Raw genomic sequence first — 89,017 nt, 5'->3', positions numbered from 1 at the left:
AAACTTATATTTAACTCACCTTGAATATATCGATCGCTCCTGCTAGTGGTCTGCGATCAATTATTCAGCAAACCCTATCATAGATCCGCTTACGGGCCCCTAATGGCGCACAGGGTGTCAGCAACGGGGTTTTTAGGGGTTTGGTGTGTAAGTTACGGACTAGATATGTATGGATATTCCGGATTGGGCGATCGAGACGGCGTAAGTTCATAATTCACTGTTTGCGGTAGTCCACTTGGCTAAATTGGCACAGCTACCAGCCTGATAGGTAGGCAGAAACCTTTGCAAAATCGTTGTTTGCAGGTTTGAAAGTGTCCTGTGCCAGTACCAGACTCGGAAAGTGGACTGGCGATCGCACCAAAGATATTCGACTCCTGGCAAATTAGTAAATGTAAAGCAAGTGAGTCACAACGCAATCAAAACATAAAACCCAAAAATAAAACATTTTCACAGCAGCAGTAATGCGGAATCAGACAATCTCTAATGTAGCTAACCACATCTACCCTTAAGGTAAATCCGACAAACTACTCAACCATGAAATCCTTAATTCAATACCTCGAATTACTGGATTTATACTCCCCGCAACCGCTTCTCAAATCCCCTCAACATTTCAAAAATTCTTGGCCTTTTATCCTGATAGAACGACGGAAGGCAGGAACAATGAAATATCAAGGCAATCAATCTTAACCGAGGAAATGCAGCCTCTCAAATAGCATAAACAGACAATTACACATCCACATATTTTAACACCACAGGAGTAAATATCATGTTCAACGTAGTAAAAGCTTTCGGCTCGATTTTCTCTACCCAAGGATACAGCGGCCCTAACAATATGCTCATCAAAAATTACGTGAACACCAATTTTAACTATTTCAACGAAGAAGCAGTCGTCGATGAATCGATTTACCCGAATCAAACAGGTCGCGTCCGCTTTCAAGGTAGCTGGTGGCCCGCACGTTGCGATCGCCAAATCACCCTCACACCGGGAGACACCGTTTATGTCATCGGCGTTGACAACATCACTCTGTTAGTTTCCCTCGCTCCCGCAGACTAAACTAGAAAGTAATCTCAACTTTTTCACTGTCAGAACCCCGACTTCTTCAAGAAGTCGGGGTTCTGACTATTCTGTTTTTTAGTGGCAATTTAGTGATCGCTTCCACTCAACACCTGACGCAAGACAGCAATATCTGCCTCAGTTTATTTGCCAGTAGAGATACGGCAGATCGCGCTACAATAAAATGGCATTTTTGAGAGCTTGTTTGTTGAGGCGATCGCGGAGTTGAGATTCGCTAGTTTCTCGGGTGACTGCTGCTTTTTCTGATGCCTTAGCCGGCGGTAGTGGTTCGAGCAGTTGGGCTTGAGCTTCCTGAATTGAAGGGTAATTTTCAGCCCAGGATGAAATCGCTTCTGAAAGGACATCGCTCTCATCGGATAAGGGTTCAATTAGCTGCGCTAGTTCGGTTAATTCTTCTGCAGAGAAGAGCGATCGCTGCTGAGTTAATAGTTCGATAAATGAGTCGATATTTTGTTCGGGGAGTGACATCGATTCCCGTTGGATTTTGTTAATTGTTTGCCGAACAAATTCCAGAGACAAATCTAATAATTGCGCGATCGTATCTAAATTTATCCCCAGCCCGATCGTGCGACGAATGGCTTCTAACTTCGCCTGCCGCTCACCTTCCTGCCTACCTTGTTCGAGTCCTTCTTCTAAACCTTCTTGCTTGACTTCCTGGTAAAAACGAGTTTGTCTGAGTTCGCTTAAATTCAACATGGCGGCAATTTCCTCGCGGCTTTTTTGGGGGAGTTTGTAGACGATAATTGTTTCGATGAGGTTAATTAAATCGCGTAGAACGGTTGGATCGGACAACTGTTGTCGGGCCATTGTGATCGAATGCCGTGCTTGTTCTGCTGCAGTCTCTGCTGGCTCGATTACCAGTTTAACAACTTTCACTCCGAGCGATCGATCTGCGGCTTCTGGCAATTCATCGAGGTAAATCCGTTGGACGCGCTGACTGGTTAAGAGTTCTTGAAATTGCAGCATCTGTTCGTGTTCGATGCGACGATTGGGATAGATGACAACCACGCGCCAAGGATTGAGTGGTTTGTATTGTCGCAGATAGAGAAAGAGTTCGCCAAAGATGCGGTAGTACAAGTCGGCATCGGGTTGAAACTGAACTTCAGCCAAGTAAAATGGTTTTTCAGATTCTTCGGTTGTGGGGAGAAATAACCCATCGATGCGGAATGCCAGTTGTTTGATTTCGCGGGAGGTGAATTCATAGGCGGTGGCTTCGTCTGGAGGGCGATCGATCAGTTCAAAGAAGAAGCTGGGAAATTCCTGAAACAGGCTGTAGAAAATGGTGTCTGTTTTCATGAGTTGTCGATGCGAATCGAAGATGGGTACTATACCATGCCAAGATTGGTAAATGCGATCGCTCGATAGTTTGAGTAGCGATCGCATCCACTCATTTTTTCAGATTTTCGCTTGTCGATTTCGGCGATCGGCAACGACAATGTTTTCTCAATCTACTCGTTTAGCATTTAGCTTTTATCTATTTCACTCTCCTCATCTTTCTGCAACGCAGCCAAGATTTGAAAGCACAGCCGGAGCAGAAAGAGCAGAAATCCTGCTTGGGGATTGAGCCAGGTGGCAACACCCACTACAGTAAACTCGATTACTTTGAGCCATTTCTTTTTGTTGGATTTAGACATTAGAATCACCTTTTTTTAATGCTTAAATCCATTGGAACAATTAGAATTGAGAGTTATTTAAACTGACTTGACTGACTTAGGCTGATTTAACCTGACTTAGACTGGCTTCGGGCAAAAAAAGTAGCTAAACTATCTGTGTACCCTTTGCTCGTTTGCTCGTAATGCCCTTTCCTCATGACTTCTTGACCGAAATCGCTGGCACGAAAAAGCTGACTGACCTAGAGATAGCTGTTTTTTTGCGGCTATTTGGTCAAGATAAAAATAAGGTGCAAATTGCCATTGAGCTTGATACAACTGAAAGCGTTGTTAGTACGCGGCTAACAGGGGTTTACAAAAAGTTTGGAATCAACGATCCGGGTCCTGTTAAAGAAAGGGAGTTACGGCGCTATTTAGAGGAGCTGCAGAAACGTAAACCAGCGAGTTCACTGTCAAATCTGCCTGCGGAGAGCGTCAAAGATCCTGTTGATGCGTTGGTTCAGCAGGTACGATCGCGCCTCCACGATGACATCCAACGGTTGCACGGCACTATGCCACTTTGGGAAATCGATCGTTGCCTGCCGTTGGGTGACTTGTTTGTGGATGTCAATATTCTGGAGGAACTCAGTAGTAGTCGTAAATCGGAATTGGATGACTTGTGGCAGGACTTCAGCCAAAATCCCAGCTACCGCAGTTTGGATCGCATTGGTTTGGGCAAACAGCGAAAACGGGTATCAGGTTTAGACGTGCTGGCAAAGAATGCGAACCTGATGGTAGTGGGCAAACCGGGTTCGGGAAAGACCACGTATTTGCAGCGAGGGGTGATGGAGTGCAACGCAGGGAACTTACAAGCGCACCGGATTCCGGTTTTGATTAAACTGCGAGATTTTGTCGAGGATGGGCGTGAGGTTGCCTACTCGGTAGAGCGTTATCTAGAACGGTGCTGGCGGTTATCGGATGCCGAAACTCAATTGGCGTTAAATCGAGGTCGGGCGCTGGTGCTGCTGGATGGGTTGGATGAGGTGACGGGAGAAGATGGGAAGAACATCGCCAAGGAAATCAAGCGGTTTGCTCGCACTTATCCGCAGGTGCAGGTAATTGTGACCTGTCGAACGCAGAGTCAGGAATCGCGGTTTGAGCGGTTTGATTATGTGGAGGTGGCGGATTTTAATGAAACGCAGGCGCGGGCTTTTGCCCAACATTGGTATAAGGCGGTGATGGGGGATGAGTCGGGGGGACTGGCAAAAGCGGAGGAGTTTCTGCGGCTGCTCTTTTTGGAGGAGAATAAGTCGATTCGGGAGTTAGCAATTACGCCGATTTTGCTGAGTTTGACTTGTGCGGTGTTTCACCACAAGGGAAAGTTTTACTCGAAGCGTTCCAAGCTTTATGAAGAGGGGTTGGAGTTGCTGCTGGAGAAGTGGGACAAGTCGCGGGAGATTGAACGGGATGAGATTTATCGCGATTTGTCAGTGGAGCGAAAGCTAGAATTATTGAGCTTTCTGGCAGTGAAGAAGTTTGAAAAAGAGCAATATGTGCTATTTGAGCAGGCAGAAATTGAGGAGTATATTGCGGAGTTTTTGGGGATTGGGCAGCGGGATAGTCGATCGGTTTTGAGGGCGATGGAAGCGCAGCATGGATTGTTGATTGAGCGAAGTCAGAAGGTTTGGTCATTTTCACACCTGACGTTTCAAGAATATTGTACTGCTTACTCCTTTGCAAAGATTCACAGTCGTGACTCACAAGACAAAGCAACATTGCAAGCACTAGCTCATCATGTTAATGAGAATCAATGGAAAGAAGTATTTTTTTTGACTACAGAAATGTTGGATGATGCCAGTATTCTAATATTGAACATGGAATCAGCCGTCCAAAGATTGAGCGCCGTTGGTAAACTTACGGCTTGGTTGAACTGGGTACATTCCTCAACAAATAAAGCAACAGGAGATTTTAAACCTGTTATAAAAAGAGCGGCAGCTATGTACATAGCTTGTGCATTGTCTCCAGATATTATCCATAATATGGCTCTGGGAGAATGTATGAATTACCTTTCAAGATTAATTGATAGAATAGCACATTCTGACGATATTAATGAGGTATTGAGAAAGTTCGATACCTTAGTTCGCCATCGCGAGCGCCCTCAGAATAAAGTTATTTATTTAGCTCAAGAAATGGTGCCTATCATTCATGAATTAGAAATTTTTAGTGTTGTTGATTTTGAAATTTTAATAAAAAATCTTCAGATGTTAGAAATTGAAACTCCAAAAATTGAGAGAGTTTATGACGTTTATGACCGAGAATCCTACAATCTACTTCGATGTTTTGTAGATCGGGTTTTCCAAGTATGGGCTGAAAGTTTAAGTCTTCAGCAAGAATGGGAAGCAATATTTAGAACCGAAGGGGAATTATTAAATTATCTCTATGCAAACGAAATGGTAATAGCTTGTAAAGAAAGGGCAGTAAAAATCTCGCTAAAAACATGGGAATCAGTTCTTGAGAGAATGTTACTACCGATCGCCGAAATCGAAAAACGCCAACAGGAAAAAGCAGAGTAGGGCAATTCGCTATGAATCCTGTCTTATATAATTTCGCTATGATTTATTTGAATAAACCGTGCCTTGAGTATGCTTAAATAAGCTTAGACACTCGCTAACCATATTTAAACCAGTGAACTTTCAATCAGTCATTGCCACCTTAAACAAATTCTGGAGCGATCGAGGATGCCTGATCGCCCAATCCTACGACACAGAAAAAGGTGCAGGAACCATGAATCCCCACACCTTTCTCAGAGCAATTGGCCCCGAACCTTGGTCAGTCGCCTACATCGAACCCTGTCGCCGCCCCACCGACGGACGCTACGGCGAAAATCCCAACCGCTTCCAACATTACTATCAATATCAAGTTTTAATTAAACCCTCTCCTCCCAACATCCAAGACATCTATTTAGACTCCCTCAGAGCATTAGGAATTAGCCCTGAAGACCACGACATTCGTTTCGTAGAAGACAACTGGGAATCGCCTACCCTCGGAGCTTGGGGCGTCGGCTGGGAAGTCTGGCTCGACGGTATGGAAATCACCCAATTTACCTACTTTCAACAGTGCGGTAGCATTGACTGTCGCCCCGTCTCCATTGAAATTACCTACGGACTAGAACGCCTCGCAATGTATCTCCAAGAAGTCGATGCGATGACGAAAATTCAGTGGAAAGATGGCATCACTTACGGCGACGTTCACCTGCAAGGAGAAATAGAACAGTGTACTTATAACTTTGAAGCTTCCAATCCCGAATTGCTGTTTACTCTATTTGGATTGTACGAGCAAGAAGCCGAACAATTGACAAAAAAAGGATTGGTTTTGCCTAGTCTTGATTATGTGCTAAAATGTTCTCACACTTTCAATTTGCTCGACGCTAGAGGTGTGATTTCTGTAACGGAAAGAACCCGGTATATCACCAAAATTCGTAACTTGGCGAGGCGAGTTGCTCAGCTTTATTTGGAACAGCGCGAAAAGCTGGGTTTTCCTTTAGAAAAATCTGTAAAAGTTTGAGCAGGAAAAATGGCACGACACGGATTCGGACACGGATACACGGATTAATTTAGCTGTTAGATCCCCGACTTGTTAAAGAAGTCGGGATCTGGGTATCCGGTTTTTTAGATTTTTAATTAATTCAATGCCTAATTATTCGGAAAATAATACAGAAACAAATCCTCAACTGCGAATTGACGGTGTAAGCTTGAAAACACCGATCGCCTCAAGTCATTTGTTGGAAAATATATCGTTTCAGGTACACAAGGGATCTCGCGTGGCAATTGTTGGCCCTTCAGGTGCCGGCAAAACAACGCTGTTGCGGTTGCTAAATCGGCTCAGCACTCCCACCAGCGGCTCGATTTATCTGGAAAATACAGAATATCGCCAAATACCTGCGATCGAACTCCGCAAACAAATCACCCTCATCCTGCAAGAATCCAAGCTTTTGGGAATGTCGGTGCGAGAAGCATTGGCTTATCCTTTGAAGCTGCGGGGCGTGACTTCATCAAACATTGCTGAGAGAATTAGCAGGGCGATCGAACAACTGCATATACCCCAAGAATGGCTCAATCGCAGCGAATTCCAGCTTTCCACAGGCCAAAAACAGCTCGTGGCGATCGCCCGCGGCATCATCCTGCAACCAAAAATCTTGCTTTTAGACGAGCCAACATCCGCCCTAGACGCAGGAAAAGCCGCCCACCTTTTGCAAGTATTGACACAGCTAACAAACGGCCAAACAACCATTGTAATGGTCAACCATCAATTAGAATTAGCCGAGCAATTTAGCACGCGAATTCTGCATTTACAGCGCGGAAAGCTGATCGAAGATTTGCCATCTCATCAAATAAATTGGGTGCAACTGCGGCAAAATTTAATCCAAGCAGAAGCAGAAGCCCAACAAGAATGGTAAACAAGCTCAAAAACACTTTCTGCAACGGGTTGCGTAATTAATTTGGATGTTTTAACCGCAGAGGGCGCAGAGGGCGCAGAGAAAGAGAAGATAAGAGGGAAAGAGAGAAGTTTACAAGTTGTTGAGGATTGCTAGAGAGAGAGACAGTCAGATATTAGCTTTGGGAATGTTGTTTAATGTTGGCATTTGTGATTTTACACTAAATCCCTAGTGCGGAATTAAACCCATTTTTTGATAAAGTGGCCGGACTAAGTTTTTTAAAGCTGGCAACTGTTTGGTAAAAACTATGGAGCCTAAAACACAAATTATACCGCCAATGATTAGTGTATTAGGAGCGCCGATATAATTTGCCAATCCCCCAGCAACTAAATTCCCAAACGGTGTGACTCCAAAAAATGCCATCGTGTATATGCTCATCACTCTTCCGCGTTTGTCGTCTTCCACAATTGTTTGCAAAAATGTGTTTCCTCCTGCAAATTGCAAAATGAAACCAAACCCCACGAACAACATCATGATTAATGACAGCCACAAGACGTGGGACAAACCAAAACCTATCAGTCCGAATCCCATAATTGCCGGTGAAATCGCAATCCATTTGCCGAGGCCAACTACACTTTTGCGCGAAATCAAATAAATCGCCCCCGCGAAGGCGCCGACTCCCGAAGATGCCATCAAAAAGCCGAGGGTTTGTGCGTCGCCTTGCAGAATTTTGGTGGCAAAAATTGGGACTAATACTGTGTGCGACATTCCGGCAAAACTGACTAATGCTAATAGCAGTAAAATTGCTCGAATCGGGGGAAACCCGAAGGCATAAACGAATCCTTCTTTTAATCTTTGTAAGGGTTTGGTATTAGTGGCGGCAATTTTTCGGGGCTTGATTTGCATCGCTAATAAGCCTGCAATTACGGCGATGTAGCTGAGTCCGTCAATGAGAAAGCAATAACTTGCGCCGACTGTAGCTATTAGCAAACCTGCAATTGCTGGGCCGATTAATCTGGCGCCGTTGAACATGGAAGCGTTGAGGGCGATCGCATTTGCTAAATCTTCTTTCTTTTCTACAAGTTCCGGCACAAAAGCTTGCCGTGCCGGCGCGTCAAAGGCGTTAATTGCACCTTGAAAGAAACTCAGTACCACGATCTGCCAAATGTTAATGACTCCTGTTAGCGCTAAAAATGCTAAGGCTAAGGATTGAACCATTGCTAATATTTGAGTGGCAATTAGGACTCGGTGGCGGTTCCAGCGATCGATTAAAACTCCTGCAAAAGGCAGTAAAATTAATGTGGGTATTTGACTTGTAAATCCCACCACACCGAGCATCCAAGGTGAATCGCTCAAATTGTAGACAAGCCACACAGTAGCGACTTGCGTCATCCAATTGCCAATCAGGGAGATGCCTTGTCCTGCAAAAAACAGGCGATAATTTCTCGATCGCAGCGCTGGAGGAAGTTTTATTGTTTTGATTTTTGCTAGTAGATTCATGCTGCAAGTACGGCTAAAGCAATCCTATTTGATTGGTAAACATTTTTTAGGGGTAGCGCCCCTGTACCCCTAATTACCGAAGGGCAACCATCGGGGGACTGCCCCTAGACTCATTATTACGAATCATTGAGAATTGCGATATGAGCCGGAGGTTCTATTTTCACAACTCCCGAAAACCAGGATTTAAGTATGGTTAATTTTTCCCCGTAGCAAAAAAATCGCCACATTTAAATTTAACTGTCGCGATCGCTTGACTAACGAGAAATTCCGTCCCCGAACTCTTGCCTCAATTAATGCTCAACAACCAAGTACCGAGGTAACGCAGCAAGGGAACGTCTCCGGGGGTGCGGATGCGGACGTTGAAATGGTACATTCCGCCGGGAGATGGGTTTCTGACGTTGGAGAGTACAACCTCAACATTGTTGCCTGCAGGAATTGGTTCTTTGGGATAAATTTCTATGAAACGATTTTCTTTGTCCCAGATTACTTCTTGCAATTCTATTGTTTTGTCTTTGACGCGCACTTTAATGTTTTTTTGGTCAAATTCGCCTTTGTAGTAGTCTGGATAGGATATGTTCAGTTGGGCGATCGCCAAACTTACTTTTTTGGAAGGAATTCGCAGCCGATATCTATCGCCACTCATCCCGGGTGTACCGTAATCCAAGCGATAGCTTAATTGGTTGGCGCGATCGGGACCGCCGAAAATCGTGAATCCTGGCATGGACTGGGCTAAACTGATGGCGGGTAATCCAGCCACCAAGCAACCTGTAACCGCTAGTGCTGAAAATAATCGTCGCATAACAACTCCTCTAATTAAACTCTTGGTGAACCTTAAATATTGCTCGCCCGAAATTTGCGATCGTGCCTACAATATATCGAATCTCTCAGCAATTTGATGAGGGCGATCGCCCGCCGGCTGAGGTCACTTTTTTTTGCGTAATTTTTGCGTAATACTGATAACAGACATTCAGACTACAGAATTAGGCGACATAAAATTATATCATAATCGGTGGCAAACTTAACCATTTAGCGAATTTGAATGTATAAGATAAGTTAAAGATACGGGTCGAATTTGGGCGATCGGCTTTAGTATCAACGAGAGAAGTTTAGGGCAACGGCTGCTTCAATGTAAAGCAAGGCATCGGGCGATTAAAAATCGCACTTCAAGAAACCTGCGGAGGCAGGTTTTGTCTGTGTAGGCGCGGTTTCAACCGTCCTAGGAAGGCTTAAATAAGGAGAGTTCATGAAATTAGCGATCGCAAAAGAAATAGCAGCAGGGGAACGCCGGGTGGCTTTAGTACCCGACGCTGTAGCCCGATTAGTCAAACAGGGCGTAGAAGTTTGGGTTGAGGCCGGTGCCGGCGCACAATCCTTTTTCTCGGATCTTGCTTACGAAGAAGCGGGAGCTCAGGTTGTCGCCGATACCGCTAGGCTGTGGGGCGAAGCCGATGTCGTCGTGAAAATCGGAGCCTTGCAAGAATCAGAAGTTCATCAACTCCGGGAAGGAGGCGTTTTCATCGGATTTTTGAATCCTCTGGGAGATCCAGCTTTAGTGCAGCGTTTAGCCGATCGCAAAGTAACGGCATTCAGCATGGAAATGATCCCGCGCACCAGCCGGGCTCAAAGCATGGATGCGCTGTCGTCTCAGGGTAACGTCGCCGGTTACAAAGCGGTATTGATCGCAGCCGCAGCTTTGCCAAAGTATTTTCCGATGCTGACAACGGCGGCGGGTACAATTCGCCCCGCGAAAGTATTGGTAATGGGTGTGGGCGTTGCTGGCTTGCAGGCGATCGCCACGGCGCGCCGTTTGGGTGCGGTAGTCGAAGCCTTCGACATCCGCCCAGAAACAAAAGAACAAGTGCAAAGTTTGGGCGCTAAATTCCTTGATGTTGAACTTAAGGAAGAAACCGTCGCCGCCGGAGGTTACGCTAAAGAATTATCAGAAGCCGCCAAAGAATACACCCGCCAAGTGCTCACCCAACACGTCAGCGCTTCCGATGCAGTTATTACAACCGCTCAAGTTCCCGGCAGAAAAGCACCTATTTTAGTTACTAGAGAAATGGTTTCTCAAATGAAGCCCGGATCGGTAATTGTTGACCTCGCGGGCGAACAAGGCGGCAATTGCGAATGCACGGAAGCGGGGAAAGATGTTGAATGGAACGGCGTTAATGTCATCGGCCCGATTAATGTGCCTTCGTCGATGCCTGTCCACGCTAGCGAAACTTACTCGAAGAATATCTCGGCTTTACTTCAGTTGATGGTGAAAGATAAGGAACTCAATTTGAATTTTGAAGACGATATCATTGCTGGTGCTTGTGTTGCCCGCGATGGTGAAATTAGCAACCAGCGAGTTCGCGATGCTTTGGCAGCTCAGGCTTCAGCAGTCAGTTAGATTCTCGATTGTTAATAAGCTCTTCAAGGGCGGGCAGGATGCCCACCCCACAAGAAAATTAACTCTTTGGGGAACAGGAATCATGCCTGTTCTTGAGAATAGTGCGATTGCTAATAAGCTCTTCAAGGGCGGGCAGGATGCCCACCCCACAAGAAAATTAACTCTTTGTGGAACAGGCATCTTGCCTGTTCTTGAGAATAGTGCAAGATGTGAGACGCAACCGGGAACGAGTTATTTCCAATTACCAATTACCAATTGTTATGGCAGAAGGATTGATTGCAGGTTTAGTGGTGTTTACTCTAGCGTCGTTTGTGGGATTTGAAGTAATTAATAAAGTTCCGCCGACGCTGCACACACCTTTGATGTCGGGTTCCAATGCGATTTCGGGGATTGCGGTTTTAGGTGCCATTTTGATTTCAGGCCAAGGCAATGTGACTGTTACTTCGATTTTGGGGACGATCGCGATCGCCCTGGCCACAATTAACGTAGTCGGCGGTTTCTTAGTAACAGATCGAATGCTGCAAATGTTCAAGAAAAAAGAGGTTAAAGCGTGAGCGATTTTCTGCCCAGTGGCATTCAACTAGGTTATTTAGTTGCCGCATCTTTGTTTATTATCGGTTTGAAACAGTTGGGTTCCCCTGCAACTGCCCGTCAAGGGAATGTGTTAGCTGCGATCGGGATGTTAATTGCGATCGTCGGTACGTTGCTGGAAAAGCAAGTAGTCAGCTACGAATTGATTGCTGTCGGAATTATCGTCGGTTCCATTTTGGGAACGATTATGGCGAATACCGTGGCGATGACGGATATGCCGCAGATGGTGGGTTTGCTTAACGGTTTCGGGGGCGCTGCTTCTGCACTGGTTGCTGTGGGCGAATTCTGGCGCTATCTCAGCATCCCGGAATCGCCAACTCCAGACGCGACAATCACGATCCTTTTGGGTGTGTTGATTGGCGGAATTACTTTCACTGGTAGCCTTGTGGCATTTGCGAAACTGCAAGAATTGCTACCTGGTGCGCCCATGACGTTTCCGCTGCAACAGCCGTTTAATGCCATGCTGGCGATCGCACTTTTAGCCGGCAGCGGTTATATGCTGTTTAACCCGGAGGATGTGCCGGTATTCCTGGCTTTGGTGGCGATTTCCAATATTCTGGGAATCATGTTTGTGCTCCCGATTGGCGGTGGCGATATGCCGGTGGTGGTGTCGCTGCTTAACTCTTATTCGGGGATTGCGGCGAGTGTGGCTGGGTTCATTTTGATGAACAATATGCTGATTATCGCTGGTGCATTGGTGGGCGCGTCGGGGATTATTTTGACGCAAATCATGTGCAAGGCGATGAATCGCTCCTTGGGTAGTGTGCTGTTTAGCGCGTTTGGTAGCGGTGGCGGTAGTGCTGGGGCTGCTGCTGGGGCTGCTGGTGCTACTGACAAAACTGTTCGCAGCATCAATCTCGAAGAAAGTGCGATGATGTTGGGTTATGCGCGATCGGTTGTAATTATTCCCGGTTACGGGATGGCTGTAGCGCAAGCACAGCACGCCGTGCGCGAGTTAGCCGACGGTTTGGAAAAAATGGGTGTTGACGTGAAATACGCGATTCACCCGGTGGCTGGGCGGATGCCGGGGCACATGAATGTGCTGTTGGCGGAAGCAAACGTGCCTTATCCGCAGTTGTACGATATGGACGATATCAATCCGCAGTTTGAAGAAACGGATGTGGCGTTGGTGATTGGTGCGAATGATGTTGTGAATCCGGCGGCGCGTCACGATACGGCGAGCCCGATTTATGGGATGCCGATTTTGGAGGTTGATAAGGCTAAGCATACGATCGTGATCAAGCGCGGGATGAGTGCTGGTTTTTCTGGTGTAGATAATGAGTTGTTCTACAAGGATAAGACGATGATGTTGTTTGGTAGCGCTAAGGATGTGGTTGCCAAATTGGTTTCTGAGGTGAAGCAGTTGTAGGATTTTGTAACCGTAGATGAACGCGGATTAACGCGGATGATTAAACCCGGTTTCTTGGAGAAACCGGGTTTTTGTTTGGATTTAGTTTTGATATTAATATTCTTCAGTCGGCGGAGGCCGACTTCGTTTGTGTAGAAGCGATTTCAATCGCCGAATCTTATCTTGAGATTATATCACATCTTTCGCTGTTCGGTGGAGACGGGCGATCGCCCTATACAATGCTAGCTTGGTTTAAATAGTCACGGGCGATCGGTGCTAGTCAAATATACCTCGATCGGAGATTTTTTAAATATAATGAAATCCTAAAGAATTAATAGAACTGCAAAAATTGTACTAACCTTAGAGCTAAAGTCAATTAAATTAAAAAATTTTCAACTATGTCAGATAAACCTTTTAATATCCGCCAACTAAATGGCCTAGATTATGACGAAGCAGAACCACTCTTGGAAGATTATCAGGAAACGCTAATCGAGCTATTTGTCAATTCTCCCGAAGGAGAAGAATACTGTAAAACTTATCCAGACGTTGGATTTTGGATCTCGCAGTTCATTTATTACGGTTTCGGCTATGAAGGTTTTACGCTGCCTCGCATGAAAGTGGAAGATGTGGCAACTGTAGTCGAAGAGTTGTTTCCCAGGAAAGTGAGTTTGCTTTCGCCGGAAGAAGGTGAAAATGCTATCCCGGAATTATTGGCGTTCTGGCAATTTTTGAAGCGAGAATTTAAACTGCGAAATGCCACTTCAATTATCAAATACCTGCGGGATATCGAGCCGGAATTTAAGGAGATTATGGAAGATTCCTCTAAATTTGGATTTGCCAAATCCTTTGTAACGCTCGGTCATCAAGCAGGGTTTGATATGAGTACGGGGGAAGGTCTAACACAATTTCAGGAGATATATAATGCTAGCATTGCTCCTCTACTTGCAGCTAAAAACTCCGATACATCGGGATTTTCCAGCAAACCGATAAGTGGTAGTGCTGTCAATGAATCTAAAGCAAGTAAAGAAAAACAAAAAAAAGCAAAAAATACGGCGGCTGAATCGAGAAAACGCAACCGCACTAAGAAAAAATGAGGTTTAGCAAGTATCTATCCTCACTTCACTCTTCTTCTGATTCTTCTCAACATCTTGTTAGCTTCTTCCCTCCCGCGAAACTTCCAAACTAATAAATAACACATCAAACAAAACCCGAAAATTCCTAACACGATCGCACTTTCTTCCGGTGAGTTGGTAGTTCGATACAACTTCCCACTCTTCGGACTTGCTTGGATGTTGTTAGTTCGTTCGACCGTTCGATCGCCCGCTTGCAAGTTAAAATTGTGTTGTTCAATCGCATTACTATTTTTAAATTTTCGATCTATTTCTTGAAATGACTTCGCCTGTTCGCAGCTTGTTAAGGATAATCCCATAAGGATAAAAATTAGGAAATAACAGGGCGATTTCACGATTTTTACTTCCATTTATGGAGAAAGTGACTAAATGAATATAAGACTGACTCGTGGGAAGGCAGAAACCGGGTTTTTTGCGAAAATACTTCGTACACAGCGACCGATTCTCTAAAAAACGCGGTTTCTTTGGTCTGAGTGCGTAATTCCTGCGAATAATTTCTACAATAGCGGTGTATGATTTTCTCGATCGCACATTAATACGATCGTACCATTTTTTTCAAGTCGCAGCTACGGGTAAGGAATCAGTATTGCCGAGATGTGGTAACAAAACGGGCGATCGCGTTGATTCAAGCGCTATAATCTAGCTAATAGATTGCATTCAAATTCTGTTGGTTAATTGCAGATATTTGTCAGGATACGGCACTGCCGTATCCCTACCCGAATTGTTTGTAGAGACAGGGCACTGCGGTGTACTCTAACCTGGATGTTATTCAATCTTAATTAGATAGCAAACAATGACACTGAAAGAATTAGAAAAACAACTCCTTGCCTTAACTCCCGGTGAAAAAACTCAAGCAATACAGCTATTAGTTCAAAGTTTAAGCAATACTTGGCAAGGAATAGAAAAAACTCCTGGCGTGTGTGGTGGCCATGCTAGAATCGCCAATACTCGCATACCTATTTGGTCGTTAGTAAATTATCGCCATCTGGGTGCAACTGATGTGCGAATTTTGCAAGATTTTCCTCATTTGAGTGCAGCAGATTTGGCGAATGCTTGGGCTTATGCTGAGGTACACCCAGAGGAAATTGAAGCTGCGATCGCTAGAAATGAGGAAGCCTAAAACATGGCGCGAATTTGCTATAATCTAGATAATATATTCCGGCGATCGCACTTATGACTATACAAGAATTAGAAACTCAAGTCTTAACCTTAAATGCGGTTGATAAAGCTAAACTAATCAGCATCCTAACTCAAAATTTAACCAACGGTTCTTTAGGCATTAAAAAGACTCCGGGTGTCTGTGGAGGGGATGCCTGTGTCGGCAATACTCGCATACAAGTTTGGGTACTGGTGGGTTATCGCCGTCTCGGATGCAGCGATGCGGAACTTTTTAAGTGCTATCCCCATTTGACTGCGGCTGATTTAGTCAATGCTTGGGCTTATGCTGATGCTTACCCAGACGAAATTGAACAAGCAATCAAAGAAAATGAGGAAGCCTAAAACATGGCGCGACTTTATGCAGACGAACAGTATCCGTTGCCAGTAGTTGAGTTTCTTCGACCTTTAGGTAACGATGTATTAACAGTTCAAGAAACCGGAAACGCAGGATTAGGGATTCCTGATGAGGAGGTATTGGCTTTTGCAGTGAGTAACGAGCGAGCAGTTTTGACTCTCAATCGAGGGGATTTCATTCGACTGCATCGCTCACAACCCAACCATGCTGGTATTATCATTTGTACTCAAGATAGCAACTGGGAAAGACAGGCGACCCGAATTAATGAGGCTATTTCTGCGATCGATACTTTGAACGGTAAATTAATTCGAGTTAACCGTCCTTCGACATGAAAAAAAGCCGATCGCCCTTCCCGACCTAACAACCTTACAATTAAATCCCCCATTGCTCCCAATATTAGGTAAAATTATTGGCGTGTCTGAGGATAAACTATATGCGCTGGGTTCGATATATTGCGATTGCGATCGTCAATGGTTTCGGTGTCGTCATCGGTATTATTTGGGTTGCAGTCCCCGCAACAGTGGCTCAACCTTCCCTAAACTACCAACTCGCACTCTCTGGGCGACAGCCAGACGGCGAAACTCCCCAATCCCTTTCCGAACTTTACAAATTGCGCGATCGGCTGAAAGTACAATTAGATAACCTTGCGAAAACTCCCGACAGCAGCCCGTTTCCGGCAGAACTTTGGAAATCAGCAATCCACCGCCAGCAATCTCAAGCTCTGACGCAGCAACTCCAAAACGTTCAGAGTCAGATTCAAATAGAAGAAACAGCCAAATATAATTGGGACGAGGCTGCTAAATTTGCCGCCCAAGCAGTCTTAATTGGACGCACTTCTAATCCTTCTTCTGCTACTTGGGAACAGTCGCAACGCCTGTGGCAAATTGCTATCAATACGCTGCGACTCATTCCTCACGATTCTTTTTTGGCCGATGGGGCGATCGACAAAACCATCGAATATCAAGGAAACCTCAGTGTCGCTACCTATGAAATGCAAGTTGCACGTTCTATTGAGAAAGTTAGAGCCGAGGAAGAAGAGATAAGAGAGCGAGCCCGCAAAGAGCAAGAGAAAAAAGAATTTGCTCGTCGAGAAATAGAGAGAAAAGAGCAAGAGAAAAAAGACCGGGCTAGAAAAGAACTAGAAAGGCAAGAATTCCAAAGGCAAGAATTAGCCAGAAAAGAGCTAGAAAGGCAAGAATTAGCCAGGAAAGAAATTGAAAGGCAAGAATTCCAAAGGCAAGAGTTAGCCAGACAAGAAATTGAAAGGCAAGAATTCCAAAGGCAAGAGTTAGCCAGACAAGAAATTGAAAGGCAAGAAGCAGCCAAAAAAGAAATTGAAAGGCAAGAACTTGAAAAGCAAGAGTTAGCCAGAAAAGAAATTGAAAGACAAGAACTTGAAAGGCAAGAGTTAGCCAGGCAAGAACTTGAAAGGCAAGAGTTAGCCAGACAAGAATTAGCCAGACAAGAACTTGAAAGACAAGAGTTAGAGAGAAATCAGCAAGCAACTTCTCAACCAACTCCTGAATCAACTGCAACACCAACTTCCGCCCCATTTACGCCTGCTGCGTCCCCGTCGAACTTTTTCTTTGCGGGAGATACCAACAGAGATGGCCAAATTAACGAGCAAGACGAAGCGGGAAAAGAACAATGGTCTTTGTCCAAGGGCGCGCTAATTTCATTTAACGATCGCAATAACGATCGCGGCAAGATACCGACTTGGAAACAAACCAAAGTTAGCGCTCCCCGCCGTGCAGCAATGCTTTCTCAAGTTAACTTAACACTGTCGGAAAACTTCAAAACCTCTCAGTTATTTATCACTGCTGACAGCATTGCTAGCCCTCACATCAGCGTTTTTCAGAAGACGGGCGACGGCTGGCAACCTGTAGATATATCCGGTGCTAAACCTCTAGTTTTCAGCACTAATATTGTTTTAGGTGTCGAAGCCAAACAATTTGCAGATCGCAATTGGAACGGCACTGTTAATCTCAAAGCAACTGCCCAAAACAACGGTCAAGAAATCGCTTCCACAACAATCCAAATGGGCGTTAGTCCTTGGATGATAGCGCCCAATACAGCACCAGTAACCGAAGTTCAGGTCAGCGACAGAGGCGCGGTAAACAGCGAATTTATCTCGCAACTAAAAGAAGCAGTAGAACCCACGGGCGCCAAAGTAAAAATTCTCCAGGGCGATCGCACTTGGATGCAAGATACCCAGAAAAACGGCTACGTTCAATTGCCAGAAAAATCGGATTTACGCCTGTTTAATGTCGCCCTAAAAAGCAATAGCGAACCAGAGAAAAACCCGCCTGTTAAATTAACTCAAGACCGGGATTTGAAAGTAGTTAAAATTGGCAATCCTCGTTCTTTAGACCCTGTAAGTCAGTGGTCTGACGGATACGGCAATTTGCAGGTAACACCGCCGATTCCCGGACACCCAATGGGTCGAGTTTATTACGGGAATTCTGGAAATGCTAGTTTTAATCCAGAGGTACTTGATTTTATTCAAGCTCAGCGAATTCAAGGGCCGCCAGTGGATATTGATACTTCTTGGCTTCTGACTCGCCAAGTCGATGAAATTATCAATTTTATTCCCACTCAAACTCCCGGACAATATGTAATGGCGATCGCCAGTCCCGAAGCCGGAGTTAAGCTGTTGGAAGAATTGCAGGGAAGAGGTTACGGCGATGTGACGGTCAATCGCGGTTTGAGCACTCAAACAACAGTCAGCGCCGCCTTGCAAAATCGCGCTTTAATTCAACACAATCTCTATTTGCAAAATCAGAAACTTAATCCGATTATAGAGAAGTTGAAAAGAGAGTTTTTACTCCGAGACGACCAAATTATTCAAGTTCCGGTGATGTTTGGCTACAGCGGTTATGCTTGGTGGCCAAATATGGTCAATTCGGTGCCAGTTAATGGCAAGTTGTTAGTTTCAAATCCGCGCGGGCCAATGATTGAGGGTGTAGATTACACTCAGGAAAGATTGCGTCAACTGCTGCTTCCTGCTGGCGTCAGCGTTAGTTTTCTGGATGACAGGTATTATCAAGAATTGAAAGGAAACGTGCAGTCGGCGACGAATACTGTGAGGAAGCCTGAAGAGCGGCCTTTTTGGCAGTCTTTGCCTAATAATTACTAATGGGTAATTGGTAATGAGGAATGGGTAATGGGGAATTGGGAATTGGTAATTTGTAGGGGCGGGTTCACCAACAATACGCGCCTGTAACGAACAATCTCATAAACCCGCCCCCACCCAACGGTAAATCTCAATATACCTCCTAAACCCGCCTCCCTATGCTAATATTTAGCCAAACTATGCTAGGAGTTTAACAGATGGCTACCCTGCAAATAGAAAATATACCAGAGGAATTGTACGCGAGACTGCAAGAGTTAGCCGCAGCTCAAAACCGCTCGATTAGCGCGTTTGCGATCGCCATTTTAGAAGCCGAGTTATCAACAGAGACAAAACCCCTCTCAGGAAAACGTAAAAAGTCTGTAACAGAAATATTGGCAGAAATCAGCCGTCGTCGCGAGTCTCGTCCAGCCAATATGGGGATGATACTAGATAGTACCGCTTTAATTAGAGAGGATCGCGACAGATGACCAATCCTGTGAGGTGCGTAGTCGATGCTAGCGTGGGGATTAAGCAATTTATCCCCGATCCGCTGTCATCTAAAGTCGTTCAATTGTTTACCCATCTTGAAATTCACAGACTGAAATATTTGTACCCGATCTGTTTTATATTGAGTGTGCAAATATTATCTGGAAGTATGTCCGTGCTGGACTTTACGCTGCAGCCGATGTTCCAACAGATTTAGCTAATCTTAGAGCTTTATCCTTGCGTGGAGTATCTACTGCTGAACTGATTTTAGGTGCAACAAATATCGCCTTAAATTATGGAATTTCTGCTTATGATGGCAGTTATGTTGCTCTTTCACAGCAAGTTGACTCGCCTTTGCTAACTCTTGACCAAAAGCTAGTCAGAGCTTTAGCAGGCACATCTTATAATGTTATATCGTTTAACGATTTCGAGGTACCAACACCGCATTAGCCTTAGCTTTATAGGAACTCAATTAACGTGTTTATTCTTATTAGAAAAAAATGAGCGCTATAATATTGAGCGCTATAAGATAGACTAATATCATGGCCGATTTGTATGCAGATGAACAATCTTCCTTCTAACTTTTGCCTAACCCTCGATAATTAATCCGTGTATCCGTGTCAAAATCCGTGTCGTGCCTTCTTCCTTCTGCTAGATAATTTCAGTGCAGGCGATCGCACCAGTAACGTAAAATGTCTAAAAGCGGTCTTTGTAAAATAAATTTAGCCCCATGAGCGACGAACAGGAAAAAAAACCAATTTTGACTCAGCAACCAGAAACAATTTCTCCTACCAGCGATGAGTTCGATCGCAGTGAAATTGCCAGTGCCGATGCACCTTCAGCATCAGTAGAGACTCCCGCAGAAATTGTCGCGCCAGAAGATATTTCAACCCCCATCCACGAAGCCGAAACAATTCCCATTGCCGCCGATAGCGCGCCGGAAACAACTCAACTTACAAGTTATCCGTCTCCAACAATTCCAACTGCGAACCCCGAACCAAAACCAGCTCGCTCCTGGCAAATCTTAGCCGTTTTTCTCAGCGGAATGTTAGTCGGTTCCGTTCTTAGTCTCGGCAGTTTGCTAGCGTGGAGAATATATCAGGAAAGAGCGAACCTTCAAATCAAACTACCCGCTGACGTACCCCTCCCCGAAAGCCCTCCAACCGTCGCAACAGCGCCCGCCAACCGCCGGCCCGGACTTCCCCCAGCACCTGGAAATGGACGGCCCGCCACATTCCCTCCGTCGCCCCGTCCCACTCAAATACCCTCTGTGTCTGGCGTTCCGCAACTTGCTTCGCCGTCACCCTCGCCGTTGCCGTTGCCTTCTCCTTCTCCCGCTGCGGTTGAAACCCCTGTAACCGAGCGAGTTTACTTTCAAGCTGGTGCTACGGGAACTACTCTGAGCAATAGTTTGCGAGCCAACATATCCAGGCGCTACTTACTGGAGTGCAATAGCGGCCAAAGCATGACAATAAATGTTCAAGAAGGTCAAGTTAGCGCCGCAATTATTGCTCCTAACGGTGAAAAGTTAGGTACTGCTGATAGCACAGGTCAGTGGCAAGGTCAACTAGCTAGTAGTGGCGATTATACTATTGAAATTTCAGGCGATCGCCAAGCAAACTACCAAGTTAAAATTGAAGTCAAATAGCAACTATAATTGTATCAGGGGGTAGTTACACAATACATAAACCCGCCCTGGTTGCCAATTACAAATTACCCATTACTAATTACCAATGGTTGCACAAATATCTCCAAGCATCTACGAAGCAAAAACCCAAGAAATTGCCAAAGAAATCCTGAAGGCCACTCAAGACAAAAAGCGCTCTTTTTTCGGTCAACTCCAAGACCAAATGCGCTGGGACGACAAACTAATGGATTGGGCGATGGCTAGCCCCGGACTGCGGGTGCAATTGTTTCGATTCATCGACTGTTTGCCGGCACTCCGCAGCAAGCCGGAAATTGCCCGCCACATGCAAGAATACCTGACCGCCGAAGAGGTAGAATTGCCCGAAGCTTTGAAAAAATTGCTCAATTTTACTAACGCTGATTCGATTCCTGGACAATTGGCAGCGACGACGGTTGCGCCTGCTGTGGAAACTTTGGCGCACAAGTATATTTCTGGGGAAAATATCAAGCAGGTAATTAAAACTTTAGAGCGGCTTCGTAAAGATAAAATGGGTTTTACAGTTGACCTTTTGGGGGAAGCTGTCATCACTGAAACAGAGGCGCAAATTTATCTTAACCGCTATTTGGAATTAATGGAGGAACTGGCTAAGGCAGCGAAGAATTGGCCACAAGTAGATGCAATTGATAAAGCTGATGATGAAACTTTGCCGCGAGTGCAAGTATCCGTAAAATTAACAGCTTTTTATTCTCAGTTTGACCCGTTGGATGCTAAAGGTAGCGAGGAGAAAGTAAGCGAGAGAATTCGCCTGTTACTGCGCCGCGCGAAGGAATTGGGCGCGGCTGTTCATTTCGATATGGAACAGTATGCTTACAAAAGTTTAACTCTGACCATTCTCAAAGACTTATTGTTAGAGGAAGAGTTTCGCAGTCGCACGGATATTGGAATTACATTGCAAGCATATTTGCGCGACAGTGCTCAAGATTTGCAAAACCTGATTTCCTGGGCAAAAAAACGAGGAAATCCGGTAACAGTGCGGCTGGTAAAAGGCGCTTACTGGGATCAGGAAACTATCAAAGCGATGCAGAAAGATTGGCCGCAGCCGGTCTATAATGACAAAGTTACTACCGATGCAAATTTCGAGCAGATGACGCAGTTGCTGCTCGAAAATCACGAATATTTGTATGCAGCTATTGGCAGTCATAATGTACGATCGCAAGCGAGGGCGATCGCCATTGCCGAAACTCTCAATATACCGCGCCGCCGCTTTGAAATGCAAGTGCTGTATGGCATGGGCGACAAATTGGCTAAGCTTTTAGTCGATCGGGGTTATCGCGTTCGAGTCTACTGCCCCTACGGTGACTTATTGCCGGGAATGGCTTATTTGATCCGCCGTTTGCTGGAAAATACCGCCAACAGTTCTTTCATCCGGCAAAGTTCCGAAGAAATGCCGATCGAACAATTGTTAGCCGCGCCAGTTGCTAACGGAAATGACCAGCTAGTTTACAGCAAAGTATTTCCCAACGTTGCCGATACCGACTACGCCAATACCAAATTGCGGCAACAAGCAGAAACAGCGATCAAATCAGTGCGCGCCAACTTAGGTAAAACCTATTTACCCCTAATCAATGGCGAGTACCAAAATACTGAAGCAACAGTTAATTCCCTCAACCCTTCCAATCCCACAGAAGTAGTTGGCACCATCGGATTGCTTTCCGAAGAACAAGCCAAACAAGCCCTTGAAGCAGCAAAATCAGCCTCTACCAGTTGGCGGAAAACCCCCGTTCGCCAGCGCGCCGGCGTCCTCCGCAAAGCCGCTGAGTTGATGGAACAGCGGCGGCACGAACTGTCAGCTTGGATGGTGTTTGAAGTCGGCAAACCCGTCAGAGAATGCGATGCCGAAGTTTCCGAAGCTATAGATTTTTGTCGCTACTACGCCGACGAAATGGAACGGCTAGAACAAGGAAAAAATTACGATATTCCCGGAGAAACGAACCGCTATAACTATCAGCCGCGCGGCATTTCTTTAATCATTTCGCCTTGGAATTTCCCCCTGGCAATTCCCGTTGGCATGACAGTTGCATCGCTGGTTGCAGGTAATTGTACTTTGCTCAAACCTGCGGAAGTTTCCTCAGTAATTGCAGCAAAAATCACAGAAATTTTGCTAGAAGCTGGCATTCCCAAAGGCGTATTTCAATACGTGCCTTGCAAAGGTTCAACCGTGGGCGCTTACATGGTGAAACATCCCGACGTTCACATGATTACTTTCACCGGTTCTCAGGAAGTTGGCTGTCAGATTTATGCCGATGCTGCGATTTTGCAGCCTGGACAAAAACACCTGAAACGAGTAATTGCGGAAATGGGCGGCAAGAATGCAATTATTGTCGATGAAAGTGCGGATTTAGACCAAGCAGTTGCAGGCGTAGTTTATTCGGCATTTGGATACAGCGGCCAAAAATGTTCCGCTTGTTCGCGAGTAATTGTGGTCGAATCTGTGTACGATAATTTTGTGGCAAGATTGGTAGAAGCGACGCGATCGCTCAATGTCGGCCCTGCAGAAAATCCCGGTACTCAAGTCGGTCCTGTGATCGATGCAAATGCCCAGTCGCGCATCCGCGAATACATCGAAAAAGGTCGCGCCGAAGCTAAAATAGCTTTAGAAATGCCGGCACCGGAAACCGGTTATTTTGTCGGCCCAGTCATTGTTACGGAAGTATCGCCCACAGCAACTATCGCCCAAGAAGAAATTTTCGGCCCAGTTTTGTCGGTGATGCGGGCCAAGAATTTCAGCGAAGCGATTGTTATTGCTAACGGCACTAATTTTGCTTTAACCGGCGGATTGTATTCTCGCACGCCTTCGCATATCGATCGAGCCGCATCGGATTTTGAAGTGGGAAATCTGTACATCAATCGCGGAATTACCGGCGCTGTGGTATCGCGGCAACCCTTCGGAGGATTCAAACTTTCGGGAGTTGGTTCTAAAGCAGGTGGCCCGGATTATTTGCTGCAATTCCTCGAACCCCGCACCATAACCGAAAATATTCAGCGGCAAGGTTTTGCGCCGATTGAAGGAGTGGATGATTAATCATTCCTTTGTTCGTAATGAGGACTGAAGTCCTCTCTCTGGCTGTTACGCCCCCGTAGGGTGCGCTAGGCGCACCCTACGGGGGCGTAACAGAAAAAATTTGTGCCAGATTAGCTAGTTATAAAATGGAATCTACTAAAGATCGCGATCGACTAAATTCTCACATCCCTTCAGTTGACAAGTGGCTGCGATTTTTAATTATAGCCGTATTAGTCATAGGCATTTTATTTCGATTCGCCAATCTCGATCGCAAATTTTACTGGATAGACGAAACATATACTTCTTTGAGAGTTTCGGGCTACACCGAAGCCGAAATAATCAAACAAATTTCGTACCAGAAAATAACCTCGCCTGCGGATTTACAAAAGTATCAGCAGATAAATTCCGAAAAAACTGTAAGGGATACCCTGAATTCTTTAGCAACAGAAGACCCCCAACACCCCCCTCTGTATTACGTACTAGCGCGATATTGGGCGCAATGGTTCGGCAGTTCCGTTGCAGCAATGAGAAGTTTGGCCGCCGTGATTAGCTTGCTAGTATTTCCCGCAATTTATTGGCTGGCTTGGGAGTTATTTGAATCTTCAGCAGTAGCGTGGATGGCGATCGCCATTTTCGCAGTTTCTCCCTACCACATCCTATTTGCCCAAGAAGCGAGACAGTACAGTTTGTGGACAGTAACTACTATTTTATCCAGTGCAGCCTTGCTGCGAGCAATGCGCCCTGACTCAACTCAAAATGCTGTCGCCCTCGTTCTTTCTTGGGCGCTTTATGCAGGCACAGCAACACTGGGATTTTACACACACTTGTTATTTGTCTGCGTCGCTGCCGCCCACGCAATCTACGTCGCAGTTATTGCCAACTGGCGCGATGTAAAAACATTCATTTCCTATTATGTAGCCTCTTTAATGGCTTTGATCGGCTTCATGCCTTCCCTGGTACATACTGTAGAAAACTTCAATCAAGTTAGAAGCACAACAGCATGGGCAGAACAAACAAATTACTTAAGATTAGTCAGCAGGTGGGTTGGTTCTATCAGCATAGCATTTTTTGATATTGGCATTGATGGAACTGCCAACGCCACACAACTAGCTTTGCTAATTCCAGTTGGTATCATGATTTTAGCTTTGGTCGGCTATGCCCTTTATTATCTATGCCGACAAACACCAAAGCGAGTGTGGTTGATTGTATTGTTATTAATTGCAACAACTGCTTTGTTTTTAGCAGTACCTGATATAATCAAGGGTGGAAGGCGATCGGGAAATCCGCGATATTTAGTTCCTTGTTATGTGGGAATTCAGCTAGCAGTGGCTTACCTGCTGTCTGCAAAAATTAGTAACAATTTGGAGAAGTTAAAACAGCAAAAACTGTGGAAAATCGTTATAGTTGCAGTTTTTTCCGCAGGTATTATATCCGGTGGAGTTAGTTCTCAAGCAGATATTTGGTGGAATAAAGGCAGCGGTTGGTTGGGTGCCTTGGAAGTAGCCGCGAATGTCAATCAAGCCAGCAATCCGCTAATTATCAGCGATGCCAATATCGCATATATCATGCCTTTAAGTTATTACCTAGAACCCAAAGTCAAACTGCTAATAGAACCCCACTGTTACACTTCTTGCTACAAAAATCGAGAATTGGCAAAGAAAAAACCCCAACCCCCGCAAATTCCCGGCGGTTTCAGTGAGTTGTTTTTATACAGACCGTCCTCTACTTTGCGATCGGCAATTCAGCAACAAAACTATCAAATAGATCCGGCTGCCACTAATGTCGAGCTTAATCTATGGAAAATTACCAAAAAATAATCTCAAATATTAAGGCAAAAAACACGAGTTTGCTGCCAAAAAATAAATGTCTTATTCAATGCGACATACTGACAATAAACGGCATTTTTGGAAGTATGTCGCAAGTAGAGTTAGATAGATTTGCTTTTCGTGGTAAGCTAGAAGTTAAGAATCAAAAAATCACATCAAAAATATCAAATGACAGTCACTGAAACCTCCAACATTCGTAAACTGCTGTGCGATCCAGACTTGGGGCTGATTCCTCACCTAGAAAAGTGCCTGCAAGATTTGCACTCATCTGCGATCGCCAGTGGAGAGAAATTCAAGGTAGAACCTTACGATATAGAACTCAAAAGCTGCCACACCCAGAAGCATCCCAACGACCAAAAACCCCTAGTCACCCAGTCAGTGTTAATAAAAGTTCCCCTGACTGGGAAAGTTCAAGACAAGATGCACCTATATCTGATCGCAACTGAGTTGCAGAACCAAATCGACTTCAAAATTATCGACTGGAGTGCCTTAGAACGCCGCCAATACGACATTCATGGCATCCCCTTAAAGCAGCCGATCACCAAAATAGACGGGCAGATGAATTACGAGTTAGTATTTGATCGACCAACCTACTGCTGCATCACCCTGTGCCGCCAATTTGACTTAACTTACGCCGCCAATTTTTAATACCAATTCCCAAAAGTAGGGACACGGCATTGCCTGTCCGGCGCGGGGAGTAGGACACGGCATTGCGGTGTCCCTACGGTTCGCTTTTAATAATTGGTAGAAGATTGAGGATTGTAGATCGATCGCACTTGCATCAAATTCAAACCGATCGATTGGCAGTTTCCGCAAGAATCCTCTTAATATCAGCAGGAGTCAGCCTCGGATTAGCTTGTAACATTAAAGCTATCACGCCGGATACTTGTGGCACTGCCATTGAAGTACCCGCAAAATATCGATAAGGAATCCCCGGTTGAGAAAGTGGCACAGTTGAATAAATGTCACCAGAATCCGTCGTGCCAGCGTCGCCGCCTGCAGCAACAAAGTAATTAATTGTCTCCGCACCCGCCCGGTTAGAATAATTCGCAAACAAGCCATTTCGGGTAACACCACCGACAGCAATTCCTACCTCATTGGCAAACCGAGCCGGATAATCTGCTTGTGGGCGAGCATCATTTCCCGCCGCCGAAATCACGATCGCGCCTTGAGCTTCTGCCAGTCGAATCGCATCCAATTCTTGAACATTCAACTGTAGGCCACCCAAACTCACATTAATAATCTTCGCTCCATTTGCCACCGCATAATTAATCGCATTAATTTCATCCCGAATTTTGCCCACCCCTGCCCTATCGAGTATTTTCAAAGGCATAATCTTCGCAGTTGGAGCAGTTCCAGTAATCCCAACCCCATCTTTTTTCGCAGCAACTAAACCCGATATATGAGTGCCGTGATTGTTATCATCCATCGGGTCATTGTCGTTGTTGACAAAATCCCATCCTCGGAAATCGTCAACAAAGCCATTGTTGTCATCATCAACGCCGTTGCTAGCTTTATTGCGACCGATCGCATCAACACCGGTTTCCCCCACATTGCTCCAAATATTCCCCGTCAAATCCGGGTGATTGTAGTCAACTCCGCTGTCAATAACTGCCACCACAATTCCGTCTCCAGTCAAGCCCTGGGCCCAAACTTCTGGAGCTTTAATTAAATCTCTGCCCCACTCGTCGCTGCCCAAGTCGGGAACATCAGGAAAAGTTGCAGTACCTTGAGCTTTAGCAACTGCCGCCGCTGCATTCACCAAACCGAACCCAAAACGAGAGTCAAAACCCTGCAAGTTGCTCGGATTGTTAGGATAAACAGTTGCAGGAGTTGCAAATAGATTTAGGGTGAAATCTGTACTGCCTTGGTATTGATAAACTCGGACAAAGTAAGTTCCTGCGGCTAAACCGTTGATCTCGATCGACTCCGGCGATAAATTCGGTTGTTGAGAAGAAGCAATAATATCGGTGAAGTCAATAGAATTGTCGCCGTTAAGATCTTTAATTAATGCCACGTCAACATCCGCCGTCAAACCGCTGACAGTTAATGTAAAGTCGCTAGTTGAAGGCAAAATAAAGCGGTAAAGGCCGTCTGGCCGGGCGTTGCTAAGCGAGTCTGCGATCGTTTGAGTGCCACCCAAAACGCCTAAATCGCGAGCTTGATCGAGTTGGTTGCCCAATACTGTAGTTGCAGAGATGAATGTATCGGCGAGGTCTTGTGGAGATGCGTTGGCTACCAAGCCTAAAATAGCATTGGATTGGCGAATTTTAATTAATGTATTGGAAATACCGGGCGCGATCGATATTTCTTCGAGAATCAAGTCAGCTTCGGTAAGGTTGTCAGTCAGTCCGATCGAATCCACAAAACTGTTAAAGTCAGTAATAACGTCTGCAGCAGCCGGATCGGAGACTGCGGAGTCGCTACGGAGAACAAAGGTATCTGGGCCCAAACCCCCTGTCAGGGTATCTTTGCCCCCATCGCCCACTAAAACGTCGCTGCCGTCGCCACCGTTGAGGGCGTCTCCTCCCTTGCCTCCTTGCAAGGTATCGCTGCCGCCATCGCCAAACAGGATGTCGCTGCTGACACCGCCGTTAAGCAAATCGTTGTCCGCACCCCCTAACAGGGTATCGGAATTGCCACCGCCGAGAATGCGATCGTTACCATTATCGCCGCTAATTATTTCGGCATCCGACGAACCCACAATAAAATCGTTGCCGCCGAGGGCAAAAAATCCGTTAGGATAAGGAGTCAAAAAGCCCGGAGTCAAGGCGAAACTATTGGGGCTATCATCTAAAAGATAGGAAAGACCGTCAGGGCTCGGGCCGGGCATAGAAATGTACTCCTAGCGAGGTATATGGATCTAAATTTTAGATTTTAAATTTAAGTTTGTGCTTAAAAACGCCCTAAATAGTCTGTAAGGCGGGCATTACGCAAAGTCTGTAGAGGTCTGCACAGGTTAGGTTAAACAGATTTATTCCGTCATATCGTGCCGTGTAAATTAACCACAATTTCGCCTTTGCCCATCTTAAATATAAAATCTAAAACAGTATAACTTAATCCCAAATTCAAAACCGGGATCAGAAAATGGGAAAACAACACTTGTATAGAATTCAGAGTTTTTTGAAGATCGCGAAGTCGCATTTAAGGCCTTATTTGCGCTATTTGATTTTGGGCGGGACGTTTTTATTTATTGCCAAAGCTTTTTTAACTCACTGGCGAGAAGTCGCGAATATCCAAATTCGAGCCGAAAGTTTTCCGTTACTGGCGATCGCGCTGGGCGTCACTTTATTTTCTCTAATTTTTGTCGGCTGGGTGTGGATGTTGATTTTGCGGGAATTCCGCCAACCTGTAACTGCCGCGTGGGCGATTCAAGTTTTTCTCAAAACTAATATTGCCAAGTATTTGCCGGGGAATATTTGGCATTTTTGGGGTCGAATATTGGACGCCAAAAAAGCAGGCATTTTCCCGAAAGCTGCTACTCTCAGCGTGTTGCTGGAACCGCTGCTGATGGCTTCTGCAGGCGTTTTTATTGGGTTGATTTGTTTTGATAAAATCAATTGGTTGTTGCGGGTTGTTGGTTGTACTGCTATTTTAATGGCGATTCATCCCCGCATTTTAAATCCGATCGTTCTCTTTGTAGAGCGGTTGAAGTTATCCAAGAACAATGGCGCAAATTCAAATACTAAGGAGGTGGCGGGCGAGGAACTAAATTTTTCTATAGAGTCTACCTCCACTCTAGCTAAAAAAACATCTAATGTCAAGTCGCGCCGCAAAATTAATTTGCCAATTAAACGCTATCCTTTAGTGCCGTTAATCGGACAAATGTGTTTTATTGGATTGCGGGGCTGCGGATTTTTGCTAACTATAATGGTTTTAACTCCGGTGAACTTTAGCAATATTCCCAACTTGTTCGGTGCTTTTTGTTTTGCGTTTGTTGTCGGTTTAGTCGTACCGGGTGCACCGGGGGGAATGGGAGTATTTGAAGCAACGGCGATCGCCCTGCTGTCCGATCGCTTTTCTACGGGTATAATTTTGAGTGCCGTTGCTTTGTATCGGATAATTAGTATTCTGGCGGATGTTTCGGGTGCATTTTTAGCTAAACTCGATCGCCAGCGAAATCAGCGCAGTCAAAAAAGGCGAATTTGAAATCAAATATTTGAGGAAGATAATTTGCTGCGTTCGAGGAAACCCTTAATCGGGCCATGTAGTAAAAGCTATAATCAAAGTCCTGAGTTCCAACTCACAGACTGAGGTAAATTACTTGAACTTTGGCTGACCGTGTAAATCCAATCATCTCAGTGGCAGCAAATTCATCACATTACAGGTTCTTTGAAATAATGACTCTAACCTCCGGTTAGCCATGACTCATAACAACAATCGAACGACAACAATTCGTTACCTTCTAATTACATCAGGTGTACTGGCGATCGGTGGATTAGGCTATCTTGCTTATACCATGTTGCACGAACGCAACGAAGTACGCTACTACGAATCCGAACAGCAATGTATTGTAGATGCGATGAACCAAAGCAACGGGTTCACCAAAGAGCAGTGTCAGGCCCAGTTCCGGTACGCAATGCAGGAATACGAACGCATTACGCCCGTGTATCGCACGCAGCCAGAATGTCAAGAAGACACAGCAAGCATTTGCTCGCAGGTATCGAATTCCAGCGCTGCTACCCCCGGATGGCGACCAGAGTTCGGCGGCTTCTATTTCACCGATGATGTCGATGATGATGCCCCTCCAACAGTGGTCAACGGCGTCAACGGCGGCTCCTACACGGTTTATCCAGTGCAACCCGTTTACCGCTCCAACATCGGAATTGTAACTCCAGATAGAACCCAGATTACTCGTCCCCTACAGGGCATACCGCTAGATTCTCCCTACTTTTCCTCCAGTGGCGACACCCCAAATCGCCCCGCAGGGCACGCAGCTCAGGGAACCATCAAAGGACGAGGGAGGTTTGGTAGCACAGTCCGTTCCACGGCTCCTTTGGGAAGCGGAGGAAAGTAACCAAGACCGATTTTTCTCTATTTTTCCATATTCTCCAGTGTCACTAACAAGGTGCTTCATCCATGTATCCCTTTTTGTTTCAGCGACGGCGCAACTGGCAGCAGCACGTATTAGAGAACGCCTACCAATGTCAGCCTCTTGCAGACATCAACCAACGCTACTGGGCAGAAGCTTTAAACCGTCCCTTTGGGGTGATGTTTTCGCGCCAGGAAGAGGCGAGGATCTGGGATGCTACTGAGGCTCTTTGGGATATGTGTCGGGAGTTTTTGGACTGGTTTTTCACCGCTGATGGCCTAGAAAATCGGATGAAAAAACTCGCTATTCCCCCTGCTTTCTGGGAAGCAATTCAGGTTTCGTGGGATCGGGTTGACGAAGCAGAAGATATGTCTCTTTATACCCGTTTCGATCTTGCCGTCACTGAAGATGGAAAAATTAGCCTTCTAGAAATTAACGGCGAAACTCCTCTCTTAGGTGCAGAAACAGTCTATCAATGGCTGTGGTTAGATGACATGAAAAAACCCAGCCGAGATTTGCGATCGCTTCCCAACGATGCCGATCAGTTCAACAACTTTTGGGACGAAGTTGCAGGTCGATTCCGCACTCTAAGTCGTCATTATGATTTAAAGCAGTTCGGTCTGAGCTTGTTAATTGACGAGCATCTGTCAGAAGATACCGAGATGGCAGGACAACTGGTGGAAATTATTAATCAAGAATTGGGTAACGATCGCTTTTTTACCCAACTTGTAGGATTGCGTAACCATCTGGGCGTGGATGAAGAAGGATTTTTTGTCGATCAATTCAATAATCGGATATTGCGGCTGTGGAAAATCATCGATTGGCTGGATTTGCAACTTGCCAGCCAATCCTTTAACGCAGATGAAGCTCTAGCATCGCGCCTGATAGCAGGGGACGTGAAAATCATTGAACCGCTGTGGAAACAGATTTTAAGCAATAAAGGAGCGATGGTGTGGATGTGGGAATTATTTGGCAGCCACCCAGTGTACGGTCAATTCTTGCTACCCACTTTCTTCACGGATACTATCTCGATCGAATCCACAGCATTACTGACCCAAATGCACGTCAAAAAGCCTCTCGTCGGTTTAGAAGGTGTTGGGGTTTCTATTGAGACAGGCGATTTTGTTGCCGGAGCCGTTCACGCCCGCGAGGCGATGGGCTACGATCGCGAAGGATTCATTATTCAGTCCTATCAACCCTTGCCCGAATATTTTGGCTACCACTTCGTCGTAGGTTCCTGGATTGTCGGCGATACTCCCTCCGGCATCGTATTGCGCGGAGATACAAATCCGATCACCGGACGACATTGCTTAATTGTTCCGCATATCGTGAGCGATCGTCTGGTGAATACTTAACTTCTAATCAGAAAAACTATGAAATTACAAACTCATGATGTCCGGGGAATTCCGATTCTTAGCAGTGAGTGGAGTGTAGATGAATTTATTGCCGATGAGTTGAAAATTCCCGAAGTCGCGCCTATAATTCAGGCTGGATTTATGGATCTCCTGAGCCGAGATGTGTTCTCTGAGGGAGACAGTCAGCCACTCTACGAGCATCTAGTCTCTCGCAGTTCGGAGTTCTCGTTAGAATTCATGAGTGCGATCGAACTTTGGCTGCAAGACGAATTACGGCACTACGTTGCTCTGCGTAAGGTCTATCACATGGTATCAGGTTTGTCCCCAGAGGCGATCGACCAAAAAAACGAGAGTCGGGTGCATGAACTCGAACCGATCGCGTTTTTGATTGAGAACGAATTCACCATTCTAGTTGGTTTAATGTTTGACGAAATGGGTTCCGTGTGGTCTTATCACCGGGATATTAAGGAATTCTACCAACACTATGGGAACGGCTTTGCTCGCGTAGGACATTTGGTAACGCAGGATGAGGGGCGGCATTTTAGGAATGCTGCGACTCTCATCCAACATCGCCATCCCGACAAAATCGATCGGATCGAACCCTTATTAGAAAAGATTAGCGAGATGGAAGCCAATCTTGCTTATTATCCCAAGACTTTCTTTCTCGATCACGCTCAGGAAAGACACCGCTTTCCGAAAGATTTTAATACCCAGGTGATTCAAAGAATTCTCTCATTTTTCTAACAGAATTCCCAACTTAATCATCGAATCAACATTATTATACTTTCCGCGGCGATCGAGCATCTCAAACAGACGCACCCTACCGCAACTTTCTCTTTCTCCTCTAACTCTCTCTGTGTCCTCTGTGTCCTCTGCAGTTAAAAACTCTAATCTTTATCTGAATTAAAGCATTTTTTCCAGAAATTGCTTGGCGCGATCGCACTTCGGGTTGCTAAAAAACTCCTGCGGCGGCACATCTTCCGCCACCTTTCCCCCATCCAAAAACAAAATCCGGTGGGCGACTTCCCGCGCAAAACCCATTTCGTGAGTTACAATTGCCATTGTAATTCCCGTTTTCGTCAAAGCTTTCATCACATCTAACACTTCTTTAACCATTTCTGGATCGAGTGCAGAAGTCGGTTCGTCCATCAACAAAATTTCCGGTTCCATAGCCAAACAGCGGGCGATCGCCACCCGCTGTTTTTGTCCCCCCGAAAGCTTAGAAGGATAAACCTCAGCCTTATCGGACAAACCCACTTTTTCCAGCAATTCTAACCCCTTCAGACGCGCCTCCTCCTTAGCAATTTGCTTCACCTTTACAGGCGCATACATCACATTTTGCAGCACTGTCATGTGGGGGAACAAGTGGAAATGCTGAAAAACCATCCCCACTTTCTGGCGGATTTTCATAATATCTGCCTTCGGCAAAGTAATATCCACTCCGTCAATGTATATGTGTCCCGAAGTTGGAATTTCCAGTAAATTCAAACACCGCAAAAAAGTAGATTTGCCGCAGCCCGAAGGGCCGATAATGGCAATCACTTCTCCTTTATGAATTTCAGTAGTTATCTCGCGCAAAACCTTCAGATTGCCAAAAGTTTTATACAGGCGATCGACCTTAACTGCTACTTTGGAGTCTGCGTTCGAGTACATTTGCCCCCCAAGTTAAACTAAGCACCATCAAATAATAAATTGCGCCGACAAATATCAAAGGTTCAAAGTAAATATACTTTTCTGCTCCCACAATTGTAGCGCGGCGCAGCAAGTCTTCTACGCCAATTACTGAAACTAAAGCTGAATCCTTCAGCAAAGCAATACTTTCATTCACCAATGCAGGCAAAATATTTTTCAACGCTTGCGGCAAGATAATATCGCCCATCATCAGTTTGTAGGGAACGCCAAGGGATTCTGCGGCTTCTTTTTGACCTTTATCTACGGCTTGAATTCCCGCGCGGATAGTTTCGGAAATATAAGCCCCAGAATTCAGGAAAAAAGTAATCACGCCAGCTTGCAGCGCCGATATATTATAGCCCGTAAGCTGCGGCGTTGCAAAATAAACTAAAGTCAACTGCAAAATTAGCGGGGTTCCGCGAAAAATTGAGGTGTAAGCAGTGGCAAACCAGAACAGCGGTTTAATGCTAGAAATCTTAAACAGAGACAGCACGATTCCCCAGATAAATCCGAGAAATGCCGACAGCAAGGTAAAAGTTAGTGTTACCCCAATCCCGGACAAAATATAAGGCAAACTCGGCTCGATTTTCCCAAAATCTAACCCGAACTTGGGCGCTACCGCAGGCTGATTTGCTGGAGCAGTTTCTTGCGGAATAGGTCGAGAAAACCACTTAGTAGCTAGTTCCTTAATTTGACCGCTGGCTTTCATTTGCTGGAGGACTCGGTTGAATTCTCGAACTAATCTCGAACCTTTCGGAAAGGCGATCGCCGAACCGCTTTCTTCAGTATTCGGGATTGTGTTAAACTCCAAGTCCGGGTTCGCTGCTGCATAACCCGTAGCGACAGTATCCTCGATCACTCCCGCCGCGAGGCGGTTCGATTTAATTTCTTGAATAATGTCAGGAATCCTATTGAGAGGAGCCAGTTGCACCCCGGCCATTTTTTTCACAGCTTCCTGCTGAATGCTTCCGAGTTGAACGCCTACTTTTTTCCCGGCTAAATCTTCAGCTTTGGTCAAATTGCTGCCTTTATTGGCGACAATTGTATTTTGAGCTTCGTAGTAAAGGTTAGAAAAATCAACATTTTTTTTCCTTTCTGCTGTGGGAGTCATTCCAGCCATCACAAAATCGGCTCTACCCGCCTGTAAAGCGGGAATTAAGCCGTTAAAATCCATGCCAACTACTTTCAGTTCGTAGCCCAATTTTTTAGTAATATATTTGGCAATGTCGATGTCAAAACCGATGATTTCGTTGCCGCTAACAGCCGTATCTTTAAATTCATAGGGCGGGTAGTCTGGGGAAGTCGCCAGTGTTAAAGTCTTGTTGGCTTGGGCGTAGCTGGCGATCGCAATTAAACAAAAGGCGATCGCGATCGCCGCCACCAGCATTGATTTTAATTTTAAACGTTTCATATCGAACATTGTCCTAAAACATCCCCTCGCCCAGAAAATATACCACAAATCGGAATCAAGTCACCTTTGTAAAGGAAGATATACTCCTGAAATCACGGGTTGCCAGAAACCGGGTTTGATGGACAAACAAACTGCATAATTAGCCTTTAATAAGGGGAAAAAACCAGGTTATAAAGGTATTAATGCGTGCAGGGCTAAAGATAGATAATTGTGCCACTAACTTATATTTAAAAAATGTCCGAACTGCACAATTTTTAACATTTTATAAAGTAAAGCTTGTCCGAACAACTCCCACCAATGTTGTAGCGTTGTCCAAGTTGCGATCGGTATTTCTAATCATGCAGCATATTCCATCTATATGTGGTACACGGTATTCAGTAGATGAGGACCAAAAATGAAACGTTAGGCGATCGAGTTTAGTGAAAAAATAGTTAAAGCATATCAACAAGGTGATACATAAATTAGGAATTGTAGGTGAGAGATTGATGGCTCCACAAAACAAATCGGCTGTGATAGCGCTTCCAAAATTATTTGAACACTGGATTAATCAAAATTTCGCAATGTTTAAATTCCGCATTATCAACCACTCCTTCTCGCATTGTAAGTTCCAAATCTTCTCGAAAGTAGTCAGAGACGTGAAACTCTGTTTGTACTATAAAATTAGATTCCGTGTAGGTAATTGGAAATTATTTGAGGACTGAACTGATGGTTTTGTAAGTGTCCCAAGGCACGAGCGCTTGCCAGATTTAAGTGGCGTATTTTCTTGAGATGATTTTAGTATGGGGAAAGGCTATCGATCGGTTTTAATAAAAGAGCAATCGCCTTGACAAAACTTTATTCTCCCTTCTATTTATCTGGCAATAGTTCCTTGCTAAGGGTTTCTAATTTAAGAGATAGTGAGCGAACTTTTTTCTTAATAAAATCAGCCGTTTGAGGTTGATTATTCATGCCACAATGAGCAATATCATTACGCAACTCTGCCATTTGACTCCAGACACTACCAAGTTCATCTGCTTGTGGCAAAGCCGCAAACTTGTCATTGCAACGGCTATCAAGAGGAGGGCGAGGATTACGTTTATTCTTTTCAACTGCATTGTTGAGAGCATTTTCTACATACTTGCGACCTTTTGGATGATCGAACATGGGTTCACCAAATTGCAGCGCTAAGATCGAAACCAACCACTCACGTGCTAAAGTAACTGCTTGTACCAATTGATTTCGGTCAATGTACCATTTAATCATTTGAAATTGTAGCCGCAGATTCTGGCTTAATTCTGCTTCATCTTTAGGATTTTCGAGAGCAAATTGTCCGTACTGTTGAACCACCTTGTCTGATAAAAGTGAAAATGGTTTAGCTCTATCGGCAAAACTTGGTGCAGCTTTTTGGAGAATTTCTTCTAACTTAGTAGCCGATTCCATTGTCTCAATTGGTCTAGTTACACTTAGAGCGAGAGATATATTCTCAATTGCTTCAAACGAACTCTTAATATTATCTCTGATTTGTCTGCTAGATGGAATTTCGTTTAGTTCCGAATTTGATGGTATAGCACTTTTAAGTAACTTAGCTAGTTCTCGCCCATCTCCTATTTTGACAAATTGATTAGTGGCTGTAATCCAATCAATCATTGACACAAATTCAGATAGGTCAATGACAGGCGCGGGTACGTTATTTTTGCTGTCGCTTAACTCAGGAGCACCATAGTAAATAGCTGCAATTGTTACGTTTTTGGCCGCTTTGAGGTAAGCAGCGAATAAGAAGACAAGAAAAGGGAGCGATCGCAGTCCGTGAGTAATATCAAAAATTACGTGATCGTCTTCATCAACATATTGAGTGATGATTTTAAAAGTTTCCCACATTTCCTCCGTAGTTCTACCAGTTGGGATATCAATCGGCTTGATACGCTCATCTCCTAGTGCTTCTAATAGAGGCCAAGTAGTTGCTTTTGCTTCTTCTGTGACGCACACTAACATAGTGTCATATTCACAAAACTGGTGCAGTGCTTCAGCAAATACTTGACCATTGTAGGTTCGATTGCTATGGCTGTAAATAGTTTCTCTTGGATATTTACCTAAAAATGTAATGATTTTTGTTTGACTCATTAATAATCTCCTTAATCTAGTTTTACAATGGTTTGACCCATTCCTAAACGGGTTTTAATTCCCGTACCTGCATAATGGCTGTATTGAACCAACAAATTAGCAACATTAGCCAGCAAAGCATCAGTTCGGTAAGGAATTTGCAGCGTTACTTGGCCAACAAACCCATTTACATATCCTCTCGGCAACTGGTGCGATCGCGTTTGAATTTTGTGGTGTTTTAATAAAACAGCCTGACTCAAATAAGCGATTAATTCATCACTCCCCAAATAAACAGGAGCAAAGTGATTCCACCTTTCTAACCAACTGCGAAACATCTGAGTGGGAACGGGTAAAGCTAAGTGCGTAGAACCTTGTGCGAAAGCAGTCGGAGTTGTAAATTTAAGGTCGAAGCGGCGGACTAGTTCTGGTTCATTGGCTACAAGTTCTGTGTAAAGTTGTTCGTAGCTGGTGATTTCATCTTCTCGATTAATTATATCAAATTTAGCACCGAGAAATTCGAGAGATGGTGAGAGATTCAGGGAGGCGATCGCTTTTGCAGCATTTTCCTGCAAGCCAGACAAAGACAAGGTATAAAACTCATCAGGTGTAAACGTCTGAAAATCTTTGGAAACTTGGTAGAAACCCTGAATTCCTGAAAAACTTACAGAAGGTACAGCCTCACTCCCGACTTCTAATCCTAATCGGCGATGCAACTCCTTCACCAATTCTAAATGGTAGGCGCGCGGCAAAAGAGCGGGTTCGGATACAGTTAATGTCCAGGTAGAACGAATTAGCATGGCTTAAACTTTACCCATCCAGGTACATATTTGATATCGCCCTTATGATCTACAACAGTCCGCCGCGATTTTGGTGCTTCAAAACCAGGTGCTTTGATTCCGCAAGTATCACGGATTTCTGCTACCAATTTCTCATCAAGACATAAACTAACCGTAGTTCCCAACATTCCGCTTGCCCAACCAACCCTTAAGCTATAAGGGCACTCAGTCGGTTCGTATAGTTCCTGAATATAGCTGAAACTTAAGTCTTTACCTTGAGAGCGATTATTTTTGATATCCTCCCAATAATCATGTTCAGCATCCCATTGCTCTTGAGCAAACTCTTGACAAATTTTCAGCAGTTCATCCAGATTTTTAAACGGTATTTGCATCCCTTCGTTGTGAGTGAACCATTGCAGCATTTCCGTATCCAGACTCAGGGTGAATTCAGTCTGCACGTTGCGAACCATTTCCGCATAAATGGAAGCGCGATATTTTGCTTTATAATCTGGAAAGCGGCTGGAGACAATAACTTCAGCAACTATAGGTAAGTTAAAAAATACATTCTTTCCTTGCTGAGTGACTTTTTTGAATTCTAGCAGATGCTGAGAATCGGTGACTTTAATGGCTCGCATGAAGTCCGTGTTAGGCCCAATTTTGCTTTTGACCGCTCGCCCTTGATAGGAGAGTTCAAAATCAGAAAATAAACTATCCATGAATAATTCATCATCTAATTTTTTTTGTTGGTGTTTATTTGCGACTTCCCCTCTACCAAGTTTTTCTCGTAATTTGATTTCTATGACACTAAGGCTGGCCGATTCTGGTAGTTGATATTTTTTTTCATGTTTGAGGAGGTGGTAGGCGATCGCAGTTCTAATTGCCCCTTTAATCGACGAACCGGGAATATACAATTGTCCCATGCCGTTGCGAATCATCGGACGCAAATCTGTCACCGGATTTTCAGTCCATTTATGACTGACGGCAATTTCAGGAAAAATGCGATCGCCATCTTCACCTGTAGCATTCCACCATTGATCGCCCAAAACATCTTCAAGCAATTTAGTAATATTTTTGGACTCTTCAATAGTACGAATATAATCGTCCAATCGACCCCCTTGATACAGCACTTTTGCTAAAGCTTCCCGATCTGGAAGATATACCCTTTTAGATGTCTGGACATATTCAAAAGGATTCAAGCGCGAGACTTCCGAGCCGATATGTAAAATAGGACTTGTTAGCTGAATCCGCTTTGATTCGGAAGCTTCAGGCTTTTTGATGGCAAGGTAAGAAGTAGCAATCATGATATTTATTCACTCTTGACTTTGATAGGAAGACTCAAACTAATGCCGCTGCGGTAGATCGGATGATTTTTAGGTTTCTTAGTTTGTTTATCTATTAATTGATGAGGTGTAACATCAGCAATTTTTCCTAGCGGCGGCGACGAAAAAACCGAACCTTCCACAAACATTCGCAGCATTTGGCGACGCAACTGTTGCCCTGAAATCCAACCTCCTCGCTCTATAGTTTCATAGCAAGCATCTTTATCTTCGGTTATCAAATGCTTTAGCGCTGACAAATCATCATCCCAGAATAAACTCATTAGACTGTAATGACTTGCCTTGAAATCCACTACTTTTTGCCAAAATTCAGGTAACGACAACCATTCAACCTCAAAGTGTCCTGCACCGCTGCTGCGTTCGCCTCCTATTCCTTCTTCACCAAGCAGTTGTAAAGCAGCATATAGTTGATTTTCTAAGGTTTCGTCTTTCTGAGAAAAGTTGAGCAGGAAGTACAAACCCGATAGACTTTTGATATCGTTACCATTTTGCTCCCATTGGAATTGCACAAAACCTGTATGATAAAAGTTGGTTGATCGGGTAACGCGGTCTACTGCTATTTTTGGTTCTTGACCGATTTTAAAGGCTTCTTTATAGCTAAAAGTTCCCTGTTCGTGCAAAAAGCCATCAGATTTTTTCTTGTTAGTCTCCTTAATTAGTTCTTGTCTGTCCTCACTGGTAAATCCTTCTCCCTGATACCATTTATGCCACACTTCTAAAGGCAGATAATTAATCTTTTTGTAAGCCTTGAAAAATTCTAAGTCTCCGTCACCAGCAGGGTAGTTAGCGGGAAACTTTAAAGGACGCGGCAAATAGTAAATATCGCGATCGTCGTGATGGCGATAGACAAACGTCGAACTCATCGTTACGGATGGCTGCGGGTTGAGAAACCGCTCCAATACTTTCTCAAAGTCATCTTTCTTAAACAATCGAGCGCAAGCACTAATCCAAGCACTAAATAGAGTGTCAGAACGCACGCGCTCGCTCGTCTCCTCCATGCCAATTCCCAATTCCCCAAAATGAGCGGGAGAGTTGCCAAAATTGAGTTTAACTAATCTCCAGTGATTCATACTTCGCCCCCATCTCCTGGCAGCAATCGCTGCTGAATTTCATCGCGGAAGCTGCCGAAGTTTTCGAGAAGTGCTTCTGTATTAGCCACGGGTTGAATTGGGGGCAAACCTGATTCTCCGCTGGCTATCTGACGGTATTGATTTAAGCTGCGAAAAGAAAACTTAAAATTCGCAAATTTGACTTTGCCATAGCCGCGAGAACCGTGTCCGCCGAGAGCATCATCTTCTAATAATGCAAGTGCGATCGCCAGATTCTGCAAATCCTCAATAGCTTGAGAAGCATCTTCAACCGTGTAGATCAGTTCAAACTGAAATTTTGACCCAGCAGGAACCCTTTCTACTTGTCTGGGATTGGCTGCTGCTGTAATGCGATCGATACCGTTTTCAAACTTCCACTCTGTCATGTAGAGTCCGGTATTTACCCTCTCAAGTTTTTCCGCAGATTCCCTCTGTAAATGACAGTCCCGAACAATCAAACGTGCTGTGGCATTCCGTCCTTTAACTTTTGTGTATAATTCTCCAAGTTCTCCTTCCCTTTCCTCTACAAAACTTCCCAATCTACTGCCATCATTAGCTTTAGCAATCCTTCGCTGGGAACTGTCTTTTACTGCTTCTAATTGCTCGACCTCAACGGCATCAGCTTTAACCCAACAATCTACCCCCGTAGAGCCAAAAATGCGGCAGACTTTGCAATTTTTAGCGCCGTCGTAAAAAATTAGCAGAGGTGGTTTTTCCTTTCCCTGTTTAACTTCTGTAAATCCATCGACTAAATCATCGCTTTCGTACCGATAAGTACCGCTTCCTCCTGGTCTGTTAACTGGCTTGTTTTCCAATCGTTCTAAAATTGAACGCAGTTTGCCTTTAATTGACGAGCCAGGTAAATAAGGATGCTGAGTTAAAGGATCGCGAATGACAGGTTTATCCAGTCCTCCGATATCCAGGCTTTCTCCTCCTCCGCCAATGTGCAATCCGGTTTCTACATTCAGCGTACTGGTAATGCGAACTTTACCGAGTAAAGGTTTTTGTGTAAGAGATACAGGCATAGCTATTTTCCACCTTCTGCTTTGTGATAGGCAATAATTGATTCAATCAGTTGAACGAGACGCTCAAAATCTTCGGTGCTGCGTACTTTGTCGATCGCCGGTGACATCACATCACTCATCGGTTTTGCAGCTTTTTGTCTCGCCGCAGCGTAGGCGAGTTTTGGTTTGAGGAGAACTACTTCAGTTTCTATTTTGGAAAAGTCATTTGTTTGAGCCAAAGTGACTTTCATCTTGTTCACAGCGTCGAGGAACTTGCGAACCTGATTAGTTTCTAATCGTTGCTGCTTCAAATAAAGACCAAACTCCTCGGCGTGTTTAACCAAGTCACGAATCGGATAAGTTTTTAAACTTTCTAATCCAGTAATTGTTTTAACTATCCTTTTTGTTATTTCTAAAGGCGGTTCAGTGGACATAACCGTCTTGTCTGCCGAGGTGTGTAGTTGTTGTTTTTCCTGTATATTTGCAGGATTATGGAGATTTGGAAAATTGGCTTTTTTAGGTGGTTCAGGCATTTTGATATTAGCGGTTTAGTAGTTCAAGCCAAGTTGCGATAGCCCTAAAATAAGGCGCGTTATACGGATTTTTCAGAGAAGTTCGCACTGGGGCAAAATTCTCATTGTCTCGGACTTGGCTGGGAAGTCGCGCCAGAGTATAAACGATTTTAGGCAAATGTAAGTAGTAACGAATTTCTCTTTGTTGCTCTTCCGATTTATCCTGAATTTTTTCCAGCATATTTTCTTGAGCTTCCGCAGTCATCAACAGGTTGCGAATAAAACTTCGGGAGTAATTGATATCTAGATTTTTCAGTGGCTCGACGAGGGGAAATATCCCCCACAGATCCGGTTTAAATTCTGGGCTTAAGTAGTTTCTAATCTCCTCGTCTATGACAGCCCAGTTTTCTTGAATTCCCAACCATTCATCCCATTTAAACTTACCTCCAAACAAACCCAAACTATCGCGACCATTGCCTTTAGCAGATTCTTCGGCCTCGCCCGATGTTTTAGCCGCTTGATAGAGAGGAAATTTAGCAGTATCAATGCTAATTCCCCCAGATAATGTAATATCTGGATTTTTTCCCGTATAAGCTCGGAAACACTGGTAAACGTCAAAGGCAAATTCAACTATCTCATTCCATGCACCGCTGACAAATAGATCGTCGCCACCCGCGTAAATGAACAGAAGATTTGGGCGATCGCCCTCGGTTAAACATTTTGCCTTCTCTAAAATTTTAACACTGTTTCGAGTTTCTAGGAAATTCTCCTTGCGGTTTTTTGCCAAACTATTAAGATAGACTTTAAAGAAGTAACTCATTTGGCGAGAAAGTCCAGCCAATCTTGGTAAAGTTTGATTTTCACCCAAACCTTCAGCAAAAATCCGCCCCAGTCTATCTACATCCATCCGCAAGTAACCAACTCTAGGAATCGCTCCTGCTTTCTTGGCTTTCTCTGCCATTTCACCTGCTCGGATAAAACCCGATTCTTCTTCGTTTCGCTGAGCATAGTTTCCCAATAACAACGGTACAGTATTATTTTTGTGATATTTTTTTAAGTCCCAATTGTTAACGAGCAAGACTGTTTCATCATCTTTAGCTACTTGTAAGGCTAGTTCGCCTTCTTGAAAAAAGTAGTAATAAAAATTTGGCAAATAAATTCTTTGGACTCCGCCTTTAATATTCGATCGCTTAGAGCGCACTATTGCCTTAACATCAAACAATTCATCGCCCAGCTCAAACATAGTGCGACACATCCAACAAGCACGAGACGAATCAGGCTCAAAGCGATTTAAAATTTTGAGACTTTGCAAATCATCGCGATTGCAAACTCGACAAGGTTCATGACTCGGTTTGGGTTGGATAAAGTTATGAATGTGACCTTCAAACTTGCGAAGTTTCTGCTTGGCGAGGTTCTTGGTTACGTGTGTCCAGAGATCGGCAAATTCTTTAGTTTTTAGAGCTGTAGTTGGCACAGGTAAATAATCGATCGCTAAAAACAGTTTACCTTGAAAGGTATTTTTTAGCCACTTATTAAATCGCTCTTTAATCGTACCTAAAGCAGCTTGAACCTTTATTGTATCGTTTGAGGCCAGCAAATATAAATTACCGCCACCCGCATAAATAACATTAGTACGTGGTAACTTTAACTCTTCCAAAAGCTGCTGAACAATTTCTTCTGTGACTAATTCCAGATAAAAACTCCGAGCGCGGAGAGATTTCAGCGCACCGTCAGAAGCAATGGTGTAAATAAACTTTTGAATTCCCGATAAGTCACCGGCAATTAAACCGAGATCAGTTGCATCAGGATTGTCCACCAAAGCAGATGCTACCGCAGCAGTCGATCGCACCATATCTATCAAAGCAATATCCTTCTCGCCAAAGCTGAGACAAGAACCGTATTTCTCTAAAATCAAAGTAAGCAGCGATAAGTTTTGCCAATCTTCTTTGCGAATATTTTCTAACTCTTGTCTGACAATGGTTTTATATGCTTTATATGCTTCTAAATCAGGAGGTTTTGTCAAGGGATAAGGAATAGACGGGTAAGAATTATCGCTAGCTTTGATCGCCACTACCGGACAATAATGTCGCTCCTTTGGTTGCTTACCCTCTGACAACTTAACCGCATCAAATAGCAACTCCAAATAACTTATTGTCGGCTCGTCATGCCCTGATAATAATTCTTTTGCTTTAGTCACCGCTAGATGTTCTATTGAAAGTTGATGCGGAAACCAATTGCGGAAACTTGAGTCAGCCCAACCTGCTAAAGTGCAGATAGCTTGCTGGATAACTTGGAGAGCAACTTCTTGTGATGTCATATCTAAAACTTCCTCAATTACCTAGCGAACTATCAATCAACTAAGTCACCCAAATTATACTCAGGATTGTGAGTAATAGCAATTACATATTTTCCCAACTTCGGATCGAAAACTCCAACTGCACCGTAAAGATGAGAAACTTTGTGAACCAAAACACAAGCTACAGGTACAGATGCCGGCCCATTAATTTTAATTAGCCGCCCTCCCGACAATTCCCCAGAATTGCTCATTTCTGCCAAACGAGTCGCCGCATCTCGCACAATTTGGTCGTTTTGAGCAGCTTCTCCAAATCCAATTTTTAACACTTCACCCTGAAGTTCAATCTTGTAAGTAGTCATCAGCTATTCCCACTCGATCTCCCGGATTATTGCATACTATCGGAAACACCCCCTTCCGATCGCCCTTACGCTATAAAACACAATTTAAATCCCTCAACCCACCATGAACCCAACATTTCGCAATCCGCCACACCCCAGACTCCTAGAGGATTTCGCCAACGGAACTCTCGACCAAATTCAAAATCTCACCCGCGCCATCCGGTTGTGGGTTTTGGTAAGTTGGCTGTACAGCGACGAGGGATATATTGCCCTTAGCAGTCCCTTTACCTATGCTGATTGGCGCGAAGCTTTCTTTGGCAAAAATTATAAAGATGAAAAGCAGGAAGATATTCTTAACTATTCAGACCCCAATTGTGCTTGCAACAAAACAACGCAACAGTGGTTGACAAAATGGAATGTATCTGTAAACGAGTGGCGGCATTCTTTGCAAAAACAAATAACTACGATTACCGATGCTGATTTAGACAAGCTCTTGGCAGAAAAGTTATTCGCTCAGGTACGTAAATCCCTGCAAAATGACTTCGATTTATTGGTAAGTCGGAATTTGCTGCAACGGTTAACCAGGGTGACGGGTAGAAGTAAAAACTACCGCCGAGTTGACACAATACCGCCACTTTCCAGTCAAACAGAAAACCCCAATACAGACAGCAATTTGACTCCAAAAACACAGGCTTATCTCGCTGCTACTTTGGGGATGTTTAGTTTTCTAGACCCGAGTTTGCCTTTATTAGCAGACCAATTTTCAGAAGAGGTAGTTGATGAAGATAATCACCGCGTCTTTTTGTACGTTGATTATCTCGTACCCGAATCTAGTCCCATGCAAGATGCTGTCGATCAATTTCAGAGCGAATTGCAGGAAATGTGGGATTCTCAAAATATCGCTCCTTTGCTATTAACTTATCGCAGCGCTCATCAAAATCAGATTAAAGAGTGCGTTGTTTATCCTGTTTGTATTTACTTTATGGATCGAGCTAAATATTTGTGTGCCTACGGCAGCACCCCGAGAGGTGAAATTAATTGGTACAAATATCGGCTCGATCGCATTATTTCAAAACGTCTAGAATCCTTGGACTGGCAAGATTCTCGGGTTCCGCAATTACTCAAAGAAAAATATCAGGAAAATAACCTGCCAACTCCCAACACAGTTAACGATATGTTAAAGGAAGCTTGGGGCTGCGATTTTTATAAAGAAACTGCCCTGATGGTATTGCGGTTCGATCGCACTTTTCATCAAAGTTATATGCAGGGAATCAGCATTCACTCTACCTGTACCGCCATAGATATCGATCGCGCCGCCACATTAATCACACAATACACTCCCAACCCAGAACACCGATCGGCACTTTTACAAATTCTCCAGTCTCGCCCAACCGACGATGCTTACTACCAAGTCACTTACCGAGAGACAGACTACTACCCGCTGAGGTGGTTGCGCGCTTTAGGTTCAGAAGTCGAAATTCTGCTACCTTGGAACTTGCGACAGAAAATGGCCGTAGAAATCCAAAAAACTGCGAACTTGTACCAATAGTCTTTTGCTCGATAATTATCAAAGCTATTGTGGAAAACTTGCTGATTTCTGTGGAAAACCCCCCTTTTCCTGTGGAAAACTAGCACTAAATTAAGTGCGATCGCATTAATTCCCTTGATAGCATTTAAAAAATTAGAGGAATTGCGATCGCAAAAACCGCCTTCCTCCTTCATCCCTCAAGCTGCTGTTTGCTGGGGATACAGCCTACATTTTTCCTCGTTCCTGCTTCCTCTTTCCTTCTTCCTTTTCTTCAGAATCGTAGCTAATTTGGTCGGAATGGTAAGCCGGCGGCTCAACGTGAATTAAGATGCGTACAGGGCTGAAACGTTCTTCCAAACGGGCTTCTACTTCTTCTGTAATCCGGTGAGCTGTTTCTACATCGACAGCATCGACAATCATGTGCATATCAATAAATACTTGACGCCCTACAACGCCACGGGAGGCGATCGAGTGACAGTTGACAACCCCCGGCACATCGATCGCGATCGCGTGAATAACCTCCGGTGCGATCGCCATTTCATCCACCAACCAAGGCAGATTTTCTGTTAAAACCTTCCAACCGCTTCTAAATACCAAAACAGCCACAGGAAAAGACAAAAACACATCCAGGAATTGCAGTTGAGGTATATTCCAAACCTGCCCTTGCCAAACACCAATCAACCCGCCGATGACCATAATTGTCACCCAAACATCGCTCATCGTGTGCTGGGCGTCAGCCACTAAAATCGCGCTACCAAGGCGTTTGCCAACTCTGCGCTCGTAAAAAGTGACAAAAATATTAATCCCCAGTACAATCAGCAAAATCCACAGTTCATTTGGGGATATTTTGACAACTTTACCGCCGTTAATCAGCCTTTCGACAGCACCGCTGAGAATTTCAAAACAGGCAATTCCCAGAAAAACAGCAATTCCCAGAGCTCCGAGAGCATCAAATTTTTGGTGTCCGTAGGGATGATCGCGATCGGGCTGCGGATTGGCATAATGATTAGTTACCAATCCTAAAATATTATTAGCGCTGTCCGTGACGCTGTGCAAAGCATCTGCCAGCAAACTGAGGGAACCCGTCAGCCATCCCACGGCTGCTTTAATTGCCATCACCAGCAAATTTAGCAATAAGGTAATTATTAAAACCTTGCGGACTTCGGAACGGTTATCGGCAACCATAAAATATCCTCGCTCAGCCGTCAAGTTTTCTGGTTTCTAGTTTAAAGCTTATCAAGTCATAAAAGGTTAAAAGTATTGCTGAATCTAGCTTGCGACTAGATTTATATTCATTAATTTAGCCTAGCTTCTTGAGACAATTTTTAATTAATAGCATTCTCGCAGTCCAATTGAGCGGGAATGTACTTCTTTTGGGTTACTATATTTTTTATCATTAACAATCGTATGTTAAATTTCATTGCCCATGTCTCTTTCTCCGCTGACACTGAATTTAGTTGAGGGTTCTGTCTCCTTTAGCTTTTCCCCGCAAGCCGCGCGGGATTTGCAAAGCGAAATTGCAGCTTTGATGGAAAGCTTGAAAGCTGTAGCAGCCAAAACCGCTGGCGCTAAAGCTTCTCCCCAAAAACCGATGGAATATCGGTATGCAGGAGATGTCTTTTTGGAAGTTTTCTGCAACCCGAATATCTGGCCAACTCCTTTTGCTGCAAAAGTGCTGATTACGGTTAGGGACGATCGCGTGCGCGTGACCACCGAAGCCGAACTCAGCCGCCTGCGCGACGATCTCGCTCAGTATATCGAACAAGTCGGTTGAGATTCTCAACCTCGATCGTTTGTAGTTAATAGGTTGAATCTGAGTTCAGATACCATTCTCACTTAACAGGCTTTCCGGCCTGTTCCACAAACATTAAATTTTATTGTGGGGTGGGCTTCTAGCCCGCCCCTGAAAGGCTTATTGAAAGAGGATAGCTATCTGCCGGCGAAGCCGACCATTCCCACATTGAACCTGCATAATTCTTAGCATTAAATCCCACATTTGTCAAGACACAAGTCAACCAGGCAGAGCGAATTCCCCCAGTACAATAACTCACAATTTGAGTTGACTGCGAAACTCCTTTTTGCTGCAAAATAGCAACTATTTCCCCGCGATCCAGCAGTTTTCCCTGTTTGTCCATCAACTGTTTGTAGTAAAGGTGAACCGCACCGGGAATGTGGCCGCCTCGCTTTTCTCCGTAAGGTGTTTTACCTGCATATTCTTGCGGTGTTCTGGCGTCGATAACTACTAAATTATCATTGCCTAAAATAGTTTTCAATTCATCCCGCTGAATTTCCCAATTCAATCGGCGAGATATTACAAAATCTCCTGTTTTCGATGGATTGTTTGCAGATTTCACTCGATTAATTCCAGCTTTGATTAAAGCCCGATATCCTCCATCGACAAAAACTGCTTTTTCGTGTCCCAAAGTCCGCAATATCCAAACCATTCGCCCCTCTTCGCCCCACCCTTTTACAGAATCGGCAACGACTATGACAGGTTTGTCTTGACAAATACAAATTGCTTGCAGTTTTTGAGTTAAAACTGTGTTATTTTCGATAATTTTTCCTTTGTTGGGAAAGTCCGATCGCGAAAATTCCTGCCAAGTTACGGGAATAGCCGGTGGGAGACGGCACAACCACTTTAAAATGGGTACACGAGCATCTAGTAAAGTAGCTTCTTGTTCCAGCAATTGCTTAGCTAAATCTGCATTTACTATCCAGTTATTTGTAAAATTCCCCAGTAAATTAGACATAATTTATTGAGTAAGTTTGGCTGTATTAGCACCGCAGGCTAAAACCCCTTTGGTATTAGTTGGATTAGCTGGTTTAGTCTTGCCAGGAGCAGCATTTATACACAAGATTGTTTGGGTCTTGTTTCCCACCAAAAAGACTCCCCCCACAAAACTTTTGAGATTAGCTTGCTTTGATACTCCGTAGTTAAATACAGCACCTTTTTTCATCATGCCGATCGAGTAGCTGTAATTGGCTGCGTCAGGTTTAATTTGGAGCCCCATATAAACCAATAGAGTGGAAACAGAACTTGTAAAGCCTGCTTTCTCAGCATAGTAAACTTGCTGAGCTTTATTCATCGAACCCACAAAATTTTTCGCTTGTAATTCCTTAGCTTTAAGAGTTTGTGACACTTGAGCTTCCGAGACCGTGCTGAAAAAAACTGGCAGAGTTAGAGCTGCGATCGCAACTTTGAGCTGCCAGTTACTGCTGCTAGGAATCATGCTTAATTTCACAGATAACAGGTGGAATGAGCGGTTGAGCAACATACAATCATACTAATTGTTTTGCCTGAAACTGTTTCAACGCCCCAGGAGCAACCGTGCCGTGTTCTGTAATAATTCCTGAGATTAATTCGGCCGGAGTTACATCAAAAGCTGGATTGTAAAATTCGACTCCCACAGGACAAATTCGCGTAGTTCCAACTTGATACATTTCAACTGGATCGCGTTCTTCAATGGGGATTTTGCTGCCGTCGGAAAGCTCAAAATCAATGGTTGACAGAGGAGCGGCAACAAAAAACGGGACGTTGTGAGCTTTGGCAACAATTGCTAAACTGTAAGTGCCAATTTTATTGGCAGCGTCGCCGTTAGCAGCGATTCTGTCTGCACCGACAACTACTGCGTGAATCATGCCGAGTTTCATGCAGTGAGCGGCCATATTGTCAGCTATTAATGTGACGGGAATTCCTTCTTGCACGCATTCCCAAGTGGTTAGTTTTGCACCTTGGAGACGGGGCCGAGTTTCGTCTGCAAAAACTCTTCCGAGTCTTCCTTCTCGCCAAGCAGAACGAAATACACCTAAAGCAGTACCGTAGCCTGCAGTTGCTAATGCACCTGCATTGCAGTGAGTTAGTAAGTTCAATTTTTCGGGTGTAGCTGGCAGAACTTCTAAACCTTTGTCGCCGATATCTTTACAAGTTTGCAAGTCTTCTGCTTGAATGGTTTTAGCCATTTCTAACAAAGTTTTTTGCACTTGTTCGACAGAACCGCTAGTTTTCTCGGCTGTTTTGAGCATTCGCGATATTGCCCAAAACAAATTAACCGCAGTCGGACGAGTCGATCGCAATAACTCGCCAACTTGTTCTAATTTAGTAAAAAACTCGGTGCGATCGCCCGTTTCGATTTCTCGCGCCCCCAAATACATCCCGTAGGCTGCTGCTACCCCGATCGCCGGAGCACCTCGGACTATCATAGTTTTAATCGCCTCAGCCATATCTTCGTAGCGGCTAATTTCGACTACACCGTATTCTTTCGGCAGCCGGTTTTGGTCAATTAGCAGAACTCGGTCTTCTTTCCAAGTGACGGGCGAAACAGGGGAGTTTTGAGGGGTCATCGATTTCAATGATGTGAGGGACAAGTTTCTATGATGCCATGAAGGCGACTATTCCTCTATGTTATGAGGGACACGCTGAATTTGCCAAAATCCCAGCCCTGCGGTTTGAGATTCGAGACTGGAGATTTGAGAGTGAAGAATTGCTGGATACCTGCCACTCTCTGGCTTTGGAATTTGTGTAGAGTTGGATTCTTTTTCACAAAAGTGTACTTAGTAAAAAACCGTACATTAAGTTGTGTAAATTATACTTACGTTTTTTGAAAAATTTCCGTAATCGGGAACAAGCTAGCTGTACCTGCGGTCTGGTTTTTTTAAATTGATAATGAAAAAGTGCGATCGAGCAACTTTCCAGATCCAACAGATTTACAAGAATCACCAAAATAGATAATCGTAAAGCTTTGTCTGTACAAATTTTACTGAGTTAAAGGCAGGTTTTGTGGTAGCCGTATTTGTGGTGGATTGAAGTAGCGACTATCATCGCAGGGAAACAACATTTTGAAAACCTAACTAGGTGCATGGGGAAACAGTAATTATGAAAAACCAACAAATAGTATTCGTAGATTCAGCAGTTGAAGATTGGCAAAGTCTGGCCACAGGAGTTAAAACGGGTACAGAGGTAATTTTAGTCGATCGCACGCGGGACGGCATCGAACAAATTGCCGAAGCATTGCAGCTCCGCAAAGGTATAGAAAGCGTTCACATTATTTCTCACGGGGAATCGGGAAGTTTGCAGTTAGGGCACACTAGCCTGAATTCCGACAATTTAGAAACATATCGCGACAGTTTGAAACAGTGGTTTTCGTCATCTGTCAACTCAATTAAAAATCGATTTGAAATTCTGCTATACGGATGTAACGTAGCAGCAGGTGAAAAAGGAGAGGCTTTTGTACAAAAGCTGAGCAAGTTCACAAAAGCTAATATTGCTGCTTCTGCAGATATTACGGGCAGTGCCCAAAAAGGCGGAAACTGGGTACTTGAATACGCTACGGGAGCGATTAAAACAGGATTGGCGATAGAGCCGGAGGTAATGGCAAGTTACGCGCATACCTTGGCGACGTTTACTGTTATTAATACCGCTGACTCTGGGCCTGGTTCGCTGCGACAAGCGATTACGGATGCGAATGCAGCGGCCGCACCGCCGCACAATATTAACTTTGCCATTGGTACAGGCTTGCAGACGATCGCGCCCCTCTCGATCTTGCCACCTATTACCGCTCCCGTAATCATTAACGGTACCTCGCAGACTGGATTTGCAGGCATCCCACTTATCCAGCTATCTGGCAACAATACCGTTGGAAACGGTCTGATCCTTGCTGCTGGTAGCGGTGGCAGCACGGTGCAGGGATTAATAATCAATGGTTTCACCACCGCAGGCATCTCTGTTGAAAGTAATGGGAACACAGTATCTGGCAATTACATCGGTCTGGATGCCACGGGCACTCTGGCCAGGCCCAACGGCGTATTTGGCCTCGTCATTCAGTCCGGTGCGACCGGTAACATAATTGGCGGGCTTAACCCGGGCGATCGCAATGTCATTTCCGGCAATACTACTTTCGGTGTCATCATTGCTGGCGGGAGCAACTCTGTACTGGGCAACTTTATTGGCACTAATGCAGCGGGTACCGCGGCAGTAGCTAACATCGGTGCCGGAGTAGTTATCCAAGAGGCAGCTAACAATATAGTTGGGGGCAGCACGGCAGCGGCCCGCAATATTATTTCCGGTAACGGTACTGGCGCAGTCATTGCTGGCACGGCAGCCATCAATAACCAACTCCTAGGCAACTACATCGGTACAGATGTCAGCGGTACCAATGCAGTTGCAAATAGTGTGGGCGTAGCTGTCCAGGGAAGCGCAAACAATAATACGATTGGCGGTAGTGTAACAGGTGCTGGCAACGTCATTTCCGGTAATGCTAACAGCGGAATCAGCATTGTTGACAATAGCAGCAGCAACGCTGTCCAAGCCAATTTCATCGGCCTCAATGCCGCTGGAACAGCCTTGAGCAACGGTGCAGGTGTCGTCATAGACAATGGGATCAACAATACGATCGGTGGCAATACAGCAGCGGTTCGGAACATTATTTCTGGCAATGTTGGCAGTGGCATCAGCATCTCGGGTGTCGGTGCCACAGGGAACAGTGTGCGGGGCAATTTCATCGGCACCAATACCGCAGGTACGGCAGCCATCGCCAACGCCGGTTTTGGCGTTGCCATCACTGCCAATGCCACCAACAATACAATTGGCGGGGACTCGACGGCAGGCGAGCGCAACGTCATTTCTGGCAATAGCAGTAGCGGTGTCATCATTAATGCCGGAGCTACAGGTAACTTTGTGCGGGGAAACTTCATCGGCGTCGGAACCGACGGCACTACCGCAGTGGCGAATAGCGCTCCTGGGGTATTGGTTGACTCTTCCAATAATGCGATCGGCGGCACAGCACCGGGCGTGGGGAATACTATAGCCAATAACGCTATAGCTGGGGTCACAGTTAATTCTGGTACCGGAAATAGCATCCAAAACAACTCAATCTTCGCCAACCTTGGCTTAGGTATCGACCTTGGCAACAACGGCATCACCGCCAACGATGCTGGTGACGCCGACATCGGTGCAAACAATCTCCAAAACACCCCCGTACTCACCACCGCTACCGCCAGCGCTGGCAGCGTCACCGTCGCGGGAACTTACAATAGCATTCCCAGTACCACATTCACCCTCCAAATTTTCGCCAACACTCCCCCCAGCACCCAAGGCCAAACCTTCATCGCTTCTATCCCGGTAACTACTGACGCCACGGGCAACGCTGCTTTTAATCAAACTTTCCCAGCAGCAGTCACCGCAGGCCAATTAATCACCGCGACAGCAACCGACGCCGCCGGCAACACCTCGGAATTTTCCGCACAGCCTGTTCCCGTTGTCGTACCGCTGAGTACCATCACCGGCATCAAATTTAACGACATTGACGGCAATGGTACGCAAGCAGCCGGAGAACTTGGCGTCGCCGGAGTTACAGTGTTCCTCGACACAAACGGTGACGGCATCCTCGGTGCCGGAGAAACTTCCGCAACGACTGGGGCCAATGGCAGCTTTACTTTCCCCAACTTGCCCGCAGGCACTTACAATGTCCGGGAAGTTGTACCGCCTGGAAGCCAAACAACTACGGCTAACCCGGTTGCAGTGATTTTGACAGCCGGTCAAACTACTCCTGCTACCGTTAATTTTGGCAACCAAGCAATACCAGTACCACTGAGTACCATCACGGGCCTCAAATTTAACGACATTGACGGCAACGGCACTCAAGCTGCCGGAGAACTTGGTGTTCCCGGAGTTACAGTTTTCCTAGACACAAACGGTGACGGCATCCTCGGTGCCGGCGAAACTTCCGCAACTACCGATGCTAACGGCGGCTTCACTTTCGGCAACTTGCCTGCGGGCACTTACAACGTTCGGGAAGTTGTGCCAGTTGGCAGTCGGCAAACTACTCAAAACCCGCCCCCAGTGATTTTGACAGCAGGTCAAACTACTCCTGCTACCGTTAATTTCGGCAACCAAACAATACCCACTGTACTAGGCAGCATCACCGGAATTACATTTAACGACATTGATGGCAACGGCACTCAAACAGCCGGAGAACTTGGTGTTTCCGGATTTAGGATTTTCCTTGACACCAATAACAACAACAATCTAGATACAAATGAAACTTCCGTTAACACCGGGGCTGAGGGCAGTTTCACTTTCCCCAACTTGCCTGCAGGTACTTACAGCGTCCAGGAACTTGTACCGGCGGACATTGCGCCAACTACTCCAAACCCGGTTTCGGTGACTCTGGCAGCAGGTCAAACTACTCCTGCTACAGTTAATTTTGGCAATCGATCCACGTTTCCTCCCCCTCCAACTCCAACTCCGACTCCGACTCCGCCTCCAACTCCGACTCCGACTCCGCCTCTGCCTCCGACTCCCGTCCCACAAAGCAGCATCAGCGGTCTTAAATTCAACGACGGCAATGGCAACGGTACTCAGGATGCGGAGGAAACTGGTCTTTCGGGATGGCAAATTTTCCTGGACGCTAACGGGAACAACTCTTTAGATGATGGCGAAACTACTGTTACCACTGACAATTCTGGTAATTACAGCTTCAACAACCTCAATCCCGGCACATACAATGTGCGGGAAGTCCAGCAGACTGGGTGGACGCAAACTACTGCTAATCCGGCGGCGGTTAATCTGGGTAGTGGCGAAAGTCAATCGAACGTTAATTTTGGCAATTTCCAAAATATTAGTATCTCCGGCAGCAAGTTTAATGACCTCAATAACAATGGGGTTTTGGATACTCAAGAACCGCTATTGCCGAACTGGCAAATCTTTCTTGATGCTAACAGCAATGACTCTTTAGATGCTGGAGAAGTTAACACTTCAACTGATAGTTTTGGCGGCTACAGTTTAGCCAATTTAGGCCCGGGAACTTATCGAGTTCGGGAAGTCAATCAACCTAGTTGGACGCAAACTACTGCCAATCCTGCTGATATTATTGCTGTCAGCGGCACTAATGTTAGCAATATTAACTTTGGCAATTCCTTGGCCCAAGTCCAACCAACACCAACACCACCGCAAGAAGGACAAGATGTTGACTGCATTTGTTCGCAAATTGTTTTACCCAGCCTTAGCAGTATTCGCGGTCCAAATGCTGTCACTAATAGCCGCAACGGTACTAACGGTAATGACACTATTTTCGGCACGAATAACGGTGACGAAATAAATGGTTTTGACGGCGATGATTTGTTGGCAGGATTGCGGGGCAATGATAATGTTTACGGGGGACTTAACAGTGCTTTCCCGGTTGGCCCAGATATAGACAGGGACTTGCTGTTTGGCAATGAGGGTAATGATTACCTCAATGGGGTTGCTGGAGATGATTTAATCTTTGCGGGCAAGAACGAGGATGTTGTTTACGGCGGCAAAGATGACGACATTATTTTCGGCGACCAAGAAAGCGATACTTTAATTGGCGACCAGGGTAACGATACTATCTACGGGGGAACTATTAACCCCTTCGACCCGGATTTGACTGGCAACGATTTGGTGTTCGGTTTGGCCGGCGATGACTTCCTCAGCGGGGAGAAAAATCAAGATACGATCGCAGGTGGTGATGGTAATGATACAGTGCGTGCCGGCAAGGGGGATGACGTTGTTCTGGGCGAATTGGGCAGCAACCTGCTATTTGGCGATGAAGGAAGTGATACTATCTGTGGCGGCGAGGGGGAAGATACAGTGTACGGAGATATTGGTAGCCCCCTCCCCATTGGTTCTACGGGCGGACAAGACCAAATATGCGGCGGTTTGGGCAACGATTTGCTGTTTGGCAATGAAGGTCAGGATACCGTTAACGGGGAGACTGGGAACGATACTCTTTACGGCGGTAAGGATGAGGATAGTTTGCTCGGCAGTGCTGGGGACGATTTCTTGTTCGGAGATCAAGGGAATGATACTTTGATTGGAGGCACCGGGAACGATGGATTTATCTTGGGTCTTGACCTCGGCAGCGAGACTATTTTAGACTTTCAATACGGCATCGATTCGATCGGCTTAATTGGTGGTTTAAATTTCTCGCAACTGAGCATTGTTGCGGAGAATACTTCTACTCTCATCCGAGTTACTGGTTCCGGGCAACTTTTGGCAACTCTCAGCAATGTGCCTGCAAGCGTGATTACTGCCACAGATTTTGCACTCCTTTAGTGCGATCGAGCTAATTAATTAGGTGAGAATATTGTAGGGACGATGGATTAATAGACGGTTGGCAAATCAAAAAAGGGTGAAACCAAACATTTTACAGCAGATTCCACGTTATTTGTGAAGTACACCCCTGATCCATGAATCCCCGTAGGGAAAAGGCATTGCCTTTTCCCTACTACTTTATGAACCTAGAATACGCTGTATAATCATGGCAAATAAACTCTGATGAGCCAGAAGTAATATCATTTTCGGTTACACAGCGCCGTGTCCTACCTGGGGAGCATCTCACTTTTGCACCCAAGCTAGAAATTGGAGTGTTGAGGCAGGAGACGGGAGGCTCTCTGCCCCCCTAAGTCACCACAACCTGCTGTACCTCGTTTCAGACCCCAATCAGCCCAAACCCGCCTTCCTCGCGCATCACCTGCTGCTTGATGAGCAAATTACCCGCTTTCTATTGGGAGAAAAAAGACAAAATAGAAAATAGCTTGCCCTATATACCCTACGGGTGGCCATGCACTACTTTGAGAAATCGCTTTTCTCTCTAAAATTTTGCGGCAGCCCTTACCAAAGCATCACTGAGGCTTCACCACCAGAAAAGTTAGAGTATAAGCGGATTCTCAACACATACCGCCGACCTTGATAAAGCCGAACATTGATTTGTGCATTCAAGTCTGTGCCACTGTCGTCGTCACCCGCAACATATTTGAGATCACCACTCTGATCCTCGAAAAGAACCATAACTGTATCTAGTTTTCCGAAGGTTCCAATTGTATAGGTTCGGGTAGCAGAGGGTTTGATCACAAAGTTTTTCTGTTCAGCAGGCGCGAGGGACAGAATCTCGGAATGGAAGGGTTTAAGTTCTGTATAACTGGAGTCATCAAGCGGGGGATAGAATAATCGTACCTGCAACACATCCTGCTCAGAAAGTCCGCCAGCAGGGTTTAATCCGTTCTGATACTCCACAGGTTTCTCAATGAGTCCCGCTGCAAAAGCGTAATGCATGATTGAGTTGGGGTCCCACTTTGACCCCTCCACTTCTCCTACTGCAAGCTTTTGGAGCACATTATAAAAAGTTGTATCTCGGTCCCACTCGTTAGGAGGAGCACCAAAATATTTATAAACGGCTTCTTCGTCCCATACGATACCTGCAAACGGGTTTTGGTGCTCGTGAGGGAAACCTAAGGCGTGACCTATCTCGTGAACAGGGACATCTACCCCACGGGGATCAGCCCGAAGATCCCATCCGAAGTTCATGGTACGCTCGCCTTGTTTAGGAATATCGATCGTATCGCGGCCAACATATGACCAGGCTCCATCCCCTTCCAAAAAGCCGATTCGTATCTCTGCCTCGCTGATGTTGCGAACTTCCTCAAACTTGATACCAATCCCTACCTTCTTCCACACCTCAAACCCCTGTCGCACAATCTCCTTCTGTTCATTCCCGCCTGAATAGGAACCACTCTCAAAAAAGTAATAACGTAATTTTGTACCGTTAACCCACTTCTTCCCGAGTAACCGTATTAGACGAACACGCTCCGGCGACACGCTCGGATCGAAAGTGCGTGGAGGAACCTTTGGCAAAGCACAAAAATGTTGTGCTTCTTTACCTGATTCTGCGCTACCTGAGCCAACTTTGATTCCGAGCTTAGCTTCAATTTGTTCGAGGCGTTTTAGTAATTGCTCAAGTTGATAAGAGTCGATTTGTGAAAGTTTAGTCATGACAAATTCCTCCAAAGTGAATACCTAGGGACTTTAAGTCCAAAGAACCAGCTATTTTGAGAATGTTTGTGTTCATCTACCTGAATCAAGTGAGAGCACAGTAGATTCAGGAAAGAGAAACTGCAACCCTGTCAACAATGACCTAGATAAATGCGAGCTGTCGAGCTTGTGTAAACTGAATTAAATCCTTGTGAAACCGAGATTTTTTGTTATAATGATGAGTCTGGACGGAGAGGTTTCCTACCCTCAATATCCCATGAGGAGATGGCGATCGCACTTTACAGAGAACTCGTGTTCCCCATTCTAGTTTCAAGCTTTACACTGTCAACGATCGATAGTCAGGACTGTTTTTAGGTCCTAGTCTGAAACCCTTGATTTTCCGTTGGGATATCGATTGTGCAATCGCCCTGAAACCCTTATTCTACATTTGCCAATCACACACTATCCGAATTATTGATAGGAAGAATTGACAACAGCCTGCTAGAGCTTGCTGCATAGCCTTTATAGGCTAGCAAATAAAACTGTGTTAGTGGGGGTCGTCGGTTAAAATCCCGCCGCTTCGATCAACAAAACCCGCCTAACGAAGCGGGTTTTGTAGTTTTGGTAAAAATTTTCACTCTTTGGCAATGATTAAACAATCACTCTCAACTTTAGACAGCATATCTGGAAAGGCTGATGTGTAGTTGCCATCTTTGTCTACAACCCTGCGGAGTATATATCCGCTCTCAGCGGGTTTGCCGAAAAACGAGTTTGTGCGATACCAGATATCTCCATTCGGAGTATTCGGATCTCGATCAATCAAAAAATCTACCAGCCACGGCGGCACAGACCATCCAAACACTATCGGCGTGATGTGTCCGTGCTGCAAAGTTGCATCAGAGAATCGGAACAAGTAGCTGAAGCGAGAAAATTTGACTAAATAAATTAACATCCGTCCCGCCATTGATGAATGAAATGTCCAGATAACAGGGTCAAAAACGCGCAGCAATAACGTCCGTTCCTCAGCATTCCAGTCTGAACTATACATCGTCAGACAATCGTCTGGTAAAACATTCCCGTCCATAAAAAAGATACCTTGCAGGACTTCGGGTAACTCCGCTGGATGTTCTACTTTCATCCAATTCGCGATGTCTTTTAGTTGCTTTTGTTCGATTAACATGGTATTATTTATCCTCAAAATAGTTGTGTTTTGGTTTCCTATTAGATACCCCCTTGATTTCTGAGTTGATCGATCAATCATTTATGTGGCGTGCGGTTTCAACTCACATCTTGCATCATTGCCAATAAGTTATTCCAGGGCGGGCGGGACACCCCACAATAAACTTGATGTCTTGTCGGGTGGGCCGAAAAGCCTGTTAAGCGAGAATGGTGCAATATCTCAGTCTCAACCGCTGTCCGATCGAGCTTTTGGATTGATTACCGCCGCAAGTTGGGCTCAGAGCTTCGCCGCACTTTGCCTACCGTACTCACGACATCCACCAGCATCTTGAGTGCGATGTCTTTACCGGGGCAAATCCGTCCCGCACTCCGATCGCCCACCGAATGAAAACCCATATGAAAAGGGCACAAATTCTCCCGCTTAGGGTTGAATTCGTATACCGTAGAGCCCCAGAAACTCTCGTCTAGCAGCCCCAGGCTGAGCGGTATCAGTACCTTGGTGCCGGCAGGGAAAGTGCGCTCTTTGCCCGCTACCGTTGTGGTGAAAGGCTCTGTCGCGACTCGGTGGGTGGCGCTGACGGGGGCCCAGAGGCGGGCACATTCCAGGAGGAAGAGCTCGATCGACTGGCGATCGTCCAAATCGAGCTGATCCCAAAAATCAGTCGGGTTAATTTCGGCCGTCTGCTGTCCTTTATAGGCGGGGAGAGGGCGGTATCCCATTGCCGTGTAGCCTAGGTGCAGGGGGCCTTGCAGTCCCGCTATCCCCATAATCGATGTCATCAGCTTTGCCAATTCCCGCTTAGTCATGCCATTGTTTTCCGAGCTCTCCTCGAAGTCGGCTAAGGCTGGGGAATTTTCATAGATAGTCGCTGCACGCTCGATTAGAGTGGACAAATCCCCGTGTCCAAACAGGTTCAGGCTTTGCAGCAGGTTGCCGATGACGGCGAAGTAGTGCAGCGGGCTTTGGCGGGTGTAATGCAATTCGGTGAGAAGTTCGATCGACTCTGAATCGTCTGGATTAATCCCAAAGATGACGTAGTGCAGGTATCGGACTAAAAATCCCATCCAACCGCGCTTGACATCGGTAAAAAATGCTCCCCCCGTACCGTGCGACATCTCGGCATAATCTGCGGCTAGCCGATCGAGCAACCGTCCGGCGATTTCGTCTCCCTGGCGATCCGTTGTCGCACTGTTGAAGAGATATTTCTGCATACAGCTTCGGAATGCTGCGTGGTTGCTGCTACCATCAGTCTCGCGATCGGACAAAGACAGCAGGAAAAGGTTCCTACCGCCGACATCTTGGTTGGGGGCGCGATCGGGATCGAGTACAGAAGTACCAAGCCGCCATCCGCGCGCCTGGGGCGATGTGAGTGCTTTTTCCAGGGTGTCAAACTCTCCCATCACGACTTGCCCCGCGCAGCAAAAGTTTGCTCCGAAAGCCAGCCGTTTTATCTGCAAATAGGTGGGTTCGTTGGCAATCAAACCCTCAATCAGGGCGATCGGGGGTAACATCGTTTTGCTGAGACTTTCTTCCGGGTTTTGCAAAGCCCAAACCTGAAACTCGTTCAGGGCCGGGTTCATCAGCGATGAGAAAATAGTATCTAAATTTAGGTTCATCATAATTCCTCCGAGAATCCCTCGCCATAACCCGCTTTGCCTTTAGCAGCAAGAGGGTATTGAGCGGCCATTGAGCGGGTATTGAATCCCACTTAATTGCCCAAATCAGTAAGTATAACTATAGCCATCTTTATTTGTGAACACAGTGGCAACATAGATATAGTTTTACTGAATATGTCTGCGCTCCAGTCTAGCCTTTTCCCGGAGATTGAGTGGAATTTTTAACGATTGCTGGTAAGTAGATCTACTTTCTGTATCTAAAGTATTAGCCCCAATCTCTGAGAGTCGCACATAAACCGTAGTTATGTGCGACTACTTGCTATTAAATTTAGCCAAAATCGGTGGCATTAATTAGACTGGACGACACCCCATTCAGAGCGGCTAAAATTTCTCCGGTTGCTGACAAACGGATGAAAGTTGTACTGTTTTCTTGAGTAAGTGACAGTTGCAAGAAAGTAAGATTGTTGCCTAGAGAAAGCAAATCTTTTCCGTCTTCAAAATCCAAGATAATATCGATACCCGAATTGCTAGAGAGCAAGAAGCGATCGCTCCCATTCCCTCCGATCAAAGTGTCATCTCCATCTTCACCGAATAGGAAGTCGTCGCCGTCACCGCCAATAATAGTATCATTTCCCTTGCCTCCGCGCAAAGTATCATTGCCAGTGCTACCCTCTAGCATATCGTCGCCTCGGTTGCCAAAGATAATATCGCCACCATCGCTACCTGTAATGGTATCAATTCCCTTGCCGCCGTAAAGGGTATCGTCGTCAAAACCGCCATTAATTAAGTCATTGCCTTGATTGGCATTAATCCAGTCATTGCCGTTAAAACCAAATATCAAATCATTTCCCTTTTTACCACTTAAAACGTCATCGCTGCTGTCGCCGCCTAGAGTATCGTCACCATCAGTACCGATTTTTTGATTAGGAGAATTGTTGACTAATTCTATGCCGCTGTCGGGGAAAGGTTCAGCAGCAGTGAAGTCACTGTTTATACTCTTGCGAATTGTCGGGTTATTGACGCTTGCCGATTGAATTTGTGTGTCTAAGGATGTGCCTGTATTTTCTGCGATCGCCTCCTGAATTGTCTTATTTCCGGCTGCGACTTGCTGCAAGTCTTTAGCGACTTCACCTTGTTCTACCTGTTGAACTTGGGCTATTTTAGTAGCTGCATCTGAGAGTGGGAGGTTGCTAGATGCGCTCGCCCGTACCCGCTGATTCCCTTCCGCTATAATTTTAGCAACTTCCGGCGCAATATCGGACGCTTTTTGTGCTTGCAGTTGAGTTGCAGCAGACTGAACGATGGTTTGTAATTGTGCGGGATTGGTTAAATCGACAGCCCCGGATTGAATTTGATTGGCAAGGATGGAAATAATGCGATCGGCAATATCGGTTTTAGAGTTAGCCGAAATCCCGCTAATTAAAATTGTTGTCTGAACAACAGCGTTTTGTACCTGAATGTGTGCTGCATAAACCGCCAAACCGTTCGGATCGTTTTGAGTAATTGCCTGTAGCGGATCGTAGCCAGTCAAATCAATTGTTGACGGTACTCCAAATGCTGCTTTAACTTTAGTCTCTGCTTCATTAGGATTGATACCTTGTGCAACCATCTTCTGCATCAGAGTAGTTAAAGGTGTCACAACAGTAGCATCAGGTGTTGCTGTTAGTGGCGTTTGCTGCGGCAAATAAGTGGCGGTATTAATACCGTCAGCAACTACAAGTCTGCCTTCATCTGGATCGAGTTCGCCGCTGTTATTTTTGTCGAAATTAGGGAGAGAGACATCTAAATTAAAGCTGCCATCCACGTTAGTAATAGTGAACGGTTCTTTTTCATCTTGAATGCCGTTGAAGTTACCATCAAAGAAGACTTTTGCTCCAGTTAGGTAACTGTTAACACCGCTACCGCTCTTCCTTGAACTTTCTCCAGTGCCAAATTTGGCCAACTCAAATGTGGCAAAATCTTTTTTCCAAACTGTTTGTTTCCCTTCCCAAAACTCCCAAGGGACTATAGCTTTAAACTCCAGCCCTAAAAAAGCATTAACTTGACCTGATATATCAAAAAGTTCCCAGGGTTTACTAATGCGGGAGCCAATTTCAGATCCTCTGATTTTACCGTCGCTTTTGCCGTTATTTTCTCCAATATCTACTAAATCAATGCCTATGCTTCCTTGTATTCCAGCCGTTCCATAAAGGCTGGCAACTACTGCATTTACTCCGACACCTGCTTTAATACCAGCATTGATTTTAAGTTCATCAACATCCGCACCAGTACCATCGGGATTTGCGCGATCGCTCACGTAAAAACCATCTAAAACTTTGTAGGCTGATGACGTATCGAATTCATCGTCTTTCCATTCTTTTAATCCGTAAGTATCGTAGCCAAATGCGAGGTGTGCTGACGCATTAAAGTTGCCTTCGATTAACCCTGAGATCGGCCCAAATATAGGAAACTCTTTGCTAAAATTGAAGTCTATCCCTAGGGGAGGCATATCGTAGGTAAAAAGGACAACATCTGGTTTTCCTAAAAGAAGTTGAATGGCTGTTTCTGGCTTGGTTAAAATTGGTAAGTCTATGCCGGGAACCCTCTTGAATTGATTGACAAATTCTTTTTTATTTCCCGCTGTTTTAGAATTGATTTGTTGAGAAATATTAGGAACATAATTTGTCAGTCTCGGTGTTTTGTTTTTGAGGCTAGAGTTGGGCTTGGCAACATTAATATTGCCTAAACTGTAGGAACCTAAATCGATGGCAATATTTTTTGAAGAGTTTGACAGGCTATTTGCCAATTGCGATATCTCGTCGATTTTGATAACTGCATTTAAGAAGTCAGTAGCAACATTACCAGTCGATAATTTAGTTGCCAGTTCCAAGATCGAAACTTTGCCATCTCCATTGTTATCGAAGGGGCCAGCAACGCCAAGTTCTGACAGTAACTTAGTGTCTGTATTTAGGAAATCGATAACTGGTCTAAACGGGTCGATAATATCAGAAACAGTGGTGAGTATTGGTTTCGCCAAGTTAGTGATAAAGGTTCCTAAGTCGAGTTTTAGGTTGTTAAATTCGACTGTCGGGTTAGGCAATCCGCCAAAGGGATTGTCGGTGGTTGGCGAACCTATATTTCCCTGATTATTTGATGGCAAGAATGAAGATAAATTTGAACTCGCGCCTGTGCTTGAATTTGAGGAACCTAGCGATTGATTTAACCCTGAAACCGCTGAAAATTTCGTGTTGGATAAAAGTGATGAATTGAAATTTGATAGACTCGATGTAGTTGACGGGGAAGTTGAGGGTGGCTGCGAATTATTTAATTGACCGTTCCTATAATTAATCAGTGGCCAATTGACTGCTAAATCAAAATCAAAAGATGGAAAAGCAGCATTGCCGTTGATGCTAGTTTTGCCGTGCAAGCCGAGATTGGCATTACTCGTTAAGCTAGATTGAAATAAGTCTTCTAACTGATAACTGCCGTCTAACTCAGACAAAGTTAAACGATTGCCATCATCAGTACCGCCCACGTTGTCTAAGTCATTTAACTTGACTTCAAAGTTGGCATCAAGTTGAGTTGGGTTTTCAGGATCGTTGGTAAATTCAGCTTGTAAAAAAGCGAGGTTGGCTTGAGCTTTGAATTTCTCAGGAAGTGCTAACTTTAAGTTAGCGTTTAATTTAGTATTGTCAGTATCGATGTAGCAGCCAAAATCTTTGTTGTAACCGACACCAATAGATAACTCATAGTCAAAAGCCGATTTTTGAGTTGGCTTTAAAATTCCAGCTAAAACTGGCGAAATCAAACTCTGAGAAGGAAAGTTCGCACTAAACTGAGATACATTACTACTACTATCTGTAACCGGTGCTAATGTGGCTGAATTGCTGATATTGGAATTGAGGCTTGATGCTTCTAAATCATTAGATAAATTGGCAAAGCGAGAGAGATTTGCAGTCGGTGCGAAGGCGACAACTTGATTCCAGGGCTTAGGAGAGTTTTCGACTTTCAAGCCTAGTGCGGGCAACCCTAAATCTTCTGAAAACGTAATATTGTCGAGCTGATATTTTTTGCCAATTTTAATGACTAAGTTACTGTCATTTGGATTGAAACTACTCTCGACTTTAACATCGAATGCCGATCCAACAACCTCCTGAATGCTATTTTCTAGCTGACTAGGCGTGAAATCTGTTGCATTTTTAACAGTATTGACTAGACTATTTTTGAAATTGCTAATAAAATTCGGAGAAATGTCGCTTAGTCGTCCTAAGATTGGCAGTTTGAACGCATTCAGTTGGTCGTTAACAATGTTTTCCAGTTTGTCTAATCCTTTTTCCAAACCGCACCAAAGGGTTTCGTTATCGGTATTTGTAACGACGATATCTGCTGCGTTTAAGCCGGAGTATTTACTGTCATTGCTGACAGCAGGGCTGGTAACAAGGGTGTAAGCTTTATTCCCGTCAGCAACACTGTCGTCAACACCTGTTACCGTTACTGTTTGTGAAGCATTCCAGTTAGCAGAATTGAAAGTAAGCGATGCCGGTGAAACTGTTCCTTCTGTTGCATTGGAACTTTCTAAATCTATTTTGACATCAGCAGTAGGTTGGCTGTTGAGTTTGACATTAAAGGTTGCTTTTCCTCCGGATTCAGTAGTAGTTAATTCTGTTGTTGGGTTAATAGTAATACCAACAGGTGTCGCCGATGTTGTGGGCGCTGGGGTTACAGGTGTTGGCGTCGGTAACGCAGGAGTTGGTGTCGTTACTGCAGGAGTTGGTGTCGGTAACGCAGGAGTTGGTGTCGTTACTGCAGGAGTTGGTGTCGGTAACGCAGGAGTTGGTGTCGTTAACGCAGGAGTTGGTGTCGTTAACGCAGGAGTTGGTGTCGGTAACGCAGGAGTTGGGGTTGGTAACGCAGGAGTTGGTGTCGTTAGCGCAGGAGTTGGGGTTGGTAACGCAGGAGTTGGTGTCGGTAACGCAGGAGTTGGTGTCGGTAACGCAGGAGTTGGGGTTGGCGCATTGTCGTTATCAGTAATCGCGACGCTAACAGGGGAAATCGTGATGCTGTTATAGTTAGTATCGGTACTGGTAGAAGTATGGTCGATCGCCCCTGCATGATTGCCTTCAAGTAAACTGTCGTCAACCGCAGCCACTGCCACAGTTTGAGCTACATTCCAATTAGTAGCGGTAAAAGTAAGTGCAGTAATTGGTTGAACTTGACTATCTGTAGCCAAGTTAATCGTAACAGGTGCGATCGGTTGAGTATTTAACTGAATGCTGTAACTTCCATTTGCACCGCCTTCCGTTGCATTCGTGCTGGTAGGATTAATCGTAATGCCAGGAGTTTCATTATCGCTGTTGCTGGCGCTGACATCATCGGGATTGAGATTGCTGTAATTAGTATCGGTACTGACAGTCGCAGCAGTGACAATATTGTAAGTTTTACTGCCATCAGCAACGCTGTCGTCTACACCTGTCACCGTTACCGTTTGCGGTTGATTCCAGTTCGCAGGCGTGAAAGTTAAACTATTGCTAGAAACTTTTCCTTCAGCGGGATTGGAACTGCTCAAATCAAGGCTAACATTAGCACTGGGTTGACTGTTAAGTTTAACGGTAAATGTAGCACTGTCGCCTGCTTCTGTCGTTACTAATCCGCTGGCAGGATTGACCGTGACTCCGGCAGTGTCATCATTACCGATCGTAGTTGTAGCGGCAGCAGCGGTAATAGTCGGAGTCGGGCCGGGTGCAACCGGATTTGACAGAGTAACAGTAATAGTTTCCTCCGGTTCAATCATGGCATCGCTCAATACATCTAAAGTAATGGTTTTCGATGTTTCACCCGCCGCAAAATTAACCGTACCAGTAATGCTAGTTCCCCCAGAAGTGCCGCCGATATTGTTGTAATCGCTGCTGTTTGTAGCAGTTCCTCCAATTGCATAATTTACACTGCTGGCAGCATCAATCCCGCCACTGCGAGTCACGATAAAAGTAACGGGAGTAGTGCCGGTGTTGCCTTCGGCGATGCTGGCAGTACCGGCAGCAATGGCGTAATCTATGGCATCATTAGCCGGAATAGTTAGTGTCGCTTGATTTGTTGTGCCTGCAATCCCATCAGTAATCGTACCAAAGCTGAATACTGCTGTTTCGGCGTTCTCTGGGATATTGTCAGCTTTGACAGTGACAGCAACATTCTGAGTCAGGGTGTTAGTACCTGCACTGAATGTGAGAGTGGCTGGTGAAAAAGTGTAGTCTGAATTTTGGGTAGCCGTACTGCTGGGGTCGATGACTATTGGTACAACTACATCGCCCAAGGGAGTGCCGCCGCTGATGGTGACTGGAACATTAACTACTGTGTCTGTTGTTCCTTCAGTGCCGCTGTAAGTGGCGGCACCGAAATTAACCTCAACGGTGGTATTCAGCAGGATCGAGACATCGTTAGAACCGCTGTTGGCGGTGGCGATATCGGGTTTGTTGTCGGCGTTAAAATCTTTGATGGCGATCGCTTTTGGATTTGTCCCAACTGCGTAGTTAATGGGGTTGCCAAAGGTGCCTTGATCGGTTCCAGTTAGAATAGAAACGTTGTTTGATTGATTGTTAGCCACGGCGATATCGAGTTTGCTGTCGGCGTTTAAGTCGGCAACTGCGATCGATGTCGGACTATCGCCTCCCGCTGCGTAGTTGGTGGCATTGGCAAAGGCACCTTGACCGGTGCCAAGTAGGATGGAAATGTTGTTAGAAACGCTGTTGGTGATGGCAAGATCGAGGATGTTGTCACCATTAAAGTCTTCTGCGGCAATGGATGTTGGATTAGTCCCAACTGCATAATTTACCGGGATTGAAAATCGGTCTGCACCAGCGCCTCCCGTGTTCAGTAGGATGGAAACGTTGTTAGAACCGCTGCTAGTGATGGCAAGATCGAGGCGGCCATCGCTGTTAAAGTCTCTCGCTGCGATCGCGGTGGGAGTTGTCCCTACCTGAGATATATTTTCTTCCCTAGCAAAACCGTTGCCTTGAGCGTTTTGTAATCCGATGGAAACGCCGCCATTAATGTCTGCTACAACTATGTCTGATAAGTTGTCTGCGTTAAAATTTCCTACGCCGATCGCACTGGGCGGGTTTGTCCCGGCGCTAAAGCTAGTGGAGTTGCCAAAAGTACCTTGACCAGTACCCGGTAAGATGTAAACGGAACCACTAGGAAATTCTCCACCAGACCAGTTAGTTACGGCTAGGTCTAGGAAATTATCGGTGTTAAAATTACCTGATACGATGGGAGTACGACTGGATTGATTCACGTTGCTGGGAGTGCCAAATCCTCCTTGGCTGTTCCCTATTAATAGGGAAACAGCGGTTCCGCGGCTGATGGCTAAGTCTGGGATATTGTCGTTATTAAAGTTTTCGGCAGTCAGGGATTGGGGATTTGTGCCGGCAGCAAAGTTTGCAGCGTTCTTGAAGGTAGACATGATTAATTTACCTATTAGTTAACAACAGTAATCTTTGATGTTTCGAGTTGTGAAACTGATGCAAATCGCACCTAAGCTGGCATCAGTATCCCGACGATCGCAAGTACAGTCAGGCTGCCTCCCACGGCGATCGTTACTATATTCCATGCCGAAAATCGACTGTTAGGATTGTGGTTTCGTGCTGCTACACAGTTCAATTTATTCACACTATCTTGAACGGGAAGCAAAGCTATTACAGACAGATTACTCACTAACCCGTATGGGTTTGGCAGTCGAAAACACATATTAAGCCCAATCCAAACAATAGTCAGAAAAAATGGACTAAACTTGGGAGAAACACAGTAGGACTTAGCGCAAACTTTAATTTATTTGAATAAAAAATAGCCAAAAATACCGCTGAAAACTGTTCTCCAAAAGGGGCTAATGTCTCTTCCTGTTGCGGCTTTTAATAGCTGCCAGTTTTTATAAAACCAAAAAATTTCATAGAATCCGAAGGTTACTAGGGACATCACGATCAACTTAAACCGAGAAACAGGAAAAAAGATTGGTTGTGAGTTTTCGTTCATATCAAAAACCTCATGGGTGGATACACTACTACTCGATCGACATTGAACTGAACGCACTTATCAAAGAAACCGGGTTTTTTACTGAACCTGCGGGTGAGTGCGAAATATTGTCGTAAAAAACCCGGTTTCTGGCTACCCGTGCGACCAGGAATTTTTAACTGAAATCGGCGATGCTAATTTGGTTAGCTGTCACGCCATTGAGAGCAGCTAAAATTTCTCCGGTTGCTGACAAACGGATGAAAGTTGCACTGTTTTCTTGAGTAAGTGACAGTTGGGAGAAACTAAGATTGTTGCCTAGAGAAAGCAAATCTTTTCCGTCTTCAAAATCCAAGATAATATCGATACCCGAATTGCTAGAGAGCAAGAAGCGATCGTTGCCCTCCCCTCCCGTCAAACTATCACTTCCCAAACCGCCATTCAGCAAATCATCACCGTTACCTCCCAGCAGAATATCGCTGCCATCGCCGCCGTTCAAAATGTCAGCATCCCGGTTGCCAAACAAGACATCATCACCGTTACCGCCAAGCATTGTATCGTTAGCCTTGCCGCCGAAAAGAGTGTCATTCCCCACGCCACCGTCGAGAGAATCATTGCCCCTCAGACCCATCAAAACATTATTGCTGCTGTCGCCAGTCAGGATATCGTCGTCGCTGGTACCGAGAATTTGATCGGGAGAATTGCTGCCCAAATCCGCGTCGCCGGTGACTACAGGAGTTGCAATCCCAGCAGGTAATATTACAGCTTGAATTCTGTTATCTAAAGCAGCACCAGTATTCTCAGTAACTACCTGGGAAATTGTCTTAGTTCCCGCACCAACTTCTTTGAAGTCTTGAGTGGTTGGGCCCAAAGCTACTTGTTGGACGCGGGCTACTGATTCAGGAATTGATGTTCCTGTTGGGTTGGAGACAGCAGAATCAATGCGCTGATTTGCTGTTGCCATTACTGTCGCAGCTTGCGAGGTAATTGAGGTAACTTTTTGACTGTTGAAACTGGGGTCAATCTGCTGGATTTTCGCCGCTGATTGCTGAATTATTGGTTCTAAAGCGGCTGCGTTGCTGAGATTTAAAACAGTACCGGATTGAATTTGACTCGTAATTGAACTGACAACAGCTTTGACAATTTCGTTAGTAGCTGCACTGGAAGCACCGTCAATCAAAGCAGCAGTTTGAGTGATGACGTTTTGAACTTTTACCATTGCTGCCAAAGTTGCGACGCCGCCCGGTTCGGTGTCGTTGGTGGCCGCGATCGGATCGAAATCTGCGATCGCAACATCAGCCGGAATAGCAAGAGCAGACTTGACCAGAGATTCAGCCCGATCGCTCTCAATTCCCCGATCTACCAAGTCCACCATCAGAGTAGTTAAAAGCGTGACCACAGTAGCGTCAGCAGGTGCAGTAACAGGCGTTTCTAAAGGCAAACCCGTAGCGGTATCAGTGCCGCCAAAAGCAACTAAATTTCCTTCATCTGAATCAATTTCCCCATTGGCGTTTTTGTCGAAAGTCTCAAAGGGAAAATCGAGATTAAATTCACCGCTAGTGTCAGTGTTAGTTGAGGGTTCGCCAGCATCGAGAACACCATTTTTATTGGCATCCAAAAATACCTTGGCATCTGCAATGTAATTATCAATCACCCAGCGACCGTTATATTTGGTTATCTTGAAGGTTTGAGAATTGCTTGCACCTGCAGGGTCGGTGGCGGTTAACTTAACCTTAAACGGTCTTACAAAACTCAATGGTTTTCCATTAATATTAAACACTGGTGGAGTGCCAGTAAATTTGATGGTGTTCTTGTTAGAGTCGAAAGAGAATCCCAGCCAGCTACTGTTGAAACTGCTGGTTAAAGGACTGCCATCCTCTCGAGTTAATTTGTAAGAGATTAAGTCGCCATCCGGATCGGTGTAGACATTTTGAATGTCTTGATTAAACTCCTTAATGAAATAGTCTAAATGAATCTTTTCTTGTGGCGGACGGTTCTGAACAACACCTCCTCCAGCAATAGCTTCACCCAAAGCCAGCACATCGACGCGCTTGAAATTAAGACCTGTATGTTTAACGTTGTCGTCTTCATCGTCGCCATCGTTGATAGTGACACCGGTTTGTTTTAAAAGATTGGCAAACTCCTTTGGTGTCAGTTTGCGACCTAATTCTTTCTGTGCTAACTGTTGGGCTAATGCTGCAATTCCGGCAATGTGGGCTGTAGCTTGACTGGTACCGTGATAGGTACTTCTCTCGTTTATATCGCCATCTTTGCCAGCCCCGGTGATGGGTGCTCCTGGAGCAAAAACTGTGGTTAATGTCCCGTTACGCTGAGAAAAAGGAGCAATGCGATCAGCAGCAGTGGTATTTGCTGTTACCAATTTCCCAGTCTCACCAGGCTTATTCGCAAAATAATTTCCCAAAGAGAAAGAACCAATGTTGGAATTGTATACCGCGCCAATCGACAGCGAATTCGGATCTGCTGAAGGGTAGTTTACACCTGGAGGCTCATTCCGGTACGGGTAGTAACGGTTGCCTGATGAAGAGACAACAATTATATTTTTCGCCGCTAATGCTGCCAGTTCATCTCCTATACCGTAGAGTGAAGTTTGACTGGTGGGAAAATTTTCACCGCTGCCGAATGCCATACAAACGCTGGCAATGTTGTAAGTATCTGCATTTTGCAATACCCACTGCAAAGCTTGTTCAACATACGGAAACTTATTAATTTCGTCACTAGGCATATTATCCTTATTATCCTTTCTCACTTTGAGACCGATAATATTAGCCCCAGGTGCCATCCCTGTATAGGTTGGGTCTTGGGAAGCAATAATGCTGGCAATGTTCGATCCGTGTCCGTCTTTGTCGCTAGCATCCGCGTCGCCGTCGGCAAAATCGTAGTTATAAACGATGCGATCGCTGATGCCGTTTGAGTCGCTGTCAGGGCCAAAGAATGGGTGGTTTAAGTTGATGCCAGTCTCTAATACCGCTACAGAGAAACCACTGCCGTCAATACCGGAAAAACGTGGTGTGGCGCGGAATTTATCCAAATTTATTTGCGCGCTGGATACACTAGCAGGTTTCTCATGATAGGGGTCGTTGCCGCTGCCGTCAAAACTACCAAAAAAGTCTGCTGGGAGGAAGTTATTAACGAAACTTGAAGCATTACTATTGCCACCAACACCACTAAACAGCACTGAGTCGAGGAAATTGCTATCAATCAGGGAAGTGGATAGATTGTTAGTGACTAGATTGTTGTTGATGCCGCTCAAAATGCTGCTGCTAGGTGAATTTGACTGCGGATTTGTGACGGCAGGGCCTTCATATCCTGTAGTTGTGACACCTGCAAGACGAGGTACAACCGACAAATTCAAATTGTATGGAGTCTCGGCGCTATTAACTGAAGAAACTCGAATGCTGTAAGTGCCGTGTTCCAAAAGGCGGTTAATTAATTTTGAGCCAGCGCCAGAACTTATTGCAGTTGAGATGACATTTTGATTACTGTCAAGCAATTCCAGATTAATATCTCCCGTAAATCCGCTGACTGACAAGTTGAAGTCATTGTCAGCACCGATCGTGAATTTGTAGTAATCTGGATCGTTACTACTTACTGAATCACTGTAGTTTCTGAGAGCGGAACTTGCATTGATTGTACGGGCTTTAGCTGATGTGTTGCCAGCTAAGTCTTGTGCTGGGATATTGCTGTCATTATCGTTATTGGTGACAGCGACATCGGACGCATTTAATCCGTTAAATTTGTTATCCGTACTGACTGCAGGGCTAGTAACAATGGTGTAAGCTTTATCACCGTCAATAGCAAAGTCGTCAACGCCTGTTACCGTTACTGTTTGCGGCTGATTCCAATTAGTAGAGTTGAAGGTCAGCGATTGCGGGGAAACTGTTCCTTCTGCTGTATTGGAACTTGCTAAATCTATTTTCACATCGCCGGTAGGTGGGATGTTTAATGTGTTGAGTTGAACATTAAATGTTGCTGTTTGGCCTGATTCTGTCGTGATTAATCCACTTGTAGGATTAACGGTAATTCCAGCAGGTGTTGGAGTTGGAGTTGGTGTTGGAGTTGGTAACGGAGGTGTTGGTGTCGGGGTTGGAGTTGGTAACGGAGGTGTTGGTGTCGGGGTTGGAGTTGGTAACGGAGGTGTTGGTGTCGGAGTTGGAGTTGGTAACGGAGGTGTTGGTGTCGGTGTTGGAGTTGGTAACGGAGGTGTTGGTGTCGGTAACGGAGGTGTTGGTGTCGGGGTTGGAGTTGGTAACGGAGGTGTTGGTGTCGGTAACGGAGGTGTTGGTGTCGGTGTTGGAGTTGGTAACGGAGGTGTTGGTGTCGGTGTTGGAGTTGGTAACGGAGGTGTTGGTGTCGGCGCAGTGTCGTTATCGGTAATGGCGACATTGACAGTCGGTATTGCAACTCCGTTATACTTCGTATCCGTACTCGTAACCGTATGTCCGATCGCCCCCGCATGATTTCCTTCCACAGCCACATCGTCTGTAGCCGTTACTGTCACGGGTTTCGCAACATTCCAGTCAGTAGCGTCGAAGCTAATTGCACCGATCGCACTTATTTGATTTCCCGTATCAAAGCTGATAGTAACTGGTGCAGTTGGCTGCGAATTTAACTTGAGTGTAAAACTGCCTGTGGCACCGCCTTCTGTAGCTGTTATGTTCTCCTGTGAAACAGTCACACCAGTCGTGTCGTTGTCAGCAATCGTGGCTGTCACAGGAGAAATCGTCAGGTTGTTATAATTAGTATCTGTACTGACAGACGTATGAGCGATCGTGCCGCTGCGGCTTCCTTGCGCTATGCTGTCATCGATCGCCGTAACAGTGACATTTTGCGCCACATTCCAATTATTGGGCGTGAAAGTAACAGGTGCGATCGCATTAATTTGACTGCCCGTATCAAAATTAATCGTGACGTTTGCAGTAGGTGCAGTAGTCAGAAGTACGCCGTAGCTATCGGTTGCACCGCCTTCAGCAATAGCTGTCTCGCCTTCTGATTGCACAATAGAAATACCGGGACTATCGTTATCTGTAATTGATGCCGTCACATTGGAAATGACTTTCGCGTTATAATTCGCGTCGGTACTCGTAACTGTGTGAGCGATCGTGCCGCTGTGGGTTCCTTGTGCTAGATTGTCGTCGAGCGCACTAACATTGACAGTTTTCGCAACATTCCAGTTAGTGCTATCAAAAGTAATAGGTGTGGCGATCGGATTAAGTTGGTCGCCAGTATTGAAACTGATAGTAACCGGTGCAGTTGGTTGCGAAGTTAGCTGGATTTTGTAACTGCCATTTGCACCGCCTTCTGTAGCAGTTATGTTCGTAGGTGCAATGCTGAAACCAGCCGTGTCGTTATCCGTAATGGCGACGCTAACAGCCGGAATTGTGATGCTGTTATAGTTAGTATCGGTACTGGTAGCAGTATGGGCGATCGCACCTGCATGATTTCCTTCAACTAAATTGTCGTCAACTGCTTTCACCGCAACAGTTTGATCGACATTCCAATTAGTAGTGGTAAAAGTAAGTGCGGTAATTGGTTGAATTTCACTGCCTGTAGCCAAGTTAATCGTAACAGGTGCGATCGGTTGGGTATTTAATTTAACGGTATAAGTTCCAGTTGCACCGCCTTCCGTCGCAGTCGTGTTAGTGGGAGTAATGCTAACGCCTGCGGTGTCATTATCGGTAATATTAGCATTGACGGTATTGCCAGGAGTGCCATTAACAGTAAAACTAGCAGTAGTCCCGTTATAATTAGTATCGGTACTGATAGCACTGTGAGCGATCGGGCCGCTGTGCGGCGAAGTTTCTGCTAGGCTATCATTAACTGCACTGACTGTCACCGTTTGCGGTAAAAACCAGTTAGTTGGAGTGAAAGTAATGCCAGCAATCGGTTGAATTTGAGTGTCGGTATTAAGTGCGATCGCCACATTTGCAGTAGGCTGATTAGTCAATACAACTGTATAATTATCAGTCGTGCCGCTTTCTGCTACATTAGTGCTGCCGCCCGACTCAACAATCTTCACCTGCGGCCCGCCAGGAATGATTTTAGTAATAAAAGCATCAGAAGCACCTCCCCCATTCGCCGCTTGCAAAGGATTCGCAGTAGGCAAATTAGTAGACGTAGTAGATCCCGCCACATAAACTGCACCAGAAGCATCCACCGCAATACCACTACCGTTGTCGTCGCCGCTGCCACCCAGATAAGTAGAATCAACTAAGGCAGAACCCGACGCATTGATTTTGGTGACAAAAGCATCTTTCCCGCCGCCGCTGACACTTTGAATAGCATTCTTAGTCGGGAAATTAGTCGAAGTCGTATCCCCGGTAACATAAGCATTATTTGCACTGTCTAGAGTAATGCGATGCCCGTTGTCATCTCCAGTACCGCCCAAATAAGTTGAATAAATCGCATTGTTACCTAGAGGGCCTAACTTGATGACAAAAGCATCATTTGCACCACCTGCATAAGTCGCTTGAACTGCATTTTTAGTCGGAAACTCAGTTGAAGTGGTAATTCCGACAACATAGGCATTTCCAGCACTATCTACAGCGATATCAGCACCTTTATCTTCGCCAAAGCCACCTAAATAAGTGGAATAAGCACGCGCACCATTCCCGTCAAATTTAGCGACAAAACCATCATAACTACCTGCCAGGGCATTTTGAAAGCCTAAATCTCTCCCCGGCAAGTTAGTCGAATAAGTAACACCGGTAATGTAGGCATTACCATTATTATCTATTGCAATGGCTTGAGCGTCCTCACGATCGCTACCGCCGAAATAAGTAGAGTAAACTAAACCACTGCCAGTTGGATTAACTTTAGTAATAAACGCATCCGTTCCCCCTCCGTATACAGGTTGGGAGGCATTGGCAGTGGGGAAATTGCCGTTTGTGAACCCGGTAACATAAGCATTGCCGTTACTGTCTACAGCAATGCCGTTGCCGAGATCCCCCAGGCTACCGCCTAAAAAAGTAGAATAAACTAACGCATTCCCGGCAGCATTGAGTTTAGTTGCCGCAGCACTATAACCAGTTACTATAGGTTGAAAAGCACCCGGTGTAGTTGGATAACCCGGATCGACTTGTCCGGTTAAATAAGTATTGCCTTGACTGTCTACCGCAATCCCAAAACCGTATTCATTGCCAATACCGCCGATATAAGTAGAGTAAACTAACGCAGTTCCTTCGGGGTTAATTTTAGTAACTAAGAAATCAGCTTGACCCCCTGGCGTAGTTTGGAATGCACCGGGAGTAGTCGTAAAATTGTTAAAAGTAGTGCCAATAATGTAAGCCGCACCTGTGCTATCTACAGTCATGCGGTTGGCGTAGTCATTGCCGTTGCCGCTTATGCCATCGCCGCTGCCACCTAGGTAAGTCGAGTAAGCTAAAACCGGGTCAATAACTAGGGGTTGAGTGCGGTCAAAATATCCCAAACTAAAATTAACTTGACCATTTCCTAATAAATTGTAAGCTGCGGGAACATTCACCCGCTGTCCGTCGATATCTTGATAAACTATCGGTGCGTTATCAATTAATTCGCCTAGCGGTGTTTCTAATATCAGTGCTCCGTCGTCACGCAACCGGATGTCGTTAACACCAGTATAGTTCATCTTAATTTGACTCGGATCGGCAAAAGGTGCAACTAAAAACTCGCTCTTAAGTTGTCCTTCTGTGCCTTTGAAAACGCGGTCAATTCCTTGATAGACGTTTTGATAAACAACGCCGTTAAAAGTAGGCACATTAGTCTGCCATTGACTAGAATCTTCGCCTAACAGAAAGTTAGCAACTCCCGGCAATTGTTCCAGCCCGGAAATTGTGGGATTCGGGTTGCTGTTGGCTAAGCTGCTGCGGACAATTGAAGAATTTGTGGCTTGGTTCCCCGGTTCATTGGGTTGCTGGAAAGCGACGAAAGAAATTTCGTTTGGACTAAAAAAGATGCTGTGACCGGCACCTTTCACCTGGAATTTCACATTCGGGTCTGTTTGTCCAGCATTTGCAATAAAACTTAAGGGAATTTGACCGTAAGATGCCTGTTGATTTTGAGAGTTCATAGCTGGTACCCCTGGTTTATGTTATGCGACTCAGTATATACAAGTACGAGCTCTGCTGTATAGTAAATTCTTGCGAAAAATTTACGCAAAATACCATTTTCTTGCGAAATTTCTCGGATTGTTGATTAAAAAGTGTAACACGGGCTACGGACTCGGTTTTTGTAGTCAATCGACCGCGATTAAAGGCCGGGGCGGGTTTACAGGCTTTCTCCTTTCTATTAGAAATATGGGTAAACCCGCTCATACAGGATTAATATCATGTCCGGTCAAATAGATATAATTCCTGTAGGGGCAGGTTCACCGACAATAATTGCCTAAAAGCGACAATCTCATAAACCTGCCCCCACCCAACGACAAATCGCTGTTAAATTTGAGCACGATATTTATTAGGAGTCAAACCGACAATTTTGCAGAAAGTCTTGCTAAAGTGACTTTGGTCGTGAAACCCGACTTGCTCCGAGATATATGTTATTGATAAATCTTGCCTTTTTAACAACTGTTTGGCTTTCTCAATCCGACACTGGGTGACGTATTGATGGGGAGTGACTCCAATTGATTGTTTGAACAAACGACTGAAATAATAAGGACTAATCTGCACTAAGTTAGCCAGTTCAGCTATGTGCAAATCTCGGTTTAGGTAGTCATTTATGTAGTTAATAACAATCTGCAACTTGACAGGATCGAGACCGCCTTCAAAATCTAGCCTATGCGGTTTTTGTGCACAATAGCGGTGAAGTATGTGCATTGAAAGCGCGTTTTTCAGTGCATCGACATAAAGAGTACCGTTTATTCCACCTGATTCGAGTTCGGTTTTGAGGGCCCAGCCAATGCCGAGAATCAAAGGATCGCTGATTTTCCAGTGCGGTATAATTTCAATGAGGTTTGAATTGGTCGATTCGTAAACTGTATTGTCGAAGTCGGTAGGTTCAAGAGCGATCGCTATAAATTCAGGATCTTCGACTGCACCTGACTGGAAATCAGTACCAGCACCACCGATGAAAATTTCTCCTCTTTGCCATGGTTCGCTACCGTAGTGTTTCCCGTTGAGTATTCCGTTTACTGTAACTGAATTGAGTATTAGCCCAATGTTGTGTTGTTGGAAACAGTGTTCGGGAGTTTCGTCTGCTGGCTGACGGTGATATTCGGCGTGAATTCCCTCCCATTTTGTGCCGTGACTCGATAGGATTGAGGGACTTGGGAGAATCGATTTCATCGCGTCTGCCTGGGCAAAATCAAGAATTAACTGTTTCTCTGAGGACATAGCTTGCACCTTCGACAGTTGCTATTATTCTATAGGTCTGAAATTCCCGCAGTTATCACAGTTATCAAAAGATACCCAGGGCTTACGCGACATATTCTCGGTCTCTTTGTCCAGCATTCGCAATAAAATTTAATGGAATTTGACCCTAGGGCGGTGTAGGGTCGAGTCGGTAATCGGCACTTTCAGAAGCCGTTGCGCCTAAGCTTCTAAGCATCTTGCATTGTATTTTTGGGCTGGCGGGACGCCCACCCCACAAGAAACTTGATGTGATTTGATTGTCAAATTTAGATGCGCCTCAGCTTACAATTAATTACGGATAATTATTAACTTTTAGAACGATAAATCTAAAATCTAAAATCTAAAATCTAAAATCAATTGACGCCCGCTAAAGTTTCCCACCAGTACAAAAGCACTTTACAGGAAACCCGCAGGCGTCAAAATCAAGCAAACTTAAATCTTAGAAAAGACCCAGAGTGAAAGATTTGTCGATGGGGAAAATAGCACCAATACCCAACCACAGAGTTACAGCAGTTCCCAACAGGAAAACAGTAGTAGCAACAGGGCGGCGGAACGGATTTTGGAACTTGTTAACATTCTCGATGAACGGAATCAAAATCAAGCCAACGGGAACACCGGCCATGCAAGCAATACCCAACAATTTGTTAGGCAAAACGCGTAGGAGTTGGAACACAGGCCACAAATACCATTCCGGCAGAATTTCCAGCGGAGTAGCAAAAGGATTAGCAGGTTCCCCAACCAAAGCCGGGTCTAGTACAGCCAAACCCACGCACAGAGAAATCGTTCCCATGATGACTATAGGGAAAACGTAGAGCAAGTCATTAGGCCAAGCTGGTTCGCCGTAATAGTTGTGACCCATGCCCTTAGCGAGCTTAGCGCGGAGCGCGGGATCGCTCAAATCTGGTTTTTTGATAATAGACATAGTGAGAGTGTTCTCCTTTTAGTTTTACCCGGGCCTGGGATTCCGCTGTATTCGTTAGTTTGAATCAGCGGCGCGATCGCAGGAAGTATTAGCCGTAAATAAATATCATGAGTGATGAATTCTGAATTTTCAACTCACAATTGGGCGGGGGGGCAAAAAAAATACCTCCCCCACAACTCAAAACTTACAACGGGCCAGAGATACCTTGCTTGCGAATCATCAAGAAGTGAGCCAGCATGAAGACTACAATCAGCCAAGGCAACACAAAAGTGTGCAAGCTGTAGTAGCGAGTCAATGTGCCTTGACCGACGCTGACACCGCCGCGCAGCAGTTCCACCATCAAAGAACCGACAAACGGGATAGCTTCGGGGACGCCGGAAACGATTTTAACTGCCCAGTAACCGATTTGATCCCAAGGCAGGGAATAGCCGGTCACGCCGAAAGAAACAGTGATGACTGCCAAGATTACTCCTGTCACCCAGGTTAATTCGCGGGGCTTTTTGAAGCCGCCTGTCAGATAAACCCGGAAGATGTGCAAAATCATCATCAGCACCATCATGCTTGCAGACCAGCGGTGGATGGAGCGGATCAGCCAGCCGAAGTTGACTTCAGTCATCAGGTATTGCACTGAAGAAAAAGCTTCTGCTACCGTGGGACGGTAATAGAAAGTCATGGCGAAGCCGGTGGCAAACTGGATCAGAAAGCAAACTAAAGTAATTCCGCCCAAGCAGTAGAAAATATTGACGTGCGGGGGTACATACTTTGTAGTGATGTCATCGGCGAGCGCCTGAATTTCCAGGCGTTCCTCAAACCACTGGTAGGTTTTTGAGTCGGTGATTTGTTTAGAAAACATGGAGCCAGAATTCCTAAAAGAATATTGCTGTGGTTGAGGTTCAGGGCAGCAGCCACAAGGTTTTTTGTCGCCCCGCGCCGAGCAGCTTGCTTTTACTAGCAAATGCCTGAGGCTATTTTTTAAATTTGGAGCTGACGAAAGGAACTCTCTTGTGCGATCGCCTGCAAGCCCTGGGAAACTAAGCGGTGGCTTGTCCCTACTCGCTGGCGTTGCCCGATCGAATTCCAGACTGTGATAAAAAATGTAACATAATTGCCGTGCAATTTTCACGCGCGCGATCGGTTTTTGGACACTTAAAAGGCTTTTTTCGGAATGTCAACATCCGCCCAAGCTGGTATGCGGGGAAGGCTGAGCTACAGCAAGCAGTCCGAGCCGGAAACAGGTTTGCCGGGAGAAGCCGAATTTCATCTCGATCGTAAAACTTCACTTTCGGGCCCAAACGCCCTCATTGTCGATCGAGTAACCCGAACAGGTTCGATCGTCCAATCGAATCTTGTTTTGTAGTCAGGACTTCAGTTCTTACTAACAAAATATGCTGGCTGCAACCTGCGTATTTCCGTAAAAAAAGCCGGTGATTGCCCCCATCCGTAAGTCCTATCACAATTGAAAAGAAAGCAAACTTTCCACAAAAACTGGCAGTATTGGCGAGAAAGGAGTGGGAAGCGGCGGTATCGGGAAGGGAATTTCCGGCAGAGACGGGAAGGATGGAAAGTCTCGCGATGGCGGTGTAAACCCAGTCGAAACGATCGCGCAATCGGATAGACTCACATCTGTAACATTTTTAACGTCGGCGATTAAATCCGATCCGACAAATATCCGAGTTCCCCGTGTCGTACCGTCATCATAAGATTCAAATCTGTAAAAGAAGAAGCTAGGACCGTTACGATCTTGTACGAAACCAACGACTTGGATTTTGTCGCCTTCGATCCGGTTAAAATCCTCAATAACGGCATGGCGACCTTCACCGCCATAGAAGAGGTAAGGGCGGGCATTTGACGAACCGAGAACAAATATGTCGGCTCCATTTTGCCCGATTAAATAATCGATTTGTTCTCCTGTTGAGGAAAAGCCGTAACCCGATATGATGTCATTACCCGGCCCGCCAATCAGGGTGTCGCTGCCTTCATTTCCCTCAAGCAAATCGTCTCCTGAATTGCCGTTAATGTAGTCATTATCTAAGTCACCTCTTAAAGTGTCGTTGCCACTTTCTCCCAACAGGCGATCGCTACCTTTGCCGCCCATTAAAAAGTCGTTGTTGCTGCCACCAAACAAGCGATCGTCTCCATCTCCTCCGATCGCCGTATCATTGCCTTGACCGCCGTAAAGACAGTCATTGCCAGCCCATCCCAAGATACTGTCGTTATTGTTTTCTCCTCTGATTAAATCCGCCCCTTCGCCACCCTCAAGAATATCATTCCCGGCACCTCCTTCAAGTTTGTCATCGCCTTCGCCACCGCTGAGACTGTCGTTACCAGAGTAGCCCAAAAGGCGATCGCTACCGCCTCCACCTACGAGACTATCATTTCCTTCTCCGCCATCTAAAGTGTCATTACCACCCAAACCAGATAGAATATCATTGCCTCCAAGCCCGCACAGGGAATCATCGCCAATTTCACCGGCTAGCAAATTATCGAGATTGTCACCGCATATAACTACCATAAACTTGTCCTCCTGAAAACTATTTCACAATTACAGTCACTCAATTTTAGATTTTGGCTTCTTCCCGTCCACTCAATTTTGAATTTGGGATTTTGTAAAGACTTTAGTCCTGATATCAAGTCTCTTAGCATCGGAATTATTCCTATCTCTCTTCTCGACATCTGCGTGAATCAGCGTCCATCCCTTGTCATCTGCGGTTAATACATTCTCTTTTCTTAACCGCAGATTAGGGCCGATAAACACAGATTCACGCAGATGAAATAGAGCGATTCAGGTTGCATTATCCGTGATTATTGAACGAATTTCAGGGAGACAGAATTTGCCTGTTTCCCTAATATTTTAACTGAAATTGGCGATGCTAATTTGGTTAGCTGTCACGCCATTGATAGCAGCTAAAATTTCACCAGTTTCTGTCAAGCTGATTAACGTTGCAGTGTTGCTAGGGACAATAGAAAGTTGCGAAAAGGTTAAATTGTCGGCAAGGGCGAGGAAGTCGATGCCTGGTTCAAAATCGAAAATGATATCGCTGCCAGAATTGGCTGAAATTAAGAAGCGATCGCTCCCATTTCCTCCTATCAAACTGTCATCGCCGTTTTCACCGCTGAGAAAATCGTCACCGTTATCGCCCAGCAGAATATCGCTAGCTTGACCGCCGTAAAGACTGTCATTGCCTTCACCTCCACTCAAGCTATCTTGACCGCGATTTCCAAATAGGATATCTTCCCCATTACTGCCGAACAAAATATCGCTTTCTTTGCCACCGTAAACAGTGTCATCGCCGTCGCTACCGTCGAGGGAATCATTGCCTTGATTGCCGTGTATCCAGTCGTTGCCACCAAAACCGCTGAGAGTATCATTGCCGCGTTTGCCGGCCATTGTATCGCTGCCGCTGTCGCCGAAGAGGTTGTCGTCGCCGTCAGTGCCGATGAGATTGGAGTTAGCTGGGATCGCATCTATTTCTCCTTCAATCACCGCAACAGCAGGTGTATCGGGCAATGTCGTTTGTTGAATTTTGGTATCTAAGGCAGTACCCGTATTTTCGGCAATAACTTGGGCGATCGATTTCGTACCTGTACCGACTGCTTTTAAGTCTTCAGAGGTTGCGCCTAGGGCTACTTTTTGCACGCGGGCAACTTCTCGGTTAATTGAAGCTGTTGCTGTGTTGGATACAACTTGGTCAATGCGCTGATTTGCTTCGGCCATTACCTTAGCTGCATCGGGGGCAATTTGCAACAATTGCTGAGTGTTTAAATCCGAGTCAAATTGTTGCGCTGCTGTGACGGCGCGATCGACAATTGTTGCTAACTGGTTTGGATCGCTGAGATTGAGAGTAGTCCCCGATTGAATTTGTTGAACGATCGCACTTACAACTGCTTTTACGCTGTCGGTATTGTCCAGAATCGACCCACCGTCTATTAAAGCAGCAGTTTGGGTAATGACGTTTTGTACCTTGACCATTGCAGTCAAAGTTTCTACTCCACCCGCGATCGCGTTTTCGGTAGCTGCGATCGGATCTAAACCCGTTATGTCAACATTAGCGGGAATGGAAAGAGAAGATTTGACGAGAGATTCGGCGCGATCGCTGTCAATTCCTTTGTCAATTAAATCCGCTACTAAAGTCGTTAACAAGGTGACAACAGTAGCGTAAGGCGGGGCAGTGACAGGCGTTTCCAAAGGCAAACCAGTTGCTGTATCAATGCCGCCGAAAGCAACAATATTGCCTTCCTCTGGATCGAGTTCGCCATTTTGATTTTTGTCAAAAATGTTGGAATCTAGATCTAGATCGAATTCGCCGTTATCCGCAGTAGTGGCAGAAGGTTCGCTAGCATCAAGTACCCCGTTTTTGTTGGCATCGAAAAAGACACTAGCACCAGCGATGTAACCGTCAATCACAAAACCGCCGACGCGATCACTCTTGAACCGAATTACCTCGCTAACACTCGCCCCAGATTCATCAGTTCCCGTTACTTTCAGCCAATAATTGAACGATCTTGGACGAGTCGGGCCTAAATTAATCGTGCGAGTTGCCGAATTAAAAGTTAGCCAGGAAGGCAAAGGAATTTCCGGGAAACTTGAACCCGCAATTGGTTGGCGATAGGAACCGCCATTGCGATCGGTTCTCCAGGTAAATGCAGATGAACTTAAATCGCTAAAATTTGCCAGGGCGATCGAATAATTAATGCTGTCACCCGGATCGGGGTCAGTATAGCTATTGGCAGCTAAATTAAAAGCATTACCACTTTGAGAAAAACCCAGCGCTGCACTTTGAGAAAACACAGAACGATTTACAACTGGCGGGTTGTTGCCGACAATACCTTGAGCCAAAGCCAGCATATCAACGCGCTTGAAATTTAAGCCAGTATTGATCACGTTATCGTCTTCGTCGTCGCCGTCATTAATCGTGACGCCCGTTGACTGCAAGAAATTTGCAAACTCAGTTGGGGTTAGTCGGCGACCCAAATCTCGCTGCGCTAACTGCTGCGCTAGCACTGCTATTCCAGCAACATGAGGTGCAGCTTGACTGGTACCGGAATACCTAGTCAAAGGGGTGTTAGGGCCAGCACCCGTAATCAAAGTACCGGGAGCAAAAACGGTTGTTAAAGTGGAGTGGCGCTGAGAATAGGGTGTAATGCGATCGGCATCGGTGGTATAGGCAATAGCGCCAGCGGGTTCTATCCGATAACCCCGGTTCGCATCGTACACCGCACCAATTGAGAGTGAGTTAGGATCGGCTGCGGGGTAGGCAACGCCCTGAACGCTGTTATAGCCCAATGGCCCGAAAGCATTACCTGATGCCGAAACAACAATTACATTCCGTGCTGCTAGCGCTGCTAGTTCATCACTAATGCCGCTCGTGTCGGGGCTGTTGTCATCGTCGTCGCTAATGCCCCTCGTTTGGGGGGTGTTGTAATTGCCGTTATCACCGAGTGACATATTCACACTGGCGATATTGTACGCTGCTGCGTTTTCTACCACCCACTGCAAAGCTTGTTCTATATTCGCGAAAGTGCCGTTGCCCGTATCATCCAAAACTTTGAGATGAATGATGTTAGCACGGGGTGCCATCCCTGTGTGGACTCCATTTTGGGAAGTAGCAATACTAGAGACGTTTGAACCGTGTCCGTCAATGTCGTCAGCTTCGTCATCGCCATAGGCGTAATCGTAATCGTAAACAATGCGATCGGCAATGCCGTCTGAATCACTATCAGAACCAAAAAATGGGTCGTCTAGATCGATGCCAGTATCCAAAATTACTGTTGCAAAACCATTGCCGTCTATTCCGGCAAAACGCGGTGCTGCGCGGAAATCATCGATGTTGATCAGCGGGGCAGATATGTCAGTGGCGGGAGCGAATGTTCCATCTATAACTGAGATCAACTCTCCAGCTTTGTAGACTTGGGCATCTGAACCTGTGGTTGTAATACCGTTCAGCCGGGGTACGACAGACAAGTTGAGATTGTAAGGAGTTTCTCCACCGTTGGCTAAGGAGACTCGGACGTAATAAGTACCGTGTTCTAAAGTGCGGTTAATTGACTCGGATGCGGTGCCCAAATTGTTGGAAGTGGCGATCGCTTTTCCGCTACTGTCTAGCAATTCAACTTTAACATCTGCATTGAGTCCGCCCACGGACAAGCTGAAGTCATTGCTAGCACCCAAGCTGAATTTGTAGTAATCATCAATGTTGCTGCTACTGATAGCATCCTTATAGCTTCCGGTACTCGAACCTACAGCGATTTTTTTGACTAAATTATCAGCAGGTATCGCCGGCGGCATGATGATTTGCACTGGTGTTAGTGTCGGCGGAAAAACTGTAGGCGTTGGTGTTGGTGTCGGCGGAAAAACTGTAGGCGTTGGTGTTGGCGTCGGCGGAAAAACTGTAGGTGTTGGTGTAATTGACGGTGTTGGTGTTGGCGTTGGCGTCGGTGTAATTGGTGTTGGCGATGTTGGCGTCGGTGTTGGCGATGTTGGCGTTGGTGTTGGCGATGTTGGCGTTGGTGTTGGCGATGTTGGCGTTGGTGTTGGTGTTGGTGTTGGCGATGTTGGCGTTGGTGTTGGTGTTGGCGATGTTGGCGTTGGTGTTGGTGTTGGCGATGTTGGCGTTGGTGTTGGCGATGTTGGCGATGTTGGCGTTGGTGTTGGTGTTGGCGAGGTTGCCGTGTCATTGTCGGTAATGGTGACAGTGACAGGCCCGATCGCAATTCCGCTATATTTGCCGTCGGTACTTGTTACGGCGTGATTGATTGTGCCAGTATGAGTACCTTCTACAACTGTGTCATCCGTCGCAGTCACAGTTACAGTTTGGGCAATATTCCAATTAGTGTTGTCGAAGCTAATAGGGGCGATCGCACTTATTTGATTTCCCCCGTCAAAGCTGACTGTTACCTGCGCTGTTGGCTGCGAATTTAGCTGAAGTGTATAACTTCCCGTTGCACCGCCTTCTGCTGCTGTTGTACTGGTGGGATTAACGGTAACGCCGACTGTATCGCTGTCGCTGTTAGTAACGCTGACATCGGCAGCACTGAAATTGCTGTAATTGCTGTCTGTACTAACAGCAGCCTCAGTCACAATAGTGTAAGGAATATCGCCGTCAGCGATATTGTCGCCAACACCTGTCACCGTTACCGTCTGCGGCTGATTCCAGTTATTAGGAGTGAAACTCAAGCTATTAGTAGAAACTGTTCCTTCTGCCGGATTGGAACTGCTTAAAGCTATCGTCACAGGTGCCGTAGGTTGAGTGTTGAGGACAACACTGAAATTAGCCGTACCTCCCGCTTCTGTTGTCGTTAATCCTGCTGTGGGATTAACGGTAATGCCGGGAGTTTCGTCGTCGCTATTCGTAACGGTGACATCGGCAGCACTGAAATTGCTGTAATTGCTGTCTGTACTAACAGCAGCTGCAGTGAAAATAGTATAAGTTTGATTGCCGTCGGCAATATTGTCATCAACGCCTGTTACCGTTACAGTTTGCGGCGCACTCCAATTGGCGGGAGTGAATGTCAGCGATGGTGTAGAAACTGTTCCCTCGGCAACATTGGAACTGCTTAAGCCAACAGTCACGTTAGCAGTTGGTTGAGAGTTGAGTTGGACAGTAAATGTTGCTGTTCCTCCTGCTTCTGTGGTACTTAATCCGCTATCGGGATTGACTGAAATTCCAGCAGTGTCGTCATTAGTAATAGTAGTTGTCGCACTAGCAGTTGTAATTGTTGGAGTCGGGTCTGGTGCGATCGGATTTGATAAGGTGATAGTAATAGTTTCATCCGGTTCGATCGCACTGTCGCCCAAAACATCCAAAGTAATCGTTTTCGATGTCTCGCCCGCAGCAAAATTAACCGTACCATTAACGTCAGTTGCCCCGGAAGTGCCACCGATATTGTTGTAATCGCTGCCGTTTGTAGCAGTTCCGGTGATCGCATAATTGACGCTACTGGCTGCACCTATACCGCCACTGCGAGTAACGGTAAAAGTAACGGATACAGTTCCCGTATTGCCTTCAGCTACCGCAGCTACAGCGGTGGAAACCGCATAAGAAACAGTGTCGTTACTGGGAATAGTTAGGGTCGCTTGATTTGTCGTCCCTGCAATGTCACCTGCGATCGTACCAAAGTTGAGAATGACTGTTTCTGCATTCTCAGCGATATTGTCAGGTTTAATAGTGACTGCAATATTTTGTTCCGTACTTGTTCCGCCTGCGGGGAAAGTTAGGGAAGTCGGCGATAGGGTGTAGTCAGAATTTTGGGTAGCGCTGCTGTTGGGGTCGATGACAATGGGTACAATGACATCAGCAAAAGGATTGCCGCCGCTGATAGTGACGGGGATATTAACGACTGTATCTGCATCCCCTTCAGTTCCGCTGAAAGTAGCCGTACCGAAATTAATTGTGTTCGGTGAATTCAAGAGAACTGAAACATTATTAGAACCTCTGTTAGCAACTGCGAGATCGAGTCTGTCGTCCGCATTGAAATTTGCGATCGCCAGAGAACTCGGATTTGTTCCGACGCTAAAGTTGGTCGCACCGCTAAAACCGCCAGTTCCATTTCCCGCCAAAATTGAAACGTTATTAGAACCGCTGTTGCTAACAGCTAAATCTAGTCTGCTGTCGCCATTAAAATCGCCAATTTTAATCGCACTTGGGTTTAAGCCAACATCAATGTTGGTCGGAATGCTAAAACTGCCATTTCCTGTGCCAAATAAAATTGAAACGTTATTAGAACCGCTGTTGGCTACCGCGAGATCGAGAAAATTGTCGCCGTTCAAATCTCCGAGTGCGATCGCACTCGGACTTTGACCGACATTAATATTAGTAGGATTGCCAAAACTGCCTTGACCACTTGCCGATAATATGGTAATACTATTAGAATTTCGGTTGGCGACGGCGAGATCGAGTAGATTGTCGCCGTTAAAATCTCCCGCAGCGATCGCGCTGGGACTTTGCCCAACATTCACAGTAACAGGAGTGGAAAAACCGCCTTGTCCCGTTCCCAAATAAATGCCAACATTGCCTTCAGGTACAAAACCATTGCCACTGGATTGAGTAACGGCAATGTCGGGTAAATCATCACCATTAAAATTGCCGACAGCGATCGCGCTAGGATTTTCGAGGGCAGTCAAAAATCCCGGAGGGTTAAAGTTGCCATTACCCGATCCTAAAAAGATATAAATGCTGCTAAATTCGACACCTTGCGCGGAAGTTATCGCTAAGTCAGAAAAGTTATCGCCGTTAAAATTGCCAACTGCGATCGCGGTAGGACCCAATACCGGAGTCAAATCAGTTCCAGAGTTAAATCCTCCTTGACCGTTTCCCAGTAAAATAGAAACCCTATTCGAGGTGGGGTTAGCAACAGCTAAATCTAAGATGCCATCGGTATTGAAATCGCCAGTCGCAACAAAGGATGGACTGGTTCCCGCATTAAAATTATTAGGAGAACTAAACGTATTGAGAACGTGACTGTAAGCTGCGATCGCTTCTGGCACAAATACAATGCCAGCTTTAATTACCCCCGCTGTCACTGTTAATTCCCAATCGCCACCTTTTGCCACACAACCTGTCAGATTCTCAGAAGCAGCAACACTTGCCCCTGTTAGTTGACTCAGGTTTTTGACAAATTCTTTACCTATATTTCCTTTAGCAACATTGCACCCGTAGAGCTAAATTTCGGCATTTGGTGTCAGCCCGCCCGCCCATTTCTTAACTGTTTTGACAAAATTGTCGGCGCGATTTATCAAATTTTGCCAACTCAATTCAACGTTCCCCAGTTGCAAACAACCGGGCTTCCCGTGGGCAATAATGTGAATTACTGAAAATTTATTGCCCTGCAAAGCTTCCGCAATTTGTTCGAGGCCGTTGCGGTTAGTTTCTAATTTAATTACTTCGGTTTCAGGGATAACGCCGTCGATTAATGTTTGACAGTCGGGGACGGCAGCATCGATAAATGCGATCGCTTTTGAGGAAATTTGAGTCATTGACTTTAGGGAAACAGCCGTTGGCGCGATCCCTAAGTCTGGGATGTTTGGTAGTCCTAAACAAGTAATGATAAATTGTAGTGATGGATAAAATACCAAATCGCACCGATGTGATTATTTAATGAC

Annotated in this window: 59 protein-coding genes and 1 pseudogene; 28 read left to right on the top strand and 32 right to left on the bottom strand. The window is 45.4% G+C overall.

What is annotated here, in order from left to right:
- The first annotated feature begins 766 nt into the window (after nt 1–766).
- On the top strand, nt 767–1,054 hold the full coding sequence (locus QUA10_RS11915) for an NfeD family protein (RefSeq protein ID WP_333082763.1): 288 nt from the start codon (nt 767–769) through the stop codon (nt 1,052–1,054).
- Nucleotides 1,055–1,228: 174 nt separating this feature from the next.
- Here QUA10_RS11915 and QUA10_RS11910 read toward each other — a convergent pair whose 3' ends face one another.
- Together QUA10_RS11910 and QUA10_RS11905 are read right to left on the bottom strand one after the other, a co-directional pair.
- A complete protein-coding gene (locus tag QUA10_RS11910; RefSeq protein ID WP_333082764.1) occupies nt 1,229–2,458 on the bottom strand; it encodes an Rpn family recombination-promoting nuclease/putative transposase in 1,230 nt (409 codons plus the stop codon).
- Nucleotides 2,459–2,538: 80 nt separating this feature from the next.
- Nucleotides 2,539–2,709: a hypothetical protein gene (locus QUA10_RS11905; RefSeq protein ID WP_333082765.1), complete on the bottom strand. Its 171-nt coding sequence runs from the start codon at nt 2,707–2,709 to the stop codon at nt 2,539–2,541.
- Between the two features lie 182 nt (nt 2,710–2,891).
- Between QUA10_RS11905 and QUA10_RS11900 the strand changes: the two genes are divergently transcribed.
- The 3 genes from QUA10_RS11900 (at nt 2,892) to QUA10_RS11890 (ending at nt 7,120) form a co-directional block, all read left to right on the top strand.
- Nucleotides 2,892–5,237 (top strand): NACHT domain-containing protein, encoded by a 2,346-nt coding sequence (locus tag QUA10_RS11900; protein ID WP_333086259.1) that lies wholly within the window; start codon nt 2,892–2,894, stop codon nt 5,235–5,237.
- 112 nt (nt 5,238–5,349) lie between these two features.
- Nucleotides 5,350–6,228 carry a glycine--tRNA ligase subunit alpha gene (gene glyQ / locus QUA10_RS11895; protein ID WP_333082767.1) on the top strand — a complete coding sequence of 293 codons (879 nt, stop codon included), beginning with the start codon at nt 5,350–5,352 and terminating at the stop codon, nt 6,226–6,228.
- A gap of 124 nt (nt 6,229–6,352) precedes the next feature.
- Nucleotides 6,353–7,120, top strand: coding sequence for an ATP-binding cassette domain-containing protein (locus QUA10_RS11890; RefSeq protein ID WP_333082768.1), 768 nt, complete (start codon nt 6,353–6,355; stop codon nt 7,118–7,120).
- A gap of 207 nt (nt 7,121–7,327) precedes the next feature.
- Here the strand turns inward: QUA10_RS11890 and QUA10_RS11885 are convergent, their stop codons facing one another.
- Entirely contained in the window at nt 7,328–8,599 is a 1,272-nt protein-coding gene (locus QUA10_RS11885; RefSeq protein WP_333082769.1) for an MFS transporter, read from the bottom strand.
- A 286-nt stretch (nt 8,600–8,885) separates the two neighbouring features.
- Nucleotides 8,886–9,398 carry a DUF2808 domain-containing protein gene (locus QUA10_RS11880; protein ID WP_333082770.1) on the bottom strand — a complete coding sequence of 171 codons (513 nt, stop codon included), beginning with the start codon at nt 9,396–9,398 and terminating at the stop codon, nt 8,886–8,888.
- Between the two features lie 444 nt (nt 9,399–9,842).
- Between QUA10_RS11880 and QUA10_RS11875 the strand changes: the two genes are divergently transcribed.
- The 4 genes from QUA10_RS11875 (at nt 9,843) to QUA10_RS11860 (ending at nt 14,024) form a co-directional block, all read left to right on the top strand.
- Nucleotides 9,843–10,991, top strand: coding sequence for a Re/Si-specific NAD(P)(+) transhydrogenase subunit alpha (locus tag QUA10_RS11875; RefSeq protein ID WP_333082771.1), 1,149 nt, complete (start codon nt 9,843–9,845; stop codon nt 10,989–10,991).
- Nucleotides 10,992–11,251: 260 nt separating this feature from the next.
- A complete protein-coding gene (locus QUA10_RS11870) occupies nt 11,252–11,545 on the top strand; it encodes an NAD(P) transhydrogenase subunit alpha (protein ID WP_006633295.1) in 294 nt (97 codons plus the stop codon).
- Entirely contained in the window at nt 11,542–12,951 is a 1,410-nt protein-coding gene (locus tag QUA10_RS11865; protein WP_333082772.1) for an NAD(P)(+) transhydrogenase (Re/Si-specific) subunit beta, read from the top strand. Before QUA10_RS11870 ends, QUA10_RS11865 begins: the two co-directional genes overlap by 4 nt.
- 377 nt (nt 12,952–13,328) lie before the next feature.
- A complete protein-coding gene (locus QUA10_RS11860; RefSeq protein WP_333082773.1) occupies nt 13,329–14,024 on the top strand; it encodes a hypothetical protein in 696 nt (231 codons plus the stop codon).
- 20 nt (nt 14,025–14,044) lie between these two features.
- Here QUA10_RS11860 and QUA10_RS11855 read toward each other — a convergent pair whose 3' ends face one another.
- Nucleotides 14,045–14,359 carry a hypothetical protein gene (locus QUA10_RS11855; protein WP_333082774.1) on the bottom strand — a complete coding sequence of 105 codons (315 nt, stop codon included), beginning with the start codon at nt 14,357–14,359 and terminating at the stop codon, nt 14,045–14,047.
- A 494-nt stretch (nt 14,360–14,853) separates the two neighbouring features.
- On the opposite strand from QUA10_RS11855, the gene QUA10_RS11850 reads away from it, so the two are divergent.
- From QUA10_RS11850 to QUA10_RS11800, 11 genes are all read left to right on the top strand, one after another.
- Nucleotides 14,854–15,180, top strand: coding sequence for a DUF433 domain-containing protein (locus QUA10_RS11850; protein WP_333082775.1), 327 nt, complete (start codon nt 14,854–14,856; stop codon nt 15,178–15,180).
- 53 nt (nt 15,181–15,233) lie between these two features.
- Nucleotides 15,234–15,560: a DUF433 domain-containing protein gene (locus tag QUA10_RS11845; RefSeq protein WP_333082776.1), complete on the top strand. Its 327-nt coding sequence runs from the start codon at nt 15,234–15,236 to the stop codon at nt 15,558–15,560.
- 3 nt (nt 15,561–15,563) lie between these two features.
- Nucleotides 15,564–15,905 (top strand): DUF5615 family PIN-like protein, encoded by a 342-nt coding sequence (locus QUA10_RS11840; protein WP_333082777.1) that lies wholly within the window; start codon nt 15,564–15,566, stop codon nt 15,903–15,905.
- Between the two features lie 101 nt (nt 15,906–16,006).
- Nucleotides 16,007–18,709 (top strand): protein-arginine deiminase family protein, encoded by a 2,703-nt coding sequence (locus QUA10_RS11835; protein WP_333082778.1) that lies wholly within the window; start codon nt 16,007–16,009, stop codon nt 18,707–18,709.
- A 194-nt stretch (nt 18,710–18,903) separates the two neighbouring features.
- On the top strand, nt 18,904–19,173 hold the full coding sequence (locus QUA10_RS11830) for a FitA-like ribbon-helix-helix domain-containing protein (RefSeq protein ID WP_333082779.1): 270 nt from the start codon (nt 18,904–18,906) through the stop codon (nt 19,171–19,173).
- Nucleotides 19,170–19,388, top strand: a complete 219-nt coding sequence (locus tag QUA10_RS11825; protein ID WP_333086258.1) for a hypothetical protein — start codon at nt 19,170–19,172, stop codon at nt 19,386–19,388. Before QUA10_RS11830 ends, QUA10_RS11825 begins: the two co-directional genes overlap by 4 nt.
- Nucleotides 19,289–19,621, top strand: a complete 333-nt coding sequence (locus QUA10_RS11820; protein WP_333086261.1) for a type II toxin-antitoxin system VapC family toxin — start codon at nt 19,289–19,291, stop codon at nt 19,619–19,621. The genes QUA10_RS11825 and QUA10_RS11820 overlap by 100 nt, the downstream gene beginning before the upstream one ends.
- A 280-nt stretch (nt 19,622–19,901) precedes the next feature.
- Nucleotides 19,902–20,819 (top strand): hypothetical protein, encoded by a 918-nt coding sequence (locus tag QUA10_RS11815; protein WP_333082780.1) that lies wholly within the window; start codon nt 19,902–19,904, stop codon nt 20,817–20,819.
- 85 nt (nt 20,820–20,904) lie between these two features.
- Nucleotides 20,905–23,880: an L-glutamate gamma-semialdehyde dehydrogenase gene (pruA, locus tag QUA10_RS11810; RefSeq protein WP_333082781.1), complete on the top strand. Its 2,976-nt coding sequence runs from the start codon at nt 20,905–20,907 to the stop codon at nt 23,878–23,880.
- A 125-nt stretch (nt 23,881–24,005) separates the two neighbouring features.
- Nucleotides 24,006–25,676 (top strand): glycosyltransferase family 39 protein, encoded by a 1,671-nt coding sequence (locus QUA10_RS11805; protein WP_333082782.1) that lies wholly within the window; start codon nt 24,006–24,008, stop codon nt 25,674–25,676.
- Nucleotides 25,677–25,853: 177 nt separating this feature from the next.
- Entirely contained in the window at nt 25,854–26,333 is a 480-nt protein-coding gene (locus QUA10_RS11800; RefSeq protein ID WP_333082783.1) for a hypothetical protein, read from the top strand.
- A gap of 139 nt (nt 26,334–26,472) precedes the next feature.
- On the opposite strand, the gene QUA10_RS11795 is transcribed toward QUA10_RS11800, so the two are convergent.
- Entirely contained in the window at nt 26,473–28,518 is a 2,046-nt protein-coding gene (locus tag QUA10_RS11795; protein ID WP_333082784.1) for a S8 family serine peptidase, read from the bottom strand.
- 254 nt (nt 28,519–28,772) lie between these two features.
- Between QUA10_RS11795 and QUA10_RS11790 the strand changes: the two genes are divergently transcribed.
- From QUA10_RS11790 to QUA10_RS11775, 4 genes are all read left to right on the top strand, one after another.
- Complete coding sequence (locus tag QUA10_RS11790; protein WP_333082786.1) at nt 28,773–29,834, top strand: UPF0104 family protein; 1,062 nt, start codon at nt 28,773–28,775, stop codon at nt 29,832–29,834.
- 214 nt (nt 29,835–30,048) lie between these two features.
- A complete protein-coding gene (locus QUA10_RS11785; RefSeq protein WP_333082788.1) occupies nt 30,049–30,702 on the top strand; it encodes a DUF1190 domain-containing protein in 654 nt (217 codons plus the stop codon).
- A 62-nt stretch (nt 30,703–30,764) separates the two neighbouring features.
- The gene (locus QUA10_RS11780; RefSeq protein WP_333082789.1) at nt 30,765–32,072 is read left to right on the top strand and encodes a glutathionylspermidine synthase family protein; all 1,308 of its coding nucleotides are present in this window, start codon (nt 30,765–30,767) and stop codon (nt 32,070–32,072) included.
- 18 nt (nt 32,073–32,090) lie between these two features.
- Entirely contained in the window at nt 32,091–32,816 is a 726-nt protein-coding gene (locus QUA10_RS11775) for a hypothetical protein (protein ID WP_333082790.1), read from the top strand.
- 159 nt (nt 32,817–32,975) lie between these two features.
- On the opposite strand, the gene QUA10_RS11770 is transcribed toward QUA10_RS11775, so the two are convergent.
- The 10 genes from QUA10_RS11770 to QUA10_RS11725 all read right to left on the bottom strand — a co-directional run bounded on the left by QUA10_RS11770 (nt 32,976) and on the right by QUA10_RS11725 (nt 44,605).
- Nucleotides 32,976–33,725, bottom strand: coding sequence for an amino acid ABC transporter ATP-binding protein (locus tag QUA10_RS11770; RefSeq protein WP_333082791.1), 750 nt, complete (start codon nt 33,723–33,725; stop codon nt 32,976–32,978).
- Nucleotides 33,691–35,154 carry an ABC transporter substrate-binding protein/permease gene (locus QUA10_RS11765; RefSeq protein WP_333082792.1) on the bottom strand — a complete coding sequence of 488 codons (1,464 nt, stop codon included), beginning with the start codon at nt 35,152–35,154 and terminating at the stop codon, nt 33,691–33,693. The genes QUA10_RS11770 and QUA10_RS11765 overlap by 35 nt, the downstream gene beginning before the upstream one ends.
- 846 nt (nt 35,155–36,000) lie before the next feature.
- The gene (gene csx2, locus QUA10_RS11760) at nt 36,001–37,254 is read right to left on the bottom strand and encodes a TIGR02221 family CRISPR-associated protein (RefSeq protein ID WP_333082793.1); all 1,254 of its coding nucleotides are present in this window, start codon (nt 37,252–37,254) and stop codon (nt 36,001–36,003) included.
- Between the two features lie 11 nt (nt 37,255–37,265).
- Nucleotides 37,266–38,030, bottom strand: coding sequence for a CRISPR system precrRNA processing endoribonuclease RAMP protein Cas6 (cas6, locus tag QUA10_RS11755; RefSeq protein WP_333082794.1), 765 nt, complete (start codon nt 38,028–38,030; stop codon nt 37,266–37,268).
- A complete protein-coding gene (gene csm5 / locus QUA10_RS11750) occupies nt 38,024–39,310 on the bottom strand; it encodes a type III-A CRISPR-associated RAMP protein Csm5 (RefSeq protein WP_333082795.1) in 1,287 nt (428 codons plus the stop codon). The genes cas6 and csm5 overlap by 7 nt, the downstream gene beginning before the upstream one ends.
- Before the next feature lie 5 nt (nt 39,311–39,315).
- Nucleotides 39,316–40,416, bottom strand: coding sequence for a type III-A CRISPR-associated RAMP protein Csm4 (csm4, locus tag QUA10_RS11745; RefSeq protein WP_333082796.1), 1,101 nt, complete (start codon nt 40,414–40,416; stop codon nt 39,316–39,318).
- Nucleotides 40,413–41,402 carry a type III-A CRISPR-associated RAMP protein Csm3 gene (gene csm3 / locus QUA10_RS11740; protein ID WP_445243575.1) on the bottom strand — a complete coding sequence of 330 codons (990 nt, stop codon included), beginning with the start codon at nt 41,400–41,402 and terminating at the stop codon, nt 40,413–40,415. Before csm3 ends, csm4 begins: the two co-directional genes overlap by 4 nt.
- Nucleotides 41,403–41,461: 59 nt before the next feature.
- Nucleotides 41,462–41,971: a type III-A CRISPR-associated protein Csm2 gene (csm2, locus tag QUA10_RS11735; protein WP_333086257.1), complete on the bottom strand. Its 510-nt coding sequence runs from the start codon at nt 41,969–41,971 to the stop codon at nt 41,462–41,464.
- 7 nt (nt 41,972–41,978) lie between these two features.
- Complete coding sequence (gene cas10 / locus QUA10_RS11730) at nt 41,979–44,267, bottom strand: type III-A CRISPR-associated protein Cas10/Csm1 (protein ID WP_333082799.1); 2,289 nt, start codon at nt 44,265–44,267, stop codon at nt 41,979–41,981.
- 32 nt (nt 44,268–44,299) lie between these two features.
- On the bottom strand, nt 44,300–44,605 hold the full coding sequence (locus QUA10_RS11725; RefSeq protein WP_332956612.1) for a CRISPR-associated protein Csx3: 306 nt from the start codon (nt 44,603–44,605) through the stop codon (nt 44,300–44,302).
- A gap of 103 nt (nt 44,606–44,708) precedes the next feature.
- On the opposite strand from QUA10_RS11725, the gene QUA10_RS11720 reads away from it, so the two are divergent.
- Entirely contained in the window at nt 44,709–46,133 is a 1,425-nt protein-coding gene (locus QUA10_RS11720) for a TIGR03985 family CRISPR-associated protein (RefSeq protein WP_333082800.1), read from the top strand.
- A 204-nt stretch (nt 46,134–46,337) separates the two neighbouring features.
- Here the strand turns inward: QUA10_RS11720 and QUA10_RS11715 are convergent, their stop codons facing one another.
- Entirely contained in the window at nt 46,338–47,297 is a 960-nt protein-coding gene (locus QUA10_RS11715) for a cation diffusion facilitator family transporter (protein ID WP_333082801.1), read from the bottom strand.
- A 241-nt stretch (nt 47,298–47,538) separates the two neighbouring features.
- Between QUA10_RS11715 and QUA10_RS11710 the strand changes: the two genes are divergently transcribed.
- Nucleotides 47,539–47,886 carry a hypothetical protein gene (locus QUA10_RS11710; protein ID WP_015174783.1) on the top strand — a complete coding sequence of 116 codons (348 nt, stop codon included), beginning with the start codon at nt 47,539–47,541 and terminating at the stop codon, nt 47,884–47,886.
- Between the two features lie 118 nt (nt 47,887–48,004).
- Here QUA10_RS11710 and QUA10_RS11705 read toward each other — a convergent pair whose 3' ends face one another.
- The 3 genes from QUA10_RS11705 to mtnA are packed head-to-tail and all read right to left on the bottom strand — an operon-like array spanning nt 48,005 to nt 50,453.
- Complete coding sequence (locus QUA10_RS11705; protein WP_333082802.1) at nt 48,005–48,862, bottom strand: rhodanese-like domain-containing protein; 858 nt, start codon at nt 48,860–48,862, stop codon at nt 48,005–48,007.
- A gap of 3 nt (nt 48,863–48,865) precedes the next feature.
- Nucleotides 48,866–49,342, bottom strand: coding sequence for a type IV pilin-like G/H family protein (locus QUA10_RS11700; protein ID WP_333082803.1), 477 nt, complete (start codon nt 49,340–49,342; stop codon nt 48,866–48,868).
- A 49-nt stretch (nt 49,343–49,391) separates the two neighbouring features.
- Nucleotides 49,392–50,453, bottom strand: a complete 1,062-nt coding sequence (mtnA, locus tag QUA10_RS11695) for an S-methyl-5-thioribose-1-phosphate isomerase (RefSeq protein ID WP_333082804.1) — start codon at nt 50,451–50,453, stop codon at nt 49,392–49,394.
- 38 nt (nt 50,454–50,491) lie between these two features.
- Here mtnA and QUA10_RS11690 point away from each other — a divergent pair, with 38 nt between their 5' ends.
- The gene (locus tag QUA10_RS11690; RefSeq protein ID WP_333082805.1) at nt 50,492–50,635 is read left to right on the top strand and encodes a hypothetical protein; all 144 of its coding nucleotides are present in this window, start codon (nt 50,492–50,494) and stop codon (nt 50,633–50,635) included.
- Between the two features lie 350 nt (nt 50,636–50,985).
- Nucleotides 50,986–56,184 (top strand): DUF4347 domain-containing protein, encoded by a 5,199-nt coding sequence (locus QUA10_RS11685; RefSeq protein WP_333086256.1) that lies wholly within the window; start codon nt 50,986–50,988, stop codon nt 56,182–56,184.
- 558 nt (nt 56,185–56,742) lie between these two features.
- On the opposite strand, the gene QUA10_RS11680 is transcribed toward QUA10_RS11685, so the two are convergent.
- From QUA10_RS11680 to petB, 9 genes are all read right to left on the bottom strand, one after another.
- Entirely contained in the window at nt 56,743–57,900 is a 1,158-nt protein-coding gene (locus tag QUA10_RS11680; RefSeq protein WP_333082807.1) for a M12 family metallopeptidase, read from the bottom strand.
- A 613-nt stretch (nt 57,901–58,513) separates the two neighbouring features.
- Nucleotides 58,514–59,059, bottom strand: a complete 546-nt coding sequence (locus QUA10_RS11675; RefSeq protein ID WP_333082808.1) for a hypothetical protein — start codon at nt 59,057–59,059, stop codon at nt 58,514–58,516.
- A gap of 257 nt (nt 59,060–59,316) precedes the next feature.
- Entirely contained in the window at nt 59,317–60,678 is a 1,362-nt protein-coding gene (locus tag QUA10_RS11670; RefSeq protein ID WP_333082809.1) for a cytochrome 450, read from the bottom strand.
- A gap of 325 nt (nt 60,679–61,003) precedes the next feature.
- Nucleotides 61,004–68,110: an FG-GAP-like repeat-containing protein gene (locus tag QUA10_RS11665; RefSeq protein ID WP_333082810.1), complete on the bottom strand. Its 7,107-nt coding sequence runs from the start codon at nt 68,108–68,110 to the stop codon at nt 61,004–61,006.
- A gap of 71 nt (nt 68,111–68,181) precedes the next feature.
- Nucleotides 68,182–68,361: a hypothetical protein gene (locus QUA10_RS11660; protein WP_333086255.1), complete on the bottom strand. Its 180-nt coding sequence runs from the start codon at nt 68,359–68,361 to the stop codon at nt 68,182–68,184.
- A 469-nt stretch (nt 68,362–68,830) separates the two neighbouring features.
- Nucleotides 68,831–76,717, bottom strand: a complete 7,887-nt coding sequence (locus QUA10_RS11655; RefSeq protein ID WP_333086254.1) for a DUF7948 domain-containing protein — start codon at nt 76,715–76,717, stop codon at nt 68,831–68,833.
- A gap of 364 nt (nt 76,718–77,081) precedes the next feature.
- A complete protein-coding gene (locus QUA10_RS11650; RefSeq protein WP_333082814.1) occupies nt 77,082–77,978 on the bottom strand; it encodes an AraC family transcriptional regulator in 897 nt (298 codons plus the stop codon).
- Nucleotides 77,979–78,435: 457 nt separating this feature from the next.
- Nucleotides 78,436–78,918, bottom strand: a complete 483-nt coding sequence (petD, locus tag QUA10_RS11645) for a cytochrome b6-f complex subunit IV (protein WP_333082815.1) — start codon at nt 78,916–78,918, stop codon at nt 78,436–78,438.
- 184 nt (nt 78,919–79,102) lie between these two features.
- Nucleotides 79,103–79,771: a cytochrome b6 gene (petB, locus tag QUA10_RS11640; RefSeq protein WP_015174799.1), complete on the bottom strand. Its 669-nt coding sequence runs from the start codon at nt 79,769–79,771 to the stop codon at nt 79,103–79,105.
- Nucleotides 79,772–80,083: 312 nt separating this feature from the next.
- Here petB and QUA10_RS11635 point away from each other — a divergent pair, with 312 nt between their 5' ends.
- Nucleotides 80,084–80,275 (top strand): hypothetical protein, encoded by a 192-nt coding sequence (locus QUA10_RS11635; protein WP_333082816.1) that lies wholly within the window; start codon nt 80,084–80,086, stop codon nt 80,273–80,275.
- Nucleotides 80,276–80,368: 93 nt separating this feature from the next.
- Here QUA10_RS11635 and QUA10_RS11630 read toward each other — a convergent pair whose 3' ends face one another.
- From QUA10_RS11630 to QUA10_RS29105, 3 genes and pseudogenes are all read right to left on the bottom strand, one after another.
- The gene (locus QUA10_RS11630; protein WP_333082817.1) at nt 80,369–81,430 is read right to left on the bottom strand and encodes a calcium-binding protein; all 1,062 of its coding nucleotides are present in this window, start codon (nt 81,428–81,430) and stop codon (nt 80,369–80,371) included.
- Nucleotides 81,431–81,769: 339 nt separating this feature from the next.
- On the bottom strand, nt 81,770–87,874 hold the full coding sequence (locus QUA10_RS11620; protein ID WP_445251692.1) for a S8 family serine peptidase: 6,105 nt from the start codon (nt 87,872–87,874) through the stop codon (nt 81,770–81,772).
- Nucleotides 87,875–87,976: 102 nt separating this feature from the next.
- A pseudogene (locus tag QUA10_RS29105) lies at nt 87,977–88,891 on the bottom strand (DUF4347 domain-containing protein); the annotation flags it as partial.
- Nucleotides 88,892–89,017 lie beyond the last annotated feature (126 nt).

Origin of the sequence: Microcoleus sp. Pol8_D6, from assembly GCF_036700965.1 — a bacterium.
Lineage (GTDB): Bacteria > Cyanobacteriota > Cyanobacteriia > Cyanobacteriales > Microcoleaceae > Microcoleus.
The sequence above is the reverse complement of the archived record's forward strand: the minus strand, read 5'-3'. Positions and strand labels throughout refer to the sequence as shown.

Excerpts from the sequence above, each read along its gene's own strand:
- QUA10_RS11635 (WP_333082816.1), top strand. The coding sequence starts at position 80,084 with ATGTCAACATCCGCCCAAGCTGGTATGCGGGGAAGGCTGAGCTACAGC.
- QUA10_RS11800 (WP_333082783.1), top strand. The coding sequence starts at position 25,854 with ATGACAGTCACTGAAACCTCCAACATTCGTAAACTGCTGTGCGATCCA.
- QUA10_RS11825 (WP_333086258.1), top strand. The coding sequence starts at position 19,170 with ATGACCAATCCTGTGAGGTGCGTAGTCGATGCTAGCGTGGGGATTAAG.
- QUA10_RS11770 (WP_333082791.1), bottom strand. The coding sequence starts at position 33,725 with ATGTACTCGAACGCAGACTCCAAAGTAGCAGTTAAGGTCGATCGCCTG.
- QUA10_RS11905 (WP_333082765.1), bottom strand. The coding sequence starts at position 2,709 with ATGTCTAAATCCAACAAAAAGAAATGGCTCAAAGTAATCGAGTTTACT.
- cas6 (WP_333082794.1), bottom strand. The coding sequence starts at position 38,030 with ATGCTAATTCGTTCTACCTGGACATTAACTGTATCCGAACCCGCTCTT.
- QUA10_RS11850 (WP_333082775.1), top strand. The coding sequence starts at position 14,854 with ATGACACTGAAAGAATTAGAAAAACAACTCCTTGCCTTAACTCCCGGT.
- QUA10_RS11690 (WP_333082805.1), top strand. The coding sequence starts at position 50,492 with ATGAAGGCGACTATTCCTCTATGTTATGAGGGACACGCTGAATTTGCC.
- QUA10_RS11665 (WP_333082810.1), bottom strand. The coding sequence starts at position 68,110 with ATGTCTACCTTCAAGAACGCTGCAAACTTTGCTGCCGGCACAAATCCC.
- petB (WP_015174799.1), bottom strand. The coding sequence starts at position 79,771 with ATGTTTTCTAAACAAATCACCGACTCAAAAACCTACCAGTGGTTTGAG.
- cas10 (WP_333082799.1), bottom strand. The coding sequence starts at position 44,267 with ATGACATCACAAGAAGTTGCTCTCCAAGTTATCCAGCAAGCTATCTGC.
- QUA10_RS11670 (WP_333082809.1), bottom strand. The coding sequence starts at position 60,678 with ATGATGAACCTAAATTTAGATACTATTTTCTCATCGCTGATGAACCCG.
- QUA10_RS11725 (WP_332956612.1), bottom strand. The coding sequence starts at position 44,605 with ATGACTACTTACAAGATTGAACTTCAGGGTGAAGTGTTAAAAATTGGA.
- QUA10_RS11680 (WP_333082807.1), bottom strand. The coding sequence starts at position 57,900 with ATGACTAAACTTTCACAAATCGACTCTTATCAACTTGAGCAATTACTA.
- QUA10_RS11785 (WP_333082788.1), top strand. The coding sequence starts at position 30,049 with ATGACTCATAACAACAATCGAACGACAACAATTCGTTACCTTCTAATT.
- QUA10_RS11795 (WP_333082784.1), bottom strand. The coding sequence starts at position 28,518 with ATGCCCGGCCCGAGCCCTGACGGTCTTTCCTATCTTTTAGATGATAGC.
- QUA10_RS11775 (WP_333082790.1), top strand. The coding sequence starts at position 32,091 with ATGAAATTACAAACTCATGATGTCCGGGGAATTCCGATTCTTAGCAGT.
- QUA10_RS11630 (WP_333082817.1), bottom strand. The coding sequence starts at position 81,430 with ATGGTAGTTATATGCGGTGACAATCTCGATAATTTGCTAGCCGGTGAA.
- QUA10_RS11890 (WP_333082768.1), top strand. The coding sequence starts at position 6,353 with ATGCCTAATTATTCGGAAAATAATACAGAAACAAATCCTCAACTGCGA.
- QUA10_RS11650 (WP_333082814.1), bottom strand. The coding sequence starts at position 77,978 with ATGTCCTCAGAGAAACAGTTAATTCTTGATTTTGCCCAGGCAGACGCG.
- QUA10_RS11870 (WP_006633295.1), top strand. The coding sequence starts at position 11,252 with ATGGCAGAAGGATTGATTGCAGGTTTAGTGGTGTTTACTCTAGCGTCG.
- QUA10_RS11840 (WP_333082777.1), top strand. The coding sequence starts at position 15,564 with ATGGCGCGACTTTATGCAGACGAACAGTATCCGTTGCCAGTAGTTGAG.
- QUA10_RS11910 (WP_333082764.1), bottom strand. The coding sequence starts at position 2,458 with ATGCGATCGCTACTCAAACTATCGAGCGATCGCATTTACCAATCTTGG.
- QUA10_RS11875 (WP_333082771.1), top strand. The coding sequence starts at position 9,843 with ATGAAATTAGCGATCGCAAAAGAAATAGCAGCAGGGGAACGCCGGGTG.
- QUA10_RS11830 (WP_333082779.1), top strand. The coding sequence starts at position 18,904 with ATGGCTACCCTGCAAATAGAAAATATACCAGAGGAATTGTACGCGAGA.
- mtnA (WP_333082804.1), bottom strand. The coding sequence starts at position 50,453 with ATGACCCCTCAAAACTCCCCTGTTTCGCCCGTCACTTGGAAAGAAGAC.
- csx2 (WP_333082793.1), bottom strand. The coding sequence starts at position 37,254 with ATGAGTCAAACAAAAATCATTACATTTTTAGGTAAATATCCAAGAGAA.
- QUA10_RS11705 (WP_333082802.1), bottom strand. The coding sequence starts at position 48,862 with ATGTCTAATTTACTGGGGAATTTTACAAATAACTGGATAGTAAATGCA.
- QUA10_RS11805 (WP_333082782.1), top strand. The coding sequence starts at position 24,006 with ATGGAATCTACTAAAGATCGCGATCGACTAAATTCTCACATCCCTTCA.
- QUA10_RS11845 (WP_333082776.1), top strand. The coding sequence starts at position 15,234 with ATGACTATACAAGAATTAGAAACTCAAGTCTTAACCTTAAATGCGGTT.
- QUA10_RS11780 (WP_333082789.1), top strand. The coding sequence starts at position 30,765 with ATGTATCCCTTTTTGTTTCAGCGACGGCGCAACTGGCAGCAGCACGTA.
- QUA10_RS11685 (WP_333086256.1), top strand. The coding sequence starts at position 50,986 with ATGAAAAACCAACAAATAGTATTCGTAGATTCAGCAGTTGAAGATTGG.
- QUA10_RS11915 (WP_333082763.1), top strand. The coding sequence starts at position 767 with ATGTTCAACGTAGTAAAAGCTTTCGGCTCGATTTTCTCTACCCAAGGA.
- petD (WP_333082815.1), bottom strand. The coding sequence starts at position 78,918 with ATGTCTATTATCAAAAAACCAGATTTGAGCGATCCCGCGCTCCGCGCT.
- QUA10_RS11835 (WP_333082778.1), top strand. The coding sequence starts at position 16,007 with ATGCGCTGGGTTCGATATATTGCGATTGCGATCGTCAATGGTTTCGGT.
- QUA10_RS11790 (WP_333082786.1), top strand. The coding sequence starts at position 28,773 with ATGGGAAAACAACACTTGTATAGAATTCAGAGTTTTTTGAAGATCGCG.
- csm2 (WP_333086257.1), bottom strand. The coding sequence starts at position 41,971 with ATGCCTGAACCACCTAAAAAAGCCAATTTTCCAAATCTCCATAATCCT.
- QUA10_RS11860 (WP_333082773.1), top strand. The coding sequence starts at position 13,329 with ATGTCAGATAAACCTTTTAATATCCGCCAACTAAATGGCCTAGATTAT.
- QUA10_RS11880 (WP_333082770.1), bottom strand. The coding sequence starts at position 9,398 with ATGCGACGATTATTTTCAGCACTAGCGGTTACAGGTTGCTTGGTGGCT.
- QUA10_RS11720 (WP_333082800.1), top strand. The coding sequence starts at position 44,709 with ATGAACCCAACATTTCGCAATCCGCCACACCCCAGACTCCTAGAGGAT.
- QUA10_RS11815 (WP_333082780.1), top strand. The coding sequence starts at position 19,902 with ATGAGCGACGAACAGGAAAAAAAACCAATTTTGACTCAGCAACCAGAA.
- QUA10_RS11765 (WP_333082792.1), bottom strand. The coding sequence starts at position 35,154 with ATGAAACGTTTAAAATTAAAATCAATGCTGGTGGCGGCGATCGCGATC.
- csm5 (WP_333082795.1), bottom strand. The coding sequence starts at position 39,310 with ATGATTGCTACTTCTTACCTTGCCATCAAAAAGCCTGAAGCTTCCGAA.
- QUA10_RS11885 (WP_333082769.1), bottom strand. The coding sequence starts at position 8,599 with ATGAATCTACTAGCAAAAATCAAAACAATAAAACTTCCTCCAGCGCTG.
- QUA10_RS11710 (WP_015174783.1), top strand. The coding sequence starts at position 47,539 with ATGTCTCTTTCTCCGCTGACACTGAATTTAGTTGAGGGTTCTGTCTCC.
- QUA10_RS11855 (WP_333082774.1), bottom strand. The coding sequence starts at position 14,359 with ATGGGATTATCCTTAACAAGCTGCGAACAGGCGAAGTCATTTCAAGAA.
- QUA10_RS11655 (WP_333086254.1), bottom strand. The coding sequence starts at position 76,717 with ATGAACTCTCAAAATCAACAGGCATCTTACGGTCAAATTCCCTTAAGT.
- QUA10_RS11715 (WP_333082801.1), bottom strand. The coding sequence starts at position 47,297 with ATGGTTGCCGATAACCGTTCCGAAGTCCGCAAGGTTTTAATAATTACC.
- csm4 (WP_333082796.1), bottom strand. The coding sequence starts at position 40,416 with ATGAATCACTGGAGATTAGTTAAACTCAATTTTGGCAACTCTCCCGCT.
- QUA10_RS11675 (WP_333082808.1), bottom strand. The coding sequence starts at position 59,059 with ATGTTAATCGAACAAAAGCAACTAAAAGACATCGCGAATTGGATGAAA.
- QUA10_RS11700 (WP_333082803.1), bottom strand. The coding sequence starts at position 49,342 with ATGATTCCTAGCAGCAGTAACTGGCAGCTCAAAGTTGCGATCGCAGCT.
- pruA (WP_333082781.1), top strand. The coding sequence starts at position 20,905 with ATGGTTGCACAAATATCTCCAAGCATCTACGAAGCAAAAACCCAAGAA.